This window comes from Empedobacter sp. EJD.6dd (genome assembly GCF_057369435.1).
On record NZ_CM170667.1, the window covers coordinates 1,326,447 to 1,441,789 of the forward strand.

At 31.4% G+C, this 115,343-nt stretch carries 115 protein-coding genes, 3 tRNA genes and 2 pseudogenes (2 of these 120 cut by a window edge); 64 read left to right on the forward strand and 56 right to left on the reverse strand.

The genetic code is table 11. The features are described from left to right. The 9 genes and pseudogenes from AC2I98_RS06195 to AC2I98_RS06235 form a co-directional block, all read left to right on the forward strand. Positions 1-95: the 3' end of a hypothetical protein gene (locus tag AC2I98_RS06195; RefSeq protein ID WP_486413747.1), read on the forward strand. Its footprint begins 730 nt before the window's first position; only the last 95 of its 825 coding nucleotides appear in the window; its start codon lies beyond the left edge, outside the window; it ends in the stop codon at positions 93-95. 130 nt (positions 96-225) lie between these two features. Next, positions 226-561: a hypothetical protein gene (locus AC2I98_RS06200; RefSeq protein ID WP_146810388.1), complete on the forward strand. Its 336-nt coding sequence runs from the start codon at positions 226-228 to the stop codon at positions 559-561. Between the two features lie 8 nt (positions 562-569). Continuing rightward, positions 570-860 (forward strand): cell division protein ZapA, encoded by a 291-nt coding sequence (locus tag AC2I98_RS06205; protein WP_038335658.1) that lies wholly within the window; start codon positions 570-572, stop codon positions 858-860. A gap of 251 nt (positions 861-1,111) precedes the next feature. After that, positions 1,112-2,686, forward strand: a complete 1,575-nt coding sequence (gene rny / locus AC2I98_RS06210) for a ribonuclease Y (protein WP_486413748.1) — start codon at positions 1,112-1,114, stop codon at positions 2,684-2,686. A gap of 382 nt (positions 2,687-3,068) precedes the next feature. After that, positions 3,069-4,028: a ribonucleotide-diphosphate reductase subunit beta gene (locus AC2I98_RS06215; RefSeq protein WP_486413749.1), complete on the forward strand. Its 960-nt coding sequence runs from the start codon at positions 3,069-3,071 to the stop codon at positions 4,026-4,028. Positions 4,029-4,108: 80 nt separating this feature from the next. Then, positions 4,109-5,809 carry a ribonucleoside-diphosphate reductase subunit alpha gene (locus tag AC2I98_RS06220; protein ID WP_486413750.1) on the forward strand — a complete coding sequence of 567 codons (1,701 nt, stop codon included), beginning with the start codon at positions 4,109-4,111 and terminating at the stop codon, positions 5,807-5,809. A gap of 307 nt (positions 5,810-6,116) precedes the next feature. Next, positions 6,117-7,192: pseudogene (locus AC2I98_RS06225) on the forward strand (IS3 family transposase); the annotation flags it as partial. A gap of 334 nt (positions 7,193-7,526) precedes the next feature. After that, positions 7,527-9,062, forward strand: coding sequence for a glycine--tRNA ligase (locus AC2I98_RS06230; RefSeq protein WP_486413751.1), 1,536 nt, complete (start codon positions 7,527-7,529; stop codon positions 9,060-9,062). A gap of 133 nt (positions 9,063-9,195) precedes the next feature. Then, a complete protein-coding gene (locus AC2I98_RS06235) occupies positions 9,196-9,537 on the forward strand; it encodes a phage holin family protein (protein WP_038335614.1) in 342 nt (113 codons plus the stop codon). Positions 9,538-9,602: 65 nt separating this feature from the next. Here AC2I98_RS06235 and AC2I98_RS06240 read toward each other — a convergent pair whose 3' ends face one another. Then, complete coding sequence (locus AC2I98_RS06240) at positions 9,603-10,352, reverse strand: polysaccharide deacetylase family protein (RefSeq protein ID WP_486413752.1); 750 nt, start codon at positions 10,350-10,352, stop codon at positions 9,603-9,605. Positions 10,353-10,392: 40 nt separating this feature from the next. Next, a complete protein-coding gene (locus AC2I98_RS06245) occupies positions 10,393-11,412 on the reverse strand; it encodes a helix-turn-helix transcriptional regulator (protein WP_486413753.1) in 1,020 nt (339 codons plus the stop codon). 727 nt (positions 11,413-12,139) lie between these two features. Between AC2I98_RS06245 and AC2I98_RS06250 the strand changes: the two genes are divergently transcribed. Genes AC2I98_RS06250 through AC2I98_RS06265 form a run of 4 tightly spaced genes read left to right on the forward strand, consistent with a single transcriptional unit; the run spans position 12,140 to position 16,476 of the window. Beyond that, positions 12,140-13,231, forward strand: coding sequence for a slipin family protein (locus AC2I98_RS06250; protein ID WP_486413754.1), 1,092 nt, complete (start codon positions 12,140-12,142; stop codon positions 13,229-13,231). Then, on the forward strand, positions 13,228-13,983 hold the full coding sequence (locus tag AC2I98_RS06255; protein WP_486413755.1) for a nucleotidyltransferase domain-containing protein: 756 nt from the start codon (positions 13,228-13,230) through the stop codon (positions 13,981-13,983). The genes AC2I98_RS06250 and AC2I98_RS06255 overlap by 4 nt, the downstream gene beginning before the upstream one ends. Next, positions 13,980-15,047 (forward strand): DNA polymerase beta superfamily protein, encoded by a 1,068-nt coding sequence (locus AC2I98_RS06260; RefSeq protein WP_486413756.1) that lies wholly within the window; start codon positions 13,980-13,982, stop codon positions 15,045-15,047. Before AC2I98_RS06255 ends, AC2I98_RS06260 begins: the two co-directional genes overlap by 4 nt. Then, positions 15,034-16,476 (forward strand): RtcB family protein, encoded by a 1,443-nt coding sequence (locus AC2I98_RS06265; RefSeq protein ID WP_486413757.1) that lies wholly within the window; start codon positions 15,034-15,036, stop codon positions 16,474-16,476. The genes AC2I98_RS06260 and AC2I98_RS06265 overlap by 14 nt, the downstream gene beginning before the upstream one ends. Positions 16,477-16,520: 44 nt before the next feature. On the opposite strand, the gene hemF is transcribed toward AC2I98_RS06265, so the two are convergent. Beyond that, complete coding sequence (hemF, locus tag AC2I98_RS06270; protein ID WP_486413758.1) at positions 16,521-17,423, reverse strand: oxygen-dependent coproporphyrinogen oxidase; 903 nt, start codon at positions 17,421-17,423, stop codon at positions 16,521-16,523. Positions 17,424-17,798: 375 nt separating this feature from the next. Here hemF and AC2I98_RS06275 point away from each other — a divergent pair, with 375 nt between their 5' ends. Next, entirely contained in the window at positions 17,799-18,755 is a 957-nt protein-coding gene (locus AC2I98_RS06275) for an isopenicillin N synthase family dioxygenase (protein ID WP_486413759.1), read from the forward strand. Between the two features lie 60 nt (positions 18,756-18,815). On the opposite strand, the gene AC2I98_RS06280 is transcribed toward AC2I98_RS06275, so the two are convergent. From AC2I98_RS06280 to AC2I98_RS06290, 3 genes are all read right to left on the reverse strand, one after another. After that, on the reverse strand, positions 18,816-19,262 hold the full coding sequence (locus AC2I98_RS06280; RefSeq protein WP_486413760.1) for a hypothetical protein: 447 nt from the start codon (positions 19,260-19,262) through the stop codon (positions 18,816-18,818). 118 nt (positions 19,263-19,380) lie between these two features. After that, entirely contained in the window at positions 19,381-19,953 is a 573-nt protein-coding gene (locus tag AC2I98_RS06285) for a hypothetical protein (RefSeq protein WP_486413761.1), read from the reverse strand. Between the two features lie 462 nt (positions 19,954-20,415). Beyond that, complete coding sequence (locus AC2I98_RS06290) at positions 20,416-21,720, reverse strand: M28 family metallopeptidase (RefSeq protein ID WP_486413762.1); 1,305 nt, start codon at positions 21,718-21,720, stop codon at positions 20,416-20,418. Between the two features lie 192 nt (positions 21,721-21,912). On the opposite strand from AC2I98_RS06290, the gene AC2I98_RS06295 reads away from it, so the two are divergent. The 5 genes from AC2I98_RS06295 (at position 21,913) to AC2I98_RS06315 (ending at position 27,817) form a co-directional block, all read left to right on the forward strand. Then, positions 21,913-23,091 (forward strand): thiolase family protein, encoded by a 1,179-nt coding sequence (locus AC2I98_RS06295; RefSeq protein ID WP_486413763.1) that lies wholly within the window; start codon positions 21,913-21,915, stop codon positions 23,089-23,091. 159 nt (positions 23,092-23,250) lie between these two features. Further along, positions 23,251-24,204 (forward strand): acetyl-CoA carboxylase carboxyltransferase subunit alpha, encoded by a 954-nt coding sequence (locus AC2I98_RS06300; protein WP_486413764.1) that lies wholly within the window; start codon positions 23,251-23,253, stop codon positions 24,202-24,204. 98 nt (positions 24,205-24,302) lie between these two features. Further along, complete coding sequence (gene dnaB / locus AC2I98_RS06305; RefSeq protein WP_486413765.1) at positions 24,303-25,862, forward strand: replicative DNA helicase; 1,560 nt, start codon at positions 24,303-24,305, stop codon at positions 25,860-25,862. Between the two features lie 3 nt (positions 25,863-25,865). After that, positions 25,866-26,312: a hypothetical protein gene (locus AC2I98_RS06310; RefSeq protein WP_486413766.1), complete on the forward strand. Its 447-nt coding sequence runs from the start codon at positions 25,866-25,868 to the stop codon at positions 26,310-26,312. Between the two features lie 131 nt (positions 26,313-26,443). Beyond that, positions 26,444-27,817 (forward strand): NAD-dependent succinate-semialdehyde dehydrogenase, encoded by a 1,374-nt coding sequence (locus AC2I98_RS06315; protein WP_486413767.1) that lies wholly within the window; start codon positions 26,444-26,446, stop codon positions 27,815-27,817. Between the two features lie 57 nt (positions 27,818-27,874). Here the strand turns inward: AC2I98_RS06315 and AC2I98_RS06320 are convergent, their stop codons facing one another. Both AC2I98_RS06320 and AC2I98_RS06325 read right to left on the reverse strand, forming a co-directional pair. Next, on the reverse strand, positions 27,875-28,273 hold the full coding sequence (locus tag AC2I98_RS06320; protein ID WP_486413768.1) for a group III truncated hemoglobin: 399 nt from the start codon (positions 28,271-28,273) through the stop codon (positions 27,875-27,877). Between the two features lie 54 nt (positions 28,274-28,327). Further along, entirely contained in the window at positions 28,328-28,750 is a 423-nt protein-coding gene (locus tag AC2I98_RS06325) for a hypothetical protein (RefSeq protein ID WP_486413769.1), read from the reverse strand. A gap of 94 nt (positions 28,751-28,844) precedes the next feature. On the opposite strand from AC2I98_RS06325, the gene rbfA reads away from it, so the two are divergent. Together rbfA and AC2I98_RS06335 are read left to right on the forward strand one after the other, a co-directional pair. Next, a complete protein-coding gene (rbfA, locus tag AC2I98_RS06330) occupies positions 28,845-29,204 on the forward strand; it encodes a 30S ribosome-binding factor RbfA (protein ID WP_135836665.1) in 360 nt (119 codons plus the stop codon). Then, positions 29,204-30,388: an ABC transporter permease gene (locus AC2I98_RS06335; protein ID WP_486413770.1), complete on the forward strand. Its 1,185-nt coding sequence runs from the start codon at positions 29,204-29,206 to the stop codon at positions 30,386-30,388. Before rbfA ends, AC2I98_RS06335 begins: the two co-directional genes overlap by 1 nt. 52 nt (positions 30,389-30,440) lie before the next feature. On the opposite strand, the gene AC2I98_RS06340 is transcribed toward AC2I98_RS06335, so the two are convergent. From AC2I98_RS06340 to guaA, 9 genes are all read right to left on the reverse strand, one after another. Next, on the reverse strand, positions 30,441-32,267 hold the full coding sequence (locus tag AC2I98_RS06340; RefSeq protein WP_486413771.1) for a BamA/TamA family outer membrane protein: 1,827 nt from the start codon (positions 32,265-32,267) through the stop codon (positions 30,441-30,443). Between the two features lie 8 nt (positions 32,268-32,275). After that, complete coding sequence (locus AC2I98_RS06345; protein WP_486413772.1) at positions 32,276-32,833, reverse strand: C40 family peptidase; 558 nt, start codon at positions 32,831-32,833, stop codon at positions 32,276-32,278. A 45-nt stretch (positions 32,834-32,878) separates the two neighbouring features. Continuing rightward, positions 32,879-33,421 (reverse strand): RNA polymerase sigma factor, encoded by a 543-nt coding sequence (locus AC2I98_RS06350; protein WP_486413773.1) that lies wholly within the window; start codon positions 33,419-33,421, stop codon positions 32,879-32,881. Between the two features lie 81 nt (positions 33,422-33,502). After that, a tRNA-Gln gene (locus AC2I98_RS06355) sits at positions 33,503-33,573 on the reverse strand. A 33-nt stretch (positions 33,574-33,606) separates the two neighbouring features. Continuing rightward, a tRNA-Gln gene (locus AC2I98_RS06360) sits at positions 33,607-33,677 on the reverse strand. An 82-nt stretch (positions 33,678-33,759) separates the two neighbouring features. Further along, positions 33,760-33,830 (reverse strand) — tRNA-Gln (locus AC2I98_RS06365). A 144-nt stretch (positions 33,831-33,974) separates the two neighbouring features. Next, positions 33,975-35,147, reverse strand: coding sequence for a hypothetical protein (locus tag AC2I98_RS06370; RefSeq protein ID WP_486413774.1), 1,173 nt, complete (start codon positions 35,145-35,147; stop codon positions 33,975-33,977). Between the two features lie 70 nt (positions 35,148-35,217). Continuing rightward, positions 35,218-35,790: a xanthine phosphoribosyltransferase gene (gene xpt, locus AC2I98_RS06375; RefSeq protein WP_486413775.1), complete on the reverse strand. Its 573-nt coding sequence runs from the start codon at positions 35,788-35,790 to the stop codon at positions 35,218-35,220. Between the two features lie 70 nt (positions 35,791-35,860). Further along, positions 35,861-37,393, reverse strand: a complete 1,533-nt coding sequence (gene guaA / locus AC2I98_RS06380; RefSeq protein WP_486413776.1) for a glutamine-hydrolyzing GMP synthase — start codon at positions 37,391-37,393, stop codon at positions 35,861-35,863. A gap of 169 nt (positions 37,394-37,562) precedes the next feature. Between guaA and AC2I98_RS06385 the strand changes: the two genes are divergently transcribed. Both AC2I98_RS06385 and AC2I98_RS06390 read left to right on the forward strand, forming a co-directional pair. Next, positions 37,563-38,318, forward strand: a complete 756-nt coding sequence (locus AC2I98_RS06385; RefSeq protein WP_486413777.1) for a glycerophosphodiester phosphodiesterase family protein — start codon at positions 37,563-37,565, stop codon at positions 38,316-38,318. A 33-nt stretch (positions 38,319-38,351) separates the two neighbouring features. Beyond that, positions 38,352-38,843, forward strand: a complete 492-nt coding sequence (locus AC2I98_RS06390) for a GNAT family N-acetyltransferase (RefSeq protein WP_486413778.1) — start codon at positions 38,352-38,354, stop codon at positions 38,841-38,843. Positions 38,844-38,871: 28 nt separating this feature from the next. Here AC2I98_RS06390 and mtgA read toward each other — a convergent pair whose 3' ends face one another. Both mtgA and AC2I98_RS06400 read right to left on the reverse strand, forming a co-directional pair. After that, positions 38,872-39,546, reverse strand: coding sequence for a monofunctional biosynthetic peptidoglycan transglycosylase (gene mtgA, locus AC2I98_RS06395; protein WP_486413779.1), 675 nt, complete (start codon positions 39,544-39,546; stop codon positions 38,872-38,874). A gap of 109 nt (positions 39,547-39,655) precedes the next feature. Next, the gene (locus AC2I98_RS06400; protein ID WP_486413780.1) at positions 39,656-40,960 is read right to left on the reverse strand and encodes an aminopeptidase P family protein; all 1,305 of its coding nucleotides are present in this window, start codon (positions 40,958-40,960) and stop codon (positions 39,656-39,658) included. A 339-nt stretch (positions 40,961-41,299) separates the two neighbouring features. Here AC2I98_RS06400 and rpsF point away from each other — a divergent pair, with 339 nt between their 5' ends. From rpsF to rplI, 3 genes and pseudogenes are all read left to right on the forward strand, one after another. After that, entirely contained in the window at positions 41,300-41,647 is a 348-nt protein-coding gene (rpsF, locus tag AC2I98_RS06405) for a 30S ribosomal protein S6 (protein ID WP_019976571.1), read from the forward strand. A 7-nt stretch (positions 41,648-41,654) separates the two neighbouring features. Beyond that, positions 41,655-41,957 (forward strand): 30S ribosomal protein S18, encoded by a 303-nt coding sequence (gene rpsR / locus AC2I98_RS06410; protein WP_282629354.1) that lies wholly within the window; start codon positions 41,655-41,657, stop codon positions 41,955-41,957. Between the two features lie 21 nt (positions 41,958-41,978). Beyond that, positions 41,979-42,476: pseudogene (rplI, locus tag AC2I98_RS06415) on the forward strand (50S ribosomal protein L9); the annotation flags it as partial. Between the two features lie 190 nt (positions 42,477-42,666). On the opposite strand, the gene AC2I98_RS06420 reads toward rplI, so the two are convergent. Continuing rightward, positions 42,667-43,491: a DUF5694 domain-containing protein gene (locus tag AC2I98_RS06420; RefSeq protein ID WP_486413781.1), complete on the reverse strand. Its 825-nt coding sequence runs from the start codon at positions 43,489-43,491 to the stop codon at positions 42,667-42,669. 141 nt (positions 43,492-43,632) lie between these two features. Between AC2I98_RS06420 and AC2I98_RS06425 the strand changes: the two genes are divergently transcribed. Together AC2I98_RS06425 and AC2I98_RS06430 are read left to right on the forward strand one after the other, a co-directional pair. Continuing rightward, a complete protein-coding gene (locus AC2I98_RS06425; RefSeq protein WP_486413782.1) occupies positions 43,633-44,700 on the forward strand; it encodes a sensor histidine kinase in 1,068 nt (355 codons plus the stop codon). After that, positions 44,687-45,367 carry a LytR/AlgR family response regulator transcription factor gene (locus AC2I98_RS06430; protein WP_486413783.1) on the forward strand — a complete coding sequence of 227 codons (681 nt, stop codon included), beginning with the start codon at positions 44,687-44,689 and terminating at the stop codon, positions 45,365-45,367. The genes AC2I98_RS06425 and AC2I98_RS06430 overlap by 14 nt, the downstream gene beginning before the upstream one ends. Before the next feature lie 43 nt (positions 45,368-45,410). On the opposite strand, the gene aroC is transcribed toward AC2I98_RS06430, so the two are convergent. Beyond that, entirely contained in the window at positions 45,411-46,475 is a 1,065-nt protein-coding gene (aroC, locus tag AC2I98_RS06435; RefSeq protein ID WP_486414063.1) for a chorismate synthase, read from the reverse strand. A 13-nt stretch (positions 46,476-46,488) separates the two neighbouring features. Then, entirely contained in the window at positions 46,489-47,562 is a 1,074-nt protein-coding gene (locus AC2I98_RS06440) for a 3-oxoacyl-ACP synthase III family protein (protein ID WP_486413784.1), read from the reverse strand. A gap of 123 nt (positions 47,563-47,685) precedes the next feature. Here AC2I98_RS06440 and AC2I98_RS06445 point away from each other — a divergent pair, with 123 nt between their 5' ends. The 10 genes from AC2I98_RS06445 to AC2I98_RS06490 all read left to right on the forward strand — a co-directional run bounded on the left by AC2I98_RS06445 (position 47,686) and on the right by AC2I98_RS06490 (position 55,473). Continuing rightward, on the forward strand, positions 47,686-48,249 hold the full coding sequence (locus AC2I98_RS06445) for a hypothetical protein (RefSeq protein WP_486413785.1): 564 nt from the start codon (positions 47,686-47,688) through the stop codon (positions 48,247-48,249). A gap of 25 nt (positions 48,250-48,274) precedes the next feature. After that, positions 48,275-49,015 (forward strand): bifunctional demethylmenaquinone methyltransferase/2-methoxy-6-polyprenyl-1,4-benzoquinol methylase UbiE, encoded by a 741-nt coding sequence (gene ubiE / locus AC2I98_RS06450; protein WP_486413786.1) that lies wholly within the window; start codon positions 48,275-48,277, stop codon positions 49,013-49,015. 26 nt (positions 49,016-49,041) lie between these two features. Further along, the gene (gene porT, locus AC2I98_RS06455; protein ID WP_486413787.1) at positions 49,042-49,830 is read left to right on the forward strand and encodes a type IX secretion/gliding motility protein PorT/SprT; all 789 of its coding nucleotides are present in this window, start codon (positions 49,042-49,044) and stop codon (positions 49,828-49,830) included. Between the two features lie 50 nt (positions 49,831-49,880). Then, positions 49,881-51,020, forward strand: a complete 1,140-nt coding sequence (locus AC2I98_RS06460) for an acyl-CoA dehydrogenase family protein (RefSeq protein ID WP_486413788.1) — start codon at positions 49,881-49,883, stop codon at positions 51,018-51,020. A 122-nt stretch (positions 51,021-51,142) separates the two neighbouring features. Next, positions 51,143-52,003, forward strand: coding sequence for a fumarylacetoacetate hydrolase family protein (locus tag AC2I98_RS06465; RefSeq protein WP_486413789.1), 861 nt, complete (start codon positions 51,143-51,145; stop codon positions 52,001-52,003). Positions 52,004-52,359: 356 nt separating this feature from the next. Further along, positions 52,360-52,815, forward strand: coding sequence for a 50S ribosomal protein L13 (gene rplM, locus AC2I98_RS06470; RefSeq protein ID WP_019975767.1), 456 nt, complete (start codon positions 52,360-52,362; stop codon positions 52,813-52,815). Positions 52,816-52,824: 9 nt separating this feature from the next. Beyond that, positions 52,825-53,211 carry a 30S ribosomal protein S9 gene (gene rpsI, locus AC2I98_RS06475; RefSeq protein WP_486413790.1) on the forward strand — a complete coding sequence of 129 codons (387 nt, stop codon included), beginning with the start codon at positions 52,825-52,827 and terminating at the stop codon, positions 53,209-53,211. A gap of 124 nt (positions 53,212-53,335) precedes the next feature. Continuing rightward, entirely contained in the window at positions 53,336-54,082 is a 747-nt protein-coding gene (gene rpsB, locus AC2I98_RS06480; protein ID WP_486413791.1) for a 30S ribosomal protein S2, read from the forward strand. Between the two features lie 114 nt (positions 54,083-54,196). After that, complete coding sequence (gene tsf, locus AC2I98_RS06485) at positions 54,197-55,021, forward strand: translation elongation factor Ts (protein WP_486413792.1); 825 nt, start codon at positions 54,197-54,199, stop codon at positions 55,019-55,021. 128 nt (positions 55,022-55,149) lie between these two features. Next, entirely contained in the window at positions 55,150-55,473 is a 324-nt protein-coding gene (locus AC2I98_RS06490; RefSeq protein WP_486413793.1) for a T9SS type A sorting domain-containing protein, read from the forward strand. A 68-nt stretch (positions 55,474-55,541) separates the two neighbouring features. On the opposite strand, the gene AC2I98_RS06495 is transcribed toward AC2I98_RS06490, so the two are convergent. Then, entirely contained in the window at positions 55,542-56,318 is a 777-nt protein-coding gene (locus AC2I98_RS06495) for a superoxide dismutase (protein ID WP_486413794.1), read from the reverse strand. A gap of 168 nt (positions 56,319-56,486) precedes the next feature. Between AC2I98_RS06495 and AC2I98_RS06500 the strand changes: the two genes are divergently transcribed. Next, positions 56,487-57,146, forward strand: coding sequence for a hypothetical protein (locus AC2I98_RS06500; RefSeq protein ID WP_486413795.1), 660 nt, complete (start codon positions 56,487-56,489; stop codon positions 57,144-57,146). Between the two features lie 41 nt (positions 57,147-57,187). Here the strand turns inward: AC2I98_RS06500 and hemE are convergent, their stop codons facing one another. The 4 genes from hemE to hemA are packed head-to-tail and all read right to left on the reverse strand — an operon-like array spanning position 57,188 to position 61,061. Then, complete coding sequence (hemE, locus tag AC2I98_RS06505) at positions 57,188-58,216, reverse strand: uroporphyrinogen decarboxylase (RefSeq protein WP_486413796.1); 1,029 nt, start codon at positions 58,214-58,216, stop codon at positions 57,188-57,190. Beyond that, positions 58,203-58,880 (reverse strand): uroporphyrinogen-III synthase, encoded by a 678-nt coding sequence (locus AC2I98_RS06510; RefSeq protein WP_286484433.1) that lies wholly within the window; start codon positions 58,878-58,880, stop codon positions 58,203-58,205. The genes hemE and AC2I98_RS06510 overlap by 14 nt, the downstream gene beginning before the upstream one ends. Beyond that, positions 58,880-59,806 carry a hydroxymethylbilane synthase gene (hemC, locus tag AC2I98_RS06515; RefSeq protein ID WP_486413797.1) on the reverse strand — a complete coding sequence of 309 codons (927 nt, stop codon included), beginning with the start codon at positions 59,804-59,806 and terminating at the stop codon, positions 58,880-58,882. Before hemC ends, AC2I98_RS06510 begins: the two co-directional genes overlap by 1 nt. A gap of 7 nt (positions 59,807-59,813) precedes the next feature. Further along, entirely contained in the window at positions 59,814-61,061 is a 1,248-nt protein-coding gene (hemA, locus tag AC2I98_RS06520; protein ID WP_286484431.1) for a glutamyl-tRNA reductase, read from the reverse strand. 196 nt (positions 61,062-61,257) lie between these two features. Between hemA and AC2I98_RS06525 the strand changes: the two genes are divergently transcribed. Continuing rightward, entirely contained in the window at positions 61,258-62,136 is an 879-nt protein-coding gene (locus tag AC2I98_RS06525; RefSeq protein WP_286484430.1) for an AraC family transcriptional regulator, read from the forward strand. 78 nt (positions 62,137-62,214) lie between these two features. Beyond that, a complete protein-coding gene (locus AC2I98_RS06530) occupies positions 62,215-63,270 on the forward strand; it encodes an endonuclease (RefSeq protein ID WP_486413798.1) in 1,056 nt (351 codons plus the stop codon). Positions 63,271-63,322: 52 nt separating this feature from the next. Here AC2I98_RS06530 and AC2I98_RS06535 read toward each other — a convergent pair whose 3' ends face one another. The 7 genes from AC2I98_RS06535 to ruvB form a co-directional block, all read right to left on the reverse strand. Continuing rightward, positions 63,323-63,838 carry a hypothetical protein gene (locus tag AC2I98_RS06535; protein ID WP_486413799.1) on the reverse strand — a complete coding sequence of 172 codons (516 nt, stop codon included), beginning with the start codon at positions 63,836-63,838 and terminating at the stop codon, positions 63,323-63,325. 30 nt (positions 63,839-63,868) lie between these two features. After that, on the reverse strand, positions 63,869-64,363 hold the full coding sequence (locus AC2I98_RS06540) for a hypothetical protein (protein ID WP_486413800.1): 495 nt from the start codon (positions 64,361-64,363) through the stop codon (positions 63,869-63,871). Further along, entirely contained in the window at positions 64,353-64,883 is a 531-nt protein-coding gene (locus tag AC2I98_RS06545) for a hypothetical protein (protein ID WP_486413801.1), read from the reverse strand. The genes AC2I98_RS06540 and AC2I98_RS06545 overlap by 11 nt, the downstream gene beginning before the upstream one ends. After that, the gene (locus AC2I98_RS06550) at positions 64,876-65,556 is read right to left on the reverse strand and encodes an SH3 domain-containing protein (RefSeq protein WP_486413802.1); all 681 of its coding nucleotides are present in this window, start codon (positions 65,554-65,556) and stop codon (positions 64,876-64,878) included. Before AC2I98_RS06550 ends, AC2I98_RS06545 begins: the two co-directional genes overlap by 8 nt. A gap of 61 nt (positions 65,557-65,617) precedes the next feature. After that, positions 65,618-66,565 (reverse strand): tRNA epoxyqueuosine(34) reductase QueG, encoded by a 948-nt coding sequence (queG, locus tag AC2I98_RS06555; protein WP_486413803.1) that lies wholly within the window; start codon positions 66,563-66,565, stop codon positions 65,618-65,620. A 146-nt stretch (positions 66,566-66,711) separates the two neighbouring features. Beyond that, complete coding sequence (locus tag AC2I98_RS06560; protein ID WP_486413804.1) at positions 66,712-66,930, reverse strand: hypothetical protein; 219 nt, start codon at positions 66,928-66,930, stop codon at positions 66,712-66,714. A 117-nt stretch (positions 66,931-67,047) separates the two neighbouring features. After that, on the reverse strand, positions 67,048-68,085 hold the full coding sequence (gene ruvB, locus AC2I98_RS06565) for a Holliday junction branch migration DNA helicase RuvB (RefSeq protein ID WP_486413805.1): 1,038 nt from the start codon (positions 68,083-68,085) through the stop codon (positions 67,048-67,050). Between the two features lie 108 nt (positions 68,086-68,193). Here ruvB and hemH point away from each other — a divergent pair, with 108 nt between their 5' ends. The 5 genes from hemH to hutI all read left to right on the forward strand — a co-directional run bounded on the left by hemH (position 68,194) and on the right by hutI (position 73,028). Further along, complete coding sequence (hemH, locus tag AC2I98_RS06570) at positions 68,194-69,177, forward strand: ferrochelatase (protein WP_486413806.1); 984 nt, start codon at positions 68,194-68,196, stop codon at positions 69,175-69,177. Between the two features lie 80 nt (positions 69,178-69,257). Beyond that, entirely contained in the window at positions 69,258-70,358 is a 1,101-nt protein-coding gene (locus AC2I98_RS06575) for a DUF3078 domain-containing protein (RefSeq protein ID WP_486413807.1), read from the forward strand. 25 nt (positions 70,359-70,383) lie between these two features. Beyond that, positions 70,384-71,436, forward strand: coding sequence for a DUF3078 domain-containing protein (locus tag AC2I98_RS06580; protein WP_486413808.1), 1,053 nt, complete (start codon positions 70,384-70,386; stop codon positions 71,434-71,436). 70 nt (positions 71,437-71,506) lie between these two features. Continuing rightward, the gene (locus AC2I98_RS06585) at positions 71,507-71,716 is read left to right on the forward strand and encodes a hypothetical protein (RefSeq protein ID WP_486413809.1); all 210 of its coding nucleotides are present in this window, start codon (positions 71,507-71,509) and stop codon (positions 71,714-71,716) included. An 82-nt stretch (positions 71,717-71,798) separates the two neighbouring features. After that, positions 71,799-73,028, forward strand: coding sequence for an imidazolonepropionase (gene hutI, locus AC2I98_RS06590; protein ID WP_486413810.1), 1,230 nt, complete (start codon positions 71,799-71,801; stop codon positions 73,026-73,028). Here the strand turns inward: hutI and AC2I98_RS06595 are convergent. After that, positions 73,018-74,328 carry a DUF4026 domain-containing protein gene (locus tag AC2I98_RS06595; RefSeq protein WP_038332152.1) on the reverse strand — a complete coding sequence of 437 codons (1,311 nt, stop codon included), beginning with the start codon at positions 74,326-74,328 and terminating at the stop codon, positions 73,018-73,020. The genes hutI and AC2I98_RS06595 overlap by 11 nt on opposite strands. A 149-nt stretch (positions 74,329-74,477) precedes the next feature. Here AC2I98_RS06595 and AC2I98_RS06600 point away from each other — a divergent pair, with 149 nt between their 5' ends. The 3 genes from AC2I98_RS06600 to AC2I98_RS06610 all read left to right on the forward strand — a co-directional run bounded on the left by AC2I98_RS06600 (position 74,478) and on the right by AC2I98_RS06610 (position 76,766). Next, complete coding sequence (locus AC2I98_RS06600) at positions 74,478-75,338, forward strand: YicC/YloC family endoribonuclease (protein WP_236688172.1); 861 nt, start codon at positions 74,478-74,480, stop codon at positions 75,336-75,338. Next, the gene (gmk, locus tag AC2I98_RS06605; RefSeq protein ID WP_221854349.1) at positions 75,338-75,904 is read left to right on the forward strand and encodes a guanylate kinase; all 567 of its coding nucleotides are present in this window, start codon (positions 75,338-75,340) and stop codon (positions 75,902-75,904) included. Before AC2I98_RS06600 ends, gmk begins: the two co-directional genes overlap by 1 nt. A gap of 91 nt (positions 75,905-75,995) precedes the next feature. Beyond that, entirely contained in the window at positions 75,996-76,766 is a 771-nt protein-coding gene (locus AC2I98_RS06610; protein WP_486413811.1) for an alpha/beta fold hydrolase, read from the forward strand. Positions 76,767-76,794: 28 nt separating this feature from the next. On the opposite strand, the gene AC2I98_RS06615 is transcribed toward AC2I98_RS06610, so the two are convergent. From AC2I98_RS06615 to mutS, 7 genes are all read right to left on the reverse strand, one after another. After that, positions 76,795-79,293: a cation-translocating P-type ATPase gene (locus AC2I98_RS06615; RefSeq protein WP_486413812.1), complete on the reverse strand. Its 2,499-nt coding sequence runs from the start codon at positions 79,291-79,293 to the stop codon at positions 76,795-76,797. A gap of 140 nt (positions 79,294-79,433) precedes the next feature. Next, positions 79,434-80,198, reverse strand: coding sequence for a C40 family peptidase (locus AC2I98_RS06620; protein ID WP_486413813.1), 765 nt, complete (start codon positions 80,196-80,198; stop codon positions 79,434-79,436). After that, on the reverse strand, positions 80,198-80,845 hold the full coding sequence (locus AC2I98_RS06625; protein ID WP_486413814.1) for an O-methyltransferase: 648 nt from the start codon (positions 80,843-80,845) through the stop codon (positions 80,198-80,200). Before AC2I98_RS06625 ends, AC2I98_RS06620 begins: the two co-directional genes overlap by 1 nt. A 190-nt stretch (positions 80,846-81,035) precedes the next feature. After that, positions 81,036-81,482 (reverse strand): hypothetical protein, encoded by a 447-nt coding sequence (locus AC2I98_RS06630; RefSeq protein ID WP_486413815.1) that lies wholly within the window; start codon positions 81,480-81,482, stop codon positions 81,036-81,038. Positions 81,483-81,612: 130 nt separating this feature from the next. Continuing rightward, positions 81,613-83,517 carry an acetate--CoA ligase gene (acs, locus tag AC2I98_RS06635; protein WP_486413816.1) on the reverse strand — a complete coding sequence of 635 codons (1,905 nt, stop codon included), beginning with the start codon at positions 83,515-83,517 and terminating at the stop codon, positions 81,613-81,615. Between the two features lie 96 nt (positions 83,518-83,613). After that, positions 83,614-84,417, reverse strand: a complete 804-nt coding sequence (locus AC2I98_RS06640; RefSeq protein WP_486413817.1) for a M48 family metallopeptidase — start codon at positions 84,415-84,417, stop codon at positions 83,614-83,616. Positions 84,418-84,427: 10 nt separating this feature from the next. After that, positions 84,428-86,983: a DNA mismatch repair protein MutS gene (gene mutS / locus AC2I98_RS06645; protein WP_486413818.1), complete on the reverse strand. Its 2,556-nt coding sequence runs from the start codon at positions 86,981-86,983 to the stop codon at positions 84,428-84,430. Between the two features lie 79 nt (positions 86,984-87,062). On the opposite strand from mutS, the gene AC2I98_RS06650 reads away from it, so the two are divergent. After that, complete coding sequence (locus AC2I98_RS06650; RefSeq protein WP_486413819.1) at positions 87,063-87,593, forward strand: RNA methyltransferase; 531 nt, start codon at positions 87,063-87,065, stop codon at positions 87,591-87,593. Between the two features lie 54 nt (positions 87,594-87,647). On the opposite strand, the gene AC2I98_RS06655 is transcribed toward AC2I98_RS06650, so the two are convergent. The 14 genes from AC2I98_RS06655 to AC2I98_RS06720 all read right to left on the reverse strand — a co-directional run bounded on the left by AC2I98_RS06655 (position 87,648) and on the right by AC2I98_RS06720 (position 100,669). Next, the gene (locus AC2I98_RS06655) at positions 87,648-88,493 is read right to left on the reverse strand and encodes a hypothetical protein (protein WP_486413820.1); all 846 of its coding nucleotides are present in this window, start codon (positions 88,491-88,493) and stop codon (positions 87,648-87,650) included. Positions 88,494-88,495: 2 nt separating this feature from the next. Further along, complete coding sequence (locus tag AC2I98_RS06660; RefSeq protein WP_486413821.1) at positions 88,496-89,353, reverse strand: hypothetical protein; 858 nt, start codon at positions 89,351-89,353, stop codon at positions 88,496-88,498. A 9-nt stretch (positions 89,354-89,362) separates the two neighbouring features. Next, complete coding sequence (locus tag AC2I98_RS06665; RefSeq protein WP_486413822.1) at positions 89,363-90,280, reverse strand: hypothetical protein; 918 nt, start codon at positions 90,278-90,280, stop codon at positions 89,363-89,365. 194 nt (positions 90,281-90,474) lie between these two features. Then, the gene (locus AC2I98_RS06670; RefSeq protein ID WP_486413823.1) at positions 90,475-90,927 is read right to left on the reverse strand and encodes a GNAT family N-acetyltransferase; all 453 of its coding nucleotides are present in this window, start codon (positions 90,925-90,927) and stop codon (positions 90,475-90,477) included. Between the two features lie 265 nt (positions 90,928-91,192). After that, positions 91,193-92,560 (reverse strand): deoxyguanosinetriphosphate triphosphohydrolase, encoded by a 1,368-nt coding sequence (locus AC2I98_RS06675; RefSeq protein ID WP_486413824.1) that lies wholly within the window; start codon positions 92,558-92,560, stop codon positions 91,193-91,195. 342 nt (positions 92,561-92,902) lie between these two features. Then, a complete protein-coding gene (locus AC2I98_RS06680) occupies positions 92,903-93,712 on the reverse strand; it encodes a TPM domain-containing protein (protein WP_486413825.1) in 810 nt (269 codons plus the stop codon). Beyond that, the gene (locus tag AC2I98_RS06685) at positions 93,693-94,133 is read right to left on the reverse strand and encodes a TPM domain-containing protein (protein WP_486413826.1); all 441 of its coding nucleotides are present in this window, start codon (positions 94,131-94,133) and stop codon (positions 93,693-93,695) included. Before AC2I98_RS06685 ends, AC2I98_RS06680 begins: the two co-directional genes overlap by 20 nt. 5 nt (positions 94,134-94,138) lie before the next feature. After that, positions 94,139-94,741 (reverse strand): LemA family protein, encoded by a 603-nt coding sequence (locus AC2I98_RS06690; RefSeq protein ID WP_486413827.1) that lies wholly within the window; start codon positions 94,739-94,741, stop codon positions 94,139-94,141. Between the two features lie 114 nt (positions 94,742-94,855). Next, complete coding sequence (locus AC2I98_RS06695; protein WP_486413828.1) at positions 94,856-95,323, reverse strand: ABC transporter ATPase; 468 nt, start codon at positions 95,321-95,323, stop codon at positions 94,856-94,858. A gap of 299 nt (positions 95,324-95,622) precedes the next feature. Then, entirely contained in the window at positions 95,623-96,414 is a 792-nt protein-coding gene (locus AC2I98_RS06700; protein WP_486413829.1) for a (Fe-S)-binding protein, read from the reverse strand. A gap of 39 nt (positions 96,415-96,453) precedes the next feature. Further along, positions 96,454-96,882, reverse strand: coding sequence for an LNS2 domain-containing protein (locus AC2I98_RS06705; RefSeq protein ID WP_276680432.1), 429 nt, complete (start codon positions 96,880-96,882; stop codon positions 96,454-96,456). Between the two features lie 70 nt (positions 96,883-96,952). Further along, entirely contained in the window at positions 96,953-98,278 is a 1,326-nt protein-coding gene (locus tag AC2I98_RS06710; protein WP_486414064.1) for a 4Fe-4S dicluster domain-containing protein, read from the reverse strand. A gap of 55 nt (positions 98,279-98,333) precedes the next feature. Continuing rightward, positions 98,334-99,308 (reverse strand): MlaD family protein, encoded by a 975-nt coding sequence (locus AC2I98_RS06715; RefSeq protein ID WP_486413830.1) that lies wholly within the window; start codon positions 99,306-99,308, stop codon positions 98,334-98,336. A gap of 59 nt (positions 99,309-99,367) precedes the next feature. Further along, a complete protein-coding gene (locus AC2I98_RS06720) occupies positions 99,368-100,669 on the reverse strand; it encodes an N-acetylmuramoyl-L-alanine amidase family protein (RefSeq protein WP_486413831.1) in 1,302 nt (433 codons plus the stop codon). Positions 100,670-100,741: 72 nt separating this feature from the next. Here AC2I98_RS06720 and AC2I98_RS06725 point away from each other — a divergent pair, with 72 nt between their 5' ends. The 14 genes from AC2I98_RS06725 to AC2I98_RS06790 form a co-directional block, all read left to right on the forward strand. Then, complete coding sequence (locus tag AC2I98_RS06725; RefSeq protein WP_486413832.1) at positions 100,742-103,354, forward strand: putative LPS assembly protein LptD; 2,613 nt, start codon at positions 100,742-100,744, stop codon at positions 103,352-103,354. A gap of 13 nt (positions 103,355-103,367) precedes the next feature. Further along, entirely contained in the window at positions 103,368-103,754 is a 387-nt protein-coding gene (locus AC2I98_RS06730; RefSeq protein WP_486413833.1) for a RidA family protein, read from the forward strand. A gap of 9 nt (positions 103,755-103,763) precedes the next feature. Continuing rightward, the gene (locus AC2I98_RS06735) at positions 103,764-104,240 is read left to right on the forward strand and encodes a hypothetical protein (RefSeq protein WP_486413834.1); all 477 of its coding nucleotides are present in this window, start codon (positions 103,764-103,766) and stop codon (positions 104,238-104,240) included. Between the two features lie 9 nt (positions 104,241-104,249). Beyond that, entirely contained in the window at positions 104,250-105,323 is a 1,074-nt protein-coding gene (pdxA, locus tag AC2I98_RS06740) for a 4-hydroxythreonine-4-phosphate dehydrogenase PdxA (RefSeq protein ID WP_486413835.1), read from the forward strand. Positions 105,324-105,395: 72 nt separating this feature from the next. Beyond that, positions 105,396-105,980, forward strand: coding sequence for a YceD family protein (locus AC2I98_RS06745; protein ID WP_486413836.1), 585 nt, complete (start codon positions 105,396-105,398; stop codon positions 105,978-105,980). 55 nt (positions 105,981-106,035) lie between these two features. Next, on the forward strand, positions 106,036-106,233 hold the full coding sequence (gene rpmF / locus AC2I98_RS06750) for a 50S ribosomal protein L32 (RefSeq protein ID WP_019975824.1): 198 nt from the start codon (positions 106,036-106,038) through the stop codon (positions 106,231-106,233). A gap of 127 nt (positions 106,234-106,360) precedes the next feature. Then, positions 106,361-106,843 carry an acetyl-CoA carboxylase biotin carboxyl carrier protein gene (accB, locus tag AC2I98_RS06755; RefSeq protein WP_486413837.1) on the forward strand — a complete coding sequence of 161 codons (483 nt, stop codon included), beginning with the start codon at positions 106,361-106,363 and terminating at the stop codon, positions 106,841-106,843. Between the two features lie 20 nt (positions 106,844-106,863). After that, on the forward strand, positions 106,864-108,228 hold the full coding sequence (gene accC, locus AC2I98_RS06760) for an acetyl-CoA carboxylase biotin carboxylase subunit (RefSeq protein ID WP_486413838.1): 1,365 nt from the start codon (positions 106,864-106,866) through the stop codon (positions 108,226-108,228). 281 nt (positions 108,229-108,509) lie between these two features. Next, positions 108,510-109,829: a trigger factor gene (locus AC2I98_RS06765; RefSeq protein WP_486413839.1), complete on the forward strand. Its 1,320-nt coding sequence runs from the start codon at positions 108,510-108,512 to the stop codon at positions 109,827-109,829. Between the two features lie 50 nt (positions 109,830-109,879). Next, complete coding sequence (gene clpP, locus AC2I98_RS06770; RefSeq protein WP_413532519.1) at positions 109,880-110,545, forward strand: ATP-dependent Clp endopeptidase proteolytic subunit ClpP; 666 nt, start codon at positions 109,880-109,882, stop codon at positions 110,543-110,545. A gap of 233 nt (positions 110,546-110,778) precedes the next feature. Further along, complete coding sequence (clpX, locus tag AC2I98_RS06775; RefSeq protein ID WP_486413840.1) at positions 110,779-111,927, forward strand: ATP-dependent Clp protease ATP-binding subunit ClpX; 1,149 nt, start codon at positions 110,779-110,781, stop codon at positions 111,925-111,927. Positions 111,928-112,021: 94 nt separating this feature from the next. Then, the gene (locus AC2I98_RS06780) at positions 112,022-113,935 is read left to right on the forward strand and encodes a T9SS sorting signal type C domain-containing protein (protein ID WP_486413841.1); all 1,914 of its coding nucleotides are present in this window, start codon (positions 112,022-112,024) and stop codon (positions 113,933-113,935) included. Positions 113,936-113,956: 21 nt separating this feature from the next. After that, positions 113,957-114,208, forward strand: a complete 252-nt coding sequence (locus AC2I98_RS06785; RefSeq protein ID WP_486413842.1) for a hypothetical protein — start codon at positions 113,957-113,959, stop codon at positions 114,206-114,208. Positions 114,209-114,266: 58 nt separating this feature from the next. Beyond that, positions 114,267-115,343, forward strand: the 5' portion of a protein-coding gene (locus AC2I98_RS06790) for a TlpA family protein disulfide reductase (protein ID WP_486413843.1). Its footprint extends 216 nt past the window's final position; 1,077 of the gene's 1,293 nt are visible here — the first part of the coding sequence; its start codon is at positions 114,267-114,269; its stop codon lies beyond the right edge, outside the window.

Consider the following 115,343-nt stretch of genomic DNA (forward strand, 5'->3'; position numbering starts at 1 on the left):
TTCTGCCAACTATTCTTTCGGTATTGTTTTTGTTTTTTGGAATCAAGTATGTTGTGAGAGTAGTGAAAAATAGAGAATCAAAACAGAAAGCGTAAGTAAATCTCTATTTGTCAAATGAATAAGAAAAAACTGATAATATTTAGGTTTTTGTATTGATTAGATGTAAAAAAATACTATTTTTGCAATAGAAGCTAGAATAATTGAAATTCTCAGGAGATGGAAAAAATGGTGAAATTTAATGAACTTGAAAACAAAGTTTTAAGTGTTTTAGGCCAACTTGGGAATTATAAAGATATATTGAAGGGCGCTGAAAACTCGATACAAGAATTGGAAAAATTGCAAAATGAAATCAATTCTCTAAAAGAAGAAAATGCCCGATTGAAAAATAAATTGAGAGATTCGCAAGCGAATAACTTAAATTTAAATGAGGAGGTAAAACGATTAAAAGTCGTTAATGCAATGAGCGGAAATCAGGAGTACAAACAAATGATGAAGCAAAGAATGAACAAATTAATAAAAGAAGTCGATACGTGCATCGCTCAAATTAAAACTAATAATTAATAAAAAGAATGTCAACTCAACGAATTGAGATAAAAATTGCTTCACGTCATTATCCAATGACGATTAATTCTGACGAAGAAGAAATGTTACTTTCTTGCGCAGAAGAAATAAATGGTATTTTGAAACAATTTGAACAAAAGTACGCTGTTTCTGACAAACAAGACGCGCTTGCAATGGTGACAATTCAGTTAGCTTTACGTGAAGCGAAATTGAAAAAGCAAGTGAAAGATAACGAAGAAATGACAACAGAGCGCATTTCGAAGTTATTAGAATTGATTGATCAGTCAATCGCAAAATAAGAGAAGTTCTGACAGTTGTGAAACTGTCCACTAAACAATATTCCTACATTAGTTCTAGCTATTTTGGTTAACTCAACACTAGTTTTGTTACCGAGTGAACACCGTTCGGAAAGCGGGCCGCAACCTTTTAGGTTCATTTATTTGACAGCGGATACTTGACTGACGGACTAACTCAAATCCTGTTTACAGGAGTTAACTCAAAACATACTTTACTAATGTAGGTTTTTTTATATATAAACATTACATAATCTATGGACCCAATTATGACAATAATTATCGCAATTGTTACATTAATCATAGGTGCAGCGGTGGGATATTTCTTATCAAAAAAATCAGTTGATAAACAGAATCAAGAACTGATTGACGAAGCAACTCGCAAAGCACAAAATTTGATTAATGATGCTGAGAAAGATGGTGAAGCCATTAAAAAAGAGAAAATTTTTCAAGCAAAAGAAAAATTTTTAGAATTAAAATCTAAACACGAAGAAGTTGTTAATCAACGTGAAAGAAAAGTAGCTGATGCTGAGCTTAAAGTAAAAGAACGTGAAGAGAGAATCAAAACGGACTTAGCAGAAATTCAGAAACAAAAGGATCAGATCAAATCTGAGAAAGGAAATATACAAGCACGTACAGAGAAGCTTAACATTAAGCAAAAAGAAGTTGATACGATGCATAAAAAACAAGTAGAAATCCTTGAGAAAATTTCAAACTATTCTGCTGACGAAGCTCGTGCTGAATTGATTGAAGTCTTGAAAGATGAAGCAAAAACAAAAGCTCAAGCTCATATTCAAGAAATTATGGAAGATGCTGAGTTAGATGCGAAAAATGAAGCACGTAAAATTGTGATTTCTTCTATTCAACGAATCGGAACAGAGCAAGCGATAGAAAATGCAGTTTCTGTATTTAACATTGAATCTGATGAGATCAAAGGACGTATTATTGGTCGTGAAGGTCGTAACATTCGTGCAATAGAAGCTGCAACAGGAGTTGAGGTGATTGTAGACGATACGCCAGAAGCGATTATTCTTTCATGTTTTGATCCTGTTCGTCGTGAAATTGCTCGTTTGTCTTTACATCGTTTAGTGACAGACGGTCGTATTCACCCAGCTCGTATCGAAGAAGTTGTTGCTAAAACAACAAAACAAATCGAGGATGAAATCATCGAAATTGGTAAGAAAACGATCCTTGACTTAGGAATTCACGGTTTACATAAAGATTTAGTTCGTATCGTTGGACGTATGAAATATCGTTCTTCTTATGGACAAAACTTATTACAACATTCTCGCGAGGTGGCGAATTTAGCAGGAACGTTAGCAGCAGAATTAGGATTGAACCCTAAGTTAGCGAAACGTGCAGGTTTATTACACGATATTGGTAAAGTTCCAGAGCAAGAGTCAGAATTGCCTCACGCAATTTTAGGAATGCAATGGGCAGAGAAATATGGAGAACATCCAGACGTTATCAATGCGATTGGAGCTCACCATGACGAAATTGAGATGACTTCTTTAATTTCACCACTTGTACAAGTTGCTGATGCTATTTCAGGAGCTCGACCAGGAGCTCGTCGTCAAGTTGTAGAATCGTATATGCAACGTCTAAAAGACTTAGAAGCTACAGCACTTAATTTTGATGGAGTAGAAAAAGCATATGCAATTCAGGCAGGTCGTGAACTACGAGTAATTGTAGAAAGTGATAAAGTTGATGATACAAAAGCAGCTGAATTATCGTTCTTAATTTCAGATAAAATTCAAAACGAAATGACTTATCCAGGTCAAGTCCGTGTAACTGTAATTCGTGAAACACGTGCAGTGAATATTGCAAGATAAAATTTAGAATTTATAATATTCTGATAGGCAAGTCTACAACAAGGCTTGCCTATTTTTTGTGTTAATTTATAGAAAAATAATTTGAGTTATAGTTGTTGTTCTGATAAAAATTATTAAATTATAACGAATAAAAACTTGAAAATAATTAATTAAAAATCAAGTAATTAACAACTTGTTGATAACCTTTTTAATTTTTAAGATTCCAAAATTTTTAATTGTAAAATCTTATCTTAATTTTGAAAGAATCGATGAGTAATTGAAACGAAAATGTAACCCTATTGAGGGTCAAATTTCTAAAAAAAATAAAACAACCAACTTTATTTTATTTGATGAAAGAATTCGTTTTCACCAAAGTTTATTAATCTAAAAAGTCTAAAAAACTATGTCTATTTTTGATAAAAGGGTAAATTATAAACCATTTGAATATCCCGAAATTTTAACCTTTACAGAAGCAATCCAAAAAGCATACTGGGTACACGGAGAAGTAGATTTTACTTCGGATATCCAAGATTATCATGCAAACTTAGATGATGTGAAACGTGAAATTCATAAACGTTCTATCTTATCTATTGCGCAAGTTGAGGTAACTGTAAAAGGATTTTGGGGAGATTTGTATCACTATTTCCCAAAACCAGAATTGAACGGATTAGGAGCTACTTTTGCAGAATGTGAATTTAGACACAGTGAAGCGTATTCTCGTATTTTGGAGGTAAATGGTTATTTGGATGAGTTTAATGTTGCTTTGCAAAATCCTATTTTCAAAAGTTACAATACATTCGTAGGTGAAATTATGCGCGACGAGAACAAATCCATTGTAGAGAAATTATTGTTCTTTGCATTGGTTATCGAAGATAGCTCTTTGTTCTCAAAATTTGCAAATATCTTAGCTTTTACACGCTTTGATGGTTTAATGAAAAATACAGCGAACATTATTGCTTGGACATCTACAGATGAACAAATTCATGCAAATGCTGGAATTTATTTAATTAATAAAATTCGTGAAGAAGGTTTATTGCCAGAGGAATTAGATCAAAATTGGGTAGAAACTGCAGTTCGTGGTTATATCGATCAAGAAGAAATGATGTTAGATTGGATTTTCGAGAAAGGAGAATTCGGTTATTACACAAAAGTAGACTTATTAAACTACATGAAATATCGTATTGATGAGGCAATTGCTAAAATTGGTTACAAAAAAATATTTCATATTTCGCAAGAACAATATAAGCCAATGGCTTGGTTCGAAGAAGAGGTTTTCGCAAGTAGCTTAGACGATTTCTTTGCTAAAAGACCTGTAGATTATACAAAACACGATAAAAGTATCTCGGCAGACGATTTATTTTAACCACCGAAACTTTTCATCAAAAACACAACTATAAATAAAATTATTTCACACAATATCACATCATTATAAATTCTAAAACTATGGACAATCCGATACCACACGACGACATTCAAAACATATTTTTTGACGGTGAAGCACCAAAGTTATGGTGGAAAAACTCTGAATCTGAACAAATTTTGAATAGAGGTTATTTGCTAAAAGGAGAAACAGTAGAAGGAGCAATAGATCGTATTACAGCTGCGGCTGCAAAGCGTTTATATAAACCAGAACTGCAAGAATCTTTCAAAGAAATGATTGAAAGAGGTTGGATGAGTTTATCATCTCCAATTTGGGCAAATATGGGAACGGAGCGTGGTTTACCAATTTCTTGTTTCAATGTTCATATTCCAGATAGTATCGAAGGAATTACGCATAAGTTGGGTGAAGTGATCATGCAAACAAAAATTGGTGGTGGTACTTCTGGGTATTTCGGAGAGTTACGCGAGCGTGGTGCAGCGATTACAGACAATGGAAAGAGTAGTGGAGCGGTTTCGTTTATGGAATTGTTCAATTCTGCGATGAATGTTGTTTCGCAAGGATCTACACGTCGTGGTGCTTTTGCGGCATATTTGGATATTGATCATGATGATATTGAGGAATTCTTGAAAATCAAATCGATCGGAAGTTCGATTCAGAATTTATTTTATGGTGTTTGTGTGCCAGATTATTGGATGCAAGAAATGATTGATGGTGATGCTGATAAACGTCAAATTTGGGCGAAAGTTTTAGAATCTCGTCAAGAAAAAGGATTACCATATTTATTTTTTACAGATAACGTAAATAAAAATAAACCTCAAGTTTACAAAGATTTAGGAATGTCAATTAATGCATCTAATCTTTGTTCAGAAATTATGTTACCTTCATCAGCAGACGAATCATTTATTTGTTGTTTATCTTCTATGAATTTAGAGTTATACGACGAATGGAAAGATACAGAAGCAGTACGTTTAGCGATTTTCTTCTTAGATGCAGTTCTACAAGAATTTATCGAAAAAACAGAAGGAAATCATTATTTAGAATCAGCAAATCGTTTCGCAAAACGTCACCGTGCATTAGGTTTAGGTGTATTAGGATGGCACTCTTATTTACAACGTAATATGATTCCTTTCGAAGGAATGGAGGCAAAATTACGCACAACAGAAATTTTCAAACATATACAATCTAAAGCAGATAAAGCTTCAGAAGAATTAGCACGTATTTATGGTGAACCAGAAGTTTTAAAAGGTTATGGACGTCGTAACACAACAACGTGTGCAATTGCACCAACTACATCTTCTTCTGCGATTTTAGGACAAACTTCTCCAGGAATTGAACCGTTTGCATCTAATTATTACAAAGCAGGTTTATCGAAAGGTAACTTTATGCGTAAGAATAAATATTTGACAAAATTATTACGTGAAAAAGGAATCGATAACGAGGATGTTTGGCGCGAAATAATGTTAAATGGAGGTTCTGTTCAACACTTAGAAGAATTGACAAAAGAAGAGAAAGATGTTTTTAAAACATTCAAAGAAATTTCTCAATTAGAAATTGTACAACAAGCAGCGATTCGTCAAAAATATATTGATCAATCACAATCTTTAAACCTTAATATTCCACCAGATTTGCCTGTTAAGGAAGTTAACCGTTTAATGATTGAAGCTTGGCAATTAGGTGTTAAAACATTGTACTATCAACGTTCACAATCTGTATCAAAAGAACTAGTTGCAAACTTAGTTTCTTGTTCTTCTTGTGAGGCTTAATAGGAAATGATATATTTATTATAGACGAAAAATCCGCTCAAAAGAGCGGATTTTTTGTTTGTAATAATTTGCTTTCACTTGGCACGTTATAGTATTTTGTTTTAACACTTCATATGTTTCTTTATCTATGTTTGATATAGTTTCGGTCATATCATATTGAAACTATAATCTATTTTTTTAAAAGTTTTACTATCAAAAGTTGTGATTGATTCTAAATCGCTATGTTTATAATACATTTTGAAATAATCTGTAATCTTCCCCAAAAAAAGCTACGCATAAAAGTAGAATATTTTTTAAATTAGGAAGTATGAAAAAAAGCAAATTTTCAGAAGTACAAATCATCAAGATTATCTCTGAACAGGACAAAGGCAAAATCGTTTTGGAAATTTGTCGTGAATACGGAATCAGCCAACCGACTTTTTATCAATGGAAGAGTAAATATTCGGGAATGGATGCTAATCAACTCAAACAGTTGAAAGAAATAGAGAAAGAATTAGCCCAATATAAAAAGATCGTTACAGAATTAACTCTTCAAAACACGGTTTTAAAAACTGTTATCGAAAAAAAGCTATAACGCCTGACGAAAAACGTGAATTGGTTGATTTCTCGCGCGAGGAGTTTAAATTGAGTCTTCGTCAGGCTTGTATATTGTTTTTTATCAGCACATCGGTGTATTATTATCGTCCCAAACGTAAAAATCAGGACGATTTAATCATTCAAGAACTCTCTGCATTAGCGGATTTAAACAAAACATGGGGTTTTTGGTTGATGTTTCATCGGCTTAGAAAATTGAATTATTCTTGGAACCATAAAAGCGTTTATCGCGTTTACAAAATGATGCGTTTAAACTTGAGAAATAAACGTAAAAAACGATTACCTGCACGTGTAAAAGAGCCGCTTTTGCGCCCGATTAATCATAACATTACGTGGAGTATTGATTTTATGCAAGATGCTTTGCAGAATGGTAAAAAAGTGCGTTCATTAAATATTTTGGATGATTTTAACCGAGAAATTTTAGCAATCGCCGTTGATACAAGTTTACCTTCTGCGCGAGTTGTAAGAGAGCTTGAAAATTTAATCGAATGGAGAGGAAAACCAGAGCGAATAAGAGTTGATAATGGACTAGAATTTATTGCAAACGCTCTAAAAGATTGGTGTAGAAAGCATTCTATCGAACTAAGCTATATTCAACCAGGTAAACCAACGCAAAACAGTTTGATCGAACGTTTTAACAGAACATTTCGACAAGAAGTTTTGGATTGTTTTATGTTTTCAACAATCAAGCAATTCAAAATATTCTCTCAAGCTTGGATGTGGATGTACAATAATGAAAGACCGCACGCGAGTCTGGGATACCTTACTCCACACGAGTTTTTATTGAAATATGGAAAAATCAATAAACAGAATACAAAAGAATTTCCAACATTTCAACAGGATAATTGTAGTAATAATCAATGGAAATCTTTAGTTTTGAATGTAGCTAGTTGAGGGAAGGTTACACAATAATTATTATTTCAGCAATTACCATTATGATGTTTAATAGCTCGGATTTCAAAATTTTTAATTAACTCTAAATAACATAACCAAAACCATTAATAAGATTAAAATCAAGCAAATACTAAAATCAATCTAAACTTCGTTGATTTTACGAAAATATACCTCAATAGTCGTCAAAATTCACTAAAATTGCACTTTAAATAAGAACACACAATTAATTATGTCAGAAGATATTTTCAAGAAGGTAATTTCTCATGCGAAAGAATATGGATTCATTTTTCAATCGAGTGAGATTTATGATGGTTTATCAGCCGTTTATGACTATGCACAAAACGGATCTGAGCTAAAAAATAACATCAAACAATATTGGTGGAAAGCAATGGTACAGATGAATGAGAACATTGTCGGCATTGATTCTGCTATTTTTATGCACCCTACTACTTGGAAAGCTTCGGGCCACGTTGATGCTTTTAATGATCCTTTGATTGATAACAAAGATTCTAAAAAACGTTACCGCGCCGATGTTTTAATTGAAGATCATTGTGCAAAAATCGAAGGTAAAATTGAGAAAGAAGTTGCAAAAGCTGCAAAACGTTTTGGTGAAGCATTTGACAAAGATCAATTTATTGTGACAAATCCACGTGTGGTTGAATATCAAAATCAAATTAATACAATTTTAGCTCGCATGGGAAAATCTTTGGAAAACGAAGATTTAGATGACGTAAAAGCTTTGATTGAAGAATTAGAAATTGCTGACCCTGTAACAGGTTCTAAAAACTGGACAGAAGTTCGTCAATTCAATTTGATGTTCGGTACAAAATTAGGAGCAACAGCAGATCAAGCAATGGATTTATATTTACGTCCAGAAACGGCTCAAGGTATTTTCTTAAATTACTTGAACGTTCAAAAAACTGGTCGTATGAAGTTACCTTTCGGAATTGCTCAAATTGGTAAAGCTTTCCGTAATGAGATTGTTGCACGTCAATTTATTTTCCGTCAACGTGAGTTTGAACAAATGGAAATGCAATTTTTCGTAAAACCAGGAACTGAATTAGAATGGTACGAAAAATGGAAAGAAACTCGCTTAAAATGGCACCAAACTTTAGGTTTAGGAAATGATAATTACCGTTTCCACGATCATGAAAAATTAGCACATTATGCAAATGCTGCTGCTGATATTGAATTTAAATTCCCTTTCGGATTTAAAGAATTAGAAGGAATTCACTCGCGTACAGATTTCGATTTGAAAGCACACGAACAACATTCGGGTAAAAAAATTCAATATTTTGATAACGAAACAAACGAATCGTACACACCTTATGTAGTAGAAACTTCTGTTGGTTTAGATCGTATGTTCTTAGCTGTTTTCTCAAATTCATTGAAAGAAGAAGTTTTAGAAGACGGATCAGAACGTGTAGTTTTAGCTTTACCAGCTGCATTAGCACCAATTAAAGCAGCTATTTTACCATTAGTTAAGAAAGATGGTTTACCAGAATTTGCAGAACAAATCGTAAAAAAATTACGTTTAGATTACAATGTAATTTACGAAGAAAAAGATTCAATCGGAAAACGTTACCGTCGTATGGATGCGATTGGAACGCCTTTCTGTATCACTGTAGACCACGATTCATTAAATGACAACTCTGTAACTTTACGTTACCGTGATACAATGGAGCAAAAACGCGTTAGTATTGACGAATTAGCTCAAATTATCGATAAAGAAGTCAACATGAAGTATCTTTTTGAACAATTATAAAAGAATATTTTTTTCAATACAATAATACTAAAGCTCAGAAATCTCTGAGCTTTTTTTATTTTTATTAAAATTTTTAACAATTTGGCAAAGCTTTTGATTTTAATTAAAAATATTAATCTAAAAATTACAAATTATGGGCTTTATTATTAATCTTTTGGTATCAGCGTTAGTTGTTTTCGGGCTTGCGAATATTTTACCAGGAGTATCTGTGAAAGGATATGGTTCAGCGATTATCGTTGCACTTGTTATAGGACTTTTAAACGCTATTGTAAAACCAGTGTTAAACTTCATCAGTTTACCTGTAACAATTTTAACATTAGGATTATTTTCTTTCGTTATAACGGCTATTATCATTTTATTAGCGAGTGCAATTATGGGAGATAGTTTTCATGTAGATGGATTCTGGTACGCATTACTATTCGGTATTGTATTAGCTGTTGTCAATTCTTTAGTTGGAGGAATGATGGGAGACTAAATTTTACAACTATTACATATAAAAAAAGCTGCCCTTAATGGCAGCTTTTATGCTTTACAATAATATTATTGAGGATAAAATTTAATTTGCTCAAAGATATAATTATCATGTTTTTTAAGAAGATCAACCAATTGCTTCAATTCTGACTCTTCCCATTTATTCTGAAACATTTCATCATGAATTAACACAACTATATTATTCTTTGTAAAAGTGCTATTCGATTCTAATCGGTTAACAATTTGCTTATAAATTGTTTGAACAGATTGCACAGGAGTTCCGTCTTTTGCATGATGCGCCCATTCCAAATCCCAACCAATTACTTTATATCCCAATTTCGCCAAACCATCGGCTGTTTGTATTCCCGAAGCTCCATCATTCTTCGATTTACCTTCCAATCTCCACATATTTCGTCCAGGCAAACGAACTATTTTATCTTGTAATTTTAGAGTTTCTTGATTCTTAAGAATATCAGCAACAGATGTTTGCTCATTACTATAAAACTTTTTATACTGATCATTTGCGTGTGTCCAACTATGATTACATTCTTCAATATATGGATTATCTTCATAGTATTTAAAATAATCTGTCATCGTTTTATTTTTCTCCACATGTTCTCCAACAAGAAAAACTGTTACTTTTAACTTCTCATTTTTGAAAACCTCATCAATATTTTCACTTCCATTCAAAGGTCCATCATCAAAAGTTAAATAGATGTATTTCTCCACAGAATTACTCGTTTTCTGCGCAAACAAGCTCGTTGAAAAGCTTAATAAAAAAACACTCAAAAGTGTCATTATTCTTTTATTCCATATCATTTAAGGTAGTTTTTATTTAATTAAATGTAAGAAAGAATTTTTATTTTTTATACTGTTCAGAAGCTTTTTCTAATCGTGTTTTAATTCTTTTTTTTACTAATCTTGGCGCAAGAATTTCTATTTCTTCGCCAAATCCTAATAGCTCCCGTTCTAATTCAAAATTATGTACAACTTCTATCGAAAATAAAGTTCCTTCTTCTGTAATTTCTATAACTTTTTGCGACGCATGGATTGGTTTTGTTACAACATAAGGCGCCAATTTTTTATTTACCCGAAAAACAACACGTTGCTCTCTTTCTTTCACACTTTTCGTGACACCAATCACATTATTGTAATACGTATCAAAATCAATTTCTTGTTCATCTACAAATGGTTCATTTGCCAATTCATAAAACTCAACTATTCTATCCAAAGCCAATGTATACAAAGCTTTATCTTTTCTCGATTTAGCCAATAAAAACCAACGATTACGATATTCTTTCAATAAATAAGGATAATAAACTTGTTGTTTAGGTTCTTGATTTTTTGCTTTGAACGATTGATAAGAAATTAACAAAGGTTGCTTCTTGACAATTGCTTGATACAAACGATTCAAATGTTCCAAACCTTTTAGTAATGGATTTTCTTCGAACTGTATATAATTTGGTTGTTGATGAGTTTGCTTCGACAAATTATTTTCGAGACGCGTAATGATCTCATTCATATCATCAAAATAGTTGAAACCATTCAATTGTTTCATCACCGAAATCACTTCTTTCATTTTGTCTAAATCAGCAGACGAAACAGGCGAATTATGAATCGAGTAATCATGATCTTCATATTCATAAAACTTTTTTTCACGCACAACAATTGGAGCATTATACCCTAATTTATCACTTCGCATCACTTGTATATCTCCCTGAATTGTACGTTTCGAAACGCCAGAAGTTATTCCTTCATATTCATACAAAGCTTCCGAAACTTTTTCTATCAAATTATCTAATGTCCATTTTCTATAATGATTTTGAAGACATTTATCGATCGTTTGATAGCGTATTAATGCAATTTTATTGGTTGCCATGGTTGATTTCTTTGTTCAATACTACAAATTTCAAATCAAAGTACGCAATCTATTTGCGCAGAAATTTTTATTTCAAATTATATTCAAAATATTTTCAACACAAAAACCTCTGTTCATCATCATTTACAAATTATTTTGAAAAAATATTTTATTACGCAATTCATTCGCACACTTCTACTCCAACTTTGTCAAAGGTTTAACAACCAAACGATTTTAATTGTTCCTTGACAAATGTTTCAGTATAGCATTGTAGTAGAAAATGTTTCATTACTTCTATTCTGAATAATTAAAATCTCCAGCGGATGGGTCGTAGGTTCGAATCCTACTTTCAGGAAACTGAAATAGTTCAGTTGGTTAGAACAATTCACACAAATCATCATTTGATTTTCGCCCGAAAGGGCACCATTGGAAACAAAAAAGCTAAAAAGTTTTCTTTTCGAATAGAAAATTTATTTCGTAGAAATGAATTTGAAATAAGATCAAAAACTTACTTAAAACCTGAATTTGAAACTTTAGTTGATGATTGATTTCAAAATTTTTAAAATAAAACATCAAGTCAAAATGATTTGATAAAAATTACAAAAACAAGAAATCAAAATAAGCTTCTCAAACTTCAAATTCCGTTTTAAAAAAGGAAAATGATTTAGCTTTTTTAATTAGTAAAAAAGACAAGATTCTTCAATAAAAGAAAAATCTAAAAATAATAAAACCTATAAAAAATTAGATTATGAAAAAATTAGCAATTAACAACCAAGAAATTGGAATCTATATCAAAAATAACGAAGTAGATAAAGTTTACACAAAAGGAAACTATTGGATTTTCTTTAATAAAAACATACAAAAACTAAACATCAACGAAATAATTGATGAAAAATACCATGCAATATTTTTGGAAAATGAAACATTAAAATCAATGGTAGATTTTATCGAAGTATTACATAACGAAGTGTTGATTATTTATAAAAACAATCAATCGTACGATTCATTTTACAATAAAAATGTGATGATTTGGAAAAATTCAACTCAATTAAAAGCTGTAAAATTTGACTTAAATTCTACTGACGAAATTAAGAATTTAACAAAAAGAGAAATAGATATTTTAAGAAAAGCTGGTGCGATCCGTATTATTTCTATTCCAACTTATCATGAAGGAATTTTGTTCAAAGACAATGAATTTAATTCAGTTTTAAAAGCTGGCGAATATAAATTTTATAATAACGAAGTTAAAATCTCGATAGTTTCCTATGATATGCGTCCGCAAACAATTGAAATTTCTGGACAAGAAATTTTGACAAAAGATAAAGCTCAATTACGAATCAATTTTATGGTAAATTATCAAATTATTGATTTGTTAAATGCTTATCAATCGAACAAAGATTTCGAAAAAATGATTTATCAAGCGATTCAATTAGGGTTGAGAGAGTTTATCGGAAATATGAATTTTGATGATTTAATGTCGGATAAAAACTCGGTAACGAATTATATCATTCAAAAATATCAAACTCAATTTCAGGAAATTGGTCTAAAATTGATTGACGCAGGTATGAAAGACATTATTCTTCCTGGAGAAATAAGAGAAATTATGAACCGCGTTTTGATTGCAGAAAAAACAGCACAAGCCAATTCGATTACACGTCGTGAAGAAACTGCTTCGACAAGAAGCTTGTTAAACACTGCGAAATTGATGGAAGAAAACGAAACTTTATGGAAATTGAAAGAGATGGAATACATCGAAAAAATTGCTGATAAAGTAGGAGAAATCTCAATTTCTGGCGGATCAAATGTGTTAAATGAACTAAAAACAATGTTTACAAAATGAAACCAATAATTTTAAATAAATTAAAAGAAATAGAAGAAAAATATAACATCAAAATTCTTTTTGCTGTAGAATCTGGGAGCCGCGCTTGGGGCTTCCCTTCTACTGACAGCGATTACGATGTACGATTTATTTACAAACGAAATATTAACGATTATCTAAAAATTGATTCTGTTGATGATTTTATTGATATAGAAATTGTAGATGAACTGGATTTTAAAGGTTGGGATATTCAAAAGGTTTTACGATTAATGTTAAAATCAAATTCTAGTATTAACGAATATTTACAATCTCCGATTCATTATATTTCAGATGAAATTTTCGAAAAAGAATTGTTCGATTTAGCTGCTTCACAATTCAATTCTCAAAAAGTTGCGATGCATTATTTAGGAATTACAACAAAAAGAATCATTGAAATGGAGCATGAAAATGACATTAAACTCAAAAGTTTATTTTATGCGTTACGCTCAGTTCTTTCCGCAAAATGGATTGTAGAAAAAAAGACAATTCCTCCAATGGAATTTGATAAATTGAAACATTTAATTGAAAATAAAACAATCGAAAATCGAGTAAATAACTATCTTGAAATCAAAGCAAATATGGATGAAAGTTTTAAAATCTCGAAAAATGATAAACTTTTCGATTGGTTAATTAACTTGAAAACTGAATTAAAAATTGAATCCGAAAAATTGCCTAAAATTGGATTTGATAAAAACAAAATCAATGCATTTTTCATTAAAACCATAACAAAATGAAACTAACGATAGAAGATCTAAAAAATCAAAACTTGATTTTATTTGAATGTATTAGCGGCAGTAAAGCATATAATCTAGCAACCAAAAATTCTGATACTGATATTCGTGGCGTTTTCTATTTACCGAAAAATGAATTTTATGGCTTCGAATATCAAACGCAAGTTAGTAATGAAACGAATGATATTGTGTATTATGAAATTGGTCGTTTCATAGAATTGTTACTCAAAAATAATCCGAGTTGTTTAGAGATTTTAGCAACTCCAGAAGAATTTATTTTATACAAATCGCCTTTGTTAGATGAATTGAATTATAAAGACTTTATTACTTCGGAAGTTGAGAAAACATTTGTTGGATATGCGTTAAGTCAAATCAAAAAAGCAAAAGGATTAAACAAAAAGTTTCTAAATCCGATAGATAAAAAACGAAAAACTGTTCTTGATTTTTGCTATATTATTGATAACAACAAATCTATTTCTTTTATTGATTGGATGATTTCAAATTCTTACAAACAAGAGTTTTGTGGTTTAATTAAAATCAATCATTTAAAAGATTTATTTGCATTTTATTATAACGAAAATTTGAATTACAAAGGAGTTGTAAAAGATGAAAACAATGATGATATTCGGTTAAGTGAAATTCCAAAAAACGAAACACCAATTGCTTATTTCATTTTTCAAAAAGACGAATATTCCACTTATTGTAAGCAATACAAAGAATATTGGGATTGGATAAAGTTGCGGAATGAAGATCGCTATACTACCAACATCGCACATGAAAAAAATTACGATAGTAAAAATATGATGCACACAATTCGTTTGTTAAAAGTTGCGAAAGAATTAGTAGAAACAGGAATTCTAAATGTAAAACGAACAGAAGATCGTGACGAATTATTGGCAATTAAAAATGGAGAGTTTTCTTATGAAGAAGTAATGAAGAAAGCTGAAATTTTGCAACAAGAAATCATAGAAAAATCAAAATTAAATCTTCTTCCAACAAAACTTAAATCTCATAAAATGGAAGAATTTTTAATCAACCTTAGATCGAAATTATATGAAAACAACTGAACAACATAATAAACCAATAAACGGAAATGATTTGATTGCCTTGGGTTATCCTGAAAATGAGATCTTAGGAATTGCCTTAAAAATTAATAAAAAAAGAAATGGTTACACAAAAGCAGAAATGCTTGATAAATATGCACAAGTTTTATCTTCACCACAAGATTTCTTAGAAGATAAAGTTTTCAAAACATTGGCAGAAGGTTTTGTAAATGGAATTCATTTACCGAAAGAAGAAGATTTTATTCAATTGAATGAAAATCCTAATAATTTCAATATTTATGGTGCAGAAAATATTGAAGATGGTGCTTTAGAACAAATGAAAGTTGCAATGAAACTTCCTGTAACAGTTGCTGGTGCAATAATGCCAGATGCGCATCAAGGATATGGTTTACCGATTGGTGGTGTTTTAGCGACAAAAAATGCGATTATTCCTTATGGCGTCGGCGTTGATATTGGTTGTAGAATGGCTTTATCAATTTACGATTTACCAGCTTCTCATTATTTTGAGCATCACGATTCGTTAAAAGAAACGTTGATAAAAAATACAAAGTTTGGTGCAGGACATGGTTTTCATGGTCAATATAAAGCAGAACATCAGGTTTTGGATGATACAAAATTCGAGACGAATTCATTTATTCAGAATCTTAAAGATAAAGCGTGGTCGCAATTAGGTTCTTCTGGTGGTGGAAATCATTTTGTTGAATTTGGCTTGATTGATTTCAAAGAAGATGATGAAAAATTAAACATCAAAAAAGGTTCATATTTAGCATTATTAACGCATTCTGGTTCGAGAGGTTTTGGAGCTACAATTGCTGGACATTATACTAAAATCGCTAAAGAAATTTGTAAACTACCATACAAAGCACAAAATTTAGCTTATTTGGATTTAGATTCTGCAGAAGGTCAAGAATATTGGATTGCCATGAATTTGGCTGGTGAATATGCATCAGCTTGTCACGAAATTATTCATCAAAAAATAGCAAAATCAATTGGTGCTGAAGTTTTAGCGAAAGTAGAAAATCATCATAATTTTGCTTGCAAAGAAATTTACAACGGCGAAGAAGTAATTGTACATCGAAAAGGCGCAACACCGGCTGCTAAAGATGTGATGGGAATAATTCCAGGTTCTATGACTGCGCCAGGGTTTTTGGTTCGAGGAAAAGGTGAAGAAAATTCTATTAATTCGGCTTCTCATGGTGCTGGTCGAAAAATGAGCAGAACACAAGCAATTAAATCATTGTCAAAAAACAAGATAAATGATTATTTGAACGATTTTGGAATTACATTAATCGGTGGCGGAAAAGATGAAGCTCCGATGGCATATAAAGATATTCACGAAGTAATGGCTGCTCAACAAGATTTAGTTGATGTTGTCGCAACATTTACACCTAAAATGGTTCGAATGGCTGATGATGGTTCAAGAGAAGATTAAATAAAAATGCCTGAAAAATATTCAGGCATTTTCTAATTTATTTATTAAATCCAATCTTTTGGATGTTTTAACACGTCTACTAATTTATATTCTTCCGAACCTTCTTCTGGTTGATGATTATAATGCCATTGTACATGTTTTGGTAAACTCATCAAAATAGATTCTATTCTTCCATTAGTTTTCAAACCAAATAATGTTCCTCTGTCGTGAATTAAATTAAATTCAACATAACGACCACGTCTTATTTCTTGCCATTCTTTTTGCTCAGCAGAAAATTCATCATCCTTATGTTTCTCAACAATCGGAATATAAGCTTCTAAGAAAGAATTTCCTACTTCTGTTACAAAATCATACCATTGTTCAACAGTCATTTCTGAAGTTGGTTTTAGATAATCAAAGAATAAACCTCCTATTCCACGCGCTTCTTCACGATGAGTGTTCCAAAAATATTTATCACATTCTTGTTTATATTTTTGATAAAATATTTCATTGTGTTTATCACAACTTTTTTTACATATTGTATGCCAATGTATCACATCTTCTTCATCTAAATAATATGGTGTCAAATCTTGTCCTCCACCAAACCATTGATCTACAACATTTCCTTCTTTATCATACATTTCGAAATATCTCCAATTTGCATGCGTCGTTGGAATATGTGGACTTTTTGGATGAATCACTAAGCTTAATCCACAAGCAAAAAATTTACCTGAAGACACATGAAGTGCTTTCTGCATAGTTTCCGGCAATTCACCATAAACCTTCGAAATATTAACACCAGCTTTTTCAAAAACATCTCCGTCAGTAAGTACACACGATAATCCGCCACCGCCTTCTTCGCGCTCCCAATTATCTCTCAAAAATTTAGCTTGACCATCAACTTCTTCAAGTTTGGCAATAATTTTATTTTGTAAGTCTTGTATATATTGAAAAAATTGATCTTTCATCATAAATATTTTTGCAAATATAGAATGAAATCTGCTTGGGATAAAATTTGCTAAGAAGGAACTTAATCAGAATTATTATTCATAATGATTTTATGTAAAGTATTAACTCTTTTAATTATCCAAAACCAAAATATATTGATTAAACATATTAAAACACAATTATCAATAGTTTTAAATTATAACTTATTAAAATAAAATAATCTTAAACAAACAATGTAATCGTATTGATTTACAGTGAAATGTATTTATAAATTAGATTTAAATTAATATTTTACTTCCTTAGCAATACTTAATCAAAAAAGTTATCAACAATATTATTCACAAAAGAAATCTTTACATACATTTGCAGTAGTAATTTTATAAAACAAAATATAAATGTCACAAAACGGAATTCCATCAGTTAATTTAGCAGACTTTTTATCTGATGATCCAGCTAGAAAACAAAAATTTGTCAACGAAATTGGAAAAGCTTACGAAGAAATAGGATTCGTTGCTTTGAAAGGACATTTTTTATCTGACGAATTAGTAGAAAACTTATATAAAAACGTTCGTGAATTTTACGCTTTACCTACTGAAACTAAACAAAGTTATATTGTAGAAGGAATTGGTGGTCAACGTGGTTACACTAAATTTGGTAACGAACATGCAAAAGGGAGTAAAGTTGGAGATTTAAAAGAATTTTGGCACTTTGGACAATACGTTGCAGAAGAAGATAAAGCAAAATACAATTATCCAGAGAATGTTGATGTAAACGAAGTTCCTGATTTTAATACTTACGGAGAAGAAACATACAAACAATTAGAAAAAACTGGAGTTTATGTTTTACGTGCTTTGGCTTTATTTTTAGGTTTAGATGAATTTTACTTTGATGATAAAGTGAAAAATGGAAATTCTATTTTAAGAGCTATTCATTACCCACCAATCGTAGAAGAACCTAAAGAAGGAGCTGTACGTGCAGGTGCTCATGGTGATATCAACTTGATAACATTATTAATGGGAGCGCAAGGTCGTGGATTACAAGTACAACGTCACGACGGAACTTGGGTAGATGCAATAGCAGAGGATGATGAATTAGTAATTAATGTTGGTGATATGTTATCTCGTCACACAAACAACAGATTGAAATCTACAATTCACCGTGTAGTTAATCCAGAAAGAGAATTATGGGGTTCTTCTCGTTTTTCTATTCCTTTCTTTATGCACCCAGTTTCTGAAATGGACTTATCTGTTTTAGAAAATTGTGTGACTGAAGAAAGCCCAAAACAATTTGAAGATATTACAGCTGGAGATTTCTTAACTCAGCGTTTAAGAGAAATTGGTTTAATTAAATAAGCCATATTTAATCTATTATTTCATAAAAAAGAGAGTTGACAAAATCAACTCTCTTTTCTTTTACATACCTTTTACGTACATATTGTAATTAAAAATATCTAAACACAACAAGGTGTATTTATAATCGTTCTTATTGATATTTACTTCTAAAATTGGATCAGAATTATAAAATCTAATTTTTAAATTATCATTTTTATCTAATAATAAATAGATGGAAGAAATTGTAGGACGAATTTCATTCATCCAATTTTTTAACGATTCAGTTGAGTCTTTAATTAATTCAAATTTCTGAAAATAATCTTGAAAAAAATTCTCCAAACGCTGCACTTGCGTTAAACGATCTAATTCTCTATACAAATCAATAAAAACACATAACTTTTCACGTTTAGGACAAACACATGGATAAGGATGTTCATTATTATAAAACCATCTCTGCCACTTTTTACAGCTAGTTTCTTCTATTGCTTTCTCAAACTCGTTTTCATACTTTAACAACCACCAATTCATTCGGCAAATTCGCAAATTACCTTTAGAAAGTTGTAAAAGTTCGTCTATATACGCACTAACGTTTAACATGAATTAGAAAAATTAGAGTCTCGCTAATTTACAATTTTTCTATTGAAATTTAAGGTTTTAAGAATAATTTTTCAAATTTTAAAATCTTAAATCGTTCATCAAATAAAAAACTATAAAAGAACATTTTTTCTTGCATCATTTTATTTTTCATCTGTACATTTCGAACTGGAATCAAAACACTAAACTGAAACTTTCTTTCTTTTTCAAAATGATTTATTGCAGCATAGTAAATCAAATTGTACCATGAATCAATTGGTGCATAAATTCCATAAAAATCTGGATACAATGCATCCGATTCATTTTTATAAACATTTGTTATCGTGTATTGATCAATGTCAAATTTTGTCACACATTTATAAGGAGATAATTTCGCGCAGAAAGATAAATCTTGATCATACTTCACAGAGTCTAACTTCAAGCCAAATTCATCCATTTTATAATCTTCAAATTTATTTATAATAGGATCAATTACAATTTTTTTATTCGGAAAAGCTAAATTTTGTTTTTGGATATCTTGCAAAATTGTATCGTAAATTTTGGTACGAATTTGATTTGGATTAACAATTTGCGCATCAATTGATAACATTATATTAAAGGATAAAACCAAGAAAAATAGTCTCATTATGGTACTTTTGGTTTAAAATTTGATTAATTTTATAGAGTCTTTAAAACTGAAATCAAATTTAGCTTAAAGATTTTAATTATTATTATTTCTTCATTACGAAGTAATTAAATTGTTAACTTATTGTTAAAATACGGTTTCACGTAATTTACTTATACACTATGTTGAACTTATTTAATGATTTAATATTAAATATCATATCCATTTATAATCAATTGTCATAGTTTTTATCTATGTTAGTTATAAATAAAACCTTTTATATTTGTTTCAAATAAGACAGAAAAGTTAGACATTTGCAGTGTCAAATAATTTATTCATAGATAGTAAGACAAAGAGTATCAACGAGTATAACGAAATGGATTTATGAAGTTTGAAATTACTCGCACTCTTTTTACTTTTTAGAGTTTTTTATAGTAGTTTAGGTTGGTTAGTAATCCGTTCTCTCAGAACGGATTATTTTTTTTATAACTGTTCTATAAAATCTCTCAATAATTTATATACTCTTTCTGAATAATTCAAATCTAAATTTTCAACTCTATCATTGGGATCGTGATAAAAACCCTTTCCTCCCAAAGTATAGATGAAAAAAGATGGAACTCCATTCAAATAAAACGGACAATGATCCGAATTACAGGATTCTCCTCTTATTTTGACCTCTCTAAGATAATTATTTTTTGAATTAATATCAACTAAATTTTTAAATTGTTTTGAAAAAATCTTTCCATTCACTACTTGAATACCTTGATCACCAGCTCCCATAATGTCTAAATTTACTAGAAATTTGATTTTATTCATAGGAAATAATGGATGATTCACATAATAATCTGCTCCTAAAATACCAGCTTCTTCACCTGCAAAAGCCATAAAAAAAATCCTATATTTTGGTTGATTTTGTGAAAAATATTTCATTAAGGTCATCATCATAGCAGTTCCGCTCGCATTATCGCTTGCTCCTGTAAAAATAGTTTGACCAACTTTACCCAAATGATCGTAATGTGCAGAAATTACAACAACACTATCATTATTCTTTCCATCGATGTAACCTATTAAATTATTTGCTTCGAAAGAATTATTAAATTCTGAATCAATAAAATAATCGTTTATTTTCATATTCTTCGAATAAAACTTATCTGAAATAATAAATTCTGAAACATTAGCTTGACGTTGACTAAGACTTGAAGTCAATTTATCCGAAGTAAACCTAAAAATAGCACGCTTTTGATTGTCATAACCCTCATAAATATTCGACCACTGTTTATAATATTGTTGAATAGAATCGACAGTAGTAGTTAAAGGCGGTAAAATAATATGTTTGTCTTTTTGACTTTGATTATCTTTTATAACAAAATCCCTTGTTTTTTCTTTAGATTGAAATGATTCGATGTAAGATTTTGTATCAAAAACATAGAAAGGTAATTTGACTTTAGAAATCGACTTTGAACTTGGTTTTACTATAAAATCAATTCCATATTTCAATTCTTTTCCATTAATTTTCAGTTTTGCATTCTTTATGATATTAATCGGAAAAGTAAAAGTCTGTTCATAGTTTGGAGAAAAAGATTTCAATCCATTTTTCTTAAATTCTGATTGCAAGTAAATTCCAGCATTTTTCATTCCATTTTCCACATAACCTCGACCAGCAAAAGAATTTGACGTTAGCGAATCTAAAACAGTTTTAAAATATTTTTTATCAAAGGTTTGCGCATTTCCGATTGCAATTGCAAAACACGAAATCAAACCAAATAATATCATTTTTATCTTCAGCATTTTAATCATTTTATCTTTCAAAAAATATTCTATTCTAAGATAATTATCATTTTAACAAAAAAAATCAATTATCACTATTAACTCACTAACAAATGTAAATATTCTTTAAAAAGTAAATCAAATTAATACTACTATAAATTTTATATCTTGCATTATTAAGTTATCATAATAAAAACAACAAATCACAATTAAATGAAAGAAGTCGTAATAGTTTCAGCTGTTCGTACAGCAATGGGATCTTTTTTAGGAAGTTTATCTAACGTTCCTGCTACAGATTTAGGTGCAACAGCGATTAAAGGCGCTTTAGATAAAATCAACTTAGATGGTTCTTTGGTTGATGAAGTATATATGGGAAATGTTTTGCAAGCTGGTGAAGGACAGGCTCCTGCTAAGCAAGCAATGATAAAAGCAGGTTTACCAAATACAATTCCAGCAACAACTGTAAACAAAGTTTGTGCATCGGGAATGAAAGCTGTTATGTTTGCTACACAAGCAATTCGTTTGGGTGATGCAGATATTATAGTTGCTGGAGGTATGGAAAATATGTCGATGGTTCCTTTTTATTCACCAAACGCAAGAACTGGAAACAAATACGGAAACACTGTTTTGTTAGATGGTATTGTGAACGATGGTTTACAAGATTACTATAGTAAAGAAATGATGGGACTTTTTGGAGATACTTGTGCGACTGAATTCAATATTTCTCGTGAAGAGCAAGATGAGTTCGCTATTAATTCTTACAAAAAATCGGCTGCAGCTTGGGCTGCTGGTAAATTTGACAACGAAGTTGTTCCAGTAGAAATCCCTCAACGCAAAGGAGAACCTGTTATTTTTAAAGAAGACGAAGAATATAAAAATGTAAACTTTGATAAAGTTCCTGGTTTGCGCGCTGTTTTCTCTAAAGACGGAACTGTAACTGCTGCAAATGCTTCTACAATTAATGACGGTGCTTCTGCTTTAGTTTTGATGTCTTTAGATAAAGCAAATGAATTAGGCTTAAAACCATTAGCAAAAGTTGTAGCTTATGCAGATGCTTCTCAAGAGCCTTCTAAATTTACAACTGCTCCAGCAAAAGCGGTTGAGAAGTTATTGAAAAAAGCAAATATGACTGCTACTGATGTTGATTTCTGGGAATTCAACGAAGCATTTTCAGTTGTTGGAATCGCAAATACTAAAATCTTAAACTTAGATGCTTCTAAAGTTAACGTAAATGGAGGTGCTGTTTCTATTGGTCATCCACTTGGAAATTCAGGTTCAAGAATTTTAGTTACTTTATTAAATGTTTTAGAACAAAACGGAGGAAAAATTGGTGGTGCTGCTATCTGTAATGGTGGTGGTGGTGCTTCGGCAATGATTATCGAGAAAATGTAATAGTCAATCTATATAAGCAAAAGCGTCTACTACAATTGTGGGCGCTTTTATCTTTTGAAATTGAACGAATTGAAAAAAAATATCAAAAACATTCTACATTTATTTATAATTGGCTAAAAAACCTTTTCTATATTTGTTGAATTGAACAAACACTTTTGTATGGAATATTTAGAATTTGAACAACCTATCAAAGATTTAGAAGAACAGTTACAAAGCTGTCAAATTGTCGGCGAAGGAAGCGGTGTTAATATCAAACAAGCTTGCGTTGAAATTGAAATTGCAATTGAAAATAAAAAGAAGGAAATCTATGGTAATTTAACACCATGGCAACGTGTACAATTGTCTCGTCATCCTTCTCGTCCTTATACTTTAGATTACGCTTACGCGATCACAGATAATACATTTATCGAAATTCACGGAGATAGAACTTTTGCTGACGATAAAGCAATGGTTGGTGGTATGGGAAAAATCAATGGTCAAACTTTTATGATTATTGGTCAACAAAAAGGTAAAAACACAAAGGAAAGACAATATCGTCGTTTCGGGATGTCTAACCCAGATGGTTACCGTAAAGCATTACGTTTAATGAAATTAGCTGAAAAGTTTAATATTCCTGTTCTTACTTTAGTAGACACTCCGGGTGCATATCCAGGTTTAGAAGCTGAAGAGCGTGGACAAGGTGAGGCTATCGCTAAAAACATCTATGAAATGTTGAAATTAACTGTTCCTATTATCACAATCGTTATTGGTGAAGGAGCTTCAGGAGGAGCTTTAGGAATTGGTGTTGGGAATAAAGTTTTTATGATGGAAAACACTTGGTACTCTGTAATTTCACCAGAAAACTGTTCTACAATTTTGTGGAGAAGTTGGGATTATAAAGAGCAAGCTGCTTCTCAAATGAAATTAACTGGACCTGATATGTTAGAGTTAGGTTTAATCGAAGATATCATTCAAGAACCTCTTGGTGGTGCTCATTACAAACCAGAAGTTGCGTACACAAACCTTAAAAATAAAGTTTTGGATACGTACAATGAATTGAAAAAATTATCTTCAAAAGAATTACAAACGCAACGTCAAGAGCGTTTTATCAAGTTCGGAGAATTTTCAGGATAATACAATTTTACAATAAAGGTTATTGTAGAATATACAAATTTAAAACGAGATATAAAATTAGTTATATCTCGTTTTTTTATTTAATTTTGAGCCTCTTTATGGAACAAGCTAATTATAATCCCGAAATACCAGCTAACAAGCACAATGTCATTGGTTTAGAGAAAGGTAAACTTCCTCCACAAGCTGTTGATTTAGAGCAAGCTGTACTTGGTGCGATGATGATTGACAAAAAAGGTTTGGATGAAGTAATTGACATCCTTACACCTCAAGTTTTTTATCGTCCCGAGCATCAAGCGATTTATGCTGTCATTCAAAAATTATTTAACGATTCAGAACCAATTGATTTATTAACGGTTTCGAATGAATTAAAAAAAGATGGCAAATTAGATCGTATTGGAGGTGATTATTACTTGATCCAATTAACGCAAAAAGTTTCTTCTTCTGCACACGTCGAATATTACGCACGTGTTATTCAAGAAAAATATATTTTACGTCGATTAATTGAAATTTCGAGCCAAGTGATCGAAAAATCATATGACGATACTGCTGATGTTTTTGACTTATTAGATTATTCAGAATCTAAATTATTTGAGATTACAGAAGGTGGTATTAAACGTAGTTATTCTGAAGCCAAAGATTTGGTAACCGAGGCAATCGACAAAATTAAAGCGCAATCAACAAAAGAAGGAATGTCTGGTTTATCTTCTGGATTTACAGAGATTGATAAAATTACTTCTGGTTGGCAAGAATCCGATTTGATTATTTTAGCCGCTCGTCCTGGTATGGGTAAAACAGCCTTTATCCTTTCGATGGCAAAAAACATGACGGTCGACAAAAACATTCCGGTTGCTGTTTTCTCATTAGAGATGTCATCTGTGCAGTTGATTACACGTATGATTTCTGGAGAAACGGGAATATCAGGTGAAAAATTACGTAAAGCAAAATTAGCCGATCACGAATGGAAACAATTGTTTACAAAAGTGAAAGGTCTTGAAAATGCACCACTTTATATTGATGATACTCCTGCACTTTCTATATTCGATTTAAGAGCAAAAGCACGTCGTTTAGTTTCTCAACATGGTGTAAAAATGATTTTGATTGACTACTTGCAATTAATGACTGCTGGCGGAAAAGCAAATGGAAACCGCGAGCAAGAAATCTCGATGATTTCGCGTTCATTAAAGGCTATTGCAAAAGAATTAAGTATTCCTGTAATTGCACTTTCTCAGTTATCTCGTTCAGTAGAAACTCGTGGAGGAAGTAAACGCCCTTTACTTTCAGATTTACGTGAATCTGGAGCGATTGAGCAAGATGCGGATATCGTTTCGTTTATCTATCGTCCCGAATATTATAAATTAGAATATTGGGATGACGAAAGTGAACCATGTGCTGGACAAGCAGAATTTATTATTGCGAAACACCGTAATGGTGCGTTAGAAAATGTGCGTTTACGATTTATCAACGAACAAGCGAAATTTACCGATTTAGAAACTTCTTATGGAAGCGATTTCGAAATTCAAAGTTCTATGAATGATGGTTCTCAAGAAATGGGAAGCGCTATGAATTTATCTGCCATTAATCCTTCAGACGCTTTTGGTGATTTTGGAGGAGAATTTACAAGCTCGATGAATAACGACGACGATAATTTACCATTTTAAAACATGAAATGTTTTATTTATCTATTTTTACCTTTCATTTTTATTGTTTCGTGTAATAAAAAAACGCAAAATAATTCTTCGTATATTCAAAAAGGTTTTATTTCTGAATCTGGAACTTATTATTGGAATTTAAATAAAAAAATTGTTGTAAAAAGTATTGGAGATGGGGGTAAAATATTTGCAATTCTTGACAAATTAAATAATGTCATTTACCAATTACCTTTTAATAACATATTTAGCGATTATCATTATTATTCTTTTTATATAGATGAAAATCAGAATGCATATTATTACAATTCGGATCTTGGTGATTACAAAGCTTTAATATGGAATAATAATTTAAATAAATATGATACTATAAATGATTTTTGTTCCAAGAAAATAAATCTTCCAGTAGAATTCAAAAAAGAAATTCAGTCACATGTGAATAACTGTGAATCTTTAAAATAACAGATTCAAGCTTTTTTCTTAAAATCAACTTCAATCATAATTATTCAACAAATTATCAGTTTTATTTATCCTAAAAATTTTGTTAGGAACAAGAATTGCTACAACTTTGTATAGATTAAATAAAGAGTGAAATGGCAAGTTCAATCAGAACACTAAATCCTACTACAGGTAAAATCGAAAAAGAATTTCAAGCCTACACAAGCGAAGAAATCAATCAATATATAGACGAAGCAAACGAATTATATCAAACATGGCGATTTGAATCTTTTGAAGAAAGAAAAGCTGTTATGAAACGTGTTGCAAATGAAATGCGTAAACAAAAAACTCGTTTAGCATCTTTGATTACGACTGAAATGGGAAAACCATTGTATGAAAGTGAAATCGAAATTGAGTATAGCGCAAATATCATCGATTATTATGCAGATAATGCAGAAGAATTTTTATCAAATGTTCCTTTAAAAACTGAAAAAGGTGACGCTTATGTGGTTTTAGAACCAATTGGTGTTTTATTAGGTGTTATGCCTTGGAATTTTCCTTTTTCTCAAATTGCACGTTTTGCTGGTCCTCACATTATGGCGGGAAATACGGTTGTTTTAAAAACAGCTTCTAATATTCCGCAATGCGGAATTGCATTCGAAGAAATGTTTACAGCTGCAGGAGCTCCAAAAGGTTTATACAAAAACTTGTTGATGTCAGGAAAAGATACAGATGCAATTATCAATAATCCAAAAATTGTTGGTGTTTCTTTAACTGGTTCAGAAGCTGCAGGTGCAGAGGTTGCAAGTATTGCAGGTAAAAATGTAAAACCTTCTGTTTTAGAACTTGGTGGTTCTGATCCTATGATTGTTTTGAATGATGCAGATATCGAAAAAGTGATGAACGGAACAATTAATGGACGTTTACGTAATGCTGGACAAGCCTGTACTTCTTCGAAACGTATTATTGTACAAGAAGGTATTTACGACGAATATTTACAACGAATTACAACTCATGTAAATGGAATGAAAGTTGGAGATCCAACTCAAGCAGATACAAATATGGGACCTGTTAGTTCGGAAAGTGCATTAGAAAAATTATTGGATCAAATTAACGATTCGGCTAATAAAGGCGCAACAATTGTTTCTGGAGGTAAACGTATTGATCGTGAAGGTTTCTTTTTACAACCAACTATTCTAACGGATTTAAAACCTGGAATGAAAGCTTATGACGAAGAAGTTTTCGGGCCTGTGGTTTGTATTTGGAAAGTGAAAGATGTAGAAGAAGCAATCAAAATTGCGAATGACACGCCTTATGGATTAGGTGCTTCTATTTACACAGAAGATGTTCCGAATGCAGAGAAAATCGCTCGTAGAATAGATTCTGGAATGGTTTACGTGAACAAACAAGTTTCTTCAAGCCCAGATTTACCTTTCGGAGGTGTAAAACATTCGGGTTACGGACGAGAGCTTTCTAAAGCTGGAATTATGGAGTTTATCAATAAAAAATTAATCATGATTGCGAAATAATTTTTCAATCATATCTTAATAATACAAAAAATGCAACTTCATAAAAGTTGCATTTTTTTATTGAATAAAACCTTGTTTTTGTTCCATTTGGTCAATTTTGAAAAGAATTAAATCTCGCATAATTTTTGCTCTATTTTTTGCTTCATTTGCAAGCTCTCCTTCAAAATTTTCGTCAATTATTCCGTACCACAATTCTATCCAACGCTCGAAATGATGTGGTTTTAATTTTTCTTTTTGACTCAAAACCAAATGTGTTCGCATTGGCCAACCTTCAAAAGTTGCTTTTCCTAACAAAACAGTTTCCCAAAACTGAATCATATGCGGCAAATGTTCGTCCCAATTTACCTTTGCAACTTCCGAAAAAAAGTAACCAATTACATCATCTTTTTGCACTTTATCGTAAAACGTATTCACCAATAAAGTAACATCTTCAGAAGTTTCGATATCTTTTTTCATTAAAACAAATTTACAAAGAAGAATGATTGGTTTCGAATGATTTTGATTAGGAGTTTATTCGTTCTCTATCTTATAAATTAATTCTTTCATTTCAAATCTCTTTTTTTCAATTAATTTCAATCCGATTTCTACAATCTTCAAAGCTTTTTCTTTTTTATCTTGAACTGCCCAAATAAAATAAGAAGCTTCAATATAGTATTCTATAAATTTAAATTTCAAAAGACTATCATACAATCTTTCTATATCATCCAATTCAAACTGATTTATAAATTTTTTATTATTAAGAAACTGTAATAATTCAATAAATGGATTTATTAAAACTAAATTATAATTAGATTCTTCAATAAAATGAATAAAATTATTAATCATCTCATCAGATTTTTCAATATTTAGATTTTTTAATTCTTTTTGATTTTTCTCATTTGTTGCAATAAAATGATTTATTAAATCTAAAATTTTTGACGATTTAGTTACCATAAACTTATTATTTAGGTGATACTGAATATCAAAAATAACATTTTTAATCACGAAAAAATGCAGTAATTTTACAGTCTTATAAAAATGAATAGAATTGGATAGCAATAGACAACAAAAAGTAAGTAAATTATTTCAAGAAGAATTAGCAGAAGCTTTTAGAAAATGGGCTGTAAAAGAATTCCCAGGAAACTTGATTAGTGTTACGGAAGTAAAAGTAACACCAGATTTGAGCGTTTCTAAAATCTATGTTAGTATTTTTCCAAGTACTCAAAAAGACGAAATTTTCAAAGAAATTAAAGTGAATACACCTTTATTTAGAGGAATTTTATCAAAAAGCGCTTCTAAACAAATGCGTATTACACCAGAATTAATATTTATTTTAGACAACTCGTTAGACGAAATGGATAAAATTGATAAAGCGTTGAGAGGCGAAGGAAATAATCCAATCTTATAATGAGAAACATTTCACTTTACATTGCGAAACGCTACATTTTTTCGAAAACAAATACAAACGCTGTAAACATTATTACATCAATTGCGGTTGGTGCTATTTTGGTTGCTACAGCAGCTTTGTTTATTATTTTATCGGTATTTTCGGGTTTAGAAAAAATGAATTTAAAGTATTACAGCAATGTAAATCCTGAAATAAAAATTTCTCCTTCTAAAGGAAAAGTATTAGACAGCTTAACTTTTGTTGTGGATCAATTAAAACAACAAAAAGATGTCAAAGCTTTTTCCAAAATTATCGAAGAAAAAGTCTATATCGATTACAAAGGAAAGCAAGATATCGCTTATCTAAAAGGTGTTGACGAAAATTTCACAAAAGTTACGCGTTTAGATACCGTTGTTTATGGCGGTCAATATTTGGATTTTACTCGTTCTGACAACTTTATTGTATCGAATGGAATTGCAGAACGTCTACAACTTTATATCGATCCAATAACGCCAGCAGATTTGATGATGCCAAAAGCTGGAACAGGTTTAATTAAGCAAGAAAGCGACGCTTTTACACGCAAAGATGCATATAGTGTTGGTGTTTTTATGTTGAATGAACAATATGATAAACACGTTTTTACAACCTTAGGTTTAGCGCAAGAATTGTTGTTATTAAACGAAAATAAATGTTATTCGATTGAGGTAAAAACAACTGGAAAAAAATCTTTTAATGATGTAAAAACTCAACTACAAAAAGTATTGGGTTCTAATTACAAAATAGAAACTCGACAAGATTTGGATTCGGCTTTCTTAAAGGTGATGAACATGGAAAACTTAATCAGTTATCTTATTTTTACGTTAGTGATTATCATTGCATGTTTTAATTTAGCTGGGACAATTATTATTTTAATTTTAGATAAAAAGAAAGAAATTCAAACCATGTATAGTTTTGGATTATCTCGAAAAAATATTCGTAACATCTTTTTTCAAACAGGCTTTATCATCACTTTTATTGCAATGGCTACAGGTTTATTAATTGCAACTGTTATTGGTTTGTTACAAATAGATTTTGGATTGGTTATGGCTTCGCCAACTGTTCCATTTCCATTTATTTTTTCTATTGAAAATTTTATTGCAGTAATTGTAACCGTTCTTGGATTAGGAAGTTTAGTTTCGTGGATTGTTTCGAGACAAGTGAAATAAAAATATAAATCAATTAAAAAAGCTTGAAGAAATCTTCAAGCTTTTTTATATTTTAATCCCATCTATTCCAACGAATATAATTTGGTTTCGAGAAATCAAAATCCATCATTTGATAATCTCTGTTATCGAGTAAATTTGTCTTAATTAAATTATTTCCTTGCCCTGGAATTGAAGGATAATAAGATAAAGAAAAACGAATATTATTGAAAACAAAATAGTCGTTCGTTAACATTACACCTAAACTAAAACGAGAATATATTGGATTATTATTTAATATAAATTTTTTGTTATCACCAATCGCTGCCACCATAGCATTAAAAAATGGCGAAATACGAAATCCTAAAAACTGGTAAGGTGTGTATGATTGTAACTGATACTCGAACATTAATTTTTGTTGCCCCGTTAATCCTCTATCCGATTTAAAACCTGCCATTCCTAAATAATCATGTTCGTGAAGTGAAAGTTGATCAGCTGGAGAATCCAAACGATCATGACCCAACAAATAATTGGTTTTCATAAAGTTTCTGAACTTCCAATTTCCCCATGTTATCAATCTTGCCATATATTGCAACTCGACTGACAAAGTTTTCTGTTCAAATTTACCTTTATTAAAAAATCCTCCAAATTCAATTCCAAATCCCCAAAAACCAGTGTTTAAAAAACCTCCTGCAGATGCTTTTCCTCCAAGGTAATAACGATCAGTTTGACGTATATTTTGTACTCCTCCAATAATTCCTAAAGATTTTCCAATGGCAATATCTTCCTCAATATCATAATTGAAAATATACCTTGTTTTGATGTATCGTTTAGATGAAATTCCTAATCCAACTAAATAGTTTGTTTGATCTGAAAAAAAATTGACTGGATCATTTTCTTGTGTTGGTGTTTCTGTATAATTTCGGTCATAAAATCGCGCAGAAACAATTAAATTAGTAATATTATCTGATCGATGATCATCAATACGAAATGCTCTCGCTAACCAATAATCTTGATAATAATACTTAAAATGATTGTCTACTAAAATCGGTTTCTCAAAATCTAACGAGTCTTTAAAGTAAACTTGTCCCACCGACACACCTCCTGCATAGTGTGCCAAAGGCGAATAAAACGGGCGAACAAAGCTGATGGATTTTGTATAATGGTTGTCCTCATTTTTGAAGTATCGCACATTTCCTATAATTCGTGTTTGTGCAATATTAGGCACTGTATAATTGAATTGATAAAGCGAATTACCTGTTTTATAATTGTGTCGATAACGATTATCAAATACATGTCCTAATCCTAAAAAATTTCGTTCACGAACTCGAAGTCCCATTTTAGAACTCGAAACGGAACCTGTAATATACATACTCCACGAATCAATTGAATTTACATATAAATCAACCGAGTCTTTTCCTACAGCTTCTTCTTTTATTTCTACACGGCGAATAGCACGATTGGTACGAATCAAACGTTCAGATTCAGCAGCCTTTAATGAATCGTAAATATCACCTGGTTTTAACAACATATTTTGTCGTAATACAAAATTTTTGGATTTTCCGTGTAAGGTATTCCCTGCCCTTTCAATCCACTTTGTAGGTTTTTTTGTAGTATCTTGTAGTGAATATCCAAATGGATCTTGAGTTTTGTAATATATATTTCGAATGATTTTTCCCTGATATTTACCATCATCTACATCATTGTTCGGTTGTATAGGAAAACTTGTCGGTTTTTTCTTGAATAATAACTTCTCGTATAACTTTCTGAACTTTGAATGATTTTTATTTTCAATCTTGACTGTATCAATTTTTACACTATCCTCTTGAGCATTGACAACTAAGGATAAACTAAAAAATAGTAATCCGAAAAAACTAAGTAATATATTTCTATTGTTAAACACACTTCAAGTTATAAAAGTCTAACGGCTTTTACAAATCTAGTTTTCCAATAATTCTCATCAAGGGAAGAAATGATGACACCTTTAGAGGTTGATGAATGTACAAAATTGATTACTCCATTGTGGCTAATACTCTCAACTATACCAACATGCGAGATTGAATTTCCTGAAGTATTGAAAAAAATCAAATCACCAATTTTAACATTTTCGATTGTAATTTCTTTTCCATATTCTGCCTGATCACTTGAACGACGTGGCAATTCTAAATTCATTTCCTTAAAACTAACATAAACTAATCCAGAACAATCGAAACCAGTATTTGTCGTTCCGCCATATTTATAAGGAGTTCCTAAGTATGATTTTGCTGTTTTCAGAATTTTATTGACATCACGCGGAGCACTATCATCTGCATTTTTTGAACGAAAAACTTCTGAGGATTCTGTTTTTTTAGTTGAAGTATACACTTTTTTAGAACCTGTTTTCTTATAAGAAGTCACTTTACTACTTCCACAAGAAGTCAAGAATAAACTTGCGATAATTAGTGTTGTAAGGTATATGTACTTCTTCATTTCTCAGTTCGGTTTACTTCAACAAATTTTCAACGAATAAATTTACTAAATATTACTTTGCATTACCTCTGTTAACAATTGTTTGGCTCTTAAAAGTCGAACTTTAACATTTGGTAACGTCAAATTGAGTTCTTCTGCTATCTCTTTATAGGTCTTATCTTCGATATAACGTAATTCGATAATTCTTTGATAAGGTTCTCTCAATTTTGCAATAGCCTTTATTAAAGTATCGTTATCTTGTTTTAAAATTAGATGTTCTTCGGGAGAAGGATGATCTTCTAAAATCTCAAGAAGATTTGTTTCATCATCAATCGAGATATTAAGTTTTGGAGATTTTCGAATGTGATCAATCATCGTGTTATGTGCAATAGAAATTACCCAAGTCGTAAAATCAAAATCTTCGTTATAGAGTTTTAATTTTGTAAATACCTTTGTAAACGTTTCTATAGCGATATCCTCTGCTTCTTCTTCGTTTCTGATCTTGTTATAAACATAATGGTAAACTTTGTTCCACAAAACCTCTATCACTGCGTTCTGAGCATTTCGTTTCCCTTTCTTAGCTTCTAAAATTATGTTTTCTAAAGTCATTTTATAAATCAATTACTATAAATATAATAAAGTTAATTGATAAAAAAAAGCTTCAATATATCTATTGAAGCTTAATTTCTGTAGACCCACAGGGATTCGAACCCCAACTAGCGGCACCAAAAACCGATGTGCTACCGTTACACCATGGGTCTGTCCATGATTATTAAATGAAATTGAAAAAATTGTAGACCCACAGGGATTCGAACCCCAACTAGCGGCACCAAAAACCGATGTGCTACCGTTACACCATGGGTCTGTCTAAATTTTATTTCAATTTCTGCAACCTTTATTAGATAAAAAATCTCAACAAAATCCTTATTGAGATTTAAGACATTTTGTAGACCCACAGGGATTCGAACCCCAACTAGCGGCACCAAAAACCGATGTGCTACCGTTACACCATGGGTCTATGTCTTAATTGCTGTGCAAATATAGAAAGGTTTTTTAATTCTCCAAAACTAATTTTACAAGTTTTTAGCTAAAACAGACGTCAGAATCGATAAGCTATTGAAAATGAATTTTAAAAAATGATTAAATTTTTCACTTTTTTTTATCAAAGTCTCATACGTGCAATTTCGTTCTTAAATTTACGCTTTAAATCTTGTCCACAATCAAAAATCATTTGCTCATTTGAAGGAAAAGGAAGCGGTCTTCTTCCAATCATATTTAGATAATCGCGATCCAAAGAACGTCGATCTCCTTTATAAGTTCCATAAGAATCTCTAAAAACATATTGACTCGCCAAGTTTTTTGAATCGATTGCTTGTTCTTTTTGATTATCGATTAAATAATATCGTGCAGTAATTGCAGCTTCTTTGATTCGTTGAATTTCTTCGAAACGGCTTTTTACAGTAATATAACGATCTACCATCACTGTTTTCCCATCTTTATCTTTTACCACTACTCCATTTTGCACCAATTCTTCTTTACCATCTACAATCTTTTTCTCGAAATTATGAACTTCAATTTTTTCTCGTTCTGGTGAAATATTAATTGTCTCGAAACTTAGTTGAATCACATAATCATACGAATTATTCAATTTACCCGAATAAAATTCTGTCCATTTTGTGTCTAATCCATATGAGTTAAAATCTAACAAATCTTTCTCTAGTAGTTTAGGAATAACAACTTCTGTGTTATTTACCAATTGTACCAAAACTTTATACATTCCGTTTGCACGAGCGGTATTCATCAAACTACGAGTATCTTTATAATTTGAATAAACACTTTCCAAAACTTGAAACTTTTGATAAGCTGTTTGCGCATTCAATTTTCCTCCTTGACTCATAAAAGACTTTCCATCATCATATAAAAATTGCGCATATTTTTCTTGAATCGTTTTGAAAGCTATTGTATAATCTTTGATTTTGAACGAATAGTTTTTACCATTTACCATTCGCCCATTAATACCAGAAATAGCTTTCTGTCTATCTTGTAAACGATTAATAATTTGATAAGCTTCTTGGTATTTAGAAGGATTTGGTAAAGATTCAATTTCTTTTAATCGATTTTCATCTGTTTGTTGCCCTTTGTGATACGCTTCAAAAATTAACGGCACATATTTAATTCCATTTTTTTCGGAAGGGTTTTTAAAATAAGCTTGAGTAGATTGCTCAAAAGCTTGCTGAAAATTTCCTGAAATTAAAGCTGTATTGGCTGATTTATATGAATTACAATTAGAAAAAAGTAATAAAGAGAAAGTAATAATAAGTAATTTTATTTTCATAAATAGGTGAGTTTTTTTTGAATTTAAAAAGCAAAAAGAAAGCCAAAATAAATTGGCTTTAATACATTATTTATTCTTCTTCAAAAATAATAGAATTATCTCCCAAAGATTTTAATCTAACCAAAGATTCTACTCTAATATTTTCATTCAATAAGCGATCTCTTCCTTCTTGAAAAGATTTTTCGATAATAAATCCCATTCCCAAAAGATTTGCGCCTGATTGTTTGATTAAATCTTCAACTCCTAATGCAGCATTTCCGTTTGCTAAGAAATCATCAATAAAAATGACATTATCATTTTCATTCAAAAATTGACTGCTCACACAAACATCATACGTTCTGTCTTTTGTAAACGAATAAACTTGCGAAGTATAAAAATCTGCCATCGTTTTAGGTTTTGCTTTTTTGACAAAAACAACAGGCAAATTAAGCTCTAATCCAACCATAATTGCAGGCGCTATTCCACTTGCTTCGATAGTTATAATCTTGTTAATTTTAAGATCTGAAAAACGCTGTACAAATTCACTTGCAATTGCTTTCATTAGGGCAGGATCCATCTGATGGTTGATAAAACTATCAACTTTTAGAATTCCACCATCGAAACTTTTTCCATCCTTCAGAATTCTTTCTTTTAAAAGTTCCATTAATATTTAGTTTTTAAAGTTTTACAAAGAAAAAAGTCAGCATTCGTGCTGACTTAATATATTATTTCGATTATTCCCACTCAATAGTTGCTGGTGGTTTTGAGCTGATATCATACGCTACACGGTTAATTCCTTTTACCTCGTTGATAATTCTATTCGAAACAATTTCTAAGAATTCGTAAGGTAATTTAGACCACGTTGCTGTCATAAAATCGATTGTATTTGCAGAACGAACAACCGCCGTATATTCATACGTACGCTCGTCTCCCATTACACCTACCGATTTTACTGGTAATAAAACCACGAAAGCCTGAGAAACTTCGTCGTATAAATTATGTGCATAAAGCTCATCAATAAAAATTTGATCAGCTTCTTGTAAAATACGTACTTTTTCTTCGTCAACTTCACCTAAAACACGGATTCCTAAACCTGGTCCTGGGAATGGATGACGGTAAACTAATTCGCGAGGAATACCTAATTCTACTCCAACTTTACGCACCTCATCTTTGAATAATTCTCGTAATGGTTCTAATAATTGAAGTTTCATATCTTCTGGTAAACCTCCTACATTGTGGTGAGATTTAATAGTTGCAGAAGGTCCTTTTACAGATTGAGACTCGATCACATCTGGATAAATAGTTCCTTGTGCTAAGAATGCTGCATCTTCAAATTTGTTTGATTCTTCATCAAAAACAGCCACAAAATCTTTACCAATTGATTTACGTTTTGCTTCTGGTTCGTCAATACCTTTCAAGTTTGTTAAGAAACGTTCTGAAGCATCTACCATTTTGATGTTCATGTTGAAGTGCTTTCCGTAATTTTCCATTACTTTTTTCCCTTCATCTTTTCTCAATAAACCAGTATCAACAAAAATACATGTTAATTGATCTCCAATTGCACGATGAATCAAAACCGCAGCAACAGAAGAATCAACACCTCCAGAAAGTCCTAAAATAACTTTTTTATCACCAACTACCTCTTTTATACGAGCAATTTCTGTTTCGATAAAATCTTTTAAAACCCAATTCTTTTCTGCCTTACAAATGTTGAAAACAAAATTTTCTAACATTTGTGATCCATACTCTGTATGTGTAACTTCTGGATGAAATTGTACTGCAAAAATCTTTTGATCTTCGTTTGCAATTGCAGCTATATCGATGTTTGATTTTCCTGAAACAGTAAATCCAGTTGGTGCTGTCATCACTTCGTCGAAGTGGCTCATCCAAACTGTAGATTGTTCTGGAACACCTGCGAATAAACTGTTTTGAGCTAAAACTGTTAATTCAGATTTTCCGTATTCTCCTTTTTCTCCTTTCTTTACTTCTCCACCTAATAAGTGCGAAATCAACTGCATTCCGTAGCAAATTCCTAATACAGGAACGCCTAATTCGAATAATTCTTTCTCTACCAAAGCTGCGTCATCTCCAAAAACTGAAGATGGTCCGCCTGATAAAATAATTCCTTTTGGATTGTGTTTCTTGATTTCTTCGATTGAAGTATTGTAGGGAATAATTTCTGTGTAAACTCCAAATTCTCGAATTCGGCGCGCGATTAACTGATTGTATTGCGAGCCAAAATCTAAAATAATAATTCCTTGCGTCATTGTGTTTGTCTTTGTGCAAAATTAAGGTGAATTAGGATTTAATCCAATTTTATTGCTGTCAATTTTTCTGCTTTTCGACAGATTATATTGTTTTTCGGGAACTTAATATTTTCATAACTTTAAAACCGATTAATCGAAATAATTTTACTTCGAAAAAAAACAATTCATCATGAAAAAAATTATATTTACTGCCTTAACAACCTTTATGCTTGCAAATATGGCGAATGCTCAAAAAATTATTGCTCATCGCGGATATTGGGATACCGAAAATAACGCGAAAAACTCTATTCAATCTCTAAAATCTGCGCAAGAAATAAATGCTTATGGTTCTGAATTTGATGTGTTAATTAGTGCAGATGATGTTTTGATGGTTAATCATGATGATCATTACCTAGGTCACACAATTGAAACGACAAATTCGGCACTTTTAAAAACTTTGAAATTGGCAAATAACGAGAATATGCCAACTTTAGAAGATTATTTTGCGCAAGGAAAAAAAGATAAAAAAGTCAAATTAATTTTCGAATTAAAACCGCATTCTTCTAAAGAAAATGAAGATCGTGCAGTAAAAAAAGCAATTGAAATCATCAAAAAAAATAAAATCGAAAAACAAATTGAAATCATTTCATTTAGTAAAAACATTTGTGATGAATTCAAGAAATTAGCACCAAAATTTCATGTTTCTTATTTAGCTGGTGATTTATCTCCAAAGGAAGTAAAAGCAAGAAATTGGAATGGAATTGATTATCATTACAGTGTTTTTCAGAAAAATCCAACTTGGGTAAAAGAAGCGAAAGATTTGGGCTTATTAGTTAACGTTTGGACAGTTAACGAACCAAAAGTGATGCAAGAGATGATTGATATGAAAGTTCATTATATCACAACCGACAAACCGTTGGTTTTAAAAGAACTTTTGACTAAATAATTAGTATATTTAGCCGAATAATTAAACCCACACATGTCTCAACTTAATTCATTAGAAATCTATTCTTTTACGACATTAAATCAAATTCATAAAGACTATATTTATAAAATTTGGAACAATGAATATCCTGTAAATTTAGCTTTTGAAAGTCTACAAGATGTAGATACTTATTTGAATAATTTGATTGATGCTAAACATTTTTTTGTGGTAGATGAACAAAATCAAATACAAGGTTGGGCTGTTATTTTTGAAAGAGATTACGAAAAATGGTTTGCTATAATTGTTGACAATTCATTACATCAACTAGGCTTAGGAACTAAAATTCTTAATCGATTAAAAACTTTTTCGACAGAATTAAATGGTTGGGTTATGGACCATCAAAATGATACAAAAGCGAATGGAGAGCCTTATCATTCTCCTTTAGCTTTTTATTTGAAAAATGAGTTTATTCAAATTCCTGAAATTCGTTTAGAATTAGATAATATTTCTGCAGTTAAAATAAATTGGAGAGAAAAAGAACAATAAAAAAGAGAAGCTAATTAGCTTCTCTTTTTTATTGTTCTCCTAAGACTTTTTCTAAATCTGAGCTTCCTTGTATATTTCTCATTTGTCTTTCGATATGACTTGCACGTCTACTGATAAATGATGAAGGCGGATTGACATTATATTTTCGTGGTAATGGCAAAGCTGCTGCAATACGAGCCGCTTCGTTTTTGGTTAAATCTTTGGCAGCTTTATTAAAATAATATTCTGACGCGGCTTCAACTCCAAAAACACCTATTCCCATTTCAGAAGTATTCAAGTACATTTCTAAAATACGTTGTTTACCCCAAATTTTTTCGATCATAAAAGTAAAATAAACTTCCAATCCCTTTCTCAACCAAGAACGATCTTGCCACAAAAACACATTTTTGGCAACTTGTTGAGAAATAGTAGAACCACCACGAAGTTTTTTTCCTTCTTTATTTTTTTCGATTGCTTCCTGAATTCCATCCATATCAAACCCATTATGAGTAGGAAATTTTTGATCCTCGGAACCAATTACAGCTAATTTTATATTTCGTCCCATTTCGTCGTACGAAATATAATCGCGCTTAAATTTTCCTTGTTCAATTCCTTGCTGAAGTTGAGTGATAGTAAAAGGAGGATTTACCCATTTTAACACAACAATATATACAAGATGTGCTACAAAAAGATAAAGTATAACCTTACGAATAAATTTGAACATGTTGTTTCCTTAAATTACAAGAGCAAAGTTATAGGATTTATTGAATTTTGGAAATAAAAAATGGAACTCAATTGAGTTCCATTTTTGTTTATTTATAATATTGAAAAAATTATTTATTCATTAAATCTTCGATTTCTTCTGCTTCTAACGGAATATTTTGCATCAAATTAAAAGGTTTACCTTCTTTTTGAATTACATAATCATCCTCTAAACGAATTCCAAAACCTTCTGCAGGAATATAAAATCCTGGTTCGTTTGTGAAAACCATACCCGCAACAAAATCATCCGTCAATAAACCATAATCATGTGTATCCAATCCCATGTGATGAGATGTTCCATGCATCATATATTTTTTATAAGCTGGCCAAGCTGGATCTTCGTTCTGTACGTCAGCTTTATCTAACAAACCTAAACCTAACAACTCAGAAGTATAAACTTTTCCTAATTCTTCGTGGTATTTGTACCAATTATTTCCAGCAATCAACATATTTTCCGCTTCTTTTTTACAACGTAAAACAGACTCATAAACCTCACGTTGACGTGCAGTATATTTACCATTTACTGGAATTGTACGTGACATATCCGAAGAATAATTCGCATATTCTGCAGCAACGTCAAACAAAATCACATCACCATCTTTACATTCTTGGTTATTTTGAATATAATGCAATACGTTTGCATTATTTCCTGAGGCAATAATTGGCGTATAAGCAAATCCTTTAGAACGATTACGAATAAATTCATGTACAAATTCAGCCTCAATTTCATATTCCCAAACACCTGGTTTCACAAAATTCAAAACACGACGAAATCCTTTTTCAGTGATATCACAAGCATGTTGAATCAATTGAATTTCTTCTGGTTCTTTTACAGAACGTAAACGTTGCAAAATTGGATTAGAACGTAAATATGTATGTCCAGGATAATCTGCTTTCAACTGTTTTACAAAACGATCTTCTCTTGTTTCTACTTGTGGAGCTTCTGTCACACGGTAATGTTCATTTTTATTAACATAAACATTTTCTGCCTCTACCATCAATTTGCGTAAAACATTTGGTAAATCTTGTAACCAAAGAACTGTTTTAACTCCTGAAACTTCTGTTGCTTGATCTTTCGATAATTTCTCTCCTTCCCAAACTGCAATATGATCATTTGTTTCGCGAACAAATAATACTTCTTTGTATTTTGGATCGTAAGCATCAGGAAAAATCAATAAAATAGATTCTTCTTGATCTACTCCAGATAAATAAAATATATCACGATGCTGCGCAAATGGTAAAGTAGAATCTGATGAAATTGGATAAATATCGTTTGAATTAAAAATAGCTAGAGAACGAGGTTTCATTGCTTTCACAAATTTCGCTCTATTCTTAACAAATAATTCTTTTGGAATTGGGTTGTATTTTGTTGTCATAAAATTTTACATTAAATATTATGACCAAATTTAAGAAGATGTTTTTAGAAAAAAAAGGAAAACCCTCGCAGAAACGAGGGTTTTAACCTTAACCAACCTAAACCTATGAAAAAGCCATTAGCCTTTTATGTTGACAAATGTAAGCTACTTTTTTTAAACTGCAAATTTTTTTTAAAAAAAGTCACTATTTTTTTTAACATAAATATGATAAAGCAATAATATTCAATAAATAAAGGGCTAATAAAAATTCAATAATTATTCATTTGTAATATTTAGATTATTATTTATATATTTGCACCTCGAATTTTAGTATAAATAATAACTTAAAAGAAGTTAAAAATGACACATTACGAAACTGTTTTCATTTTGACTCCCGTTCTATCTGATTCACAGGTAGAGGAAGCAGTTAATAAATTCAATGACTTTGTTACTGCTAACGGAGGAGAAATCGTAGCAAAAGAGAACTGGGGATTGAAAAAATTAGCATACCCAATTCAAAACAAAAGAAATGGATTCTACCACTTAGTAGAGTTTAAAACAGACAACAACGAATTAGTTTCTCAATTAGAAGTAGCTTACAAACGTGATGAGCGTGTAATCCGTTTCTTAACTGTGAAATTAGACAAGCACGGTATGGACTGGGCTGAAAAACGTAGAACAAAATTAAAGTCTAACTCTAACAAGTAATTAAGCCATGGCAATTGACGATTTAGCAAAAAAAGCTGCAGGTGGTAACGAATCAGAGATCCGTTATTTATCTCCTTTAGATATCGAAACACAATCAAATTCAAAATATTGTCGTTTCAAAAAATTTGGAATCAAATACGTTGACTATAAAGACGCTGATTTCTTAATTCAATTCGTGAATGAGCAAGGTAAAATCTTACCTCGTCGTTACACAGGAACATCTTTAAAATACCAAAGAAAAGTTTCTAAAGCGATTAAAAGAGCTCGTCACTTAGCATTAATGCCATTTATTGGTGATCAATTAAAATAATAACCTAAATATTAAAATATCATGAACGTAATTTTAAGACAAGATGTAGAAGGTTTAGGTTTTGAATTTGAAGTTGTTTCAGTAAAACCTGGATATGCACGTAACTTCTTAATCCCTCGTGGATTAGTATCAGTTGCTACACCAAAAAATATTCAAGAATTAAATGAAGTTTTAGAAGCTCGTAAAGCTGAAGAAGCATCTTTAATTGCTGCTGCTAAAGAAAAAGCTACTAAATTAGACGGTTTAGTTGTTAAAATTGACGCTAAAGTTGGTTCTGGAGACAAATTATTTGGATCTATTAACAACGCTGATTTAGCAGAAGCTTTAGTAAAAGCTGGTGTTGAAATTGAGAAGAAAAACATCAGAATCCCTGGAAACACTATTAAACGTTTAGGAAAATACGAAGCAAAAGTACGTTTCCACAGAGATGTTGAAGTAGATTTCGGATTTGAAATTGTACCAGATGCTGCATCTATTAAAGCTGCTGAAGAAGCTGCTAAAACTAGAGCAGAATTAGCTAAATTAGACGCTGAAAAAGCTGCTAATTCTAATAAAGAAGAAGGTTCTTTCTTTAACTTCGATAACCCTATTTACGCTAACGATAAAAAAGCGAAAAAAGAAGAAGAAGTTACTACAGAAGAAACTCCATCTACAGAAGAATAATTATTATTCAACTATACATAAAAAACCTCGCAATTGCGAGGTTTTTTTATTTTAAGTAGTCTAAACTATTTACCTCTATAAACTTTGGTGAACGTCTTAAGAAATCTTTAAAGAAAGCCGTATGTGTAGCGCCCATTAAAACAAAAATGCGATCGTTTTTGTTTACTTTTATATTATTCATGTTAGCAAACATCCATAGATTGCGCTCATAAAACTTAGCTGCTTGTTCTGCTCCTAAGGGATAACCATTGACAGAAACCGTTGTTAACAAATCAGCATTAAAATTTATTAATGCATCTAAATAATCTGGTTGATTATTTAACACAAATAATTCAGAGACACTCATTTTATCTTCATTTATAAGATTTTTTTTCTCATTTGCAGAAAATAATGTTTCATATTTTTTATAGGTTAATGTATCTTGTTGATCTTTTAAGGCATAGTAAAGAGGATAGTAATAATCTTTCTGGTAATCTATTCCATAAATTTGTTTCACATTACTCAAACGTCCAACTTCGTAGGCTAACAACTCAATTTCTGTAGGTTTTTCAAATCTCATTTTTGGATTTTTTAAATAATCCGAATAAGCAGCAGCTATTTTCTTATTTTTATATGGTTCTTGTTCAACCAAAATAATTGTTGGTTGAAAATCGGCTATTTTCTTTGCTAATTCATGCACTTGGCGAATATTATCTTTATTATGTTCATCAAATTCTGTAGAATTAGCATCCGAAGTAAATCCCATGTGAAATGTACCAAGATTAAGAACTGGAGTCGCATCATCAAATTTTGTTTGAAATTGATAGTTTGTTTGAGCAGATAAATGATTAGTTCCAATAAATGTAACAATTGCAATAAATAAGTTTTTCATTTGAGTTAATTTTTAATTCTAATTCAAATCTCAATTATTTAAAAAAACATTTTTCAAATTTATCGACGAATCCATTTCATTAATCGACGAATCGTAAACAGTTTATGTAGAAAACAATCTAATTTTACAAAAAACATTATAATGAAGATTGATAAAAAAAAATTAAACCTTTCTAAACAAAAAAGCACATTCATACTTATAGGTTTTTGGTTTCTTTACATTCTTTTTGATTATCTAACTGCTGGATTAATTAATTTAAGCAACGGAAGTCCATTTCTTACAGCAATTACATTATTCTCATCAACAATGTATGTTGTTCAATTGATTACCATTTTTGTTATTTATTTCATTATTGCTCCTTATTTTCTAAAAAACATCAATTGGAAATCAATATTATTATCCATCATATGTTCCTTTATAACCTTTATAATTATTCGATATATAATCGAACAAATTATTACAGATCTTCTTTTTGATAAAATAAACTACTTTGAAGGAACAACGATAAGTTTTTACATCTATGATAATTTACATTTCGGTTCATTTATCGTTTTTTCTTCACTTTTTTTATGGATGACACTGCATTCAATTAATACATTAAAACAAAATAATATTATAGAAAAAGAGAAAAAAGAAGCAGAAATAAACTTTCTAAAATCTCAGATCAATCCACATTTTTTATTTAATACACTAAATAATATTTACAGTTTGGTAAGTGTAAATTCTTCAGATTCTTTAAAAGCAATCGAAAACCTGAGCGCCATTATGCGTTTTACGACCTATGAAACCAATAAAGATAAGATTGAAATTGAACGAGAAATAGATTATATCAATCAATATTTAGATTTAGAGAAAATTCGATATGGAGAAAAATTTCATGTAGAAAAAGTATTTAAAATCGAAAATTTTAAGAAACTTATTCACCCATATATTATTTCTCCGTTTATAGAGAATGCACTAAAACATGGAGTTGTAAAAGAAAAAGATCATCCAATTATTATCAATTTAAAAACTGATGCTTCTTTTCTCGAAATCTCAGTTTCTAATAAAATTAATCAACATCAAAAAGATGAAACTTCTGGAATTGGACTCGCAAATTTGAAAAAAAGATTGAATTATTATTTCGGAAATAATTATACATTCGAAATCAAGAACGATTACGAAACATTTCATATTTATTTAAAAATTCCTTTTGATGCCGAAAATTAACTGTATTATCATCGATGACGAACCTCTTGCTGTCGACCTACTAAAAAAACATGCAACCGAAAACGATCAGCTTAATCTTTTGTTAGCAACAACAGAAGTTTTTGAAGCGATTGATTTTTTGAAAAACAATAAAGTAGATTTAATTTTTACGGACATACAAATGCCTGAATTGACAGGAATTCAGTTGATGAAAATTTTAGATGATTCACAAAAATTTATCGTAACAACAGCTTATCAAGATTATGCATTAGAAAGTTTTAATTTTCATGTAGTTGATTATTTATTAAAACCAATTACTAAAACACGTTTTGATGCTTCAATCAAAAAATATATTGAATTTTTTCAAACAACTGCTATTAAAAATCAATCCACTTATTTATTTGTAAAAGCTGATGGGAAATTGGTTAAAATTAATTTTTCTGATTTAATTTACATCGAAGGTTTAAAAGATTATATCCGAATTCATACAAAAACTGAAAAAATATTGGTTTTAGAAACCATGAAATCGTTCGAGAATAAACTAACTGATAATTTCAAACGAATTCATCGTTCGTATATTATTAATCTTGATTATTTAACGTCGATTGATGGAAATTCAGTCCATCTTCAACAAAAGATGTTACCAATTGGCGAAACGTACAGAAAAGAAATGAAGAATTTTGGTTAAAAGCATTAAAAAAACTCCAACTTTAAAAGTTGGAGTTTTTTGTTTATATATTTCTTGTTCGTTGTATCAGCAACATATCAGCTAAAACCATTGCCGCTAAACTTTCGACAATCGGTACAGCTCTTGGAACTACACAAGGATCGTGACGACCTTTCCCGTGCATTTCCACCATTTCACCGTCTGCATTTAGCGTAGTTTGCTCTTGCATTAAGGTCGCAACTGGTTTGAAAGCAACTTTGAAATAAATATCCATTCCATTCGAAACACCGCCTTGTACACCGCCAGAATAATTAGTTTTAGTCGTTCCGTCTTGGTTGAATTGATCATTCATTTCAGAACCTTTCATTGATGTTGAAGCAAAACCTTCTCCGTATTCAAAACCTTTTACAGCGTTAATTGACATCATTGCTTGCCCTAAACGAGCATGTAATTTATCAAAAATTGGTTCTCCTAAACCAATAGGTACATTCTGAATAACACATGTAACTTCACCACCAATAGTATCTCCTTCTTTTCGGATTTCTTTGATACGATCAATCATCTTCTCTGCCATTTCCAAATCTGGACAGCGTACTGCCGTATCTTCTATTTTAGAAAAATCTAATGTTGAATAATCTTTATCCAATCTCAGTTCTCCAACTCCACTCACATATGCTGTTATGCTAATTGCAGGAATTACATGTTTTGCAACAGCTCCACCTACAACCCAATTTGCTGTTTCGCGCGCAGAAGTTCTTCCTCCTCCTCTATGATCACGAACACCATACTTAGTCTCGTAAGTAAAATCGGCATGTGAAGGTCTAAAAACACCTTTGATATGATCGTAATCGTGAGATTTTTGATTGTCATTCGGAATAATAAACCCAATAGAAGCACCTGTTGTTTTCCCTTCAAAAATTCCTGAAAGAAATTGTACTGTATCTGGTTCTTTACGTTGTGTAACAATTGCAGATTGTCCTGGTTTACGACGATCTAATTGTGCTTGAATCCATTCAAAATCTAATTCGATTCCGCTTGGTACTCCATCAATTACACCTCCTATCGCTACACCATGACTTTCGCCAAAAGTTGAAATTTTAAATAATCTTCCGAATGTATTCACAATAATGTATGAGTTTTAGTTATTTTTCGAATTGGTAAATCACCGCATTAATATTCATACTTGCTCCAACAGAAGCCATGATAATTTTATCATTTGAATGAAATTGATGTGGCGCTAAACTATTTTCTTTGATTAAATTAAACATTGTAGGCACTGTAGCTACAGATGTATTTCCTAAAAACTGAACCGTCATAGGGTCTACATTTTCTGGAATTTCAACACCATATAATTTATACAAACGTTCGATCATTGCATGATCCATTTTTGCATTTGCTTGGTGCAACAATATTTTGTCGATATCTGTAATTGTTAAATTTGTTTCATCTAACAATTCTTTAATTGCTGGAGGAACATTTTTCAACACAAATTCATATACTTTTCGACCTTTCATGTTGATATTTTTGATTGATCCAACATACGCTGGGTTCAAAGAAGTTCCGTTTACTAAATAATTCATTTCATCACCGTTATACGATAATGTAGCATGATTGATAATTCCATATTGATAATCTGCTTCTTTTGCTTCTAAAACCACAGCTCCTGCTCCATCAGCAAAAATCATCGCTGTACGATCGTGAGGATCTACTGCTCGAGATAACGTATCTGAACCAATTACTAAGATTTTCTTTGCAATTTTTGCCTGAATAAATTGATGCGCTAAGATTAACGATTCTATCCAACCAGGACAACCAAAAGTCATATCGTAAGGTTTACATTTTAGATTTTTTATACCTAATTTATGCTTTACTTTCGCAGACATAGAAGGCATAATATCAATTTGACGAGCTACAGGATCTATATCTCCAAAATTGTGCGCACAAATTACGTAGTCTAATTCTTCAGGATCAATTCCAGCTTTTTCAATTGCAATTTTTGCAGCTTCAGTAGCAATATCAGAATTTAATAAATCGTCTTCTACGTATCTTCTTTCTCTGATTTCTGTAATTTCTTCAAATTTACGTGTGATTTCTTCTCCACTTTTATCTAAACGATTACCATTATCATCAAAGAATTCTCTATTCACAAAATCCTCATTTGTAACAATTCTATTTGGCAGATAGTGTCCAGAACCTGTAATTACAGAGTTTATCATATTAATATTGTTCAATTTTAATAAAAAAATAATACCGGCAAAGTTACACATTTCATTAAAATAGTCGTTAAAAATATGTAATAACTCATACCGAAATTAATAAAGTATAATTAATTTAGCAGCATGAAAAAAAATCCATCAATTGTTGGTTTATTAATTGTCTGTGGTTTAGCTGCTTTAATCGTTGTTATCTATAACGTTTTTCTAAGCAAGAAAGATGGTTATGTGATTGACAATCCATCAAACAAAACCTTGACAATCAAAATAAACGATAAAGATTTTACTATTGCTCCACAACAAAATGCGCGTGTAGAGTTAAAAAAAGGTAAAACACATATTGTTTATACTTTTAATAACAAAAACGTGGACACCGTGGTTGATATTACACGTGCAAACGGTTTTATTAATCCTACTCGTCAAGAATATTACACGTTTACACGTCCTTATGGTGTTAGAAAAAATAAAGATTCTATTTTTTTATCTCATAACATTGCGATAGACAATAAAGTTTATCATGGAATTATCGAAAGGTCTTCTCAATTATATATCGAAAATTTTTACTATAACATTGATCAGGATTATCCTAAAATGTTCATTAAAAGTGCAAGTAGCGAGAAAGCAACAGATTTATCGAAAATTTTTAACAAAGAAGATTTTAAACAATTTTATTTCGAGAATTACGAATAAAATTTAGATTTTATAACTTTACAAAATGGCAAATCATCAACACGATACCGTAACACCTTACGATTCATCAGATTTAAATAAAAAGAAACAAGTCGAACAAATGTTCGATAATATTTCTCCTAAATACGACTTATTAAACCGTGTTTTATCAATGGGAATTGATATACAATGGAGAAAAGACGTCATCAAAATGGTAAAAGCTTCTAATCCTCAAACGATTTTAGACATCGCTACAGGAACAGGAGATTTAGCAATTATGATGGGAAAAAACACTAATGCTAAAATTACTGGTTTAGATTTATCTAACGGAATGTTAGAAGTTGGTCGTAAAAAAGTAAAAGAAGCTGGTTTGGATAACCGCATAGAAATGGTACAAGGAGATTCAGAAAATTTACCTTTTCCAGACAATACATTTGATTGTGCAACTGTTTCTTTCGGTGTTCGTAACTTCGAGAATTTAGAAAAAGGTTTAGCAGAAATCAATCGTGTTTTAAAACCAGGCGGAACATTCGTTATTTTAGAATTTTCGTATCCTACTGCATTTCCTATGAAACAATTGTATACATTTTATTCTAAAAATATTTTACCTGCAATTGGTAAAATGGTTTCTAAAGATCAAAGTGCTTATACCTATTTACCTGATTCTGTTCGTGCTTTTCCACATGGAGAAGAAATGAAAAATATTTTGAAAAGTGTAAATTTTACACAACCTATTGATAAAAAACTTACTTTTGGTATTGCAAGCATTTATAAAAGTATAAAATAAAACCGCTTGTTATTCGTTGAAAGTCTATGAGAAAAAACCTTATCATCGCATTATCGTTAACTGTTGCAAGCATTGCAAATGCTCAATTTCGCCCAAATAATGATCGTGGTGAAAATAGAACTGAAACTGATCAGAAAAAATTTAGTTTTGGATATTTCTTAGGAACAAATATGATGAATTACAAGATTGTTCCAAAAGCACAAACTAATCCTGTTCCTGGAGCTCCTCAACCGCCAGAAGATGATGGTGTAAACGAGCATGGTTTAGTTTATTTGGATCAAGAAAGTAAAGCTGGTTTTTCTGTTGGATTAATCGCTAAAATGCGTGTGAATGATTACATCGACTTAAAGTCTGAACCAGGATTGCATTTCGCACAACGTATTTTACATTTCAATAACTATTTAGATCCAGTAACCGGTGAAACTATTGATGATCCATCTAAAGTGATGCGTGAAGTAAAATCTACTTATATCGAAATACCTTTATTACTTAATTTTCATGGAGATCGTTGGTACAACACTCGTCCTTATATACAAGGAGGTTTAGGGTATTTGATGAATCTTCAATCCAATGAAAAGAAAGAAGATGATAATGCAACTGGAGTATTCAGAACAACAACAAATAACTTTAACTGGCAAGCTGAAATTGGAATTGAAATATATTTCAAACGATTTAAGCTAACTCCAGCTCTAAAAGGAATGTTCTTCTTCAATAATGAAATTGTACCTGATAAAGATACCACAGAACCTTATTGGACAGGAAGTCTAAATTCATTATCAACAAGAGCTTTTGTTTTTTCTCTCAAATTTGAATAATAACAAAGTCATAGTCATAAAATAATAAAAACCATAAATAATATAATCACATGAATTTTCAATTATCGGAAGAACAATTAATGATTCAAGAAGCTGCTCGTGATTTCGCAAAAGCTGAATTATTACCTGGAGTTATCGAACGCGACGAAACATCAACTTTCCCAACCGATGCTGTTAAAAAAATGGGAGAACTAGGATTCTTAGGAATGATGGTTGACCCTAAATATGGAGGATCTGGTTTAGACAGTGTTTCTTACGTAATTGCAATGGAAGAAATCGCTAAAGTTGACGCTTCTGCTGCTGTTGTTATGTCAGTTAACAACTCGTTGGTTTGTGCTGGCATGGAAAAATATTGTTCTGAAGAGCAAAAACAAAAATATTTAGTACCATTAGCTTCTGGTCAAGTGATCGGAGCTTTCTGTTTATCTGAGCCAGATGCTGGTTCTGATGCTACTTCTCAAAAAACTACTGGTGTAGATATGGGAGATTACTATTTATTAAATGGTACAAAAAACTGGATTACAAACGGAGGAACAGCTTCTACTTATTTAGTAATTGCTCAAACTCATCCAGAAAAAGGTCACAAAGGAATTAATGCTTTTATTGTAGAAAAAGGATTAGAAGGTTTCGAAATCGGACCAAAAGAACAAAAAATGGGTATTCGTGGGTCTGATACACATTCATTATTCTTTAATGATGTAAAAGTTCCGAAAGAAAACCGCATCGGTGAAGACGGATTTGGATTTGCATTTGCAATGAATGTATTGAATGGTGGTCGTATTGGTATCGCTTCTCAAGCATTAGGTATTGCACAAGGTGCTTATGAATTAGCGTTAGATTATGCTAAAATTCGTAAAGCATTTAAAACTGAAATTATCAATCACCAAGCTGTTGCATTCAAATTAGCAGATATGGCAACTAACATTACAGCTGCTCGTATGTTATGTTTTAAAGCTGCTGCTGAGAAAGACGAAGGTAAAGACATTTCTATTTCTGGTGCAATGGCAAAATTATTTGCTTCTAAAACTGCAAACGAAGTTGCTTCTGAAGCAGTTCAAATTCACGGAGGAAATGGTTACGTTCGCGAATATCATGTAGAGCGTATGATGCGTGATGCTAAAATTACTCAGATTTACGAAGGAACGTCAGAAATCCAAAAAATTGTAATTTCTAGAGGAATTGCTAAATAATTCTGAATAAATAAAAAGATATTTATCTACACAAGACATCTGTTACTGACAGATGTCTTTTTTTTATTTAATTATAAAAAATCTAATCGTTGTATCTTTGCTACGGAAAAAATATAGAGAAAATGAAAATTTTTAGATTCGGACCAAAAGGTCAAGAAAAATCAGGTATCATCATCGATGATAAGAAATTTGATGTTTCTGCATCTGGAATTGTATATGATGAGGACTTTTTTGGAAATGTAGAAAAACAAAAAACATTAGAAAAATATATCGAGCTTAACATAAATAGCTTACCCTTGGTTGAAGATGATGTACGTATTGGTACACCGCTTACAAAACCTGGTAAAATTGTTTGTGTAGGTCTTAATTTTGACGATCACGTAAAAGAAACTGGTTTGCAACAACAAGCAGAGCCAATTATGTTTATCAAGGCTAATCAATCTTTTAATGGTCCAGAAGACGGAATTATGCAACCTAATGGTTCTACAAAAATGGACTGGGAAACAGAACTTTGTATTATCATTGGTGAAAAAGCAAATAACGTAACAGAAGAAGAAGCAATGAACCATGTATATGGATATGCACTGATTAATGATATTTCTGAACGTGCTTTCCAAACAGAGCGTGGTGGTACTTGGGACAAAGGAAAAGGATGTGATACATTTGCTCCTGTTGGACCATATATTGCGACAAAAGACGAAATCGATGATGTAAATAACTTACGCGTTTGGTTAAAATTAAATGGAGAATTAATGCAAGATGGTAGCACAAGCGATTTCATCTACAAAATTCCTAAGTTAGTTTCTTACTTATCTCAATTCATGTCTTTCATGCCTGGAGATATTATTTCTACTGGTTCTCCAGCAGGGTCAGGAATGGGGAAAACACCTCAAGTTTGGTTAAAACCAGGAGATGTTATCGAATATGGTATCGAAGGTTTAGGTTCTACAACTCAAACAATCTTACCTTTCTCAAGAGGTTAAGATATATATTTAATAAATAATAATAATAAAAGCGTTCGGAATTATATTTTTCGAACGCTTTTTTATTCTAACCATAATAACTCTATCATTGTTGTTAAAAAATTCTATCGAAAAATTAATTCAATAAACTATTAACTAACAGATTATTCAATTGATTAATCATTGTATTTCGAAAAAAATGTTGGAATTTCAATTAATTAACGTAATTTTGCAAACGTTTTGACAACCCTCTAAATGGTACAAATCCATCAAAGTGGTGAATAATTCCTAAAATCTTTTGGGAAAACAGAATCATTTTGTACATTTGCACCCCGATCGGATTGTCGGTAATTTATAAAATATTAAAAATCAAGATAGTGGACACGTTAAGTTACAAAACTTCATCAGCCAACAAAGAAACTGCTCAGAAAGAATGGGTAGTTGTGGACGCTACTGACTTATCATTAGGTCGTTTAGCGTCAGGTGTTGCGAAGCTTATCAGAGGTAAGCACAAAACAAACTTCACTCCTCATGCAGATTGTGGAGATTATGTAATTGTTTTAAACGCTGACAAAATTCAATTAACAGGTAACAAATGGGATGACAAATTATACATTCGTCACACAGGTTACCCAGGTGGACAAAGATCTTTAACTGCAAAAGAAGTATTTGCAAAAGATCCTGTACGCTTAATCGAAAAGTCAGTAAAAGGAATGTTACCTAAAAATAAATTAGGTAGTAAATTATTGACTAATTTACATGTATTTGTTGGTACAGAGCACAATCACGAAGCTCAACAACCAAAACAAATCGATATTAACGAATATTTATAATCTAATCTAATGGCAATAGTTCATAAAATCGGACGTAGAAAAACATCTGTTGCTCGTGTATACTTACAAGAAGGTAATGGAGAAATCTTCATTAACGGACGCGAGTTAGCAAACTACTTCCCTACAGCAGTATTACAATACAAAGTAGAGCAACCATTTTTAATCACAGGTACGACTGAGAAATACAATGTAGATATCAAAGTATTTGGTGGTGGAATCACTGGTCAAGCTGAAGCAATTCGTTTAGCAATTTCTAGAGCTTTATGTGAAGTTGACGCAGATTTTCGTTTACAATTAAAACCAGAAGGGTTATTAACACGTGACCCACGTATGGTAGAACGTAAAAAATTCGGTCAAAAGAAAGCGCGTAAGAAATTCCAATTCTCTAAACGTTAATTTATTCAATTTATTAAAAAATCCATTTTCCGTTGGTTTAGCATCTAAACAAATAAGGCTAGATAATTTCGACCACTTATTTGTTGCTTGTTGAGATAACGGAACGTAAACTAAAAAAAAGAAAATGGCAAAAGTAAATGTAAAGGACTTATTAGGTGCAGGTGTGCACTTTGGTCACTTAACAAGAAAATGGAATCCGGCTATGGCTCCTTATATTTTTATGGAGAAAAACGGAATCCACATCATCGACCTTCACAAAACTGCAGTGAAATTAGATGAAGCATCTGAAGCTTTAGGAAAAATTGCTGCATCTGGACGTAAAGTTCTTTTTGTTGCAACTAAAAAACAAGCAAAAGATGTTGTAGCTAAGCATGCTGAAGAAATTAACATGCCTTATATTACAGAACGTTGGCCTGGTGGGATGTTAACTAACTTTGTTACTATCCGTAAAGCAGTTAAAAAAATGAATTCAATCGATCGTATGAAAAAAGACGGTACGTTTGAAACACTATCTAAAAAAGAAAGATTACAAGTTGATCGTCAAAGAGCATCTTTAGAGAAAAACTTAGGTTCTATTGCTGATATGACACGTTTACCATCTGCAGTTTTTGTTGTAGATATCGTACGTGAGCACATCGCAATCGCTGAAGCTCAAAAATTAGGTATTCCAATCTTTGCAATGGTTGATACAAATACTGACCCTCGTCAAGTAGATTTCCCAATCCCTGCAAATGATGATGCTTCTAAATCTATCGATATCATCTTAACAACAATAGCTGATTCTATCAAAGCTGGTTTATCTACACGTAAAGCAGAAAAAGAAAAAGCAAAAGAAGGTAAAGAAGAAGGAGCTGAAACTAAAGAAGCTTAACATTAACTTGATGATCAATTCATCGATATAATATACCTTGTAGCTCCTATACCATCATGTGGTGTATGAGCTACTTTTATTTAAAATATTAAGAAACAAAATAAAAATATTACTATGAGCTATAAAGCAACAGCCGCTGAGGTAAGTAAATTAAGAAACGCAACTGGTGCGGGAATGATGGACTCTAAAAAAGCTTTAGAAGAAGCTGGTGGAGATTTCGATAAAGCAGTAGAAGTTTTACGTAAACAAGGACAAAAAGTAGCTGCTAAAAGAGCTGACCGTGAGTCTACTGAAGGTGCAGTTATCGCTAAAGTTAACGCTGACCAAACTAAAGGTATCGTTGTCGCTTTAAATTGTGAAACTGATTTCGTTGCTAAAAACGAAGCTTTCGTTGCTATGGCTAACGAAATTGCTGACTTAGCTTTAACAGTTAACTCTAAAGAAGAATTATTAGCTTTACCATACGCTGGTATCACAGTTGGTGAAAAATTAACTGAACAAACAGGTGTTATTGGAGAAAAAATCGAAATCGGTACTTTCCAAGCAATCGAAGGTGCTATTGTTAATTCTTACATCCACGCTGGTAACAAAATTGGTGCTGTAGTTTCTTTATCTGCTAACGTAGAAGGTGCTTCTGAGGTTGCTCGTGACGTTGCTATGCAAGTTGCAGCTATGAACCCAGTAGCTTTAGACGAAACACAAGTTGCTCAATCTGTAATTGATACTGAATTAGCTATCGCGAAAGAAACTTTAGCTGCTGAAGGTAAACCAGAAAACATGATCGAAAACATCGCTCAAGGTAAATTACAAAAATTCTTCAAAGAGAATACATTAGTTCACCAAGCGTCTATCAAAGACGGAAAAACTTCTGTTCAAGATGTTGTTAAAGCTGTTAACGCTGACTTGAAAGTAACTGGATTTATCCGTTACAGCTTATAATACGTTTATAATTTTTATTATATATCTTAAAGTGATGCTAAAATTAGCATCACTTTTTTATTTGGTATAAGTTTTGAACTATTTGTTTTGTAATTATTTATTATTATATTTGTTAGGATTACATGCATATGAAACACTTTATACTATTTATATCACTTTATATATTCACTTTAGGAACTGCATCGGCGCAGTCGCGACTTGATCAAGATAAAAGCACTATTAGCATTTATCCAAATCCGGCGACTACAACATTAACAGTAAAATTTGACAATCCGTCAAAAGCTAGTTCTATTTCTATTTATTCTATCATTGGAAATGAAGTGATGAATAAAAAATTAGATGGTAGTCAAAAAACAAACTTTAATGTACAAGGTTTGAAAAAAGGAAAATATATTGTTCGTGTTTTTAACGAAGACGGAACAACAGAAACACAATCTTTAATTAAGAATTAATTTCACATTAAACCATAAAAAAAGCTTCTCAAATATTTGAGAAGCTTTTTTATTTATGATCAGAAAGATTATTTTGCTTTCTTATAATTTTCTTCAACTTGTTTCCAATCCAATACATTGTTAAACGCTTTCAAATACTCATCACGTTTATTTTGGTATTTTAAGTAATAGGCATGTTCCCACACATCAATTCCTAAAATTGGCGTTCCTGCAACTTCTGCTCCTGGCATTAATGGATTATCTTGATTTGCTGTACTTGTAACGGCTAAAGAACCATCTTCTTTTACAACCAACCAAGCCCAACCAGAACCAAAACGTTTAGAACCTGCTTCGTCAAATTGTTTCATTAATTCTTCAGCAGAACCAAATGTAGCGTCAATCTTTGCTTTAAGATCTCCTGTAGGCGCTTTTTGTGGCGTTGGAGACATGATATCGAAATATAGCATGTGATTGTAGTATCCACCAGCATTATTGCGTAAAGCAGCATTATTCATATCCATTTTTTTCAAAATTTCTACAATATCATTCGATTTGATATTCGCTTCTTTTAACGCTGTATTCAATTTGTTGATGTAACCTAAATAATGTTTAGAGAAATGAACTTCCATTGTTTTAGCATCAATGTATTCGTTCAATTCATCATAACCATATTTCAACGGTTTTATTTGGAATGTTCCTGGGTCAGCTTTAACATCTGTCGGATTTCCAACAGGCTCCGCAGCTTTCACTGTATCCTTTTTTACAACTTCTTCTGTTGTTGAGTCAGCATTTTCTTTCTTCGTTTCGCATGACTGAACAAAGAGAAGAACACCTAAAACTGACATCAAAAATATACCCTTTTTCATCTTATTCTTTTTATGTAGTTTACTTATGATATTAATATTTCTACTAAAATATACTAAAACTAGCGAATATAAAATTCCTGACTTTTAATTTTCTGTTAAAATGGAGAATATAGTTTAAAACAATAAAGGTAAAATGTTTGTATATTTGGATATATAAACAAATTTAAAATGAATCCACAAATAATTGAGACAATAAAAAATCCTGACTTAATTGAAATAATTTCAGATACTTCAGAAGTAATTATTGACAGCTTTTTAGAGAGTGGAATTATAAAGGATATTCCATTAATAGGAACATTATATAAAGGTGTAAAAGTTGTATCTTCAATTCAAGATAGACTTTTTACAATTAAATTAGTTAATTTTATAAAACAATTAGAAAATACTGATTTGCGACAAAGATGTAAAATGATTGAGGATATCGAAGCAAACGAAAACATTAAATCTAAAGTAGGCAAAAAGGTGCTTTTTATTATTGATAAATGTGAAGATGATGAAAAAGCAAAACTAATGGGATTTCTTTTTAAAGAATTCTTAGAAGAAAAATTTACTTATGAAGACTTTTTAAAAATTTCAAATTCTATAAATACACTCTCTATAAATGATATTAATTTAATATTTTTAAACAAAAGTTATATTAATGCTTTTTTACATAATAATCCAAATTACTATTTAAGTTCTGGTCTATTTAACGTAAAATTTGAAACATATTTAAATACCAATAATAGAGTAAAAAAAGCTGGTGAAATTGACTCTTATTACTCCATAAATGAAATAGGAAAAAAGCTTTTAAAAACATTAGAAAGTTACTACAATAAACAGCAATAAAAAAACCTTCCATTCGGAAGGTTTTTTTAATAGCGAGTTTCTTAGTCTCTTTTATAATTTACAACAGCTTCTATAAAAGCTTGTGCATTTTCTACTGGAATATTTGGTAAAATTCCGTGACCTAAATTGGCAATATATTTATACGGACCAAAATCGTCAATCATTTCTTTTACCATTTGTTGAATAGTTTCTGGAGGAGATAACAAACGAGAAGGATCAAAGTTACCTTGTAACGTCTTTTTGAAACCTGTAAACTCACGTGCTAATTGTGGCGTAATTGTCCAATCAACTCCCAAAGCAGAAGCTTTAGAATCAGCCATTTTCTCTAAAGCAAACCAACAACCTTTTGCAAATACAGTTACAGGAACAACTTTAGAAACTTCGTTCACAATTTGCTCAATGTATTTCCAAGAAAATTCATCATAATCTTTTGGTGATAACATTCCACCCCAAGAATCAAAAATTTGAATCACATTTGCTCCGTGCTCAACTTTTTTCAACAAATATTGAATCGTTGTTTGCGTAATTTTTTCTAACAATTGATGTGCTGCAATTGGATTTTGAAAACAAAAACCTTTCGCTTTATCAAATGATTTAGACCCTTGTCCTTCTACTGCATAACACAATAATGTCCAAGGAGAACCTGCAAAACCGATTAAAGGAATATTATTATCTAATTCTTTCTTCGTAATATCCATCGCTGCATATACGTATCCTAACTCTTCTTCTACATCAGGAATGTAAACTTTTTCTACATCTTGAGCTGTACGAATTGGATTCTCTAACCAAGGACCAACACCTGGTTTCATTTCGAAATTCATTCCCATTGCTTGTGGAACAACTAAAATATCCGAAAAGATAATTGCTGCATCCAACGGAAAACGACGAATTGGTTGAACTGTAATTTCAGCTGCTAATTCTGGCGTTTGACAACGTGTAAAGAAATCGTATTTATCTCTCAATTCGATAAATTCTGGTAAATAACGTCCAGCTTGACGCATCATCCATACTGGTGGACGTTCTACCTCCTCACCTCTCAATGCTTTTAAAAGCAAATCATTTTTTATCATTGATGTATTTTTTTATATTTTCTATTACTACTTCCACCAAAGGTGTTTGTGCAGTTATAATTTTATGATTTGGATAAACTTCTTTTATTGCAAAAGTTGTTGTATTTCCGACTGTAAAAATAGTTGAACTTTCTGGAATTTCATTTTGTTGATGAAATGCTTTGAATGACAACGGACTAAAAAAAGCATACATATCAAACGTATTATTTAATTGATAAACAATTTGCTCTGATTGATACGTTACGATTTGATTGACTTCGTGATTTGCTTTTGATAATTCGTTTACCAACAAATCTCGACGAGAAGAACCGCATAAGAAATTCCATTTCGAAAGATAATTTCCTGAAATCAATTTCGGAGCTAAATCTTCTGCATAATCTTCAACCAAAATAACTTCTCTGTTTTGTGCTTTTAGTTTTTCAGCCGTTTTTTTTCCAACAACAAAAAAATGACCATTCAAGTCCAATCCGTTAATGGCATTTACAGTATTTTGACTCGTTACGATAAATTGATTAACCGAATAATCAATCTGCTTCGAAATTTCATTAACAGAAGTTAATTCGATTTGTAAAGTTGGTTTGCAAACCACCTCAACATCAGTTCCAAATTCTTTTTCAAGAATAGAAGACGAAATTAACTTTGTAAATAAAACTTTTGTACGCACTATTTCGTTCCGATTTCTTTTTTTATTTGTTCAATCATTTTCGCTGCACCTTGCGCAATACATTCTTCAGCAAATTCGCGACCTTTTATTAAGTACTCCTCTGCTTTGAATTGTCTTTCGATTGAAATCATTTCTTGTCCATCAATAGTTAAAATTGCTCCTTTGAACGAGTAATTTTCTTCATCAATTTTTTCTACTAATGCACCAATTGGCGCTGTACAACCACCTTCTAAAACATTTAAGAATTGACGTTCTACAGTTGCAAAAAGTTCGCATTGAGGATTATTAATATCACTCAAATCAAAACCTTCTTTGGCTACAATTCCCAAAATTCCTTGTGATGGCGCAGCAATCATCCAATCAATCACTTTATAATGAAGACCTTTCGCTGCCAATTCATCCAAAATTTCAGAACGATCTAAACCTGCAAAAGCAAACACAGCTCCGTCCCACTCTTGATTATCTTGTAATTTTTGTAAACGTAATTGTACATTTCCACGTAAATCTACAATAGTATCATTTGGATATTTATGATTCCAAAAAGCTTTACGACGCAAAGAACCTGTAGCGATAACACGATGTTCTTTTTCGAAAATATCTTCCGATTTGTACACCAAAATATCCGCAGAACTTGCACGTTCTGGATAAGCAATCAGCTCTAACGTTTCAGGTAAAACAGTTGGTACATCTTTCAACGAATGTACAGCAATATCTACTTGGTCATTTAACAATGCGATGTCCAATGAACGCGTAAAAACGCCTGTTAATCCTAAAGAATAAATGGGTTGTTTTAGATTTGCATCACCTTCTGAAGTAATTGGAACAATTTCTGTTGGATGACCTTTCGCTTCTAAAATCGAAGCAACTTTATTGGCTTGCCAAAGTGCTAAAGGACTTTGACGTGTACCAATTTTTATTGTTTTCATGATTGTATTAAGCTTGTTTTAAATGAAACATTTTTTCGATTAACTGAATTGTTTCGTCTGCATTTTCTTTATTTTCGATTAAATAAGATGCAAATTGATTGGTAATTTTTTGGATTACTTTTTCAGTTAAAATCGTTTCATTTTCGTCGATATTTACATTGTCTTTTCTCAAATTGTTTAAAGCAAAACTTTGAAAAAAGTCTAATCTATCTTTGAAAGATTGAATCGCTGGAACCAATTCTCTTGTTTCTAACCATTCGTAAAATTCTGCTGAATGTTCTTCGATAATTGCCAAAGCTTCTGGAATAGAATTGCGACGTTGCGCAATCGTATCATCTACCATTTTTGACAATCCGTCCACATTTACCAACTGAATAGATTCGCGAGAAGCCAACGTATGAATCACATTTTCTGGAACTGACATATCGATAATAGTCATTTCTTTATCAAACGCAATCATTTCTTCTGTAATTGTATAATTACTTGCTCCTGTCGCAACAATTAAAATATCTGTATGTTGTAATTCTTCTTTTAATTCGCTGTGATCTTTTACTGTAATATCATATTTCAGTCCAAGAACATCTGCTTTTTCTTTTGTACGATTGATTAACGTAATGTTTGTATTTGGATAATGTTTCACCAAATTAGCACATGTATTACGACCAATTTTCCCAATTCCGTACAAAAGAATATTTTTATCTGTTAAATCGCCTTGCGTTGCTTGAATAAAATTTACCGCAGAATAGGCAACTGAAGCCGAACCATTACTTAAAAATGTTTCGTTCTTCACTTTTTTACTAATTTGGATTGCCGTATTGACCAATCTTTCTAAGAAAGCATTAGAAGCACCTTGTTTTTTGAAGCGAGAAAACCAAATTTTGATTTGACCAATAATATCAAAATCTCCTAAAATCTGACTTTCTAAACCTGACGATACGCGAAATAAATGATTAATCGCCTCTTCACCTTCTTTTACCACCATAAATTGACGGAAATCTACTGCATTACCTTCTGTATATTTACAATATTGCTCAACGATTTGATCTTCACTTTCAGCAAAACCATAAAATTCAGTACGATTACAAGTTGATACAATAAAAAAATTCTCTAAACCATTCGATTTAGAATCTTCTGTAAACGTTTCAACTTGTTCTGGAAAAAATGTAAATTTACCTCGTGTTATGGCATCAGCTTTTTCATAACTAATTCCAATAACGTAAAATTTTTCTTCCGTTTTATTACCTCTAATTGTCATTTCTTCAAATACTGATACAAAAGTAGTTTCAAAACCATTGTGAAAATAACTTTAAAAAATAAAAATAACGCTAAAAATTAAAGTTTCCTTTTTTAGAATAATTATAAATTAAACACTTATATTTGTAGGTAAACCATTATAAAGAGCGCACTTGACAAATGTCACGTTTTTTATATGACAAACCTCATCATTCGAAATGGATTTAAAAAATACCCATAAAAGTAAAATCAACGAGTATAAATTATCAACAGACGTATTTATCGCTCAAATAGACAACTTTACAGAATCTACAGAGACAATTTTGAAAGGAATTGACAAGCGTTATATACAATTCTACTTTTGTACAAAAGGATCTTTGACATTTAATTTTAATAATGGTATTTACAAAATCAATCTACATGAAGGAAAAAGCTTTTTGTTTTATTATCCGACTTTAGATATTCCGTTATCGTTAAATATCAATGCAGAAAGTAAAGTTTATATTGTAGTCTTGTCTATCCAGAAATTACATCAGTTATTTGCCGAATATCAAATTCAGAATGATTTGATCTCGACAATGACACAAGAAAAATTTTATATTGAACGAGAAATTGGTCCGGCTATAAAATTAGTTCTGAATCAGATTGAGCAAATGAAACTATCACCTCAATTTCAAAATCTATTTTTGATTGGAAAAATGTACGAATTATTTACACTTTATTTTTCTGAGATAGAAAGTCAAACGGAACATTGTCCTTTTTTGAATGATGAAAATGAAGGAAAAAGAATCAAAGAAATTAAAGATTATTTATTAGCTGATTTCAAAAACCCTCCAACTATCAAACAACTTTGCGAAAAATTCTTTATTTCTGAATATCATTTGAAAGAAGGTTTTAAAGAGCTTTACGGAACAACTGTTTATGGTTATTTACTCGACAAAAAATTAGAACATGCGTTACATAAATTAGAAGAAAATCAACAAATGGTAAAAGATATTTCATTTGAAATTGGCTACGAAAATCCATCTCATTTCATATCAGCATTTAAGAAAAAATATGGTTTAACACCTAAGCAATATATCAAACAATTTCAGTAGACCCCTCTATTAATAAGCGTTTCATCTTTTTATAATCATTTATAAATACTTATTTTTGTTAAATATTTATAATTAATTATGAGAAAATATTTACTTCTTTTATTTCCTTTTGCATTATTCGCTCAGATTCCTGATTATTATGAAGGAATTGATTTTAAACAAAATGGAAAAATTATAAAAGAAGAACTACATGATATTATCAATGCAACGCATAGAGCAGTAAAATATACTCCAGGAGTTTGGAATATTTTAGACAAATCTGACTTAGACTTAGATTCTAATGGTCGTGTTTTGTTAATTTATGGTTTTACAGATAATTCTACAATTTACTCGGAGCAACGTACAAGAGATGTAAACAATAAAAATAACTCTTCAAGTGGAAGTACAATCGGAAAATGGGAACGCGAACATATTTTTCCAAAATCGATGGCCAATCCTATTCTAAATACAGATTCTCCTGGAACTGGAACTGATGCGCATAATTTACGCGCAGTTGATAGACAAATTAATTCGACTAGAAGTAACAATGCTTATCGTGAAAAATGGGCACAAGATGTAACAGGGCAAGCCAAATTAATCAATGGAGGTTTTTATCCTGGTGATGAATGGACGGGAGATGTAGCGCGAATTATTATGTATATGTATGTACATTATGGTATGGAAACCGATCCACAATTGGTTGCGTACAACAATACCACGACAAACAAAGAAGATAGAATGCCTGATATGTTCTTAAAATGGAATGTTGAAGACAAAGTATCTGAATTTGAAAAAGTAAGAAATGAAATTATTGCAGAAACACAAGGAAGCCGTAATCCTTTTATAGACAATCCTTATTTAGCAACATTGATTTGGGGTGGTGAAAAAGCTGAAAATACTTGGGAAGAATTAGCAACGATTAATTATAATTATCAACAATCACTTGTAGAAGTTTTCCCAAATCCGACAAGTGATAAAGTTAATGTTAAAGCAAAGAATTTTGATTATGTCAATTTATATGATTTTAATGGACGATTACTTGGAATTGAATTAGGTTCGGAAATTAGTCTAAAATCATATCCGGCTGGTATGTATATTTTATCGATTCATTTAAAAGATGGAACAATTATCACGAAAAAAGTAATTAAAAAATAAAATCAATAAAAAATCCAACTTAATAAGTTGGATTTTTTTATATCAAATTTTCTTAGCAGCCTTCGTTATACATGACATCAAAAGAAACCACTTTATCATTGACCAATTTAAATTGCAACAACGTTCCTGCATCGTAATCTTCTATGTTAAAATAACGAAAAGCTTTTGTACGCTTTTCACCTTTATCATCATAACCATCATAAATACTGATGTTCAAATTTTTGTATTTACTAAGTAATTCATCTAAAGAAGAGCCAACTTTGATTCCTGAAAGAGTTTTTAAACTCGAATCTGAGGATTTCACTGTATAAATTTTAAAATTTGCTAGCGAAGTACTTTCTCCATCACCAATCAAGTTCACTTTATACGTTACACCTTTTGATACAATTGTCACATCATCATCAGGATAACCATTTTCGTTTAGTTTAACTTTAACTTTTTGCCCGATCAGTTTCTCTAATTCAGACAATTTCATTCCTAATTTCACATCATTAATACGTGTCGTAGAAACCTGTGCTTGCGAAGCTATTCCAACTACAAAAGCAGCTATAAAAAATATTTTTCTCATTGTTTTATTTTTAGGTTTAATTAATTTCTATTATAATGTACATTCTTCGGGATTATACGAATTCAGTTCAATTTTAGTCACAATTTCATTTCTTAATTGAAAAAGTAAAATTGTTCCATTTTCTCTATCATCAATTCTAAATTCTCTGTAATTATCAAGAGATTTATTCAAAAAGACATTATATTTTTCGCCATATACTTTCCATAAATCCTCAAGCGAACTACCAACACCAATTCCCGAAAGAGTTTTGATATTTTTACTTGTTGTGGAAATAGAGCTTAAATATGTATCATTTTCAGTTTTGCTTAAATATCCACTTCTAATTTCGATGTTATAATCAATTCCTTTTAGCGAAATTTTTGTTTCGTTATCATCTGCAATCGCCATAGGTTTATTTCCAAATAATTTCATCACCTCTGATGGACGCATTCCTATTTTCAACTCATTCATTCGCATAGTCGAAATCTGTGCAAATCCAATTGCTGAAAACATAATAAAACCGATTAATGCTAATTTAGTTCTCATAAATATTATTGTTTAAAAAACCTGATTCATTCGATAATTGCATTTTAACAACTTTATTATTGATCAAATAAAAATCTAACGAACAACCATTATCCAAATCATTTATTGTAAAAACTCTACTCGATTTTGTTTCATCATCTTCTAAAATATTTTGTACAGAAATATCATATTTTTTATAATATTTCCAAAGCTCATCCATTGTACTTCCTATTTTTATTCCAGACAAAGTCGAAAGTTTAGTACTTAGAGACGATACTTTATAGACTTCAAATTGTTTTGTTTTCAAATTTTTATAATATGAAATATGATATTTCACTCCATTAACAATAATATCATGTTCTGGCATTTCAGGATTATTAACATCATAAACACTCAATTTAGTTGGATTTAAAACTGCAACTTGCGCTTGCGTCATTTCATACGAAATATCTCCAAATTTTGAAGTAGTTACTTTCTGAGCCAAAACAGCTGTAGACAGAAATAGAAAAAAGCTAATAATAAAAAAAACTCTACTATGCATAAAAACTCAATTGTGCTAAATGTTGAACAATTTTCCCTTTTTCTACTACCCAAATTGCATCAAAACTTGCAGCTCCATCACTGAATGTTCCGTATAAATAATACTGATCCAAATTTTGATTATAAGCAAACTTAAAACTATCTAGTTGCGTATTATACAAAATTGTATAATAACTTTTAGGAATTTCAACTGGTTGATTTTTATATAGAATTTTGAATGATTTGATTTCTGTTGTTGGCATCATTCCGTCAATACCAAAAGCTTGCTTATCATCTATTTCGTATACAAAATCATTTTCTTTTTTGATTCGATGATTTTTAGGATTGAATTTCTGTATTTCTATCTGAATTTTATAATCTGAAGCCGAAAACTCTATTGTATTAGTTGATAACGAAATTGGAGAAATCGTTTCAAAATCTTCTATGTTTTTGATCCGATCGTGATAAATATAGCCGTTATACTCTGGTTTATATTCAACTAAAACCCAATTTGGATTAATTGATTCTGGATCAATCGGTAAAATAGTTCCTGTTTTAATTTTAGTAAGAATCTGTGAATTTGCATTTTCTAACTCTCTAACATTCACAAAACCATCTTTATCTTGCACCACTCCAAATTGAGCTTGAGCAAAATAACTAAAAAAAGTAGTAAGAATAAATAAACCTTTTTTCATTTTTTTGATTTGATTTTCTTGAAGTAAAGCTAACAAAATCCAAACCAAAATTTTTCACGATTTATAGTGATTTTACGAAGTTGATATTTCTTCTCAATCCATCAAATTTTGCACGTTTGACAGGTGATTTTTTAAAAATTTCTCGAAAAACATCTTCGGTAATTTCTTCCCAATCATTTTTCGAAAATTGATTAATTTTCTCGTGTCCAATAAAACGCGTTTCTTTTGTAGGAAGTGAAAAACGATTCCAAGGACAAACTTCTTGACAAACATCACAACCAAAAATCCAATCATCAAATTTACCTTTCATTTCAGTTGGAATTTGTTCTTTCAATTCAATCGTAAAATACGAAATACATTGACTTCCATTCACGGTTTTATTTGGTAAAATAGCATCTGTTGGACAAGCATCAATACATCGCGTGCAATTTCCACAATGATCAGTTTCAATCGGAGAATCATAGGCTAAATCCAAATCAATTATCAATTCGGATAAAAAGAAAAATGAGCCTTTTTGTTTGGATAATGTCAACGAATTTTTTCCAACCCAACCTATTCCAGCTTTTTTTGCCCAAGCATGTTCCAAAATTGGTGCAGAATCTGTAAAAGCTCTTCCACTTACCTCTCCTATTTCTTCTTGAATAAAATTTAATAATTCGCGCACTTTTTCTTTTACCACAAAATGATAATCTTCTCCTTGGGCATACATGGCAACTTTGTACGAATCTGGATTTCTATTTAAATCTTGAAAATAATTGTACGCCAACGAAATCACTGATTTAGCTCCTTCTACTAACAAACGTGGATCTAATCTCATATCGAAATGATTTTCCATGTATTGGATTTCTCCATGATAATTATTCTTTAACCAAGATTCCAAATGAGGAGCTTCTTCTTCCAAAAAATCTGCTTTTGCAATTCCACACGAAATAAATCCCAACAACTCAGCTTTTTCTTTGATGCGTTGGGACCATTGTTGTTTGATATATTCTTCTGTTGGAAGATGCATTTTAATTATTAATTATGATTATTTTTTTTAACAAAACTTCGTCATGTTGAACTCGTTTCAACATCTCATCATTAGTAGGAACTTAATGTTACTCTGAAATGAATTCAGAATAACACTACTTGAATAATCAAACTTTACCAGAATATCTATTTCATAAAATATTTTAATGATAATACGATTAATATTAATACTAAAACTCCAATATAAAAAGCTTTAATTCTTTCATAACTATCTTCAGAAAGTTTAGAATTCACAATATTTTGAAAAGATTTATTTTCTCCTTTAAATTTATAAAACATAAAAAGGAAAAATCCTCCGATATAAACTGAGATATATTGTTTAAGTAAAACTTCTAATAGTTTCATTGTTTAAAATTAATTACAAATCCCAACAGAATATATTCCTGAAACAAGCTCAGAATGACAAAACTTAGAACTTAGAACTTAGAACTTAGAACTTAGAACTTAGAACTTAGAACAAATTTACAAATCAAACATATCTGTTTGAGGAGAATTTTCACCTCGATATTTTACACCAATATGTTTATACGCTTTTTCAGTCGCTACACGACCACGTGCAGTACGCATCAAATATCCTTCTTGTATCAAATATGGTTCGTAAACTTCTTCTAAAGTTCCACCATTTTCTCCAACAGCAGTTGCTAAAGTTGTAATTCCGACAGGTCCTCCTTTAAATTTTTCGATGATTGTAGACAAAATTCGATTATCCATTTCGTCTAAACCATTGTCATCAACTTTTAGGGCTTTTAAAGAAAACTCCGCAATTGATAAATCAATTTTTCCATTACCTTTTATCTGTGCAAAATCTCGTGTTCTTCTTAATAATGCATTTGCAATACGCGGTGTTCCACGGCTACGACCAGCAATTTCTATCGCTGCTCTTTCGTCAATTGGCGTGCTTAAAATGCGTGAAGAACGTTCAACAATTGAGCTTAATAATTCTACATTATAATATTCGAATCTAAAATTAATTCCGAAACGAGCTCGTAAAGGAGCCGTTAATAAACCAGAACGTGTAGTTGCGCCGATTAATGTAAACGGGTTAAGACCAATTTGTACCGAACGTGCATTTGGTCCAGATTCAATCATAATATCAATCTTGAAATCTTCCATTGCCGAATATAAATATTCTTCGATAACAGGCGACATACGATGAATTTCATCAATAAAAAGCACATCATTTTCTTCAAGATTAGTTAATAATCCAGCTAAATCACTTGGTTTATCAAGAACTGGTCCCGAAGTAATTTTAATTCCAACACTTAATTCATTCGCAATAATATTTGCCAATGTCGTTTTTCCTAAACCCGGAGGTCCATGCAACAAAACATGATCCAAGGCTTCGCCACGAAGTTTAGACGCTTTTACGAAAACTTCTAAATTCTCTAGAATATGGGCTTGTCCTGCAAAATCATCAAAACTTTGCGGACGAACAGTATTTTCGTGATTAAGATCATCGTCTGGATAAAATTCTTTATCAGGATTTAGTAAATCTGACATAAAATAATGATATAAATTATAATGATGAGATTACGAAGGAGTATTTAAATTATCCTACGTACTTTTACACCTACAAAGAACGCAATATTTTTTTAGATAAAAAGAATTATGAGCAAAGGAATATTATTAGTGAATTTAGGTTCGCCCGATTCTACAGAAGTTGAAGATGTAAGAACTTATTTACGCGAATTTTTAATGGATAAAAAGGTTTTAGATTCTCCTTGGATTATCCGTAAAGCAGTTGTTGAATTATTTATTTTACCAAAAAGACCCGAAAAATCGGCTGAAGCTTATCGAAAAATCTGGACTAAAGATGGTTCTCCATTGATAATATATTCTAAGATTTTGAGAGAAATGGTTCAAGAGCAAATGGATATTCCAGTTGTTTTGGCTATGCGTTATAAAAACCCTTCTATTGAAGCTGGTTTACAAGAATTATATGACAAAGGTGTTCGCGATATTTTAGTGGTTCCGTTATATCCACAATATACTATGTCTTCAACAGAAACTGTTGCTGATAAAGTATTAGAAATTCAAAAGAAAAAATATAAAGACACTAAGGTTAATTTTCTAAAAGCTTTTTACAATCATCCAGACTATATAAAAGTTTTAGGAGATTCTATCAAAGAACAACTTCCTGCTGACTATGATAAATTGTTATTTTCTTATCATGGAATTCCAGAACGTCACGATAAAAAAGCATTAAGAGCTGCTAAAGTTAGTAAATTACCAATTGAAACATATCGCAACCAATGTTTTGAAACAACAAGGTTGGTTGCAGAATATCTTCAATTACCAGAAGAAAAATTTACCACTTCTTTTCAATCTCGTTTAGGACGCGATCCTTGGATCAAACCTTATACAGATCACATGCTAGAAGAGTTTCCTGCACAGGGTATTAAGAAATTAGCTGTTTGTACACCTGCCTTTGTTTCAGATTGTTTAGAAACATTAGAAGAAATTTCTATGGAAGGACGAGAAGAGTTTTTAAAAGCTGGAGGAGAGAACTTTACATATATACCTTGTTTGAATGATCGACAAGATTGGATAGATGTTATGGTAAAATGGCTAAAAGGTTGGCAAAATAATTAAGAAAGGTTTTATCCTTACCAAATAAATTTAAATATCTTTGTTTAGAATTTTTCAATTTTAAACAAAGATATTTTTTTAAAATGAGACTAATTTTCTCAATCATTTTTTTAGTCCTATCACTTTTTAGTTCGGCTCAGTTTTTAGATACAAGTGGAAATCTAATTATTGATGGACGAAAATATTTAAAATCTAAAGTGGATACAACTGGAAGAAAATCAGGTTGGGAAATTTATGGAGCAAACACTTTAACCGTTAATCAAAATACATTCTCTAACTGGATGGCAGGAGGAGAAAATTCGGTTTCCTTGAATGCAAAAGCTGATTACGAGTTTAATTTCCGAAAAAAGAAACACTTTTGGGATAATCGTTTTATTCTTGAATATGGATTCTTAGATAACAAAACGAACGGAACACGTAAAACCGCTGACAATATGAACATTACTACTTCGTATGGTTATTTGATTAAAGAAAAATGGTATTTAACCTCATCTCTTAACATTCGTTCGCAATTCTCAGCTGGTTACAATTACGGAACTACGCCTAAAACAAAACTTTCAAATTTATTTGCACCAGCTTATGTAACAATAGGTATTGGTGCTAACTATACGCCAAATTCTAATTTCTCAGTAAGTTTTCAACCAATCACTTCTCGTACAACAATTGTTGCTGACAAAGATTTACAGAAAAAAGGTGCTTATGGTTTACGAAATGATGGCGATACTTTCCTTTTTGAAGTAGGTGCCTATTTAGGTGGACGTTATAAGGTAAAACTCTTTGATAATGTTACTTATGACAACAACATTGGTGTTTTTTCAAATTATTCCAATAAATTTTATAACTTAGATATTGTATATGCTGGATTGTTAGACATGAAAATTAACAACTTTATGTCCACGCAATTAACAATTAATTTGATCTACGACGAAGATCAAGTTAAGCAAACACAATTTAAACAAGCCTTAGGAATTGGATTAACATATAAAATAGACAGTACCAAAAAGAAGCCAAAAAAGAAAACGAGAAAACGAGAAATATTACCATATTTCGACACTTCTGGTGTAGCTCCCATGAGTTTGCCTAAAATAAAATTGGACAAACGAAATTATGATCAAGTTTTTGAGAAAAATACAATCGACGAAAAATCAACTTATATAAAATCTGAATCCATATTTTTAGAATAAACAACTATAAAATCAACTAAACTATATGAAAAAAAATTTATTTGCCTGCGTTATTTTAGGTAGCGTAACAACATTTGCACAAACCGTAAAAGATGGTAAAGTTGCGACAGATAGTAAACGTTATTTAAAAGATCAGAAATTCGAAGGTCGTCAAGCAGGCTGGTTTGTATCTGGAAATAACTCTCTTTTATTTTCTCAAAGTGCATTTAGTAATTGGGTAGCTGGAGGTGTAAATTCATTTGCATTGAATGGAAATCTTGATTACGAATTTAACTTAACACGCGAAAAACATATTTGGGACAATCGTATCGTATTGGGTTATGGTATACAAACTAACAAAGGAGAAAGTTCTCGTAAAACAAATGATGTCATCGATTTAACATCTTCTTACGGATACAGCATTGGTAACAATTGGTACGCAGCCGCTGCAATGAATTTCCGCACACAATTCACAGAAGGTTTTGATTATTCAACTGATCCAAAAACAAAAATTTCAAATTTAATGGCACCTGGTTATTTAAGTTTAGGATTAGGAGTTGATTACAAACCAAACGAAAATTTTCAAGTAAATATTCATCCTTTTACGCCAAGAGTCACATTTGTTTTAGACAAAGATTTACAACAAAAAGGAAATTTTGGACTTAAAAATGATGGAGACAATACATTATTTGAATTTGGTGCATATTTAGGTGCTCGTTATAAATTACAAATTATGGACGGAATTAGTTATGATAATCGTTTAGGAATTTATGCAGATTATTTAAAAAACTTTGGAAATATGGATGTTGCTTACCAAGGAATTCTAGATCTTAAAGTAAATAAATTTGTTTCGGCACAAGTCACAGTTAACTTATTGTATGATGAAGACCAAATCAAAAAAACACAGGTAAAACAAACTCTTGGAATCGGATTTAATTATAAATTTGATAACACTCCACCAAAAGTTGAAGAAGCACCTGCTACAGCTTTTATACAAGAACAACCAATTTTCGACGAAAAAGAAAACAACATAGAAGTGGCAACAAATATTCTGAAGAATGAACCAATTCTTAATGAAACAAAATTAGTCACTCAATAATATTTTCAACCTGCTTTTGATAAGCAGGTTTTTTATTTTTCTTATTTTTACAGCTCAATAGAAGAATAAAATGACAAAAAATATTTTCGGCGCACTTTTACCTCAAATTTTAATAATTGTTTGGGCTGTTTTCGAACTTTACATCGGTTTCAACAACGAACAAAATAATCGTATTATTATCAGTGCTTTCGTCATATTAATTTTTGTAATCTTTACTATTATTACTTTAGTAAAAGTTATCAAATATCCTAACAACCCTACTTATTTAAAGAAAAAGTAAACTTCGAAGTTCGGTAAACGATTTTCGAAATTCGGATAAGATCTCCTCTAAATTTCGTAAACTTGTGTAATAAAACAACAAAATGAAATTAATAGGTCCTTTCAAACAAATTATAACGCTTGCCAATTTACCTTTAAAAGGCGTAATTCACGAAAATCAGGTCGAAGTTCTTGAAAATGGTGGGATTATTATTGACAATGAAACAATTATAGAAACAGGAAATTTCGAAACGCTTACTCAACAACATCCAACCATCGAAATTGAACGAATTGAAACAGAACAAATTCTTCTTCCAGGATTTGTAGATTCACACACACATGTTTGTTTTGGAGGAAATCGCGCTAAAGATTTTGCGATGCGTTTGGATGGAAAAACATATTTAGAAATTGCCGAAAGTGGTGGTGGAATTTGGTCTACAGTGACAGAAACACGTAAGAAAACGGTTGATGAACTAAAAGATATTACGTTAAAACATATTACTCAATTATCCAAACAAGGAATTACAACTGCTGAAGTAAAATCAGGATATGCACTTTCTGTTGAAGGTGAAATCAAGATGTTGGAAGCTATAAATATGGCGAATCAAGAAAGTGAAATAGATTTGATTCCTACTTTTTTAGGTGCGCATATGAAACCAAAAGATTTTGAAGGTTCGAACAAAGAATATTTAGAACTATTGGTAAAAGAAGTTTTTCCGAAATTAAAATCTGATGAATTAGCAAACCGAGTAGATATTTTTGTGGAACAATCTGCTTTCTCTGTTGAGGAAGGCGATTATTTCTTAAACGAAGCAAAAAATCAAGGTTTTGATATTACGATTCACGCTGATCAATTTACAGCTGGAGGAAGTTATTTAGCTACAAAATTCGATGCTTTGAGTGCAGATCATTTAGAATTTTCAGGAGAAGAAGAAGTGAAAAACCTTGCCAATTCTGATGTTGTTGCAACTGTTTTACCTGGCGCTTCTATCGGTTTGGGAATGCAATATGCACCTGCTCGAAAATTGTTAGATGCTGGTTGTTGCGTTTCGATTGCTTCGGATTGGAATCCTGGCTCAGCTCCAATGGGAAATCTTCTGACACAAGCTTCTGTTTTAGCTACTTTTGAGAAATTATCAATGGCAGAAGTTTTAGCTGCAATTACTTTTCGTGCTGCAAAGGCTTTAAATTTAGTTGATCGTGGAACAATAGAAAAAGGTAAAAAAGCCGATTTTATCAGCTTCTCTACCTTCGATTATCGTAATATTATCTATTATCAAGGACAATTACAACCAACAAATGTGTGGAAAAATGGTGCGTTGATTAATCAATAGTGTAAATATTATCAGGAGTGATGGTGTTTGTCGGCGTGTAAATTAACCAATCGGTAATCATTTCTTGCGGATAAAGACCTTCATCTCCTTCATTCAAACCTTCTACAGCATAAGGACGATTCAAACAAACGCCAAAAATTTCGTTGTTCTCATTGATTCCGTACACATCAAACCAAATGTGTTCCTTATTCATTTCATGATCGACATCAAATCCTAATTTAATTAAAAATCGATAATAATTTTCTTCATCTGCTTCTGGATTAAAATATGTGTTAAATGCTTTTTTATACAATTCAAAACGTTGATAAGCCAAGGCTGACATTCGTTCCGTTTCCTGATCGCTAATAAAGAAAATCGGATTATCTGCAATTGTCGCCGCATAAACTTCTGGTGTCAATGTATGTCCTTCTTGCACCGCTAACAAAACGCCACAAGGTTCATAATTTTCGTTTTCTGGCTGACGTTCATTGTAACCTCCCGGAATTGTTGCAGGATAATCTTTCACAACATCTTCCCAACGTTTCCAACAAAATGTAATATCCAAACCATCATAACCAATATTAAATTCTTCATTTTCTGGCGAACGAAAATCTGGTTTGATAAACGCATTTACAATCATATCCAAAGCCGAATTCATCTGCTCTACTCCATCTTTGATGTTCAACATCTCCAACTCCACAGAACCGCAACGATGCAAACCATGCGTATGCATCCAATACACGCGATCGCCATTTTCATCCTCATCATAAACGCCATGAATCACATATAAATACGAAGGCGCAGGCGGAATTTCTGACTCTGCTGTCACTTTAGCCCATTTACCAGAAAGCAAACGATAAGGCATAAAATCGACAACAATAGACGGGTTTTCAACAATTGCTTGCATAATTTTTAATTGCAAATGAAAACTATCCAATGCATCATTTCCAAAATACATCACAGATTCCAAATAAAAATCTTGTTGCGTTGCAATTTCCATTTCTTCGTCCGAAATCATATTTCCAAAACCAAATTCAGAATAATCGTTACTTCTCGCATCCACAACATACAAATTCACATCAAATTCTTCCTCCAAATAAGACACTACAAGTTGATATTCTTGCTTTACAGCTCCATTTTCGTCTTTATCAATCTCGATAAGATCAAAATTGATTAATTGAAAATAATCGGTTGATTTTAGACTTTTTTCAATTGATTCTCTTGAAAATACAAAATCTTTCGACGAAGGAAAAATTCCCATTGTAGAAGGTAAACTCAATCCATCCTCTGCAATTCCTTTGTACAATTCTTGATTTGTCATAGTTATTTTTAGTTTGTTTTTTGTTAAAGATAAATGTTTTAAGTTCATCAAAATTTTAGCAAAATGTTAAACTTTAAAATGATTAAAGATGATAATTCAGTTCGCATTACGTTAATTTATTGTAATTTTGTTCGCATAATTTTACAATTATGATAGCATCTATGACAGGTTACGGTAAATCCGTATTGGAATTACCTGAGAAAAAAGTAACGATAGAAATCCGTTCTTTAAACAGTAAAACACTAGATTTAAACACGAGAATTCCTTCTTTTTATCGTGAAAAAGAATTAGAAATCAGAAACCTTATTTCAGAAAAAGTTCAACGTGGAAAAGTTGATTTTTCGATGTTAGTAGAGTTAAATCCTGCTGCAAGAAATCAAAATATAAATGCTGAATTAATCAAAAGTTATATGGCAGAATTTAAATCAATCACACCAAATGTGACTGATGGTGAATTATTGCCTGTAGTAATGCGCCTTCCAGACGTTATTTCGTACACGCAAGACGATTTGAGTGAAGACGAATGGAATCAAATTCGCGCAACAATTATTGATGCGATCGACGCATTAAATCAATTTAGATTAGATGAAGGAAAAGTTTTAGAGAAATATTTGACTTTAAACTTGAATAACATTCTTGAGCTTTTAACACAAGTTGTCCCTTTTGAAAAAGAACGAATTGAAACTATAAAAGAACGTTTCAATAAACGTTTAGAAGAATTAAAAGTTGATGTTGATCAAAATCGTTTCGAACAAGAATTAATTTTCTATTTGGAGAAATTTGATATCACAGAAGAAAAAGTTCGTCTAAAAAACCATTGCGAATATTTCTTAAAAGAATTAGCTGGAACTGAATCAAATGGAAAAAAACTAGGATTTATTTCGCAAGAAATTGGTCGTGAAATCAATACATTAGGTTCTAAATCAAATCATTCTGAAATGCAAAAAATTGTTGTTCAGATGAAAGATGAATTAGAAAAAATTAAAGAACAATCGTTAAACATTTTATAATGAAAAAAGGAAAATTAATCGTCTTTTCGGCTCCATCAGGCGCAGGAAAAACAACTTTGGTTCGTTACGCTTTAGAACAATTGGAGAATATCAAATTTTCTATTTCTTGTACAACTAGAGATAAACGCGAAGGTGAAACTCACGGAGAAGACTATTATTTCTTAACACCAGAAGAATTTAAGGCAAAAATTGCAAACGACGAATTCGTAGAGCACGAAGAAGTTTACCGCGATAATTTTTACGGAACTTTAAAATCGGAAGTTGATCGCATTACATCTGAAGGAAATTCTGTAATTTTTGATATTGATGTTATTGGTGCATTGAATATCAAAAAATTGTACGGAGATCAATGTTTAACAGTATTTGTAAATCCTCCATCTTTGGAAATATTGAAAGAACGTTTAATTTCTCGCAACACAGAAAGCGAAGATAAATTGAAACAACGTATTGATAAAGCAGGAATTGAAATGGAAAAAGCTAAAGAGTTTGATATCATTTTATTGAACGACGATTTAGAAACTGCAAAAGCAAAAACCTTAGAAATTATTACAGATTTTATTAAATAATAATTTTTAATCATCATGATATAAATGCCTCGAATAAATAAAATCGAGGCATTTTTGTTATCTTTAGCTTTCGAAAAAATCACTACATAAAATGGAAATAGAAAATAGTTTAGAAATCAACAACGCCAATATTCATTATGTTCACCACGAAATAAATCCAGAAAATCCAACACTTATTTTTTTACACGATTCCTTAGGTTGCACCCAACTTTGGAGAGATTTCCCAAAAGAAGTTGCCGAAAAAACAAATTGTAATTTATTCATCTACGATAGAAAAGGTTATGGAAAATCGTCGCCTTTTACCATTGATCGTCGCGAATTGACTTACATGCATGATGAAGCAGATTTTCTAAATGATTTGGTTCAATATTTCAACTTCAAAGACATTATTTTATTTGGACATAGCGATGGCGGATCGATTGCGTTACTTTATGCTTCGAAATATCATCAAAATTTAAAAGGAATTGTTGTAGTTGGTTCGCACATTATTGTGGAAGACGTTACACTGAATGGAATTAGAGAAGCAAAAATTGCATATGCCGAAACTAATCTAAAACAACGTTTGGAGAAATATCATGGCGAAAATACCCAACAAGTTTTTGAGATGTGGACACAAACTTGGTTACGTCCAGATTTTATTGATTTTGACATTCGCGAAGAATTAAAAAATATCGAATGTCCGACTTTAGTTATTCAAGGAATTGATGATGAATTTGGGAGTTTAGAACAAGTTGATGGAATTATAAATAATGTAAAAGGAAGAAAAGAAAGTTATCTTGTTCCTGATGCAAAACATACACCATATAAAGAAAATAGAACGCCGACTTTAGCTAAAACTATTGAGTTTATTTATTCGTTGTAACGAATAAATAAACCTAAAAATCACTATTTTATTCAATTTTTCTTCTTCGTTTTATACATTTATATACTTCGAACCAAAGTACAGAAAGCATTGCTACAAGCATCGTGATCCCTAATTCATTTAGATTTAATGAAGTCACTTTAAAAAACAAAGAAATTGGTTGTATATATAATATAGCGAAGAGTATTACTAATGTCAAAACTGTCACATAGACCATTAAATTATTTTTATTTCGAAAACTTGACCATAAACTATAATAAAATGAGCGATTGGTTAAACTCAACCAAACATTCGAGAAAATTAACGTTGTAAAAACCATTGCACGTGTTTTTTCTTCATTTCCTCCAAGTTGATAAGTATATTGATATACAAACAACAATCCTAATGTGATTATAATTCCTTGAATAATACTCGTCGAAAGCTCTTTCCAATTCAAGAAAGTTTCGGTCATTGGACGAGGTTTTCTTTTCATCGAATCTTTTTCCAATGGTTCATTTTCATACACAATAGAACATGTTGGTCCCATAACCAATTCTAAGAAAATAACGTGAACTGGCGTAAAAATTTGTGGAAAAGCCCAACCTAAAAATAATGGAAGCGAAACAATTAAAATAATCGGAATATGGATAGAGATAATATATTGAACAGCTTTTTTGAGATTCGTATAAATACGTCTTCCTGCCGCAATTCCAACAACTAATTTACCTAAATCATCATTCGTCAAAATCAATTGTGCAGCTTGTTTCGCTATTTCTGTTCCCTTTTCACCCATTGCCACTCCAATATGAGCCGCTTTCAAGGCTGGTCCATCATTAACGCCATCACCCAACATTGCCACAACATCTCCATCTTCTTTCAACGCTTTTACTACAGCCAATTTCGCTTCGGGAAACATACGCGCAAACAACACTTTATCACGAGCTTCTTTTAATAATTCTTTTTCGGAAAGTTGTGTAATTTCACTTCCTGTAATACTATTTTCTACATGTAAAATTCCAGCTTGTTCAGCAATACTTTTTGTTGTTTCGGCATTATCACCCGTAATCACTTTTACTTTAATTCCCGCATCATAAATCTGTTGAAACACTGTATTAATTCCTTTTTTAGGAGGATCATAAAAAACTACGAATCCTAAAAACTCGAATGGTAAATCTTGTTGAATTTTTGGAAAATTATCCTCTTCAAAATTAGATTTAGCAACACCCAAAAGTCGAAAACCTTTTAATCCAAAATCATCAATGACTTTTTTTAATTGATTTTTTTCTTCCTCTGATAATTTTGAAACATTCAGAATTGCTTCTGGAGCACCTTTGGCTGCGATTATTCGTTGATTTTCATTATTTTTAAAACAATGCGTCATCATGGGAGGTTTCCCAGATAAAGGATATTCGAAAAACATTTGATATTGATTGCGCTCATCAACCTGTGTTTGTTCGTAAACTCGGTGTAACGTTTTTTCCATTGGATCGAATGGAACAGGTTCACTACTCCACATCGCATATTGTATAATCTCAGAAATTTCAACATCATTGAATTGATTTTCATCAAAAACCGTACACATTTTTGCATCATAAATTGCATTCAATTTCATCGAATTTTCGGTAATTGTGCCTGTTTTATCACTACAAATAACAGTTGTGCTTCCTAAAGTTTCGACAACACTACTCTTTTTTACAATAATTCCTTCGCGTAATAATTTCCATGAACCCAATGCCATAAATGTAGTAAATGCAACTGGTATTTCTTCGGGTAAAATAGACATTGCCAAAGTCAAACCGTTTAATAAACTACTTACAATGTCATTTGTTTGAAAATAATTGAATCCGCAAACCATTGCAAAAACAATAATTCCAATGATTGCCATTCCTTTCACAAATTTTTCTATCTGCAATTGCAAAGGCGATTTTTCTTCTTTTATAGATAAAATTGACGTTCCTATTTTTCCCAACTTCGTTTCTGCTCCAATGGCTGTCACTTCAAAAATAGCCAAACCAGAAACTGTCAAAGTTCCACTGTAAATTTCTGGATGATCTATATCTTTAAAAACTGACATACTTTCGCCTGTTAAAGCCGATTCATTCACCGAAAAATCATTACTATGAACAATATTTCCATCAGCATTAATCATTTTTCCTTCTTCCGTAATACACAAATCACCAATTGTAATTTCGTGTGTTGGTATCTCAACTAATCGTCCATTACGAATAACTGAACTCAAAGGTTCGTTCAACTTTTCTAACTCTTGCAGAGCTTTTTGATTACGAGAACCTTGGTAAAATGAAATTCCTGTCACAGCAACAATAGCCACAAACATAAATGCAGCTTCGCCCAAATCACCAACCAACACATAAATAATTGATACAGCAATCAAAATTAGCGTCATTGGTTCTTTTAGAATATCAAATAATAAACTATACCAAGCAGAATTCTGTTCACCCTTTATAGCATTATCTCCGTATTGTTGTTGAGCTTTTTTGACTTCAGAATCAGATAACCCTTTTAAATTTTCAGGAATTTTTATAGACATTATTTCAATCGATTAGTGTTTACTAAAGTTACAGCTAAATCCAATTAAAAAATAGTTTAATACTTGATTATATCCTATTTAGATTTGATTTCAATTAAAACAAAAAAATCATTTCTTTCGAAATGATTTTTGCTCTATTATTAAGGAATTAATTTTCGAATGCATCGCAGTTTATGCGAATATTTTTGAGAATCGGTATTGAAAATTCCATTTGTATCGATTGGATCAATTCTAACTTTTCCGTGTGCGTGCAAAATTTTTCCATTGCCACACATAATTCCGACATGAATAATTAGACCTTCTGCATTATCAAAAAAAGCTAAATCACCTGGTTCTGCTTCTTCTACAAAACTCAAAACTTCACCCATTTCCGCTTGTTGATAAGCATCTCTCGGAATTTTGTAACCTCCTATTTTGTACACTTGTTGCGTTAAACCAGAACAATCAATTCCAAAAGAAGATTTTCCGCCCCACAAATAAGGCACATTTAGATAGGCTTTTGCAATTTCTACCAATTGATCTTTTGATTTTTTACCAGACGTATATACCCCAAAATATTCAAAACATTTTGGACCAATTTTGATTTTACTTTCATTCAAAGTACGAACCTCAGCTCCAATTGTCAATGTCATTGGCAAGCCATTTTCCATCGCATGATTATACGGATTAATTGCAAATTTCTCGATCGAATCTTTATTATATTCTTCTTCCAAAATTTCTACAATTTGTTTTGGATCAAGCCAACCTTCATAACCATCAAAAGCTAACTGAACTTTTGTCCATTTTTCTAATTCTTCTAAAATAATCAACTTTTCTCCAAACAAAACCTGACTCACCATTTCTGATGAATCTCTTGCTTCGGAGCGCAAGGGCGCAACACTTACTTGACAAATAGCGTATTTCATTATTTTTTTCGGATTAATGTAATTCCGTCACGAATTGGTAAAATTATCGACTCTACTCGTTTGTCTTTCGTTACCATTTCATTAAATTCTTTCAAAATTTTTGTCGAAGGATCTTTTTTATCTTCCTCTTCCATCATTACTTTTCCGTACCACAAAACATTGTCAACTAACATGGTTCCTCCTGGACGTAAAAGTTCTAAAACTTTTTCAAAATAATAAGGATAACTCTCTTTATCAGCATCAATAAAAGCTAAATCTACAGAATTTTTCTCGATTGTTTCTAATTCTTCGCGTGCATCATTGATTCTAAAATCAATTTTTGAAGCAAATTCAGATTCATCAAAATATTTTCTGCACAAATATTCCAATTCATCATTTTTATCCATCGTAATGATTTTTCCATCAGCAATCAAACCTTCTGCCAAACACAATGTTGCGTAACCTGTAAAAGTTCCTAACTCTAAAATAGTTTTTGGGGCTAAAATCTTTGACAAAATACTTAACAAACGACCTTGATATTCTCCCGAAATCATGTGTGGCTGCGTTGTACATTGATAAGTTTCAACACGTAAACGGCTCAAGATTTCTGGTTCTTGCTCAACATGATGATCTAAATACGATTCTAAAATTGGTGAAATGTTTATCATACCTCTAAAAAAGTCTACAAAAATACAAAAAAGTGGTAAACTTTGGCTATATAAAAGAGTTTTAGAAGAGAAAAATATGTGAATATCAAATGAAATTCGTCAATTCGAGTGATTTTTCAAAATGCAATGAAGAAAAATTGTATCGAGAATAGAATTTCAATATTTTATTCGAATTGACAGTTTTTCTATACTAATATTTATCTTCCAAATATTTGATAACTTCTTTATCTTTAATTCCCATTGGCGGATATTTCCATCCATTAGTTGGCTCTTCTATTGAGTCATCAATAAAATAAGGTAATATTGCTCCATTCTTATAATCTGGATTATAGACAACTAATACCCTATCTCCTATTTTATATTTATTAATATTTATAGAACTCTCTCTTTCATAAGAATGTCCATTATATGAATAAATATACTTTACAAATTTTGTAGATTTTGTTCTCGAAAATCCAGAAATAATTCCAATAGTGTATAATCTTTTGTCTTTTATTTGGTTCAAAAACTTTTGATTACTTAAATATATACTAACAAAAGTTATAATTACAAAAATCAAAATTGCTAACCATTGTAGTAAATTTTCTTTTCTATCTTCTTTAGTTTTTAATTTTAAAGAGGGTAAAAATTTATTCATTTGCTTTAAAATATTCTAATTACTAAACTACAAAATAATCAAACCAAAAAAGCATTACTTTATGGGTAATGCTTTTTGTTTTGAAAATTATTTTGTTTTCTTAGGCTAAATCTTAACATCAGCCTTACTTTTAAACTTTTCCTTTTTGGATAACCGTTACAATTTCTGGATCTAATAAAGTCGAAGTATCTCCAAAATCTGTTTCATCGCTGGCAATTTTACGTAAAATACGACGCATAATTTTTCCACTTCGTGTTTTTGGTAAGCCCGATACAAACTGAATTTTATCTGGTTTCGCAATTGGTCCAATCAAATGAGCTACTTCATTTTTGATTTCTGCTTCTAACGCTGGAGAACCTTCTATTCCGTCTTGTAAAATTACATAAGCATACAACGCATTACCTTTGATATCATGAGGAAAACCAACTACCGCACTTTCTGCAACCGCTTCATTTTGATTGATTGCATTCTCTACAGGTGCCGTTCCAAGATTATGTCCCGAAACAATTACCACATCGTCTACACGACCTGTAATTCTGTAATTATCCATCGCATCACGATAAGCACCATCACCTGTAAAATAATAGCCTGGAAAAGTAGAGAAATACGTTTCGATGTAACGTTTATGATCATTGTAAATAGTTCTTGCCATAGACGGCCAAGGGAATTTAATCGCCAAACGACCTTCTGCTTTTTCGTTGATTGTTTCTACTTCTTGTCCATTATCATCCATCAAAACGGGTTGAATTCCTGGTAATGGTAACGTTGCAAATGTTGGACGAAGTGGTGTAATTCCAGCCAAAGGAGAAATCATAATCGATCCTGTTTCTGTTTGCCACCATGTATCGACAATCGGACAATTTCCTTTTCCAACATAATCATTTAACCAGTGCCAAGCTTCTTCGTTAATTGGTTCACCAACGGATCCTAAAACTTTTAGACTTGATAAATCATATTTTTCTACATACTCTAACGATTCTCTTGCTAATGAACGAACAGCTGTTGGAGCAGTATAAAAATGTGTGATTTTTAATTTTTCGATAATTTCCCAAAAACGTCCAAAATCTGGAAAACTAGGAATTCCTTCGAACATAACAGAAGTTGCTCCACAAGCCAAAGGTCCATAAATAATATAACTATGTCCAGTTATCCAACCAATATCTGCTGTACACCAAAATATATCATTCGTATCCATTTGAAAAATATTATCAAACGAATAAGCCGTTTCGACCATATAACCTCCACATGTATGCACCATTCCTTTTGGTTTTCCCGTAGAACCAGAGGTATATAAAATAAACAATGGATCTTCTGCATCCATTATTTCAGCAGGACAATTGTCATCAACTTTATGCATTTCATCAATCCAAAATTTATCACGTCCACCAACCATAGAAGTAGGTTCAATTGCACGACGATAAACGATACAAGATTGAATAGATGGACAATCTTTCAAAGCTTCATCACATATTGCTTTTAAATTAATTGATTTTGTACCTCTGAAAACTTCGTTTGCTGTAACTAAAACTTTACATTGCGCATCATTAATACGAGAAGCTATAGCGGCAGAAGAAAATCCCGCAAAAACAATAGAATGCACTGCTCCAATTCTTGCACAAGCTAACATTGCAATTGCTAATTCTGGAATCATTGGCATATAAATACACACGCGATCACCTTTTTGTACGCCATTATTTTTCAGCACATTTGCAAATTGACAAACTTTTGAGTGCAATTGACGATAGGTAATAATTCGAGATTCTTCTAATGGATTATTCGGTTCCCAAATTAAAGCTGTTTTATTTCCACTTTTTTCTAAATGACGATCTAAAATATTCTCCGTAATATTTAATTTCCCTCCTTGAAACCATTTAAAATCTGCTGTATCAAAATTATATTCTAATGTTTTGTCCCATTTCTTGTGCCAAATGAAGTCTTCGGCTATTTTATCCCAAAATTTTTCTGGATCCTTTAAACTTTTCTTATACGCTTTCTTATATTCAGAAAACGAGTTAATTCTAAAATCGTTAATCATTTTATTTTAATTGTGGTTTTGAATACTAAATATAAAAAAAGCGAGTCAATTTATCAAATTAACTCGCTTATATTTTTAAAATGAATAAAAACTATTCTATTTTCCTTTATACGGACTTGCATTGTAATAAGCAATTGCTGTCGGCAGCGCTTCTTTTATTTTTGCAATACGTGTAGCATCAGAAGGGTGGGTACTCAAGAATTCTGATACACCTGCATTTCCACTTTTTGCTGCCATTCTTTCCCAGAAAGGAATTGCTTGAGAAGGATCATAACCTGCCATTGCCATCAAGTATAAACCTGTAACATCTGCATCTAATTCCATTTTACGTGAATAGTTTAATAAACCGACTTGTGCTCCAACTGGGTATAATTGTTCAAAAACTTTTGCATACTCCGCATTCCCAATAGAACCTCCAACAATTTGTCCAATTCCTTGTGCTGCCATTTGTTGAGAAGCTTGTTCTGCACTATGTCCAGCTAATGCGTGACCAATTTCGTGACCTAACACAACAGACAAACCTGTTGGATCTTTTGTAATTGGTAATATACCTGAATATACTGCTACTTTACCACCTGGCATACACCAAGCGTTTACTTCATTCGCTTGTAACAATGTAAATTGCCATTGGTAACCTTGTAATTGAGATGAAATTCCTTTTTCTTGATAATATTTTTCTGCAGCATATTTCAAACGTTGACCAACTGTTTGCACCATATTCGCATCAGCTGTTCCTGTAATTACTTTCCCCTGTTTAAGAACCTGAGAATATTGATTGTAAGCTGTAGGAAATAAATCTGCATTAGAAACTAATGACAATGATTTACGCCCTGTAACAGGATTTGTAGCACAAGAAGCTAACACTAAAGCTCCTGCTACGGTTAAAATTATTTTTTTCATATTTTTAAGTTTATTTACCGAGTTTTTTTTTGATTTCATTCAATTTCATCAATGCCTCAACTGGCGTTAACGTATTAATATCAGTATTCATAATTTCTTCACGAATCGATTCTAAAATTGGATCATCTAACTGAAAAAAGCTTAACTGCATGTTATCTTGTGTTATTTTCTCCGTTTTATTCGATATTCCTTCATCTGTTTTAGACGCTTCCAAAACTTTCAACACATCATTTGCTCTGTCAACCACTCGTTTTGGCATCCCTGCCATTTTAGCAACATGTATACCAAAACTATGTTCGCTACCTCCTGGAACTAATTTTCTCAAAAATAAAATCGTGTCTTTTGTTTCTTTGATACTGACATTAAAATTTTTGATACGTTCCATTGATTTTGACATTTCATTCAATTCATGATAATGCGTTGCAAACAATGTCTTTGGTTTCAAGGCGCTTTGATGCAAAAACTCTGCAATTGCCCAAGCAATCGAGATTCCATCATACGTCGATGTTCCACGACCAATCTCATCCAACAAAATCAAACTTCGTTCCGAAATGTTATTTAAAATACTTGCCGTTTCATTCATCTCGACCATAAATGTCGATTCCCCTGAAGAAATATTATCTGAAGCTCCAACTCGCGTAAAAACTTTATCTATAATTCCTAATTCTGCTATTTCTGCCGGAACAAAACTTCCCATTTGAGCCATCAAAACAATTAAAGCTGTTTGACGTAAAAGAGCCGATTTACCAGACATATTTGGTCCAGTAATCATAATAATTTGTTGATTATCCGAATTTAATTCAACATTATTTGATACATACTGCTCTCCAATTGGTAATTGTTGCTCTATCACAGCATGGCGACCTTCTTTTATATTCAGTTCAAAACCTTCATTAAGAGAAGGTTTGGTATAATTATTTTTCTCTGCTATTTCAGCGAAAGTAGACAAAACATCTAAAAATGCAATTGCTCTTGCAGTTTGTTGAATTGGAAGAAGTTTAGTAATAATTTCTTGTAAAAGATCAATAAATAATTGATTTTCTATCGCTAATATTTTTTCTTCTGCTCCAAGAATCTGTGTTTCATATTCTTTTAATTCTTCTGTAATATATCGCTCGGCATTCACCAAAGTTTGTTTACGAATCCAATCTTCAGGCACTTTATCTTTGTGCGTATTGCGAACTTCGATATAATATCCAAATACATTATTGAAAGCAATTTTCAACGACGAAATTCCTGTTCTTTCCGTTTCGCGCTGACACATTTGCTCTAAATAATCTTTTCCAGAAAACTGAATTTTACGAAGTTTATCTAATTCTTCCGAAATTCCTTCTCTTATGACATTTCCTTTTACTATTTGATGAGGTGGTTCATCTGATAACGAATCAAAAATCTTTTGAGTTAACTGATCAATTGGTTCAATACGTGTAAATAAATCGGAAACTTCTTTGATATTAGATTGTTCCGCAACAGTTTTAATTTCGTTCGAAATCTTTAAACTTTGTGCTAATTGCAACAATTGACGTGGTGTTATTTTACCAGTAGATACTTTTCCTGCTAAACGTTCTAAATCGGTTAATTGTCCTAATTTTTCACGTAAATCGTAACGTAAATCGCCAAACTTGTAAAAATATTCAACAATTGTTTGACGTCTTTGAATTGATTTTAAATCTTTCAAAACCATTACCATCCAACGATTTAGCAAACGTGCACCCATAGGAGTTTTCGTGTCATCTAAAATATTCAATAAAGTAACACCTTTTGGATGCGGCGAATAAACCAATTCGAGATTACGAATTGTAAATGGATCCATCCACACAAAACTGTCCTGATTAAGTCGTTGAATTGACGTAATATGTCGAATTTCGAAATGGTGTGTATCATCCAAATAAGCTAAAATCGCACCTGCAGAAATAATTCCTTCTTTTAAATCTTCGATTCCAAAACCTTTCAGATTTTTTGTTTTGAATAAGCTTGTTAATTTATCAATTGCAAAATCGTATTGAAAAGCCCAATCATCTAACAAAAATTTACTTTTGACATCAGAAAAATTATATTTTACACGTTTTTGGTAAATTACTTCGCTTGGACGGAAAGATTGAATAATCTTCGCAACTTGATCTTCTTGTCCTTCCGAAACCAAAAATTCTCCTGTTGAAACATCTAACAAAGCAATTCCGAAAGATTTTGCTCCTTCGTGAACAGCCATCAAAAAGTTATTCGATTTCGATGATAAAACCTCATCTTGCAACGCAACACCTGGCGTTACCAATTCTGTTACACCACGTTTTACGATTCCTTTTACGGTTTTAGGATCTTCGAGCTGATCGCAAATTGCAACACGCAAACCAGCTTTCACCAATTTTGGCAAATAAGTATTCAAACTATGGTGTGGAAAACCTGCCAAAGCACTATTATCAGAGCCATTAGCACGTTTTGTTAACACTATATCTAAAATGCGCGAAGCTCGCACAGCATCATCTCCAAATGTTTCGTAAAAATCTCCAACTCTAAACAATAACATCGCATCAGGATATTTCGCCTTGATTTGATTATACTGCTTCATAAGTGGAGTTTCCTTATTCTTTACTACTTTTGTCAAATTATTAAACTTTTGAACAGCTAAGTTAGTTAAAAACGAAGTGATGAGAAAACTAAAATTAGACGAATTAGGTCGTGTTTCGGCTGAAGAATATAAAGAGATTGAAAAACATCCAATTGTTGTTGTTTTGGATAATGTAAGAAGTATGCACAATGTTGGTGCTGTTTTTAGAACTTCGGATGCTTTTTTGATTGACAAAATCTATTTGTGTGGAATTACAGCTACTCCGCCTCATAAGGAAATTCATAAAACGGCAATTGGTGCAGAAAATTCGGTTGATTGGGAATATGTAAAGGATTCAAATGAATTAGTTGCAAAACTAAAAGAAGATAATTACCAAATTGTGACGATAGAACAAACGGAAGGTTCGGTTTTACTAAATGAATTTGAGGTTGATCAATCTCAAAAATATGCAATCGTCATGGGAAATGAAGTAGATGGTGTACAACAATCTATTATTGACCAATGTGATACATGTATCGAAATTCCGCAATCTGGAACAAAACATTCTTTAAATGTTTCAGTTTGTACTGGAATTATTTTATGGAAATGGTACGAAGGGTTTATGAGTTAAGCGATATGAGAAAATAAAAAACTCAAACCTTTTGGTTTGAGTTTTTTTTATTCTTTATTGTTCAATTCTCAATATTCTTAATGATTTAACAATATCTGCTGTTTGATTACTTAATACGCCTGAATTTGCACTATATGATGTAGCTGAAGCAGGTTTAAATAATACAACTCTAACTAGATCATTCGTCGAAAAAGAATGCAATATATTTGGTATTGTTATCGTCTGAGGGTTATTTGAGGCATATTGTTCTATAGGTAAAGTATTTGCAAAAAAACTTGTCCATGTACCTCCATTATTTTTTGAAACTTGCAAAGCCAAAACAATTTGAGTTGCCGAACTTGCTAAAGTTGTATTAACCTTAACAGTTACCATACCTGAAAATTGGAAATATGCTGTTTTTAAAAATTTAAAATGATTAGAGCTTAACTGAATATCGTTTGGATTATCAATTTGTACTTCAGAACTCACTAAATTTAATTCAACTGGTGAACTTAAATTAATTGTCGTTAATTGATTTGTTGTTGATAAGTTTTGTTGTGCAGTAGATGCTAAGGCATATTCTTGTGGAAACTTTAATGATCTAATTTCTTCCAAATTACTTATTTTTTGCCAGATCGTTCCATCCCAAACGACCAATGAATTCGCATCAATGATATTTGGACTAACACCAGAACTTGCTTTGTTGTAAGCAGTCATTCCTACGACAGGATTAGGTATTGTTGTATTATCTATGTTATTATTTAGTTGAACTCTTGGTGGTAAAAAACCTTTTTTAGAACTAAGATTAGATGTATTTAATTCTAAGATTGCAGATGAACCAATCGTATTAGTTCCTATAGAAATTTGTGCAGAAAGTATCACACAAAAATTTAAAACTAAAATAAGTATATACTTTTTCATCATTACCCTATTTTTTGAATTTTAATTACTTTTCCATAAGTTAATCCTGTTGGGGCATTTATTGCTGCTGTATTCGAATGATTTTCACCACTAGTTTTAAAAGCTGTGAATCTAATTAATGAATTAGTAGGGAAATTAATTACAGTTGGCGCAATATTATTACTTCTATTATTACCAGCAGTTCCATATCCCCATACTCCGTAAGTAATAGCCTTTGTTTGCCATGTATTTTCTCCGTCAGTAGAAATATCGAGTTTAAATTCTAAATTTGTTGCTTTATCAGTTCCTATAAAAGGATTATAATTAATAAAACCTGAAACTTCATATAAACCAGCATTGTTTACTTTAAAAAATTGCTTATTAGCATTTAAATCAATATTGTTACCAGTATTTAACATGATAGATTCTTGAGAAAAATTAAGTGTTACAGGAGCTGTATTGATATCATTATCAGTACCAGTATTAGTATATTGAGGAGTAGTAATATTATTCACTGTTTCAGCAATAAAAAAAACTTGAGGTAATAATTCTCTTTTTACTTCTTCTATATCAGATAAACTTGTCCATCGAGTTCCATTCCAGAAGTAATACATATTAGCAAATACTTGATTTGTACCAGTTCCGCTATCTAATAAATTATAAACCAATAAACCAACAGCAGGATTCTGGACAGTCGTTATATCTATATTATTTAGCAGTTGTAATCTTGGAAGTAAAAAACCTTTTTTAGGTGTAAGAGTTGAAACATCAATATCCAAAACAGAAGAGGAATTTGGAGTTGAAGTACCTAATCCAACCTGTGCGAATAGTATATTAAAACCAATAAAAAATGATATAAAAAGCGTAATTATATTTTTCATAAATAAATATTATTGAATGTTATAATCTAATAATTGAATCTTAAGCCCTTTTGAAGTTGGTATATTATTTAATATATCAGCCCCAATATAGCAATTACTTACTGCACAATGATCATTATTAGCACTTGAATCAAAAGGATTGGCAATCACTAATCTCACCATATCTCCTTTATTTAATCGTAAAGGTGTAGGTAATAATGTAGCAGTTTTTAAAGTTGCTGCACCTCCAGTTCCCCAAATAGTCCTTGTTCCTATAGAATCATCCCATTTTACACCTTGATCTGTAGAAATTTGTATTTTAAGATTCAAGAATGCTCTCATATTATTAGCTCCTGAAACAATGGTTGCCATCGGATTATAATTTACAAAAGCAGAAAATTCATAAATACCAGAATAATTTGCCTTAAAAGTTGAATTGCTTGAATCAAATTGAATAATATTTTTGGTATTTAAAGGGGTTGAGCTAAAAGTTACAACATTATCTTTCCGTGGGATGTTTTTCGGAGCATTCATATCAGCACTTGTAAAATCCTGTCTATCTGTGCCTTCTATATAAAATATTCTAGACTTTACTGCTTCCTGTACTGTAGAAGTGTAGATTATTCTATCCCAATTTTTTCCATTCCAATAGTAAAAGCTGTTTGCAGAAACCTCATTTGGATAAGTTCCGCTATTTGTTAAATTAAAAACAAATAAACCTGGAACAGGATTAGGTATAGTCGTAATATCATTAATATCTTGTAATGATATTCTTGGAGGCAAAAAACCTCTTTCATTTGTAGAACTTGAATTAATCTGTTTTGAGCTTAAATCCAATAATGCACTAGTGCTTGGAGAAGACGTATCTATCCCAACACCTGTTGTATTTTGTGCATAGGTTGTAGCTGAAAACAAAATTAAGATTAAGTTTAGGTTGGTTTTAAACATAATTAATTTAATTTTCTTAAAATTATTCAAAAATAATAAATTATAAGCAATTAACAATCAGTTTGTTTCACAATAATAATTATTTAACAATAATTACTTTTTCGATATTGACTACTTAAAAAAGATTAATCAGATATGTTATTGATTTTCTTAAAATAAAAAAACTCAAACCAAAAGGTTTGAGTTTTTTTATTTTAAAAATTAACCGAAACATTAATCCATTCTGGATCAAAATCAGCTTGATATTTTTTGTAAAAATTAATTGCAGGCTCGTTCCAATCTAATACTTGCCAAACCATTCCGTGATACTTGTTTGCTTTTCCGTAAACGATTAATTCATCCAACAATAATTTACCAATTCCTGCTCCACGCATTTTTTCGGTTACAATTAAATCTTCTAAATATAAACGACGTCCTTTCCAAGTTGAATAACGATCATAATGCAACGCAATTCCTTCTACATTTCCATCTACTTCTGCGACCAAAGAACCCCAAACTGGTTTTTCTCCAAAACCGCATTCTTCCATTTCTTCTAACGTAACTGTAACTTCTTCTGGTGCTTTTTCGTATAAAGCTAGTTCTTTGATTAATTCTAAAATTCGAGGACAATCTTCTCTTCTAGCGTCTCGTATTGTTATATTTTTCATTATTGTGTGATATTCTATTTAGTTTTTTGAAATTCTTCGACAGGCTCAGAATGACTCACTTATTTATCATGTTGAACTTGTTTCAACATCTCATCTATTAAACAAAATTATATCTCATTAGATGCGATTCTGAAATAAATTCAGAATGACATTTTGATTGTCATATTGACTAATTTTCTTTTCGTTAGAAAAAGAAAATTGTATCGAAATATCCAGATTCTTCGACAAGCTCAGAATGACAAAATTCGTATTTCTAACTTCGTCTTTAAATCGTCATTCCAATTTCGATTCCTTTTATACGGCGATACAACTCGGTTGCATAATTATCTGTCATTCCCGAAACATAATCCAAAATTCCCATCACTTTTTGATATTTCGTTCCTTTTTCATACAAAAATTGAGCAGGAACTAATCGCAATGCTTTTTTCTCAAACGTTTTGCGTTCTTTTTCATCTTTCAAGATTGGAGGAATAAATTGTGATAATAACTCCGACATTACATTGTAACCTGCATTTTCTATCTCTAAAACAGAACGATGATTGTAAATATTCTCTATTGAAAAACGTTGTATTTCGTCCAAAACTCTTTTCGTTACTTGTTCGGTTTCATTTTTAATCACATCTAACAATGCTGTTTTAAATTCACCTTTTACAATTTGATCAAAATTATTTTGATACACCTCAACCGATTTTTGCGTCAATAAATTAATTGATTTTGCACGTAAATACGCTATTCTATCATTTTTATCTGAAATAGATTTCAATGTATTTTTTGTTTTATCAATTTGAGATGGATCTAATGACTCGACCAGATTCAAGAATAATTTTCGGCATTTATCATGATCGATAATTCCTAAACGTTGTGAATCTTCGACATCGATTATCGAATAACAAATATCATCCGCTGCTTCTACCAACCAGACAAATGGATGTCGCTTATAAATAATTGGTGAATCTTGCTCCAAAATCATATTTGTTTTTTCGGCAATTGTTCTGAATGCTTCTTTTTGCGCCTGAAAAAATCCAAACTTCTTACGATGCAATTGAGTTTTATCTTTTGCAACTGATTCGCAAGGATATTTTGCAATCGCTGCCAGTGTAGAATACGTTAAACGTAAACCTCCTTCCGACTTTCCGTTTTGTTGTTGTGTTAATATTCGGATTGCATTTGCGTTTCCTTCAAAATTAATTAAATCAGCCCATTCAGCTTCGGTGAAATATTGTTTCAAATCAGTTTCGTGACGATCAAAATAAGAAGCTATCGCATCTTCACCGGAATGTCCAAAAGCTGGATTTCCGATATCATGGCACAAACAAGCTGCCGAAATCACATCATGAATACTATAACTATAAAATTCTTGCGACTCTTTTGTTAATTGATAATTTTCGGTAATAAATTTTCCAACCAAATTTCCCATCGAACGCCCAACAGACGAAACTTCTAATGAATGCGTCAATCGATTGTGCACAAAAACACTTCCTGGTAAAGGAAAAACTTGTGTTTTATTTTGCAAACGACGAAATGCAGAAGAAAAAATAATACGATCATAATCGCGTTGATATTCTGATCGTGCATCCGACGTATCGTTTGTATTGCTACGTTGATTAGTGTAAATATGATTTAGAAGTTCCATAAACTGATTTAGAAAACGAATTTAACGAATAATGTTCAGTCACAAAAAAATCCGAACGGTTTCGTTCGGATTTATTATTTAGTTTATTCTTTGTCATAAGAATTATTTATTGTCTTTATTAATTTTCCATTTATTAAATAAAAAATCCAAAAGAACAACGCATAACCCAAACTATTAAAAATTTGATTTGACTCTAAACTTAAATTATGAGTTTTAAAATATTTGAATACAATATTTATTGTAAGAGTTATTGAAAAGAAGAAAAAGAAATACAAAATTAGCATTACAACTAAATTTATTTTTTTATTAATTTTCATTCTCAATATTTTATAATGTATAATCTTACCAACTACCAGACGCTCCACCGCCTCCGAAGCTTCCTCCTCCGAAACCACCAAAGCCGCCTCCTCCAGAAGAGCCTCCCCAAGAACTTCCTCCTGAGCCAAAACCTCCACTTCCGAAAACAGAACTTCCTGTGTTCATAATAATAATATCATCTAACAAACTTCTTCGTCTACCTCCATTTCCTCCGTTATTTCCACCTCTACCTTTCGATATAATAATAAAAATAAAGATAAAAAATCCGATTACAAATATAAGAGCAACCCAATCCATTTCTGGTTCATTAGACTTTGGTTTATCTTGTTTGTACTTACCTGCAAAAGCTTGAAAAATAGAATTAACACCTGCATTTATTCCTCCAGCATAATCGCCTTGTTTAAAATATGGAATAATCACATTGTCTATAATAGACTTATTAACACTAGGTGGTAAATAGATTTGTGCAGCATATCCCGTTCTAATTGTAATCTTACGATCTTGCTCACTCAAAACGATGACGATTCCATTATCTTTACCTTTGGTTCCAACACCCCAATTTTCGCCAATATCATTTGCAAAAGTTTCTAACGGATAACCATCCAAAGATTTTACTGTTAAAACCAAAATTTGGGTAGAAGTAGAATCATCATAAGCCACCAATTTTTTTTCTAATTGATCTAATTGCATTGCATCAAAAACATGCGCATAATCTTGCACAAGCTTTTTAGGCGGATGTTTCATATTAACCAATTCATCAGGCGTTTGTCCAAAAACGGTTAAAATGGAAAGAAAAAAAGTTAGAAAAAAATATTTAACTGTAGCTAATTTCATCTGGTAATTCGTTTGTATCATCCTCTTGATAAGGAAAATATTTTTTAAGTGCTTTGCCCGTTTTTTTAATTCCCTTGCAAAGTCCTTTTACATAGTTTTCTTTTTTAAAATGCTTTACAACATCTTTTTTGATATCGTCCCAAAAATCAGCTGGTGTTGCTTTATCAATTCCTTCGTCCCCAATAATCGTAAAATTATGATCGGTTGGAGAAACGTGAAATAAAACACCATTTCTATCTTTTGTTTTGTGCATTTCTAATCGCTCAAACACTTCTAAAGCTTTGTCAAAATGATTGGGAGAAGATTCGAATTCAATATGAATTCGAATTTCTCCGCTTGTATTTTTCTCCGCTTTTTGAATGGCTTCGATTATTTTTTTTTCATCTTTTGAGGAAAGAAATTTATGTTTCTTTTTTCCCATAATGATTAGAATTCTACTTTAGGAGCATTCTCAGATCCAGCAGCAGCTTTGAAATAACCTTTCTTTGTAGCACCTGTAAATCCAGCAATTAAGCTATTAGGAAATGTAACAATCATGTTATTAAATTTCTCTGCAGCATCGTTGTATTTCTTTCTTTCGAATAAAACTTCTTGCTCAATACTTGATAATTCTGCTTGTAATGACGTAAAGTTTTGATTGAATTTGATATCTGGATATTTCTCAACAGAAACTAATAATCGGCTTAATGTTGATCCTAATTGATCTTGCGCTTGTTGAAATTTCGCAATATTTGCATCTGTTAATTGACTTGGATCATCAATTTTAATTTGATTAGAAGTTGCTTTCGCACGCGCATCAATAACCGCTGTTAAAGTTTCTTTTTCCATATTAGCAGCACCTTTTACAGTGTTCACTAAATTTGGTACTAAATCTGAACGTTTTTGATATGTATTTTCTACATTCGACCATTGTTTTTGTACACCTTGATCTGTTGTTTTAATGTTATTCGAAACTCCAACTCCCCAGAAAGCAATTCCCGCAAGAAGTAAAAGTATCACTCCACCAATAAGACATCCTTTGTTTTTCATAGTTTTTTTTAATTTATTAATACGTAAAAATAGTGTTTTTTCGACAATATATATCAAAAATAAAGCCGAGCTTATTTCTAAACACGGCTATGCTATTTGATGAATTTTATAAGTTTAATTCAATAAAGTTTTTGCCCAACTTTGTTCGATTGGTAACAACCAATTTTCTTTAAAATCATTCAATAATGAAATTCCGTTATTAAAAACTTTTACATTTTTAATTTCACCTTGTTTTACTTTTTGTTTGAAATCTGGTAATTTTTCGATGAAAACCTCTTCTTCATTTTCATACGAAACTAACATTCTATTCAATAAATCAAACGAATAAAGTGCGTCAATTTCGCGAACAATCTTCGTTAATTTATCGATAGAACAACCACTTGCTGTTGCTTGATTTTCATCTACGCCAACTACAATAAATTGATCGTAAGGTAAATCGAAATCTGCTAAAAGTTCTGCTCCATGCGCATTCCAGTCTGCAATAAAAGTATTTAATTTCGCTGTAATAGCTTGCTTTTCTTCTGTTGAGAATTTACGATTGGCTTGAAAAATCCAAATTCTTGAATCGTCTGCTAAATTCATTTTCTCTCTATTTAAAATTTGTTTTTCAAAGATACGGAAATTTTAGATGTTAGATGTTAGATGTTAGATGTTAGATGTTAGATGTTAGATGTTAGATGTTAGATGTTAGATGTTAGATGTTAGATGTTAGATGTTAGATGTTAGATGTTAGATGTTAGATGTTAGATGTTAGATGTTAGATGTTAGATGTTAGATGTTAGATGTTAGATGTTAGATGTTAGATGTTAGAAAGCTAAAATTTTCACATAAAAAAACCATCTCAATGAGATGGTTTTTCAATATGATTTTTTTAAAAAAAATTATAAATCTTTCGCTTCCATAATCAACTCAGCTAAGTCTTTTACCATAACCGTTGACTCTTTTTCGAAATGTTTTACACCATCAGTCATCATTGTATTACAAAATGGACAACCTGTCGCGATAATGTGTGGCTCTTTCTCTAAAGCCTCTTCTGTACGTTCGATATTAATGTCTTTGTTTCCTTTTTCTGGCTCTTTGAACATCTGCGCTCCTCCAGCACCACAACATAATCCACGTGTTTTACAACGTTTCATTTCAACTAACTCAGCATCTAATTTCTCGATTAATTCGCGAGGTGCTTCATAAACATCATTTCCACGACCTAAATAACAAGGATCATGAAAAGTGATTCGTCTACCTTTGAATGTCTCTGAACCTTCCAATTTTAATTTACCTTCGTTGATTAACTGTTGTAAATATTGAGAATGGTGCAATACTTCGTACTCACCTCCTAAACTTGGGTATTCATTTTTCAGCGTATTGAAACAATGCGGACAAGTTGTTACGATTTTTTTGACTTCGTAGGCATTCAGAACTTCAATGTTCATCATGGCTTGCATTTGAAATACAAATTCATTTCCAGCACGTTTTGCAGGATCACCTGTACACGATTCTTCTGTTCCTAATACAGCGAATTCTACTCCAATATTATTTAAAATCTTAACGAATGCTCGTGTTATTTTTTTGGCTCTATCATCAAAACTTCCAGCACATCCAACCCAAAACAAAACTTCTGGTTGTTTGCCTTCGGCCATATATTGAGCCATTGTTTTAACTGTAATATTTGACATATTTTTTTGTAGTCTTTGTGTTATTTAAATGAATTTGGTTTAATGTTTTCCATCATCAAAAACTTGAATCGAAACATTTTTTTCTACCAAATCTGTAAATTTACCATTGTATCGTGTTGCTTTAACTAAATGGTTGTCGACCCAATGATAATTTCCTCCACGAGGTTTTCCCATTAAAAGTCCATGGTATTTAAAACCATGTTTTTTTAACCAAATTTCTGTGTATTCACGATGCTCTTCTGTTCTTGATGTAAAAAATGTAATAATATGTCCATCGTCGTACCATTTGTTCAATGTTTCTAATGCATCTGGGTAAACAGCTGCTGTTAACATACGTTCTGGTTCTTCGTTTGGAATATCATCGCAAATAGTTCCATCAATGTCAATCAGATAATTTTTAACATTTTCTGGTAAAATAGGACTTACTCTTTCCCCGTTTTCAATTTTTTCCTCTAAGAAATTTTCCATGTGTGTTGTGTTTGTGTGTTATGTATAAATTAATAGTCTTCGAGAATGAGAGTAATTTTATTTTACAACTTTAATCGTTTGCCCAATTTAATCTATCTGCATTGTTAAATTGCCAAGGAGCTCCATTGTTTTCGACATTTGTCATCATCATGTTCAACTCTTGTGGTGCCGCAGATTGCTCCATTACCAAATAACGACGCAAATCTACAATAATTGATAGCGGATCTATATTTACTGGGCAAGCTTGTGTACATGCATTACAAGACGTACACGCCCATAATTCTTCTGGTGTAATATAATCGTTCACAAGCATTTTACCATCATCTACAAACTTACCATTTGTATCGATATTTTTGCTTACTTCTTCTAAACGATCTCGTGTATCCATCATAATTTTACGTGGAGATAATTTTTTTCCTGTCAAATTAGCTGGACATTCAGATGTACAACGTCCACATTCTGTACATGTGTAGGCATTAAGCAATTGTACTCGATTTAAATCAAAAATATCTTTTGCTCCAAATGTTTCTGGTTCCCCCTGTGGTTCAGCAGGAGCTGCGTAAGGGTCTGCATTAGGATCCATCATCATTTTTACCTCATCTGTTACAGATTGTAAATTATTGAATTCTCCTTTTGGTTCTAATTTAGAAAACCATGTGTTTGGAAAAGCCAAAATGATGTGTAAATGTTTTGAATAATATAAATAATTTAAGAAAAAGAAAATTCCGATAATGTGAAACCACCAAGCGGCTCTTTCTATAATTGTAATAAATGTAATATCATTAAAATGACTAATTATTGGCGCTGTTAACCAAGATGAAATTGGAAAAGATCCTGTTTCGATATAATGTGGGGCTCCCATTTTTTGCAAAACTTGATCGGCTCCATTCATTGTAAAAAGTGCCAACATAAATGCAACCTCCATAATTAAGATATAATTTGCATCGTCTTTTGCCCAACCTTTCATTTCTGGTTTCCAGAAACGTCCAACTTTTACAACATTTCTTCTAATGAAAAAAATGATACACGAAACCATTACCAAAAAGGCTAAAATTTCGAAAAATGCAATCATTCCGTTATAGAAACTTCCTAAGAAACTTAGTACACGATGTGTTCCGAATACACCATCTATGATAATTTCTAAAACTTCGATATTGATTAAAACAAATCCTACATAAACAAAAATATGTAGAATACCAGCTACTGGACGAACGGTCATTTTTCCTTGTCCTAATGCGACACGAGCCATCGTTTTCCATCGTTCAGCAGGATGATCAAAACGATCAATTTCCTTCCCTAATTTGATATTACGTATCAGTTTCTTGACATTCTGTGCAAAAAACCAAATACTTCCTATCATAATCAGTAGAAAGATTAGATTTGGAATGTACTTCATCATTTTTAATTAGTCTTTTTTGTGAGTTTTGAGTATTTAATTTTAGTTATGATCTTTATGGTTGAACAGGCTGTTTTTTTCCAAACACAGAGATATTAACATAACGACTTGGGTTTTTCTTCAAATCAGTTACTAAATCGTTCATATTTTTGATTGTTGCTTCAAGCTCATTGGCAAGCGTTTCGTCTTTTGCTAACTTACCTAAAGATCCTTTACCATTGTTCATATCTTCTAACAATGAATTTAAATTTTTAGATGCATTTTCGAAATTCTTGATAACCTGATCCAATTCTAAAGCATTTAATTTATCTGCCGTTTTACCAAATTTATCTACTGTAGCTTTTGCAGAAGCCATTGTAGCACTTGCATTGTTAAGTGTTGTGTTTAACGTTTTTTCGTTTGTTGCGATTAAACGATTTGCACTATTTGATGTTTCTGTTAATGATTTTGCTGTTTTATCAAACGAATCAATCGTATGATTTAAGTTTCTCAACATTGCTTTAATATCTTGTTGAGTTGATGGGTCTAATACATTATTTACACTTCCTAAAGTTTGATTAAAGCTTAATAATACACTATCCAATTTTGCTTGTGTTGGTGTTAATTGTTTTGTTAAACCATCTAACATACCGCCCGCTATACGTCCTTGTAAAAAATCTCCATCTTTTGCAACATCTGGACCGTAATCTAACAATAAACGTATTTCTGGACCAGACATAATTCCTGGTTCATATATTTCGGCAACTGTTTTTTTCGAGAACTCGATGTCTTTTTCTACAGAAATTACCACTTCAAAATAAATTGGTTTTGCTGTGTCTATAATTTTAATTTCTTTCACCTGACCTACTCTTAAACCGTTTACAGAAACAGGTTTTGAAGGAGCTAATCCATTTACATTTTCGTATTTCACTGTAAATAAACGTCCTGATGAAAAGATATTTTGTCCTTTCAAGAAATTAAATAACATAAAGAAACCTACTAAGGTTAATAAAGTTATAATTCCTATTTTGAATTCTTTAGATAATTTCACTTGATATGATTTTATGCAAAAATAAAACTTAATTTGTAAAGAAACATTTTATATTGCATTTACATCGGTTCTTCACCATTAAATGTAACAATAAAAGCATTTCTGAAACCTTTATCTTGAACTTGTTTTAATGTTTTTTGGGCAGCTTCCATTGTTTTATCAGCTCCATAATAATATTTCTGAAGCCCACCTTCTTTTACTCTCAACACATTTGTAAGTCCATTATATTTATCGTCTTTATCTTTGTATTTTTTATTCGATGTCATGAATTGAACACGGTAATTTTTACCTCCTTCTAATTTTTTGTTCGTTTCAAACTCTACTATTTTAGCTCCAGAAAATCCTTTGCGTTTTACCGTTTCTAACATATCATCTGCAATAGATTGCAAATCTGTTTCTCCATAATAATACACATAATTATCCCCTTCTTGTATAACATCTAAATCTGTTAACCCTCTTAATTGAGGTGAAGTTGCAGAGAATTTCATTTTAGATTCCATTACCTTAACCTTAAGTTTTTTTCCTTCAACAGGTTTTTCAACTTTCTTAACAGGTTTTGGTTTTTCGTCCTCATCCTCATCTTCTATTCCACTTCTACGATCGTATTCTTTTTTAAATTGTTTAAATGCCTCATAAATTGTTTGAGTCGATTTCTCTTTTCCTTCATCAGAAGCTAAAAAAGTTCCTTCATCATAATTCGAAATGAATCCTAATTCAACCAAAACAGACGGCGAAGCATTTCCTCTTAAAACGTGAAAGTTTGCTTGTTTAACCCCTCTACTTTTTCTAAAATCACGGTTTACGAAACCTTTCTCCACTAAATCTGCAAAACGAATAGATTGCTCTTTGTAAGCGGCATTCATAATCTCGAAAGCAATAACAGCTTCTGGATCATTAGGATTAAATTTTTCGTAACGTTCTTGATTTTTCTCTAAAAAAACAACAGAGTTCTCACGTTTAGAAACTTCATCAGTTTCATTAGAACGTTTCAATCCCATTACAAACGTTTCTGTACCCGTTGCGCTTGTATTTGTAGCCGAATTACAGTGGATTGACACAAATAAATTTGCATGATTATCATTCGAAATTCTTGTACGCTCCCATAATTCTAAAAAAACATCTGTATCGCGAGTTAAAACAACTTTAACATCTTTATGATTTTTCTTAATTACTTCTGCCAATCTTTTCGAAACATCTAACGTGATATTCTTTTCATAATCAGCGACTCCCCTTGCTCCGGCATCATGTCCTCCATGACCAGCATCTATAACAATTACAAATTTTTGTTTTTTTTGTGCAAATGAAAGTGTAGAAAATACCATCATCATCGCAAAAAATAAATACTTTTGTATGTTAATCATTTTTAAACTCATACTATAGGTTTGTTTTTTTGATTAATTTTGACGCAATTTATAAAAAATAAGTTTTTCAATTTGTTTACAAAGGCAATTAAATCGATTTTATTTTTTAGTCCAGTTATGGTTTGCACCGTTTCTATTGGACAAGTTAAGCAAAATAATAACGATAAAGATCACTCTAAAATTGTTTCTGATTCTGTAAGATTAGATACAATTATCCCTGTAAAAGAGAAATTAGAGTTTGTAGTAGAACACAGTTCTGAAGACGAAATTCATAACCGTAAAAAACGTATGACTTACCTTTTACGTAAGGCACATGTGGTTTATGGTGATATGACTATTGACGCAGATTACATAGAATTAAATTGGGATACAGGTGATGTATATGCTGAGGGTAAGCGCGATTCTGTTGGAAATATTATTGAAAAAACAAAGTTTACACAAAATCAGCAAGAAATTTTACAAGATGCATTTAAAGTAAACTTTAAAACAAAAGTTGGTATTGCGTATAACATTCGTATGGCGCAAGAAGACGGAATCATCATTGCTGATAAAGCAAAACGTGTCAATGATTCGGTTATGTTATTAAAACGTGCCGATTTTACGACAGATACTTATTTTAAAGAAGGAAAAGATACGCGTCCAGATTATTTTCTTCGTGCCAAAGAAGGAAAAATGATTGATAAAAATGGTAAGAAAACATTAATTACCGGACCTATCAATATGTGGATTTATGATGTTCCTACACCTTTAGCTTTACCATTTGGATATATTCCGGCAATGGGAGCAAAACGTGCCGCTGGTATTTTGATGCCACGTCCTGGTGAACGTACAAATCTTGGTTTCTTTATTGAGGATTTAGGTTTTTATGTTCCATTTGGAGATAATTTTGACTTAAAACTTTCTGGTGATATTTATACAAAAGGTAGTTGGGCTGCCAGAGCAGAATCTACCTATAAAAAAAGATATAAATATAATGGACGACTTTCTGCGAATGTAGAAAATAGATTAACAGGAATTAAAGGAATTACGACTGGAACAAATGCATTTTCTAAACAAAATATGTTTGGTGTTATGTGGTCGCATAGTCAAGATCCGAAAGCCAACCCATATTGGTTATTTAATGCAAACGTTAACTTTTCAAGTTCGAAATATTACCGTGAATCAGTACGAAATCAATACATCAATACTGGACAAGTTTTTACAAATAACGTTAACTCGTCTATCAACTTAACAAAAAACTTTGAGAACGCTCCATTAACAGCTCAGTTGAGTATGTCGCACTCTCAAAACTATAATACGGGTGATATAAATATTGCATTTCCTCGTCTTAACTTGACAATGTCTCGAATTTTCCCTTTTGCAAAGAAAAACATGCCAAAAGAAGGTTTATTACAAAATCTTGGTTTGACATATAGTATGCAAGCAGGAAATGAAGTTAACACAAATGACAACGATATTTTCACTGATAAAATGTGGAATGACCAAATGCGAATGGGTGCAAATCATAAAATTGGTTTGCAGACAGGAATTACACTTGCAAATTATTTTCCATTGACACTTTCTTCAGATTATAATGAAGTTTGGGGAGATAATCGTTTAATTAAAAATTACAATTCTGTTAACGGAAAAATTGAAGATACAACATTGAAAGGTTTCAATTCATATCGAACATTCAACTTCAATGCGTCAGTTTCAACAAATATTTATGGAACATACATCAACGGGAATAAAAACGCAACAATTTTAGGTGTTCAGCACGTAATTACTCCTTCTATTGGATATAGTTATACGCCAGATTTTCAAAGTGAATCTTGGGGATATTACACATCATACAAAAATCAAAATCAAGAAGAAATTTGGTACAATCAATACCAAAATATGCTTTATGGTGTAAGTATTCCAGGATTAACAAATTCGTTAAACTTTGGCATTTCTAATAACTTAGAAATGAAAGTAAAAGACGCGAATGATCCTAAAGGTTTCAAAAAAGTAAAGATTTTTGAATACTTACGTTTTAGTTCTTCTTATAATTTTTCTGCAGAAGAATTTAAACTTTCTCCAATTAGTATCAATGGAATGACGTCATTATTTGATAGAAAAGTTAATGTACAATTTTCATCAACGGTTAACCCTTACAAAATTAGACGTTATATTAACGCTTCAGGAGACGAGGTAAACGAATATGTAGACCAAATTGGTTTAGGAGATTTACGCATTTCTAACATGACATTAGGAACTGGGTATACATTTGACAATAGTACTTTCGGTGGAAAAGGTTTTGATGCCAAGAACTATAAAAAGAGAGGAACCGTTCGTGATGAGAATTTCTATTACGACAGCGATAATTATGCGCAATTTGCTATTCCATGGAGTTTAACAGCAAATATAAGCTACAACTATACGAAAGGAACACAACGAAAAGGTGATAGTACAGGTTCTGTAGCATTGAATGGTAAAATATCTCCAACACCTTACTGGGCGATTTCTGCTAATGCAACGTATGATTTTATTGCTAATGAAATTACTTATGTTCGTTTCGGATTTGAGCGAGATTTACGTAGTTTTACGCTATCGTTTAACTGGACTCCAATGGGAACTTATAAAAGTTATGATTTCTTTATCGGAATCAAAGCATCAATTCTACAAGATTTAAAGTACAACGACAGATCAAGACTTAATTACTAAAAAAATATTAAACATGAAAAAACAAATTATTCATACAGACAAAGCTCCACAAGCTATCGGACCATATTCACAAGGAGTAAAATATAACGGTTTTCTTTACACATCAGGTCAAATTCCTTTTAATGTAGAGAAAAATGAATTAGTCACAACCGGAATTCAAGACGAAGTTCATCAAGTAATGAAAAACGTAATCGCAATTCTTGAAGAAGGTGGAACAACAATAGATAACGTTGTAAAAACAACAATTTTCGTAAAGGATTTAAACGATTTTAATCTAGTAAACGAAGTATATGCTTCATACTTCAACGATTCAAATTACCCAGCACGCGAATGTGTAGAAGTAGCACGTCTGCCCCGCGATGTAAATGTTGAAATTTCTGTAATTGCTATTGCAGACTAATAAAAAATTATGCTTAAAGACAAAACTGTATTAAGAAACACAATTGCTGTAATTGTAGGATTGATTATCATCTATGCAATTATTCAATTTGGACTTATATACAATGCGAATAGATTACAATGGGATGATAAAATTTTCCCTGAATGGCGACATGTCATCAAATATTTTTCGCACGGAGAAGGAAAAAAATTCGAAGTTCAATTCTTCGGGTCTATGTTAGCAATTAGTGGTATTGCCGCATTAGTAGGTGGTGTTGTCACTGCAATTCTTGTAAGAAGAGCTAAACAAGCATACACGATGTTTGTAGGTTTTATTGTATTAATTGTAGCTTTAGGTGATGTTTTATTCACACCTTATCATCCAACATGGTACGAAATTGCTATTTGTCCAGTTTTATTCTTTTCATCTTGGATTGGAGGATTAATTGTTGATTTGATTTATAAAAAATTTGTCAAAAGACACAAACCATCAAGCCAATCTTATTAAAATTAAAATATGTCTGAAAGAGATAAAAAAATAAGAGTTGCCATATCAATAGGCGATTATAATGGAGTTGGAATAGAAGTTATTCTAAAAACTCTACAAGAAAAAGAAATGACAGATTTTTTTACACCTGTTATTTTTGGATCAACAAAATTGTTGACTTATCAAAAAGATCGCTTAAAATTTGACCGTATTAATTTTCAAGGAATTCAAGATGCAAGTCAAATCGTAGACGGCAAAATAAATGTTGTTAATCTTTGGAAAGACCAAATTGATGTACATTTCGGTAAAGTTACCAAGGAAGCTGGCCAACATGCCTATCAATCTTTAAAAGCAGCAGCGCAATCAGTCGCAGATGGTTTTACAGATGTTTTAGTAACAGCTCCAATTAATAAAGATAACATACAGTCCGAAGAGTTTAATTTCCCAGGACATACAGAATTTTTAGGTGCAGCTTGGGGTGGTAAACCATTGATGTTTTTGGTATCAGAAAAATTGAGAGTTGGTTTGGTTACACAACACATTCCAATAAGTGAAGTTGCCAAAAATATTACAACAAAATCTGTGTATGCTAAAATTCAACAAATTCACAAAAGTTTAGTTGAAGATTACGCAATCAGCAAGCCAAAAATTGCCGTTCTTGGTCTTAATCCGCATGCAGGCGATAATGGTTTATTAGGTTCGGAAGAAAAAGAAATTATTTCACCAGTTATCGAACGTCGTATTAGCGAAAATCAGTTAATTTTTGGACCATATTCGGCAGATAGTTTTTTTAATCCTCGTAATTTAGATACTTTTGATGCTGTATTAGCTATGTATCACGATCAAGGATTAGTCGCTTTCAAAACCATTAGTTTTGATGAAGGCGTTAATTATACAGCTGGATTGAAATACGTACGTACATCTCCAGATCATGGAACAGCTTACGATATTGCAGGAAAAGGAATTGCGAATGAAGAATCATTTAAAGAAGCAATTTTTACAGCGATTGAATTATTCAAAAATAGAAACGAATATCAAGAGCTAACTAAAAATGTATTGCAACATATACCTCTAAAATTAGAGAAAGGCGATAATAAAGAATAAAAAATTAAAATAAGTTGCAAAGAGCTATTAATTTTAAATAAATTAGATTATCTTTGCACACCTTTTTGTGGTATGGACAAGTTAAAAAATTATAATATTATATTTACAAGCTTGCCTTTAGGTAAGAGTAATTTTACGTTCGAATTATCACAATCGTTCTTTGATTTATTTGAAATTGAGCAAGATTTTGAAAATCCTAATCTGATTGTTTCAATCATTTTAGAAAAAAAATCTACAATGCTCGAGTTAGAAATCAGCTTAAAAGGAAATATTACAGTTCCTTGCGATTTAACTGGAGAATTGTTTCAGCAAGAAATTTCAAATAATGCAGAATTAATTGTTAAATTTGGCGACGAGTTTGACGATACTGATTTTGAAATTTGGGTTATTCCTCGTGAAGAATATCAAATTAATGTTGCACAAGTTCTTTTTGAATTAGCAATTTTATCAGTACCAACAAAACGAATTCATCCTGACGTTCTAAACGGAGAAAGTAGTTCTGAAATGATAGACTTACTTGATCAATACAGCATTTACGAATTAGACGAAGATGCAGAAGAGGACGGAAATGATGATGATAATTCCGACAACGGAGATGATGACGATAATGAAGACATTGATCCACGTTGGGCAAAATTGAAAGATTTAAAACCTTAATTGGTTTTTATTATTAAAATAAATTATAGAAATAAAGAAAAAAAAGTAGTTAGATATGGCACATCCTAAGAGAAGACAGTCGTCAACAAGAAGAGATAAACGTAGAACACACTACAAAATCGAAGCTCCACAATTAGCAATCGATAAAACAACAGGTGAAGCACATTTATACCACAGAGCTCACTGGTCTGACGGAAAATTATACTACAAAGGTAAAGTAGTATTAGAGAAAGTACAAGAAGTTACTGAATAATATAATCTTACAAAGATTTTGAAGCTGTTTCTATAAAAGAAACAGCTTTTTTTATTTTTTTTTCAATACCTTTGAAGTCGTTTTATAAAAAACAAACATAAAAGGTCAAATAAAAAAACCGCATTATATGGACATTAAAGACATTCAAAATTTAATTAGATTCGTATCAAAAGCAGAAGTTGCTGAAGTAAGCATCAAACAAGATGACATCGAAATCAAAATCAAAACTTTAGCTAGCGTACCTGCGCAAGTTGCGTCTCAACAATTTTATGTACCTCAAGCTCCTGTAGCACAAACTGCAGCACCACAAGCGCCAGTTGCAGCACCAGCGAGTAACTCTACAACTCCATCTGAAGAAGAAAACAGCAATTTAATCACAGTAAAATCTCCAATGATTGGAACTTTCTACCGTTCTGCAGGCCCAGGTAAAGATGCATTCGTTGCTGTTGGTGATTCTATCGCTCCAGGAAAAGTATTATGTATCGTTGAAGCAATGAAATTATTCAACGAAATCGAATCAGAAATCTCTGGTAAAATTGTAAAAGTCTTAGTAGACGATGCAAGTCCAGTTGAGTACGATCAACCATTATTCTTAGTTGATCCAGCTTAATCAATTATATCTAAAAAATTATGTTTAAAAAGATATTAATCGCTAATAGAGGAGAAATTGCAATGCGTATTATACGTACTGCAAAAGAAATGGGAATCAAAACGGTTGCTGTTTACTCTAAAGCTGACGAGACATCTTTACACGTACGTTTCGCAGACGAAGCTGTGTGTATTGGTCCTGCTCCAAGTAAAGATTCATACCTTAAAATCTCTAATATCATTGCAGCAGCAGAAATTACTGACGCTGATGCCATCCACCCAGGATACGGATTCTTAGCAGAAAACTCTAATTTCTCTAAAATTTGTGCTTCTAACGGAATCAAATTTATTGGAGCTTCTGCTGACAATATTGACCGTATGGGAGATAAAGCAAATGCAAAAGCTACAATGAAAGAAGCTGGAGTTCCTGTTGTTCCAGGATCTGATGGTTTATTAGAAAGTTATGAAGAAGCTTTAGAAATTGCTCGCGAAATTAAATACCCAGTAATGATTAAAGCTACTGCCGGAGGTGGTGGTAAAGGTATGCGTGCAATTTGGAAAGAAGAAGATTTATTACACGCATGGGACTCTGCTCGTGCCGAAGCTGCTGCAGCTTTTGGTAACGACGCAATGTACATGGAAAAATTGATCGAAGAACCACGTCATATTGAGTTTCAAGTTGCATCTGACCAAAATGGAAAAGCTTGTCACTTATCTGAGCGTGACTGTTCTATTCAACGTCGTAATCAAAAATTAGCTGAAGAAACTCCATCTCCAATCATGACAGACGAATTACGTCAACGTATGGGAGAGGCTGCAATCAAAGCATGTGAATATATCGGTTACGAAGGAGTTGGAACAATTGAGTTCTTAGTAGATAAACATGGAGACTTCTACTTTATGGAAATGAATACTCGTATCCAAGTAGAGCATCCAATTACTGAGCAAGTAACAGGTTTCGATTTAATTCGCGAACAAATTATGTTAGCTGATGGCGAGCCAGTTTCTGGTCAAAACTATTATCCAAACGGACACTCTATCGAATGTCGTATCAATGCAGAAGATCCTTATAACGACTTCCGCCCTTCTCCAGGAAAAATTACAAATATTAATATTCCTGGTGGTAATGGTGTACGTGTAGATACACATTGCTATGCTGGATATTCTATTCCACCAAACTACGATTCAATGATTGCAAAAATCATTGTTACAGCACAAACGCGTGAAGAAGCAATTGCAAAAATGAAACGTGCGTTAGGAGAATTTTATATCGAAGGTATCAAAACTACAATTCCTTTCCACTTACAGTTGATGGATAACCCAGATTTTATCGCTGGTAACTATACAACTAAATTTATGGAAGATTTTGTTTTTGACGAATCTTACGCAAACTACGGAGATCTATAATTAAAATAGAAATTCAATATATAAAAGTCCAGAACAATTATGTCTGGACTTTTTTTTTATGCCAATCTGTCATAAAAATTCTATTGGCGTAATTGTTGAAAATATCAAACCTAAAGAGTGAAATATAATTTTAAAACAGCTCGTGTAAAATCTAAATCTAAACAATTTGATAAGATTCAATCTCAATTGTTAATTTATAGAGAATGAATTGCTTGGATTTTCATTTTCTTCTATTAAAAATGATTAAAATTTTATACATTTGCACTCCAAATTTAAGGTAGATGAATATTACTAAAAATACAACAGACAAATTAAACGCAGTATTAACTGTAACTGTTGACAAGGCAGATTATCAAGACAAAGTAGTTGACGTATTAAACCAATACAGAAAAACAGCTAACATCAAAGGTTTCCGTAAAGGACAAGTTCCAATGAGTTTTGTAAAAAAACAATACGAACAAGCAGTTGTTTTTGATACAGTTAACGAAATCTTACAAAAAAGTGTTTCTGACTACATCAACACAGAAAAATTATCAATCTTAGGAAATCCAGTTCCTGTAATGAAAGAAGTTGATTGGAATGCTGATCAATTATCATTTGATTTCGAATTAGGATTAGCTCCAGAATTTGATGTTGATTTATCTAAAGTAGAAGTTGAAAGCTACAAAGTAAAAGTTGCTGACGAAGAAGTGCAAAAATATGTTGACAACTTCGCTGCTCGTTTCGGATCATTAAAATCTTTAGCTGAAGCTGAAGCTGAAGCTGTATTGAAAGTAGAAGCTGCTGTAGAAGGACAAGAAGCTAAACCAACTTTTATCCGTTTAGAAGAATTAAAAGACGCTTCTGCATTTATCGGTAAAAAAGCTGGTGATGTTGTAGAAGTAAACTCTAACGATATTTTTGATACTGCGGAAGAAGCTGCACAACAATTAAACACAGAAGTTTCTGAAGAAGGAACTAACGTTACTTATACAATCAAAGAGATTAACAAAGCTGAGAAAGCAGAAGTTAACCAAGAATTATTTGATAAAGTTTATGGAGAAGGAGCTGTAGATTCAGAAGAAGCTTTCCGTAACAAAATCAAAGAAGAGTCAGAAAACATGTACAACAAAGAGTCTGACAAACAAATTATCAATGACGTTGTAGCTAAATTATTAGACACTGTTTCTTTTGATTTACCAACAGAATTTTTAACGAAATGGTTAATCACTTCTAACGAAAATGTAACTTCAGAAGAGCAAGCAAAAGAAGAATTGGTAAAAATGGACAAAGGTTTACGCTACCAATTAATCGAAGCTAAAATTGCAGAGGTTAACAATGTAGAAGTAAATGCTGAAGAAGTAAAAGAAGCTGCATTTGCCGCAATCAAAGATCAATTAAAAATGTACGGTCAAACTTCTATTCCAGAAGAAACATTACAACAAATTGCAATGTCTGCTTTACAGAATCAAGAAGAATACAACCGTTTATCATACCAAGTGTTTACAGACAAAATGTTAGACATCTTCAAAAACAATGTAAAATTGAACGAGAAAGAAGTAACATTTGATGAGTTTGTTGACATTATTACTGAAAAAAATAAAGAATTAGCAGAAGCTTAATCACTTCTAAAAAATTCTTTATACCTTTCATTTAAAATCTAAATTTAATAATGAAAAACGTAGGAGAAGAATTTAAAAAATATGCGTTGTTAGACAAAGGAATTAGCTCTTTACATATGGAGAGTTATATCCAAAATACAACACCTTACATCGTTGAAGAAAGAAAATTAAACGTTGCACAAATGGATGTTTTCTCTCGTTTAATGATGGATAGAATCATCTTTTTAGGAACAGGAATTGATGATCAAATTGCGAATATTATTCAAGCGCAATTGTTGTTCTTAGAAAGTGTAGATGCTACAAAAGACATTCAAATTTATGTTAACTCACCAGGTGGTGGTGTTTATGCTGGATTGGGAATTTACGATACTATGCAGTTAGTAAAGCCTGACGTTGCTACAATTTGTACGGGTATGGCAGCTTCTATGGGAGCAGTTTTATTATGTGCAGGTGCAGAAGGAAAACGTTCGGCTCTTAAACATTCTCGTGTGATGATTCACCAACCTTTAGGAGGAGCTCAAGGACAAGCGACTGATATGGAAATTACATTGAAAGAAATCTTGAAATTGAAAAAAGAATTATATGATATTCTTGCTACTCACTCTGGACAAACTTTCGAGCAAATCGAAAAAGATGGAGAACGTGATTACTGGATGACTTCACAAGAAGCAAAAGAATACGGAATGATTGACGAAGTTTTATTACCTCGAAAATAATTTCAAATTCAAAAAATTATAACGAAAAAGGATACTTATTAATAAGTATCCTTTTTTATTTACAAATACTTAAAATTCTATAAAACAATGAAAAATATTATAAAAACAATAAATATAAAAAGCAGACAAAAATATCCATTTTAGACCTTTTTAGAACATTAATAAATTAACAAAGAAATATTTTCTATCTAAAAGAAAATAAATACCTTTGCTCCTTAATTAAGTATAAAAAATTGGAAGAAAATAAGTGCTCTTTTTGCGGAAAAAGCAGAAACGAAGTAAATATTTTAGTGTCTGGAATCGACGGTAATATTTGTGATAACTGTATTGAGCAAGCTCATGGTATAGTTTTAGAAGAATCGAAATTTAATGGAAATAACGATTTGATAAAACCTTTAACTTTAAAATCACCTAAGGAAATAAAAGAGTTTTTGGATGATTATGTTATTGGTCAAGATCAGGCAAAAAAAATATTGTCTGTTGCGGTATACAATCACTATAAACGAATTTTATTAGATAAAGATAATGATGTTGAGATTGACAAATCGAACGTTATTTTAGTTGGAGAAACAGGAAGTGGAAAAACATTATTAGCAAAAACAATTGCTAAATTATTAAATGTTCCATTTGCAATTGTAGACGCAACTGTACTTACTGAAGCTGGATATGTAGGAGAAGATGTAGAAAGTATTTTAACTCGTTTATTACAATCTGCCGATTACAATGTAGAACTTGCTGAAAAAGGTATTGTTTTTATCGATGAAATGGATAAAATTGCACGTAAAAGTGATAATCCATCTATTACAAGAGACGTTTCTGGAGAAGGTGTACAACAAGCCTTGCTTAAAATTTTAGAAGGAACAGTTGTAAACGTACCACCAAAAGGAGGTCGTAAACATCCAGATCAAAAATTTATAGAAGTTAATACAAAAGATATTTTATTTATTGCGGGAGGTGCTTTTTCTGGTATTGAAAAACATATCGCAGATCGTTTGAAGAAACACGTAATTGGTTTCAAGAACGAAGATCACAAAGAAATAGAAAATCTTTTGGATGAAGTAAATGCACAAGATTTGAAAAATTTTGGTATCATTCCAGAATTAATTGGACGATTACCAATTATTACGTATCTTAAAGCATTAGATAAAGAAGCTATGAGAGCTATTTTGACAGAACCAAAAAACTCTCTAATGAAACAATATACAAAGCTTTTTGCCCTTGATGGAAAAGAGCTTGTAGTGACGGACGAAACCCTAAATAAAATTGTAGACCGTGCCAATGAATTGGGTTTAGGAGCTCGAGGTTTACGAGCAGTTACGGAAGAAATCTTTACAGATTTAATGTATGATATTAAAGATTTACCAGAAAAAGTTATAATATAATCAATTGTATAGTAACTTTTTAATAAAAGTTTTTATATTTGTAATGAAATTATTTTTTAATTTTATTAATGACCAACCAAAAATAACATAATTTATGAAAAAGAATCTACTTGCTCTAATTGCACTAAGTGCAATGTATAGTGCTTCTGCACAAACTGCATATATAAAAGACAAAGCTGTTGTTGCTGTAAAACCAAATACATTAATGTATATGGGTAGTGGTTTAGAACTGGCCTCTTCTGTTCCTAATACAGTTATTAACGAAGGGAATATACAGATACAAGGTTATTTTAATAACACTATTATTAATCCCACAACTGGAGATGAGTTTATAAACCAATGGAAACAAAATGATGATTATGGACAAGTAATCATCAATGGAAATAATAATACTACTCTAGGTAAATTGACAATGGAAAAGAAGTCTGTAAGTGCAGCTTCTATCCAACAATATCCAATGTCAATTCCTTACCAAGGAAATGTTGAGACTATTAGCAATTCATTCTTAGGAACTAATTTCAGAGGTAACTGTCTATTAAATCAACCTTGTAGTCAACGAGGATGGATGACATTGTACATATGGAATAATAATAAAATTGTAAATGACGCAGTTGTAACTGGAAGTAAGTTAGTACCAGGTAGTTATTATTTATTAAATATTATTCCTAATACAGGATTAAATACTTTTTTTGACGGAACTAAAAAGGTTACATATAGAGGTATTCCTGCACCAGAAAATGTTAGTTTCAATAATTTAACAACTGTTATACCGAACTCAAATTCAACAACGTTCCCAACTTTACCATATTCTGACTGGAGATCATTAAAAAACCAATATAATGAGCTTTATTATACTTATTTAGGTAAAAACGAAGGAGATCTTTCATCAAAAACTTTTGGTAAAAATATGTTCAGATTTGGAAATCCATATACATCTAATATAGATTTATCTATTGTACGTGATTGGTTAACATTTAACTCTGGATCTTCAACAAGTAATTTTGAATTAATTAAACTAGCTCCAGGTTATACTCATAGTTGGAATAATACAAATGGATCTTCAGACAATGCTACTAATGGTACTCAATATCTTAAAGCTACTTACACTAACACTGTTTGGGCAGGAAGTGCTGAAGCAGTAATTGTTAGACCATTTGAAATGTTTAGAGTAAAATTTAATCCAACTGATGATAAATTAGTTAATATAAATGTTAATTTAGGTAATAACATAAAAACATTTAACCAAAGTGCATCAGCTAAAGGAGGAAGTTTAAATAAATCTGTTAACGAATTTTATCAATTAGAAATTGCTTTAGTAGATACAAACAATAATATTTTATCTGAATTAGCATATCTATCTACAAGTAATGAATTTGAAACAGGAGCTAATATTAATCCTGGATATGGAGTTAAAATGTCTTTATTTGAAGAGGATACTAATGGAGACATTATCTACAATGCCGAAACTTTAGTTAATACATTTAAAACAGATTATACAGCTAAACCATTACATTTAAATTTATATGATCTTGAAAATGGAAAAGAAGTTAGTTTAAAATTTAATCTAAAAGAAAATAATATTTTTGAAGAAAATATTCCAAATTATACTGATGGAAATTCATTCTTCATCTATGATAAATTAAAAGATACTTATACTAAAATAGACGAGACTACAAAAGTAAGCTTTAATTATGACGAAAATTTATCTGACAGATTTACTTTTTATTGGAAAAGTATTCCTGAGAAATTAGGAACTGACAATTTAAATAAATCTCAATCAACTATTGTTTATAAATATGATGCTAATTCATATAAAGTACGACTTGATAAGTCTAAAAGTATAGCAGACTTAGAAGTATATAATTTAACAGGAAGTAAAATTGCATCTCAATCAAAAGTAAATACACAAACTGATAGTAATTTAACATTTCCAGCAAAAGGAATGTATATTATTAAAGTAATTTATAATGATGGAACTACAAAAAGTTTAAAAGTTTTAGTTGATTAACCTAACCTAACAATAAATATTATGAACATAATAAAATTATTTATAGTTACTACTCTTCTTACTTCTAATTTATCTTTTGCTAATGATGCGAATGCTGGATACGATGTAAATAATACAAATGCTGCTCCACCAATACCTCTTGCTAGAGATGAAAATGATGGTCTAGGAGGAAATCCAACTCCTATAGATGATTATTTACCTCTTTTAGTCATTACTGCTATAAGTATTGCAGGTATAGTTTCTTATAAACAAAGACAACTTATTAAAAAATAAATTCATACTTTTAAACCTCAATCAAATGATTGAGGTTTTTTTATATATCAAATAAACTATGAAGAATAAATTTATAATTCCTCTTGTTGTTTTAGGAAGCTCTGTTTTTGGGCAATTTAATGTTTCTGGACAATTAGAAAATTACGCAAATAAACCTGTTTTAGTAAAAATTTATGATAATGCTGAATTAAAATTAATCAACAATACCAAAACAGATAATAATGGAAATTTCTCAGCTAAAATTCCTTCTAAATATAATGGTTTTGTACGTATCGATTTACCAACTGGAGAAAATTTATCTTTGTTAACAGACAATAAAGATTTGAAGTTTAAAACAGTTACAGGTCAAGAAATGAATGCTAAACTTCAAATCATTGAAGGAAGTTCTCAGCTTGAATACAATAAAGTTTTAGCTCTTCAGCCATTAAATGAAATTCAAAACCAAGTTTTTCCATATTTAATGCAGATGTATAAGCCAACCGATGAGTTTTACACGGCTATGGTAAAAGAAGACAAGCGAATTAATGAATTAAAACGAAACGAAAAATTCTCTGATTTAGTTACTTATATCAATGGATTGAGTGATATAAGACAAAAAGCTCAAAACAATAAAGATGCTTCAACCATCGAAGCTATTGTTAATCATTTAGCAAACGATGATCAACGTTTGGAACAATCTGGAATGTTTAATGACTTAATTTTTGCTTATATCAATAATAAATTAGCTACTGCTGGAAATCAAAATATTGAAGAAAATTTAATTACTGCAACTGATGAAATTTTAGCTAAAACAAATATTGAAACAACAAGAGGACAGAATGTCTTAACTGCTATTTTAAACTTTGTTCCCGAAAAAGAGTATGCAAATTTTCACAAAAAATATAGTGATAAAGTAAATAGTTTAAAAGGAAAAGTAACAGATCAATTAAAGAAAAAAGTTGGTGTTAGTTTAACTCAAGTTGGTCGTCAAGTTCCAAATATTACGTTTGAAAAAACTTTAAATGGCAAAAAGTCATTATATGATATAAAAGCGAATCAAAAATTAATTGTATTTTGGGCTTCATGGTGTCCGGCATGTCAACAAGAAATACCATTAATTAAAGAGTATTACAAAGACTTTAAAGCCAAAGGTGGG

Bases quoted from the DNA above. Each gene is read 5' to 3' on its own strand.
- AC2I98_RS06200 (WP_146810388.1), top strand. From the start codon at position 226: ATGGTGAAATTTAATGAACTTGAAAACAAAGTTTTAAGTGTTTTAGGC.
- AC2I98_RS06205 (WP_038335658.1), top strand. From the start codon at position 570: ATGTCAACTCAACGAATTGAGATAAAAATTGCTTCACGTCATTATCCA.
- rny (WP_486413748.1), top strand. From the start codon at position 1,112: ATGGACCCAATTATGACAATAATTATCGCAATTGTTACATTAATCATA.
- AC2I98_RS06215 (WP_486413749.1), top strand. From the start codon at position 3,069: ATGTCTATTTTTGATAAAAGGGTAAATTATAAACCATTTGAATATCCC.
- AC2I98_RS06220 (WP_486413750.1), top strand. From the start codon at position 4,109: ATGGACAATCCGATACCACACGACGACATTCAAAACATATTTTTTGAC.
- AC2I98_RS06230 (WP_486413751.1), top strand. From the start codon at position 7,527: ATGTCAGAAGATATTTTCAAGAAGGTAATTTCTCATGCGAAAGAATAT.
- AC2I98_RS06235 (WP_038335614.1), top strand. From the start codon at position 9,196: ATGGGCTTTATTATTAATCTTTTGGTATCAGCGTTAGTTGTTTTCGGG.
- AC2I98_RS06240 (WP_486413752.1), bottom strand. From the start codon at position 10,352: ATGATATGGAATAAAAGAATAATGACACTTTTGAGTGTTTTTTTATTA.
- AC2I98_RS06245 (WP_486413753.1), bottom strand. From the start codon at position 11,412: ATGGCAACCAATAAAATTGCATTAATACGCTATCAAACGATCGATAAA.
- AC2I98_RS06250 (WP_486413754.1), top strand. From the start codon at position 12,140: ATGAAAAAATTAGCAATTAACAACCAAGAAATTGGAATCTATATCAAA.
- AC2I98_RS06255 (WP_486413755.1), top strand. From the start codon at position 13,228: ATGAAACCAATAATTTTAAATAAATTAAAAGAAATAGAAGAAAAATAT.
- AC2I98_RS06260 (WP_486413756.1), top strand. From the start codon at position 13,980: ATGAAACTAACGATAGAAGATCTAAAAAATCAAAACTTGATTTTATTT.
- AC2I98_RS06265 (WP_486413757.1), top strand. From the start codon at position 15,034: ATGAAAACAACTGAACAACATAATAAACCAATAAACGGAAATGATTTG.
- hemF (WP_486413758.1), bottom strand. From the start codon at position 17,423: ATGAAAGATCAATTTTTTCAATATATACAAGACTTACAAAATAAAATT.
- AC2I98_RS06275 (WP_486413759.1), top strand. From the start codon at position 17,799: ATGTCACAAAACGGAATTCCATCAGTTAATTTAGCAGACTTTTTATCT.
- AC2I98_RS06280 (WP_486413760.1), bottom strand. From the start codon at position 19,262: ATGAATTGGTGGTTGTTAAAGTATGAAAACGAGTTTGAGAAAGCAATA.
- AC2I98_RS06285 (WP_486413761.1), bottom strand. From the start codon at position 19,953: ATGAGACTATTTTTCTTGGTTTTATCCTTTAATATAATGTTATCAATT.
- AC2I98_RS06290 (WP_486413762.1), bottom strand. From the start codon at position 21,720: ATGCTGAAGATAAAAATGATATTATTTGGTTTGATTTCGTGTTTTGCA.
- AC2I98_RS06295 (WP_486413763.1), top strand. From the start codon at position 21,913: ATGAAAGAAGTCGTAATAGTTTCAGCTGTTCGTACAGCAATGGGATCT.
- AC2I98_RS06300 (WP_486413764.1), top strand. From the start codon at position 23,251: ATGGAATATTTAGAATTTGAACAACCTATCAAAGATTTAGAAGAACAG.
- dnaB (WP_486413765.1), top strand. From the start codon at position 24,303: ATGGAACAAGCTAATTATAATCCCGAAATACCAGCTAACAAGCACAAT.
- AC2I98_RS06310 (WP_486413766.1), top strand. From the start codon at position 25,866: ATGAAATGTTTTATTTATCTATTTTTACCTTTCATTTTTATTGTTTCG.
- AC2I98_RS06315 (WP_486413767.1), top strand. From the start codon at position 26,444: ATGGCAAGTTCAATCAGAACACTAAATCCTACTACAGGTAAAATCGAA.
- AC2I98_RS06320 (WP_486413768.1), bottom strand. From the start codon at position 28,273: ATGAAAAAAGATATCGAAACTTCTGAAGATGTTACTTTATTGGTGAAT.
- AC2I98_RS06325 (WP_486413769.1), bottom strand. From the start codon at position 28,750: ATGGTAACTAAATCGTCAAAAATTTTAGATTTAATAAATCATTTTATT.
- AC2I98_RS06335 (WP_486413770.1), top strand. From the start codon at position 29,204: ATGAGAAACATTTCACTTTACATTGCGAAACGCTACATTTTTTCGAAA.
- AC2I98_RS06345 (WP_486413772.1), bottom strand. From the start codon at position 32,833: ATGAAGAAGTACATATACCTTACAACACTAATTATCGCAAGTTTATTC.
- AC2I98_RS06350 (WP_486413773.1), bottom strand. From the start codon at position 33,421: ATGACTTTAGAAAACATAATTTTAGAAGCTAAGAAAGGGAAACGAAAT.
- AC2I98_RS06370 (WP_486413774.1), bottom strand. From the start codon at position 35,147: ATGAAAATAAAATTACTTATTATTACTTTCTCTTTATTACTTTTTTCT.
- xpt (WP_486413775.1), bottom strand. From the start codon at position 35,790: ATGGAACTTTTAAAAGAAAGAATTCTGAAGGATGGAAAAAGTTTCGAT.
- guaA (WP_486413776.1), bottom strand. From the start codon at position 37,393: ATGACGCAAGGAATTATTATTTTAGATTTTGGCTCGCAATACAATCAG.
- AC2I98_RS06385 (WP_486413777.1), top strand. From the start codon at position 37,563: ATGAAAAAAATTATATTTACTGCCTTAACAACCTTTATGCTTGCAAAT.
- AC2I98_RS06390 (WP_486413778.1), top strand. From the start codon at position 38,352: ATGTCTCAACTTAATTCATTAGAAATCTATTCTTTTACGACATTAAAT.
- mtgA (WP_486413779.1), bottom strand. From the start codon at position 39,546: ATGTTCAAATTTATTCGTAAGGTTATACTTTATCTTTTTGTAGCACAT.
- AC2I98_RS06400 (WP_486413780.1), bottom strand. From the start codon at position 40,960: ATGACAACAAAATACAACCCAATTCCAAAAGAATTATTTGTTAAGAAT.
- rpsF (WP_019976571.1), top strand. From the start codon at position 41,300: ATGACACATTACGAAACTGTTTTCATTTTGACTCCCGTTCTATCTGAT.
- rpsR (WP_282629354.1), top strand. From the start codon at position 41,655: ATGGCAATTGACGATTTAGCAAAAAAAGCTGCAGGTGGTAACGAATCA.
- AC2I98_RS06420 (WP_486413781.1), bottom strand. From the start codon at position 43,491: ATGAAAAACTTATTTATTGCAATTGTTACATTTATTGGAACTAATCAT.
- AC2I98_RS06425 (WP_486413782.1), top strand. From the start codon at position 43,633: ATGAAGATTGATAAAAAAAAATTAAACCTTTCTAAACAAAAAAGCACA.
- AC2I98_RS06430 (WP_486413783.1), top strand. From the start codon at position 44,687: ATGCCGAAAATTAACTGTATTATCATCGATGACGAACCTCTTGCTGTC.
- AC2I98_RS06440 (WP_486413784.1), bottom strand. From the start codon at position 47,562: ATGATAAACTCTGTAATTACAGGTTCTGGACACTATCTGCCAAATAGA.
- AC2I98_RS06445 (WP_486413785.1), top strand. From the start codon at position 47,686: ATGAAAAAAAATCCATCAATTGTTGGTTTATTAATTGTCTGTGGTTTA.
- ubiE (WP_486413786.1), top strand. From the start codon at position 48,275: ATGGCAAATCATCAACACGATACCGTAACACCTTACGATTCATCAGAT.
- porT (WP_486413787.1), top strand. From the start codon at position 49,042: ATGAGAAAAAACCTTATCATCGCATTATCGTTAACTGTTGCAAGCATT.
- AC2I98_RS06460 (WP_486413788.1), top strand. From the start codon at position 49,881: ATGAATTTTCAATTATCGGAAGAACAATTAATGATTCAAGAAGCTGCT.
- AC2I98_RS06465 (WP_486413789.1), top strand. From the start codon at position 51,143: ATGAAAATTTTTAGATTCGGACCAAAAGGTCAAGAAAAATCAGGTATC.
- rpsI (WP_486413790.1), top strand. From the start codon at position 52,825: ATGGCAATAGTTCATAAAATCGGACGTAGAAAAACATCTGTTGCTCGT.
- rpsB (WP_486413791.1), top strand. From the start codon at position 53,336: ATGGCAAAAGTAAATGTAAAGGACTTATTAGGTGCAGGTGTGCACTTT.
- tsf (WP_486413792.1), top strand. From the start codon at position 54,197: ATGAGCTATAAAGCAACAGCCGCTGAGGTAAGTAAATTAAGAAACGCA.
- AC2I98_RS06490 (WP_486413793.1), top strand. From the start codon at position 55,150: ATGAAACACTTTATACTATTTATATCACTTTATATATTCACTTTAGGA.
- AC2I98_RS06495 (WP_486413794.1), bottom strand. From the start codon at position 56,318: ATGAAAAAGGGTATATTTTTGATGTCAGTTTTAGGTGTTCTTCTCTTT.
- AC2I98_RS06500 (WP_486413795.1), top strand. From the start codon at position 56,487: ATGAATCCACAAATAATTGAGACAATAAAAAATCCTGACTTAATTGAA.
- hemE (WP_486413796.1), bottom strand. From the start codon at position 58,216: ATGATAAAAAATGATTTGCTTTTAAAAGCATTGAGAGGTGAGGAGGTA.
- hemC (WP_486413797.1), bottom strand. From the start codon at position 59,806: ATGAAAACAATAAAAATTGGTACACGTCAAAGTCCTTTAGCACTTTGG.
- hemA (WP_286484431.1), bottom strand. From the start codon at position 61,061: ATGACAATTAGAGGTAATAAAACGGAAGAAAAATTTTACGTTATTGGA.
- AC2I98_RS06525 (WP_286484430.1), top strand. From the start codon at position 61,258: ATGGATTTAAAAAATACCCATAAAAGTAAAATCAACGAGTATAAATTA.
- AC2I98_RS06530 (WP_486413798.1), top strand. From the start codon at position 62,215: ATGAGAAAATATTTACTTCTTTTATTTCCTTTTGCATTATTCGCTCAG.
- AC2I98_RS06535 (WP_486413799.1), bottom strand. From the start codon at position 63,838: ATGAGAAAAATATTTTTTATAGCTGCTTTTGTAGTTGGAATAGCTTCG.
- AC2I98_RS06540 (WP_486413800.1), bottom strand. From the start codon at position 64,363: ATGAGAACTAAATTAGCATTAATCGGTTTTATTATGTTTTCAGCAATT.
- AC2I98_RS06545 (WP_486413801.1), bottom strand. From the start codon at position 64,883: ATGCATAGTAGAGTTTTTTTTATTATTAGCTTTTTTCTATTTCTGTCT.
- AC2I98_RS06550 (WP_486413802.1), bottom strand. From the start codon at position 65,556: ATGAAAAAAGGTTTATTTATTCTTACTACTTTTTTTAGTTATTTTGCT.
- queG (WP_486413803.1), bottom strand. From the start codon at position 66,565: ATGCATCTTCCAACAGAAGAATATATCAAACAACAATGGTCCCAACGC.
- AC2I98_RS06560 (WP_486413804.1), bottom strand. From the start codon at position 66,930: ATGAAACTATTAGAAGTTTTACTTAAACAATATATCTCAGTTTATATC.
- ruvB (WP_486413805.1), bottom strand. From the start codon at position 68,085: ATGTCAGATTTACTAAATCCTGATAAAGAATTTTATCCAGACGATGAT.
- hemH (WP_486413806.1), top strand. From the start codon at position 68,194: ATGAGCAAAGGAATATTATTAGTGAATTTAGGTTCGCCCGATTCTACA.
- AC2I98_RS06575 (WP_486413807.1), top strand. From the start codon at position 69,258: ATGAGACTAATTTTCTCAATCATTTTTTTAGTCCTATCACTTTTTAGT.
- AC2I98_RS06580 (WP_486413808.1), top strand. From the start codon at position 70,384: ATGAAAAAAAATTTATTTGCCTGCGTTATTTTAGGTAGCGTAACAACA.
- AC2I98_RS06585 (WP_486413809.1), top strand. From the start codon at position 71,507: ATGACAAAAAATATTTTCGGCGCACTTTTACCTCAAATTTTAATAATT.
- hutI (WP_486413810.1), top strand. From the start codon at position 71,799: ATGAAATTAATAGGTCCTTTCAAACAAATTATAACGCTTGCCAATTTA.
- AC2I98_RS06595 (WP_038332152.1), bottom strand. From the start codon at position 74,328: ATGACAAATCAAGAATTGTACAAAGGAATTGCAGAGGATGGATTGAGT.
- AC2I98_RS06600 (WP_236688172.1), top strand. From the start codon at position 74,478: ATGATAGCATCTATGACAGGTTACGGTAAATCCGTATTGGAATTACCT.
- gmk (WP_221854349.1), top strand. From the start codon at position 75,338: ATGAAAAAAGGAAAATTAATCGTCTTTTCGGCTCCATCAGGCGCAGGA.
- AC2I98_RS06610 (WP_486413811.1), top strand. From the start codon at position 75,996: ATGGAAATAGAAAATAGTTTAGAAATCAACAACGCCAATATTCATTAT.
- AC2I98_RS06615 (WP_486413812.1), bottom strand. From the start codon at position 79,293: ATGTCTATAAAAATTCCTGAAAATTTAAAAGGGTTATCTGATTCTGAA.
- AC2I98_RS06620 (WP_486413813.1), bottom strand. From the start codon at position 80,198: ATGAAATACGCTATTTGTCAAGTAAGTGTTGCGCCCTTGCGCTCCGAA.
- AC2I98_RS06625 (WP_486413814.1), bottom strand. From the start codon at position 80,845: ATGATAAACATTTCACCAATTTTAGAATCGTATTTAGATCATCATGTT.
- AC2I98_RS06630 (WP_486413815.1), bottom strand. From the start codon at position 81,482: ATGAATAAATTTTTACCCTCTTTAAAATTAAAAACTAAAGAAGATAGA.
- acs (WP_486413816.1), bottom strand. From the start codon at position 83,517: ATGATTAACGATTTTAGAATTAACTCGTTTTCTGAATATAAGAAAGCG.
- AC2I98_RS06640 (WP_486413817.1), bottom strand. From the start codon at position 84,417: ATGAAAAAAATAATTTTAACCGTAGCAGGAGCTTTAGTGTTAGCTTCT.
- mutS (WP_486413818.1), bottom strand. From the start codon at position 86,983: ATGAAGCAGTATAATCAAATCAAGGCGAAATATCCTGATGCGATGTTA.
- AC2I98_RS06650 (WP_486413819.1), top strand. From the start codon at position 87,063: ATGAGAAAACTAAAATTAGACGAATTAGGTCGTGTTTCGGCTGAAGAA.
- AC2I98_RS06655 (WP_486413820.1), bottom strand. From the start codon at position 88,493: ATGAAAAAGTATATACTTATTTTAGTTTTAAATTTTTGTGTGATACTT.
- AC2I98_RS06660 (WP_486413821.1), bottom strand. From the start codon at position 89,353: ATGAAAAATATAATTACGCTTTTTATATCATTTTTTATTGGTTTTAAT.
- AC2I98_RS06665 (WP_486413822.1), bottom strand. From the start codon at position 90,280: ATGTTTAAAACCAACCTAAACTTAATCTTAATTTTGTTTTCAGCTACA.
- AC2I98_RS06670 (WP_486413823.1), bottom strand. From the start codon at position 90,927: ATGAAAAATATAACAATACGAGACGCTAGAAGAGAAGATTGTCCTCGA.
- AC2I98_RS06675 (WP_486413824.1), bottom strand. From the start codon at position 92,560: ATGGAACTTCTAAATCATATTTACACTAATCAACGTAGCAATACAAAC.
- AC2I98_RS06680 (WP_486413825.1), bottom strand. From the start codon at position 93,712: ATGAAATTAGCTACAGTTAAATATTTTTTTCTAACTTTTTTTCTTTCC.
- AC2I98_RS06685 (WP_486413826.1), bottom strand. From the start codon at position 94,133: ATGGGAAAAAAGAAACATAAATTTCTTTCCTCAAAAGATGAAAAAAAA.
- AC2I98_RS06690 (WP_486413827.1), bottom strand. From the start codon at position 94,741: ATGAAAAACAAAGGATGTCTTATTGGTGGAGTGATACTTTTACTTCTT.
- AC2I98_RS06695 (WP_486413828.1), bottom strand. From the start codon at position 95,323: ATGAATTTAGCAGACGATTCAAGAATTTGGATTTTTCAAGCCAATCGT.
- AC2I98_RS06700 (WP_486413829.1), bottom strand. From the start codon at position 96,414: ATGTCAAATATTACAGTTAAAACAATGGCTCAATATATGGCCGAAGGC.
- AC2I98_RS06705 (WP_276680432.1), bottom strand. From the start codon at position 96,882: ATGGAAAATTTCTTAGAGGAAAAAATTGAAAACGGGGAAAGAGTAAGT.
- AC2I98_RS06710 (WP_486414064.1), bottom strand. From the start codon at position 98,278: ATGAAGTACATTCCAAATCTAATCTTTCTACTGATTATGATAGGAAGT.
- AC2I98_RS06720 (WP_486413831.1), bottom strand. From the start codon at position 100,669: ATGATTAACATACAAAAGTATTTATTTTTTGCGATGATGATGGTATTT.
- AC2I98_RS06730 (WP_486413833.1), top strand. From the start codon at position 103,368: ATGAAAAAACAAATTATTCATACAGACAAAGCTCCACAAGCTATCGGA.
- AC2I98_RS06735 (WP_486413834.1), top strand. From the start codon at position 103,764: ATGCTTAAAGACAAAACTGTATTAAGAAACACAATTGCTGTAATTGTA.
- pdxA (WP_486413835.1), top strand. From the start codon at position 104,250: ATGTCTGAAAGAGATAAAAAAATAAGAGTTGCCATATCAATAGGCGAT.
- AC2I98_RS06745 (WP_486413836.1), top strand. From the start codon at position 105,396: ATGGACAAGTTAAAAAATTATAATATTATATTTACAAGCTTGCCTTTA.
- rpmF (WP_019975824.1), top strand. From the start codon at position 106,036: ATGGCACATCCTAAGAGAAGACAGTCGTCAACAAGAAGAGATAAACGT.
- accB (WP_486413837.1), top strand. From the start codon at position 106,361: ATGGACATTAAAGACATTCAAAATTTAATTAGATTCGTATCAAAAGCA.
- accC (WP_486413838.1), top strand. From the start codon at position 106,864: ATGTTTAAAAAGATATTAATCGCTAATAGAGGAGAAATTGCAATGCGT.
- AC2I98_RS06765 (WP_486413839.1), top strand. From the start codon at position 108,510: ATGAATATTACTAAAAATACAACAGACAAATTAAACGCAGTATTAACT.
- clpP (WP_413532519.1), top strand. From the start codon at position 109,880: ATGAAAAACGTAGGAGAAGAATTTAAAAAATATGCGTTGTTAGACAAA.
- AC2I98_RS06780 (WP_486413841.1), top strand. From the start codon at position 112,022: ATGAAAAAGAATCTACTTGCTCTAATTGCACTAAGTGCAATGTATAGT.
- AC2I98_RS06785 (WP_486413842.1), top strand. From the start codon at position 113,957: ATGAACATAATAAAATTATTTATAGTTACTACTCTTCTTACTTCTAAT.